We start from the raw sequence: 110,581 nt of genomic DNA, 5'->3' as shown, positions 1-110,581 counted from the left end.
TTCCTTGCTTTCGAAATAGTGGTTGACCAGCCCGGCCGACATGCCGGCGCGGCGCGCAATGACCGCCATGGTGGCGCCGGACATGCCTTCTTCGCCGACGACGGCGATCGCGGCATCGACCAACTCATCCCGGCGCATCGCCTTGATCGATCGTTTCGCCATTGCAATACCCTTCCGTTTGTATATTGATTGGTCATTCAATATATCATATCGTCATTCAATCCAAGCCGGAGTTCACATGCCAAGCGTCGTCATTGCCGGAGTCAGAACCGTCGAAACCCATTGGATTCCAATGGCCGACGGCCGCAAACTGGCTGCCCGCCTGTTCCTGCCGGATGACGCCGAGAAAAACCCCGTCCCGTTGATCCTCGAATACATACCGTATCGCCGCCGCGACGGCACGCGCACCGGCGACGAGGAAATGCACCTGTTTTTCGCCGCCCACGGCTATGCCAGCGCCCGCGTCGACATTGCCGGCACCGGCGATTCCGAAGGCCTGCTCGACGACGAATATGTCAGGCGCGAGCAGGACGACGCGCTGGAAATCCTCGATCATCTCTGCGCGCAGCCCTGGTGCACCGGCGTGGCCGGCATGATCGGCAACAGCTGGGGTGGTTTCTCCGGCCTGCAGGTCGCGGCGCGCCGGCCGCCGCAGCTGAAGGCGATCGTCACCTCCTGTTCGACCGATGATCGCTATGCCTGCGACGCGCATTACAATGGCGGCCTCCTGATCAACGACAATTTCGGCTGGGGCGGGGCGCTGTTCGGTTACTCGGTGCTGCCGCCGGACGCGGCTGTCGTCGGCGAGGACCGCTGGCGGCAAATGTGGAAAGAGCGGCTCGACGGTCACAAGAACCATGCCGCCGAATGGCTGAAACACCAGCGCCGCGATGCGTTCTGGAAACAGGGTTCGGTCTGCGAGGATTTTTCGGCCATCGAATGCGCGGTGCTGGCAGTCGGCGGCTATCTCGACGGCTACACGCAGACCATCTTCAGCCTGGTCAAGAACCTCAAGGGACCGGCCAAAGGCATTTGCGGTCCCTGGGGTCACAAGGAGCCGAACTATGGCGTTCCGGGCCCGGCCGTAGGTTACCTCCAGGAATGCATCCGCTGGTACGACCGCTGGCTGAAGGGCATCGACAATGGCGCCGACGCCGAGCCGGATATGCGCCTCTACCTCATGGACTATGCCAGGCCGCACTCGCATATCGATGTCAGGCCGGGCCGCTGGCTTGGCTTTCCGCAATGGCCGGCCAACCAGATCGGCGGCAAGACATATTGGCTGAACGGCGACGGCAAGCTCGGCGAAGCACAAGAAGCCGGCGTAGCGAGACCGACCATTTCCTCGCCGCTGACCACCGGCGTTCAGGGCCAGGAATGGTGCCCCTATGGCCAGGGCCGCATTTCGGCCGAGGGCGCGCGCGACCAGCGCGCCGACGATGGCGGCTCGCTATGCTTCGACAGCGCGGCCATGGATGCCGACCTGCCGCTCACCGGCATCTCGAGGATTCGGCTGCGCGTCGCCGCTGACAGGCCGCAGGCACAGCTTTGCGTCCGGCTGACCGATGTGGCGCCCGACGGCACCTCGGCCTTCATCACCTTCGCGCTGTTCAATCTCACGCACCGTGAGAGCCACGAATTCCCGACGCCGCTGACGCCGGGCCAGTTCGAGGATATCGAGCTCGACTTCAAGCCGGTGGCGCAGATCGTGCCCAGGGGACACAGGCTGCGGGTGGCGATATCCTCGTCCTACTGGCCGATGGCGTGGCCGTCGCCGGAGCGCACCATGCTGACCTTCGATCCCAAGGGCTGCCGGCTCGACCTGTCAGTGCTGGCCAGCGAGGCTGGCCTCGCGCCCGTCGCCTTCGAGGAAGCTCTGTGGGCCGAGCCGCGCCCGGTGACGGTCAAGGAACCGGCGCGGCAGCTGCGCTCGCTGACGACGGATCTGCCAACCGAACGCACGGAGCTGATCGCGCTGTCGGATGACGGCCGTTTCGTCTTCGAGGAGACTGGAACCGAGATCACTTCGTGGCGCCGCAAGACCTACGGCATATCGGACAATGACCCGGCAAGCTGCGCCACCACGGTGACCTGCCACGAGGAACTGACACGGCCCGACTGGAACGCGCGGCTCGACTGCGAAATCACCATCAGCTGCGACCGCGACAATTTCTATGCCCGCGGCTGGGTCAAGGCCTACGAGCGGGGAACGATCTTCGCCGAGCGGACTTACGACGAGGTCATTCCACGCGACTGCATGTAGCCAACAAAAAGGGGAACAAAAATGCGCATGAAACTCGATCGCAGAACCTTCCTGGCCGGCTCGTCGGCACTGGCGATCCTGCCTTACACACGCTTCGCCCTGGCGGCTGAGCGAACCAACCCGATCATTGCGCTCGACGCCGATATCGGCAATCTCGATCCCGGCAACCGGGTCGGAACCACCGAGGGCAATATCATCCGCGCCGTCTGCCAGACGCTGGTGCGCTTCGAGCCGGGCAAGACCAGCTGGACCAACGATGCCGCCAAGGAGATCAAGCAGATTTCCGACACCGAGTTCGACTTCGAGCTCAACCCCGGCCAGATGTTCACCGGCGGCTATGGCGAGATGACGGCCGACGACGTCAAGTTCACCTATGACCGCTACATCAACGGCGATAAGAACGGCAAGAAGCTCGCCTATGCCGATGATCTGGAAGCGCTGAAGTCGGTCGAGGTCACCGGCAAGTACACCGGCAAGCTGATCCTCAAGCATCCTTCGGCGGCACTCTGGCTGATCGGCATTTGCGATGCCTCGGGCGCGATCCTGTCGAAGAAGGCCACCGAGCAACTTGGCGACAAGATCGCCACGACGCTCATCGGCTCCGGCCCGATGACGCTGAAGGAATGGCGGCCGAAGGAGCAGTTCGTGCTCGCCGCCAACCCTGACTACAAAGGCCCTTACAAGGCGCATTTCGAGGAGATCACCGGCAAGATCATTCCCGAGCACAAGACCTCGTTCCTGTCCTATCAGGCCAAGGAACTCGACTTCACCGCTTTCGACGGCGACCAACTCGACACCGCCAAGGGCCTGCCGGACACCAAGGTGATCGACATTCCCGGCATCGACTACACCTGGATCGGCATCAACGTCGAAAAGGGCGATCTTGCCGATATCAAGGTGCGCCAGGCGATACGCTACGCCATCGATGTCGACGCCATCATCCAGGGCGCCTATTCCGGCATGACCTCGCGCGCCAAGACGCTGCTGGCGCCGGGCCTGCTCGGCAACTGGGCCGACGCGCCGCTCTACACCAGGGATGTCGCCAAGGCGCAGGCACTGCTGGCCGAGACCGGCAAGACCGGGCTGACCTTCACCTTCACCTGCCAGAACGATGCGACCGCGCTGGCCGTGGCGCAGATCGCCCAAGCCAATCTCGCCGAAATCGGCATCACGCTCACCATCAACGCGATGGATTCCGGCGCCTACTGGGCACTCGGCGCAGACGACGCCAGCAAGGATCTCGAACTGACGCTGATCCCTTATACCTCGAAGTTCGATCCGAGCTTCCAGACGCAATGGTTCCTCGCCAGCCAGATCGGCCTGTGGAACTGGCAGCGCTGGAACAGCCCGGAATTCGACAAGCTGCATCAGGAAGGGCTGGAGACGCTGGACACGGCCAAACGCGAAGCGATCTATATCAAGATGCAGCAGTTGCTCGATGAATCGGCCTCCTGCATCTGGATCACGCATGGCCGCAACTTCTTCGCCGACGCCGCCTGGCTGAAGCCGATGTTCCTGCCCAACGGCAAGGACTGGCAGTTCGAATTCTTCGACAAGGCTTGAGCGGGAAGGGGCGGGCCTGGGGAGGGGAACCGGATGACCAGATCGCAGCGAACCGCCGCTTTCATCGCGGCGCGTCTCGCCTCCGTGGTGCTGACCATCGTCGGCGCCACGCTGCTCCTGTTCCTGATGGTGCGGCTGGTGCCGGGGGACTTCGCTTCGGTGATGCTCGGCCCCCGGGCAACGCCGGAACTGCGTACCCAGATCATCCACGACATGGGCCTCGACCGCAGCATGATCGAGCAGCTCTGGCTGTTCATCAGCCATGCCGCGACCGGCAATTTCGGCGAGGATGTCGTCTCGCACCGGCCGATCCTCGACATCGTGCTCGAAGTCATTCCCAACACGCTGGCGCTCGCCTTCAGCGCGCTGGCGCTGGCGCTGCTGGTCGGCATACCGATCGGCGTCATTGCGGCGCTGAGACCGGGCTCATGGCTGGACAGCGGCCTGGCGCTGCTGTCCATCTCCTTCATCACCACGCCGACGCTGGTCGTGTCGGTGATCCTGTTCCTGATCTTTGCCATCGGCCTGCACTGGTTGCCGGTGGCCGGCGCGGGTGACCCCAATGATATCGTCGACCGGCTGCAGCATCTGATCCTGCCTTCGGTGGCATTGGCGCTGGGCTGGATCGGCTACATCTCGCGGCTGGTGCGCGCTTCCCTGCTCGACACGCTGGCGGAATTGCATGTGCGCACGCTGCGCGCCTATGGCGTGTCGGAATACCGCATCGTCGGGCTCTATGCGCTGAAGCTTGCTCTCGTGCCAGTCGTGTCGATCCTCGGCATCGGGCTTGGCGACCTCATCGGCAGTTCCGTCGTCGTCGAAATCATCTTTGCGCGGACCGGCATAGGCAGCCTGATCTTCAACTCGATCGCGCAGCGCAACTATCCCGTCGTGCAGGCCTGCGTCGTCTTCATCGTCGCTTTCTATATCGTCGCCAATCTGGTGGTCGACATGGTCAACGCGCTGCTCGACCCTCGTATCGCGGCAGGCCGCGGATGAGCGAGGCGATGTGGGCGTTCAAACGCATCTGCTCGGAACGCGATGGCCGCCTCGGCCTGGCGTTCACCATCGTGATCCTGCTCTTTGCGCTTGTGGGCCCGTTGATCAGTCCTGATCCCAATGTCATCGACATCAAGGCGCGTTTCGCCGGGCCGGGCCTCGCGCATTTGTTCGGCACCGACAATCTCGGCCGCGATCTGTTTGCACGCACCTCGGTTGGCACACGCTACGCGCTGACGTTGGCGGTGATGATCGTCGTCATCTCGTCGATCGTCGGCTCTCTGATCGGCATTGTCGCCGGCATCGCCGGTACCTGGGTCGACCGCGCCGTGACGGCTGTCTTCGACATCGTCAATGCTTTCCCGCCGCTGATCCTCGCCTTCGCGCTGATCGCGCTCTACGGCAAGGGCTCGGCCACCTTCGTGCTTCTGGTCACCGTAGTCTTCATCCCGCAATTCGGTCGCATGGCGCGCGCTCGGGCGCAGACGCTGCGCAATCTCTCCTTCATCGAGGCCGAGCGGATGCTGGCTGTCCATCCCGTCACCATCGTGGTCAGGCACTATCTGCCCAACGTCGCCGGGCCAATCATCGTGCTCGCCAGCATGAACCTGCCGGTGGTGATCGCCTTCGAGGCCTCGTTGTCCTTCCTCGGCTTCGGCGTGCAGCCGCCGAAATCCTCGCTCGGCACGCTGATCAAGGACGGTTTTATCTCGATCAACCAGTCCTGGTGGCCGACGGTCGCCGCAGCCCTTGTGCTGGCCATCGCCACGCTCGGCGCCACGCTGCTCGGCGAAGCGCTGCGGCGTGTCATCGACCCCAAATCGACGGGAGCGCGCTGATGGCGATTTCACTGCGCGATCTCTGCGTCGATTACAGCCTGCCATACGGCACCGCGCACGCTTTGCGTGGCGTTTCACTGGACATTAAAAAGGGCGAGATGCTCGGTCTGGTCGGTGAATCCGGCAGCGGTAAATCCACCGTCGCCTTTGCGCTCATGGGCCTGCTCGCCAACAACGCCAAGGTGACATCCGGCGCCGCGACGATCGAAGGCAAAAGCTTCGATCTGACGAAGCGCAATGCGACGGCTGAGCTGCGCGGCCGCGGCATGGCGATGATCTTTCAGGACCCGATGTTGTCGCTCAATCCGGTGTTCACCATCGGCACGCAGCTTTGCGAAGTGCTGCGCCGGCGCGTGCCCGAGAGCGACCGCAAGACGCGGGTCGCGATGGCTGAGGATGCACTCGCCAAGGTCCAGCTCAGCAACCCCGCGCGGCGGATGAACCAGTATCCGCACGAACTCTCCGGCGGCATGCGCCAGCGCGTGGTGATCGCCATGGCGCTGCTGTCGGAACCGGCGCTGCTGATCGCCGACGAGCCGACCACGGCGCTCGATGTCACCGTCGAGGCGCAGATCATGCGCGAGATCGTCGGTCTGCGTGATCGCATCGGTTGTGCCGTGCTGTTGATCACCCACAGCCTCGGCCTCGTCACCGAATATTGCGACGCAATTTCGGTGCTCTATGCCGGCGAGAAACTGGAAAGCGGCACGGTGAAGGCGGTGCAGCGCCAGCCCGGCCATCCCTACACGCGCATGCTGTTCGACTGCGAGGTGGCGATCGACCGTGAGCGCCAGGCGGATGCCTCGCAAAACCGGTTTACGGTTATATCGGGCGAACTGCCGGACCCGCGCAAGCGCCCGCCCGGCTGTATCTTCAACGGCCGCTGCGATGTCTCGTTCGAAGACTGCGCTGTCGTCAACCCAGGCGACTACGCCGTCCGCGACGATGCCGGACACAGCGCCCGCTGCCTCAGGCTTGCGACGCCATGACCGAGGCCATCTCGATCAGCAATGCGCAGCTGCGCTTTGGCGAGACTGCCGCGCTCGACGGTGTCTCGCTTGCCATCCCGCAAGGCAAATGCTTCGGCATTGTCGGCGAATCCGGCTCCGGCAAGACGACGCTGATGCGCGCCGTGCTCGGCCTGCAGAAACTAGACCAGGGCGATATCAGCATTCTCGGCAAGCCGCTGGTGCACAGCCGCGCGGCGCTAAAGGAACGCGCCAGTTTCATCCAGCCGATCTTCCAGGATCCTGCGGCGTCGCTGTCGCCGCGCAGCCGCATCCGCACGCTGATGAACGAGGTCGGCACAGTGTTGCGCGAGCCGCACGCGGCAACGCATGAGCGGCTCGCCGTCATCCTCAACCGGCTCGGCCTGCCGCAAGGTGTCATCGACAAATACCCGCACGAGATCAGCGGTGGCCAGGCGCGGCGCGTAGCGATTGCCCGGGCGCTGCTGATGCAGCCGTCGATCCTGATTGCCGACGAGCCGACCGCCGGGCTCGACGTCTCGGTACAGGGCGACCTGCTCAACCTCTTGCAGGACATCAGGCGCTCGCAAAACATCACGCTGGTCGTCATCAGCCATAACCTGGCGGTGGTGCGGCTGATTGCCGAAAACGCCGTCGTCATGCGCGCCGGCAAGGTGGTCGAGGTTGGCGACGCCGGAACCTTGTTCCAGTCGCCGCGCGAGGCCTACACCAGGGAATTGCTGGCGGCATGGCCGAGCGTCACGCACTCCAGCCTGTGAGCGTTGAAGCTGTGCTTCGGTGGCCGCGCGCGTTGGCCAACCGCGCCTGATCGTATGGGCCTGATAGCGCATCGTCTTGACGCCCAGCGCTTCCTGCCTCAGCCTAGCGTCATGTCAGTTCTCTCGCTCGCCATCGCCCAGCGACGTCGCCTCTGCACAGTGGGGAGCGGCAAGGCGCGACGACAAACACCGGCTCAATAAGTCCGGTTCGTTCGTTTCCAGCCCCGCCGCGACATCCGCCGGCGGGGTTTTCATGTCTGGAGCCTTGCTATGACCAATTCTTCCATCGAATTTCGACCGGCCGGGCCTGCGGACGCCGCCGCAATCAGGGACATCGTGCGCGCTGCCTATGCCAAATGGGTGCCGGTGATCGGCCGCGAGCCGATGCCGATGCGCGCCGACTACGACAAGGCGGTTGCCGAACATCCCTTCGATCTCGCTGTCGAGGGCGACCGCATCGTTGGCATGCTCGAGACCATGCTGGAGGACGATCACCTCTGGATCGAGAATGTCTGCGTCGCACCGCAGGCGCAGGGCAGGGGGATCGGCCGGCTGTTGCTGGAGCTGGCCGAAGAGAAGGCGCGCGAGGCCGGCCGCCGCGAATTGCGCCTGCTGACAAACGGCGCCTTCGAGGCCAATGTATCGCTCTACAAACGGCACGGTTACGCGATCGATCGCGAAGAGCCGTTCATGAACGGCACGACGGTCTATATGAGCAAGAAGCTGGCGTGATCGCCGAAAAACAGGGAGGAGCGGATGGCAGTCAGAGTGCGGTTGAAGCCGCTCTCGGGGCGGTACGCGGTTTCGCGCCTCGAGGCAAAGGCGAGCATTCCCGGCTGGGCCGACGGTCCGGGCTTCGTCAGCATCACCAGGACCGAGGACGAGCTTTCGGTCGTCTGCCTGCAGGATCGGGTGCCGGACCGGGTGAAGCACGAAAGGGACTGGGTCGCCTTGAAACTCCAGGGTCCCTTTGCCTTCGATGAAACAGGCATCGTGCTGTCGGTGATAAAGCCATTGTCGGAAAACGAACTCGGCATTTTCCTGGTATCCACCTTCGATGGCGACCATCTGCTGGTCCAAGCGAAGGAGAGGGGGCTTCTGGGTGAAGCTGGACATACGATTATGTGAGCGAATAGGGAGCATGGCGTGATGCAGGAGGCTGTCCGGGATCTCTGCAGGATTGCGCCGAAGCTGACGGAAAGTCTCAATCTCGAGCAAATTGCTGCAGCGCAAAACTGCATCGAATCCCTCGTCTCACCATTGTCCACCGACGACATCAGCGCGCTGTTGTCGTTGCTGCCGCCCGATGGCGACACGGCCTACGGGCTCAATTGGTCCATTTTGCATGCGATCGAAGCAGCTCCGCAGTGGCCGGAGTGGGACATGCTTCGGGATGAGGGAAATGATTGGGTTCGCAGCTTTCGTCAAAGGCTCATCAATGCCGGCTTCGAGGCCCCGCAAGACCTCGGCTCGAAACCCCATTGATCGCATCGCCGCAGGACAATAGCTGCCTGGCTCAATCGCCAGCCCTTGCGTTTGACATCGCTCTTGCCGCATCGTTATCTCTGACGCGATACGACGATCCGGCGATCGCTCCCCAAATCCAGACATCCCGCCCGAGGAGAAATCCATGTCTCACAATCTGCAGTTCTATATCGATGGCGCCTGGGTCGATCCGGTCGTGCCCAACAGTTTCGACGTCATCGACCCGTCCAACGAGGATGCCTTCGCGCAGATTTCGCTCGGCTCCAAGGCCGATGTCGACAAGGCGGTGGCCGCGGCAAAACGTGCCTTCGACACATTCGGCTTCACCTCGATCGAGGAACGCCTCGACATCCTCAACCGCATCATCGAGGTCTACAAGAAGCGCAGCGCCGATCTGGCGCTGGCGGTGTCGCGCGAGATGGGCGCGCCGCGCCAGATGGCGCTCGACAGCCAGGTCGGCGTCGGGCTGGCGCATCTGCAGAAGATGGCGCAGGTGCTGAAGTCGTTCGAGTTCCGACATGTCAAAGGCTCGTCGCTGATCGTCAAGGAACCGATCGGCGTCGTCGGCCTGATCACGCCGTGGAACTGGCCGCTGAACCAGATCACCTGCAAGGTCGGTCCCGCTCTTGCCGCCGGCTGCACCATGGTGCTGAAGCCCAGTGAAATCGCCCCGCTCGACGCCATCATCTTCGCCGAGATCATCGACGAGGCCGGCGTGCCGAAGGGCGTCTTCAACCTCGTCAATGGCGACGGCCCCGGCGTCGGCCAGGCGCTGTCCAGCCACCCCGACATCGACATGATGTCGTTCACCGGTTCGACCCGCGCCGGTATCCTGGTCGCCAAGGCGGCGGCCGACACGGTCAAGCGCGTGCATCAGGAACTCGGCGGCAAGTCGGCCAACATCCTTTTTCCCGATGTCGACCTGGAAAAGGCCGTCAGCAAGGGCGTTGCCGGCTGCTTCAGCAACTCAGGCCAGTCCTGCAATGCGCCGACCCGCATGTTCGTGCCGCGCGACCGCCACGACGAGGCGACGGGCTATGCCAAGACCGCAGCCGAAAAGTTCACCGTCGGTCCGGCTGATGCGGCCGGCACCAAGCTCGGCCCGGTGGTCAGCCAGCTCCAGTTCGACAAGATCCAGGACCTGATCCAGGCCGGTATTGACGAGGGGGCGACGCTGGTTGCCGGTGGACCGGGGCGTCCGGCCGAGCTCAACCGCGGCTACTATGTCCGCCCCACCGTGTTCGCCGACGTCACCCCCGACATGCGCATCGCGCGCGAGGAAATTTTTGGGCCGGTGCTGGCGATCATGCCCTATGACACCGTCGAAGAGGCGATCGGCACTGCCAACGACACTGTCTTTGGCCTGGCGTCCTACATCCAGGCCAAGGACATCCAGAAGGCCCGCGAAGTCGCCGCCCGCATGCGCACCGGCAATGTCTACATCAACTATCCGCAGTGGGACGCCGGCCTGCCTTTCGGCGGCTACAAGCAATCCGGAAACGGCCGCGAATACGCCGAATACGGGTTGGAGGATTTCCTCGAGATCAAGGGCATCGCCGGCTACGAGGCGGCAGAGTAGGGCAGGGACACAAGGCCCTCGCTAGCTCCAATGCAATCGAAGGGGCGCGGTCTCGGCCGCGCCCTCGCTAGTCTCGTCAACCGGGTCGCTGCCCGGAGGTGGACCGCCGCTTGTCATAGCCGCGGTTTGTCTCGATGATTCCAACCATGGCGCGGGTGAATTCGACCATGCTGTTTGCCGTCATGGCTGCATTGTCGGGACTCTGGCCGATATGTTCGGCGGCTCCGCAACATGACCGACGGATGTTGTCGTAGTGCGGGTCTCTTTCATCATCCGGCAACGTCGCCAGATTGAGGGCGCGGCCGTAGATCATGCGCAATAGCTGCGCCAGTGCGGTTTCGACACTCATGCGTTTACTCCGCATCGGTCGAGCGTCGCGGCACACAAATAGTGCCGGATCGTCGATCGGGGATTGGTCCCGATACGCAAGGGTCGATCATACTTATTAATATATCATTGAATGCTAATATGCATGGCCGTACCGATTGAGCGCGGAGACGTTGCGAGCAGATCGGCACCGCTAACGACACCGGTCCCGATGCTTCAGCTCTCAAAGTCCGGCTTCATTCTTCCCGGAAAGCTTTCTGGATCTGGTCCGACAGCGGCTTCACCAGATAGGACAGCATTGTCCGGTCGCCCGTCGGGAAGAACACTTCGGCCGGCATGCCCGGCGCCAGCGCCAGCCCGTGCAGCTTGGCGACTTCTGTCTTCGGCAGCGTCACCCGCGCAACATAGAAGGCTGCTCCGGTGCGCTCTTCGGTGGTGAGATCCGCCGAGATCCGCGACAGCGTCCCGGTCAGTTCCGGCGTGGTCTGCCGATTGAAGGCCGACAGGCGCAAGATCGCATTCTGGCCCATCGTCACCTGGTCGATATCCTGCGGCGCAATATGCGCTTCAACGGTCAGGTCGTCCGTTACCGGTACGATCTGCATCACCTGTTCGCCGGGCGTGATGACCCCGCCGATCGTATGCACGGCCAACTGCAGCACCACGCCATCCTGCGGGCTGCGCAGATCGATGCGCTTCAACTGGTCCTCGGCCGCTACCTTGCGTTCGACGAACTCGGAGATCTTTCCTTGCGTTTCGCGCAAATCGGTCGCGACCTCGCTGCGAAGATCCTGGTCGATCTGGATGATCTGCAGTTCTATCTCGGACGCCTTGCCTTTCACCTGGGCTATTTCCGCGGTCAACTGCCCGTGCTCGCCTTCGATCCGCACCGCGTCCCGTTCCAGCGACGTCATGCGCTCGATCCCTATCAGCTTGCGATGCCAGAGCGACCGCACCCCTTCCAGCTCGATCTGGATCAGCTCGATCTCGCGGCGTTTGGCCTGCAGCTGCTCGGTCAGGCCTGCAGTCTCCTGCGTCAACTGGGCGATCCGTTCGCGCAATTGCGATCGCTGGCCGGATCGCGCCTGGCGCCGGAAATCGAACAGCGATTGTTCTCCGGCCATCGATGCGGCGACACCAGCCTCGTCGCGCCGCGATGTCAAAACCTCCGGAAAGCTGAGCGTGTCCTTGCCGTCACGCTCCGCCTCCAGGCGCGCCAGCCGTGCATAAAATTCATCCAGACCTTTTGAGACGATCGCCAAATTGGCGCGGGTTGTCGTCTCATCCAGGCGCACCAGAATATCGCCCGCCTTGACCCGGTCGCCTTCACGCACCCTGATCTCGCCGACCACGCCGCCGGTCGGATGCTGAACCTTCTTTACGTTGGAATCGACCACGAGCCGGCCGGCTGCGATCACGGCGCCCGACATTTTGGTCACTGCCGCCAGGCCGCCGACACCGCCGACAAGCAGCAGACAGGTAGCAACCCCGGCCACGAGATAGCGGTGGACCTGCTTGTGATGCAAAGCGCTCCTGTCCTCGTTCATGCCGGAACGCCTCTCTCCGTGGCGGCAACGACCTTGAGCGGCGCTGCCGTTCGGAAAACCTTGTTCAGCACCTCATCCTTCGGGCCGAAGGCCTGCACATGCCCATTGGCCATCACCAGCACCGTATCGACATTGGCCAGGACAGTGGATCGGTGTGCGACGACGATAACGATGCCGCCGCGGTCCCTGATGCCCTGGATGGCGGCCGACAAGGCCACTTCACCGTCTGCATCGAGATTGGAATTCGGCTCGTCCAGGATGACCAGGAACGGATCGCCGTAGAGAGAGCGCGCAAGGGCGATACGCTGTCGTTGCCCCGCCGACAGCGACGCGCCGGCTTCGCCAACCCTTGTGTCGTAACCGTCGGCCAGATGCACGACGAGATCATGCACGCCGGCGGCCTTGGCCGCCGCAAGCACCATATCGGATGGTGCATCCGGGTCGAAGCGGGCGATGTTCTGCGCAATCGTTCCGTCGAACAACTGCACATCCTGCGGCAGATAGCCGATATGTTTGCCAAGCTCGTCGGTCGGCCATTGGTCAAGCGTCGCGCCGTCCAGCCGCACGGCGCCCCGCGCCGGCAGCCAGACACCCGCAAGCGTACGCACCAGTGACGATTTGCCGGAAGCGCTCGGGCCGATGACCCCCAGGCCCGATCCCTTGGCCAGTGAAAAACTTGCATCCCACACCACCGGCGTCCGTTCGCCCGGCGGCGCGACGCTGATATTCTCAACCGCCAACGCGCTGACAGGCGCCGGCAAGGTTACGCCCGTTGCGCCTTCCGGCAGATCGGACAACAGCTGCTTCAGGCGCGCCCAGCTCTGCCGCGCCGCAATGAAACCCTTCCAATGCGCGATCGCCAGTTCGATCGGAGCCAGCGCCCTGCCCATCATGATCGAGCTTGCGATCATGATGCCGCCGGTCGCCTCTTGCTGGATGACCAGATAGGCGCCGATCGCCAGCATGGCCGATTGCAGCATCAACCGCAGGATCTTGGAAATCGTGCCAAGCGTTCCCGCCACATCGCTGGCTGCCGCATGGGCGTTCAGGTACTCGGCATTGACGGCATGCCATCGCTCGGCGATACGCCCGCCAAAACCCATGGCCTGCATGGCTTCGGCATTGCGCCTGGTCGCCTCGGCCAAGGTGCTGCGGACGGCTGCGTGCTGTCCGGCGATCCTTGTCGGGCCGCGGGTCCGGAATTCGGCGAGAAGCGTCAGCGCAAACAGCACGACGGCGCCGGCAAGCGCGGTAACGCCGATCCAGAAATGAAAGATGAAACAGATGCCGATATAGAGCGGCATCCATGGCAGATCGAACAGCGCGGTCGGTCCGGCACTGCCGATAAAGGCGCGAACCTGATCCAGGTCCCGCAACGGCTGCAGTCCGTCACCCGAAGCCTTGGCGCGCAGCGGCAGGCGCATCAGCGCCGAATAGACCGACGGGCTCAGCTTCGCGTCCAACCCCTGTCCCAGCCGCACCATGAGGCGCGAGCGGATCAGCTCCAGCACCCCCTGAAACACGAACAGCGTTGCCGCCAGCACCGCCAGGCCGACCAGTGTCGGCACGCTGCGACCAGGAACGACCCGGTCATAGACCTGCAACATGAAGAACGAGCCGGTCAGGGTGAGCACGTTGACGACCCCGCTCATCAGGACAATGCCCGAGAAAGCCCGTCGAAAGGATGACAGAATTCCGACCAGCGTAAGCGGCGGCGATGGCGTCAGCTGCATGCAGGCTCGCAATCAGGATGTGGCATCGCGCCTCTCAATACGTAACGGCTTTGAGTGTGACGTGGACGGGCAAGCCCGCCGCGAACTGGGCGCTGCCGCGCGCCACCAGCCAGCCATCCGCACGCTCCAGGCGCGCAACGACCTGCAGCGTCGGCGAGGCAGTCGCGCTTGCGGGCAGGGGCAAGGAAAATTCTATCGTCTTTGCGCCGCCCTCGCTTTTGAGGCTGGTCTTGGCGGCGCGACGGCGCGCACTGTCCTGAATGGCGGGGTCCTCGAGATAAATCTCGAGTTGACCTTCCGGGATAGCCTTGCCGCCGACGAACGTGACTGCGCCGCGAATATCTGTCGATTGCGCAGTGGCTGCCACGGTGGCCGCGGCGACAGCCGCAACTCCGGCGACCATCAACACTGTACGGCGGTCGGTCATCGTGTGCTCCCCCTTTTCGCTGCGGTGCCCTGCCAGATCTGAGATGGGAGGGGAGCCTGAAAGGCACCCCTCCCGGAAGCGCGTCAGATGACAATGAAGTCTGCAGCCGAAAGATCCAGATTTGTGTTCAGGTGCGCAAATTGAATGGCTGCTCCCTGTCCGGAACCATCGGCGTCGTAAGACAATATTCCATTGTCGGTGTCGTAGATGATGCGGTCGTCGGCATCATGAGCAACACCGCCTGCACTCTTGTAGAATGATCCCAGGGCGAGAGCGCCGTCGCCGCCAACGCTGGCAAAGATGAGGTTGTCCAGCAGGATCGTATCGTCGGCGACCTTGAAGTCCTTGATCCAGTCGATATTGCCGTTCCCGAGTTCTGTCGAGAAGCGGAAATAGTCCTGGCCCGCGCCTCCGGTCAGCGTGTCGGCAGCCAACCCGCCATCCAAAAGGTCGTTGCCGCCGCCGCCGTTGAGCGTATCGGCGCCAGCAACGCCCGGCTGAGCTGGTGCTGGCGGGAATTCGACCGATACGTTCAGCTTGTAGGTCGAGCCCACCGGCACCTCTTCCACCCAGCCATCGCCAGGAGCCGTGTCCGACCATCTGCCTTCCAGAATATAGTAGGTTCCGGTTTCCTGAACGATGAAGCTCGTGCTCGAATCCCGGCCGTTGGTGGAGCCGGGGTCGTCGCCGCCATCGTCGTTCTGGGCGACGATATTGCCATCGCTGTCCAGCACCCTGACGATGCTGTCATGGAAATTGGGGTCGGCAATTCCATCGATGTCGATGGTGATGATCGTGCCGGCAGCCAGGTTGACGCTGTAATATCCGCCGAGGCCGTTTCCGGTGGCGTTGACGGTGGTGTGAAGGGTGGTCGTCGAATCGAAGATATCGGGGTCGGCCGTCAGCGAGAAGTTGTTCGAGATGTCGAAGGCGGTCGCGACCGAATTGTTCGTCGCATCCGGTCCGAGCGTGGCGTAGCCGGTGCCCATGCCCGGGCGTGGCGGAGCATCGCCCTGATAGGCGAAATCGCCGAGCAAGGTGTCATCGCCGCCGCCACCGTCGATCTTGTCGGCGCCGCCCTGGCCGGTCAGCACATTGGCGGCATGGTCACCCGTGAGGCGGTCATTGAAGCCCGAACCGGCCAGATTTTCGATCGAGATATAGGTGTCGCCGCCGGATTTGCCGCCACCCAGTTTGAGGTTTTGCCCGCTGGTCGCATCGGCATAGTCCGCCGTGTCGCTGCCGGCGCCGCCGTTCAATGTGTCGGCGCCGCCGCCGCCGGTCAGTGTGTCGTTGCCGGCGCCGCCGGAAAGCTTGTTGGCCTGGGCGTTGCCGATGATATGGTCGTCGAAGAAGGAACCGACGGCGTTTTCGAAACCGACGAGGATGTCGTGCCGGATAACGGTGCCGCGCCCGACGATCTGCACCGGGCCATCGCCGTCGCCGCCATTGGCCGTGCCATTGGCAAGGTCGATCGTCACACCGGCGGAGCTGCCTTCGTAGACGACGGTATCGATACCGGCGCCGCCATCCAGATAGTCTTGGCCGGCGCCGCCGATGATCGTGTCGTTGCCGGCTTCGCCGTACAGGATGTCGCCGTCATTGCCGCCATCCAGTATGTCGTTGCCGCCGCCGCCGTTGAAATAGTCGCCACCGCCCCGGCCCCAGAAATGATTGGCCGCCGACGTGCCGATGAAACGGTCGATGCGGTCATCGGAGCCGATCAGGTTCTCGATGCTGTAGAAAGTGTCGCCCGTGGCGGTGCCGCCATTGGCAACGTTCGTCTCGAGGTTGACGAGCAGCTGGAAGGGGCTCTCCTTGCTGAAGTCGACCGTGTCGACGCCGGCGCCGCCCCTGAAAATATCGATGCCATCCTGGCCGCTCAGCGTATCGTCGCCGGCGCCGCCGTCGAGAATATCGTTGCCCTGGCCGCCGAGGATCGTATCGTTGCCGCCGCCGCCATAGAGCGTGTCATTGCCGTCGTCGCTCTCGGTCTGGTCTGGAAGATCGGCGACATCGATGGTGTTGTTGATGTCGCGGCTGGCGAGCGAGTCGCGGCCGCCGATGATGAGGTCATCGCCGCCCTGGCCGAAGATCGTGTCGTTGCCGGCGCCGCCGTCGAGCGTATTGTTCCCATTGTCGCCGAAGATGATGCTGGTCATCGTGTTGTCGCCGATGACGGGAGGCGTTTCACCGCCGGCATCTCCAGGCTGGAGTGTCGATTCGTCGGCGTAGATGATGTGTTCGACGTTCGCGATATTCCGGATATGCAGGTTCCGGTTCAGCAGAACGACCGTGTCATTGCCGCCATTGGCTTCTTCGCGCACGATGTCGTCGAGGGAGTCGACGAAATAGATGTCGTCGCCGCCATTGCCGGCCATGCGGTCGCCGCCGCCGCGGCCATCCAGCACGTTGTTTCCGTCATTGCCGATCAGGATGTCATTGTAGCGGCTGCCGATGCCGTTCTCGATGTAATAGTCGGTGCCGTCGGCGTTGTGCCCGGCAAAGACCGACACATTGTTGCTGTGGCCGTTGACGCTGGAGAACTGACCGGCGCGCAGGTCGAGGATCGTTCCGGCTGTCGAGCCGGAGAAGTCGATCGTGTCGGTTCCGCCGGTGTCATGGATGACAAAGCCGATATCGTGCTGCATGCCCGAGGCGCTGAGCCGGTAGCCATCCACCGTACTGCCGAAGCCGTAGACATTGTCGCCCGTGTTGAGGTCGATATGCTGATATGTGCGATCACCATTCGCGTCGACGGTCGAGAAAAAGCGGCGGATGACCGCCTCGATGTCGGCCATCATCGGCGTTGACGCCGACCAGCGGGTGGGTTCACCGACATCGATCCCGTCGAAATAGGACATGACGCTGTATTGCTGACGGTCGTAGGTCCAGGTCGCATTGTTCAGATAGTTGATCTGGACGCCGCCGGGACCGCTATAATTGTAGAGGCCGGGATGGTTCAGGCCGAACTCATGGCCGAATTCATGGATGAAGGAATCGAAGACGTAACCGCCAATGGCCGTCTTGTTGTGCTCGGTGTCATGGAAGCGCTGACCTATGCTGACATAGCGGTCGTTGGAATAGGCGCTGCCGTCGTCCTCTTCGCCCAGTTCGGGGCTGACAACCTGCATCCAGTCCGTTGCGCTGTTGTATGGTGCATCGTCGACGATTTCGAACTTCAAAGGGGTGACAAGAGCCCACATCTGCAAGGCGCCGATAGCGGCGGCCTTGTACTCGGGATGGTTGTTGAGCTCAGAGACATTGATCCTTAGCGTTCCCGCCGCGATCGCCGGCGTCAGCGAGCGGTCCAGCGCTCCAAGGTAGTCGAGGTAGGACTCGTAATCTTCGCTTTTGCCGTAAGGGTTATCCGGCGTCTGGTCGTTGACCCACCATTGATCGCTGGTTTGGCTCGGGTTCGGCATCCTTGGGACTCCTTGTCTCGCAACCGCGGCAATTGCGGCTGTACGGTTTAGCTATTGCCAACCACCGACAAGCATCGTTTGCGCTTGCCGATCGAGCCCCGTCCCAGCGCCAACAATGCAATTGGAATCTTCGCTTGTCTACCCGCTATTCGCGCTCGGTACATGAGAGATGCTTGGGCGCGCTGTCCGGCGGATTTTGAGTTACTCGTTTGGTGTTGATTAAGCTAACGCTAATCTATCGTCGCGCCTCGCCCGATCTCAGCCCAGCCTGCAAGGCAAAGGTGCTGGGGCACGAGATGCCGGATGACATCGGAAGCTGGCGGCGAATTCGCAGGCGTGCTTCAGGAACTCGTCCGGCGCGCGAAATGTTCATATGTCACGCGCCAGGGGGCGCTCGCGGCCGCTCTCTCCTCGCCGATCCAATGAAAGCTGTCGACGGTGATTTCGGTGAACCGCCAGCGCGCCTGCAGGCCGCGCGAGTCCTCGCCGATCTGGACGATGTCCTTGCCTTCGGCCCGCCCGATCTGGCGCGAATAGTCCTGGTTGAGCGGATCGCTCCAGATGATGTGCCAGCCACCGATCCCGGGATCGAAGACGCGCAAGGTCGTGCCATACATGGTGGACGGGGCAGGGCGCCTGGGCCTGATCCAGATGTCCTGAATGGCGCGGCCTTCGAGCACCCAGCCGAAATGGCATTCGCCATCCCACTTCTGACTTGTGCCGTCGTTGCGGTGGTGGACCGTCTCCATGTCCCAGCTGCCAATCAACCAGCCATACAGATCCATGTCTTTCGCCCGGTCGGCTGGAGGACCTTCGGATGCGAGAGCGGTGAGAAACGTCGTCATGATGGTCTCCAGGGCAAGCCGCGCCAAAACGTGGAGCATTTGGCGCCACAACGATTGCAGCGTTGCCGGTTCCGGTCTTGGGAAAAATTGCTGTAATGCCGCGGCTGCCTGCCTTCCGCGTTCGCGCCATTTCAGATCCATGCGCCAGTGCTAATGTAGCGTCGGCGGGTACCCCAATGCCCGCCTGGCCGGCGCCTACTCGGGCAATCTCTTGATGAGCGGCGCCGGCCGCCCGACTTGGGCGGCGAGCAAATTCCCGCGGCAGGGAAATCAGGCCAGGCGATTATTGCTGGGCGGTTTTGACAGGCATGCCGATGTCGGTCTGTATCCCCAGAACGTCTGCTGCCCAATCGCGCAATTCCGGAGACGCATCGCCGGATTTCATAATCGACACAGCCAAAGCGGCCATGTCCGCGGGCGGTTTTTTGCTGGCAGTCGCAAAGGCGAAATAGCCGGCCATGATGGCGCATCCCACCGAAATGACCGGTGGGACGATGTGGAGAGCCGCCAAAGCGACTGTGCGCCAGCGGCCGGATGCCGGAAGCTCATCCTCGTCCACAAGGTCAGTCATCTCACTCTGCCCATCAGTCGAGAGAACATAGGTTCGTAAGAGTTATCTACATTAGTTAAAATGCGGATAAAGCTTGTTGGCTATCAGGGGGCAAAGGGCCGTCCCGCGTCATTTGTCCAGTGCTATGCTAAGATCGCGTGAGGCTTTGGGAGTACTGCGCCGATGAAGTGGACCATAATTGTGAGCGCGGCATTCTTGTGCGGGTGCGGCCCCATGTGGAACGCCCATATGCGGCCACCGGAAGACTATCGGGACGCGTATTTTGTCGAGGGCCAAGGTGTAGAGGGCCAGGGACATGTGTATTTTGTGAGGGACTTCGGCAGGAATAACTGCATGGGCGAAGTCGCGGATACGAAAGCCGCGACGATAGAATTTCCGGTCAGGTGCACGAATAAATTGACAGGCACCGTTTCGCTGAAGCGCATTTCCGGGGGGCGGCGTCTGGAAGGAACGATGACGCTGAGCAACGGGGAAGTCCAGAACATATCGATTTAGCGGATCGTGCTTTCATCGAACGGGCGGCCTAGCTGTCCCCCGCGGGCGCTTCATCTTGCCAGCCGGCCAGCTCCGGCAGGTCGTCGAGCCAGCTCTTCTCTGTCAAAGTGGCTTCGCCGGCCATAGGAACGGCCTCGGTGGCGTTTTGAATGAGCCAGTCCATCCACTTGCGATAGGCAGCCGGGGCCAATTCGGGCGGCAGCACCTTGGCCTTGGCCAGCATGCGTTTGCGGAAACTGAGCTGCCGGCGCAGTTTGGTCGTCGTGAATTTGATCGCCTTGCCCTGGTATTCGACCGTCCAACGATCATCGCCATGGCTGGTGAGCCTGTCGATGGCAAAACCGGCATCGACCGGCCTGTCGCGCCAGGGAAGCTCGATGGCATTCCGCCTCAGATCGAGCGCCCATCGCCGGTAGTCGGCGCCGGCACGCTGCGGCGGCAGCACGCCGGCCTGTTCGAGGATATTCCTGCGGAAGGTCGGCTGCTTCTTGATCTGGCCGGTCGTCAGCTCGATGCGATGGCCACGCAATTCGACATGCCACCGGATCCTGCCATTGCCAAAGTACTTCACCAGCCGGTCGATGACGAACTCGTCATCGGCGAGCGTCACGCAGCCTTGGGCGAGGCGTTCGAGAATGTACTGGCTGTCGGTGGGCATTGCGTGGCCTTGGGCAGGAACCTTTGTCGAAGCTTAGCCAGTACCACAAACCAGCCGTCACCGATCCTTTTCGCTCCGCGGCTGGCGCCTGCCCATCTGTGATGCATCTCATTGACGCAGCGTTTCGCCCGGTGCTGTAATCAGGCACAAACAGCCTTGGTCGCGACCCATGGACGACACCAGCGCGAACAGCAAAGAGGTCGACGCCACCGCGACGCGGGTCTTCGGCATCGAAAAATATCTGTTCAAGAAAATCCCCTGGGCGCTGGGGTTTATGGCTCTTGGCATCCTGGTCCTTTATCTCGCGCGCAACGGCGACAGCAGCGACGATAACGCGGCGAGGGCGGTCGCATTGTTCGTGATCCTTGCCAGCCTCGTCTACATCGGCTTTGCCTTTCATCGTCGCAACAGCCCGCGAAAGCCGATGCTGGAACTGTCTCCCGCCGGCATCCTGTTGCGTATCGCGAAGAACAAGGAACTCCGCATTCCGTGGAGCGAAATCCACGGTCTCGAACTGATCGACATCAGGGGGGCGAAGGGGCATGTCTTTCGCGACGTGACGGCCGCACTTGTGTCGCGGGAATTTTTCGACGCCAACAACCCGGTCAAATCGTGGTGGGGGCGGGGTCCCGGATGGGACGTCCATTTCGTTCCCAAAGGCGAGATGGTGCAAGTCGCCTTCCACCACGACCTGCTGTCCGTATCCGCCGACGAGTTGTGGCGGGAAATGGAGACGCGCTGGCGCGTGTTCAGCCGCAACCCGTCCGCGCCGCTGCTGGCGACGCCGCGCGTGGTCACTGAGCGCGGCTGGATTTTCGGCTGGAAGCCGACACTGCCGCAGCAGCGCGCCGGTGCCGCCACGCTGGCCGTCGCAGCCGTGACCACGATCTATTTCTGGCAATATCTGCACGCCTGGATCACCTTTCCCGATTTCAGCGGGGATAGCGGCACTTATTATCTGAGCCAGGCATTCGACCAGACCGGCGTCTATGCACGCCTCCCCGGCAAGGGCGTGGTTGTCCTGCGCCGTAGCGATTTTTCCGGGATCGGCGTGACGCGCTGCCGCAGCGCTGTCGAGCGCGACGCGGCCCGCAGCGGGTTGACGCCGGCCTACACCGCGTTCGCCATCTGCTCGACGGACATGCCGCACGTGTCAGGCAAAGCGGTTCGAGCCATCTTCAAGCTCGCCGGGCGGACGTTCACGTCGAAAGACTGGCAGGACAAGCCGGTCGAATACAGGGCGATCTGGCCGGTGGAAATGAGCGTCGAGGAGGCCGACGCCAGGCTTTGCGAACTCGACGTCTGCGCGGACGCATAGCAGCCGCAAAACGCGCTGGCGTCAGGGTTTTGAGCGCCGGACCTGCAAGTAGCCGGTCAACGGTTCAGTGTTCTAATGTCCCAGGAGCCGCATGCTGGAATCGCGACGCAGTTCGGAATCTGCGCGGTCGACGCCTTCGACCGTGATCGCGATCGTCCCGTTCTCAATTCTTGCGATCCACCCCTTCGCCTTCATGTACCAGAGATGGAATTCGAGATGCTCTCGCGGACAGCCTAACAAACGTTCGATTTCGACATCGCCTATGCCGGGGTTGCTGACATCCTGGCGTCGCTTCACATATAGCAGAGAGAGCAGTTTGGCCTGGACCACAGCGTCCTTCTGAACGCCTTTGGCGTCGCTTGCTTCCTCGACCAATTTAACGTGCGCACCGGCATGCTCGCGATAGGAGACGTCGTATTGGGCGCGCTTGACCGGATCTTTCAGGACGTTGTGTGCTTCTACGACTTCACTGAAGCGGGCTTCATTTCCGGTTTGCTGATTGTCGGGATGATAGCGCATCGCAAAATAGCGAAATATTCGCTCCAGCGTCTCCGAGTTGGCGTTTGGGCTGATCTCCAGGAGTTCGTAGTAATCGACGAACAATGCGCTGCTCCCTCAAACATCGCCCCGAAAAGCAAGAGCCTGGGCAGCCTTATCTGTTGCGATCCAGGCCCTCAACCGTCGGATTCTACAGCGATGTTGCGCTTGCTCAAGCCCAGTCACAAGCCGGACTTTGGTCCCGGCTAATGCCGGATACCGGCAAGGTAACAAACGCGCTCGCCCTGTCCTAATTATCAGCGGCAGGCGGCCAAACCGGCCCGGTGGTGTTCCACTGGATGAGAGCCTGAAGGGTGGCTTCTCAATAGAGCCACCTTCTTCTCCGAACTTTTTTCGAACCCAGGGCGTAAACGCCCATTTGAAGTTTGAAGAGAGTCCAGATTGTCGTCAGCTAGGGTAGTGGGTCAGTTTATCTGACGCTGCGCTTTTTTGCAGGGCGCCGTTCTTCGCTCAGCTCTGGCATATTTGTCAGTTCTTCGGCATTTGGGGTGGCACAAGTTGAACGTATGGCGTCGTCGGTTCCTTATCAGAGCGAATGCGGCTGGGGGCCGGCTTCCCATGTTTGCCGAGCGACCTAATGTATTGATAGAGCGATTGCATATCGCTCTCCTCCATCGCTCGAAGATTGTACCAAGGCATCGGTGGAGACGTTCTAATGCGCTTCAGCATCCCTACGAATCCACGCTCGCTCATTACCGAAGCATCTATCCGAAGATTGGTCGCATAGGTCGTGCCCCAGGGACCGCGCCAACCGACCGAGCTGCCCATTAAAACCTTTCAGGATCAATCTTGCCTTCTGTTTCGCTGTAGCCTTCGGTATGGCAATCGTGACAACCGCCGACGATTGATACCTGCAACCCTCTTTCGACCGATACTTCGCCTTGAGCGAAGGCTGCAATTGGCATAGTGAGGCCGGCTAATAGGAAACACAGGCCTGTGACGCGCATCCCTCCCTCCCATGCGTTCAGCTAAGCGTATATGTTGGCCGTTCGAATTTCCTCACCAACTCGACCGTACTGGCTTCGACCGTGACACGCCCGAGCACTTGCACAGTGACGCGGCCCAACTCCTCATCGACGAGGACGACATCGCCCTCGAACCTAAGTTTGTCGCCTGGCTTCGCCTTTGGATCGATGATCGAATAGGGATTGTTGGCCGTGAGAATGTGGAGGGTGACGCGATCCTCGATACGCTTTCCCACAGTGGCGAAGATCGCCACCTTGTCACCTATGTTGATTTCCCGCGCCATGGTGAAGATTCTGGCGCGGTTCGCCGCTTGGTCAAGGGATTGCTAATATAGACAATATGCGGGTGACCCACCAAGCGGCCCGACAGAGTCCGTTGGGGTGAATTCGACTTACCGCCGGGCCTAACCGACTCGGGGCTGGCGAGCCGGCTAATGCCACCCTAATATTAGCAACTCTGCAAAAGAACCCGGCGCGGACGTTTTCCCCAGTTCAGATCACCTTACTTTCATGCAGTCCCATTTCGGGAAATAATGCTGGCATCAGTCTTGCTGCACGAGCTTGCCGGCTGACCCCGGTCCTGATCGCGTATTCTGATCAGGTTGTAGGCTCGCCGGGCTTGAGGCTGTTGGGGTCTTCGCTCGGCGAGTTTGCCATCGCTGCACTCGTGTCACGCATTGCCCTTCGTATCGCTTGCAACGATGAGGCGGCTGATGGATTGTCCTCCTGAAACAGCTTGGTGCGGCGCCCTCCTTTTGACACTGAACAAACCAGAGGGCGCCGAGCCTTTTACCGACGGCGCTTTGAGGGAAGCGCGCCGAGTAGTGAGTGTACCGCTCTCGCTAGAGTTGTGGGAATACAGCCTTTTGGACGATGGTCCGCAGCGAACGCTGGTGAAGATGGCCGGCGCCGCAAGGGTGCTTGTTGGGGTGCCTTAGGCGGGGGGCGCCGGCCATGGCGGAAAATGGGGTCCGCCGCCAAGATAGGCTAACAGACGGGCCGCCGTTGCATATGGTGTGATCGCGGAAGAGACTGTGACCTTGCCGTTCGGGAGCGCGCCGTCGGCCCGACGCGTCTTGTAGCAGGGCGGCCCAGCGGCATGGTCTAGGGGACTGTGGCGGCTGCCGCTGGGCCTGACCAGTCTGGCTTGAACGAGGCGCGGTGCTGGCTGACTTAAGAATGAGCGCAAGCTACTTTGAAGGCAATCGGCGTCGTCTCATACGTTCGCTTCTGCAGCCTCAGCYAATTTGCTTAGTAGCGACCTGCGGCCGATCTAAATCCTGCGGACCGCCCGCTTAGAAAATAGCCGGCGCCTGCTTGGGAGGTTGCCTGATCAAAGGACCCAAGCCGGCCGTCCGGCAGGTCTATTGCGCCCTCTGCCTCTTGGCTTGTGCGGCAATAGCGCAGAGGAAAGCCAATGCGGCAGCATCGCATGCCGTCCGCGACGGACCTTTGGCGAAAAGCACGGCGTCCGCAATTGGGATCGTAAGGCCGTACTTTTGCGCGAAAGAGGTGATCTCGTATGGCTGATCGTCAGACGGATGGCGGATGTCGATTTCGAAATCCATTGTCTAGTTCCTCCCCAGTTCGCGACCCTTCCACTCCTTGGCCTGATGCAAAAATTAAACTACCGACGCATCGCGCGAGTCCAGCAATTGGAAATTGTGTAAAACGATACACTTTCAGTCGCGCCAACATTGGCTTGCCAGCGCCTTCGAGATCAGGAATATAATCCTCCGTTGCGGCGACCCCCTCAAACGGAGATCGCCATGCCTCACACCCTCGCCAATACCCTGGCCGCCCACGAATCCATCTATGTCAACAGCGGGCATCCGATGTGCTGCAAGTCGACAAAGCTCGATATTCAGGCGCTGATCGACCGGCTCGGGCCCAACCACGGTTCGATGCATCAGGATCGGGTCGGCTGTTAGGCTGCTCGGATTGCAAGGCTGAGCGCAGGATCGCCGGCGGGTGTTTTTCACGGTGGTTCCCGATTACGAGGGCATCGAGGCCAAGAGCAATCGCGCGTGGAAGCCGACCTTCGAGAGAGGGTTTAGGGGACTTCAGTCTTAGTTGAGCTATCGCCAATACGCCTGTAGCTTGGGCGGTGCGGGAAACCCGAATACCAAATGTCCATGGTAGCATCGGGCCTGTTCGCCGCATCGGTGGAAGGCTATCCTAAGTGTTCTCAACTGTATTGCGGGAAAAGCTGGTTTGCGAATGCGGTCGCACCGGGTATTTGAAACTACGAGAAGACAATCAGCCCCTCAGCGGCACCTGGGAATCCTACAGCTTGGAGGGTTTCGAGGGCGTCAGCCTGACGATCACCAGTTCGGGAAATATTCCGGGTGACAAGTTGGCCTATCTCCATCCTTTGTGCCCGCAATGCAGTCGGTGGGGCAAGGTGAAGTATGCCAGCCGAGCCTGAGCCCGCGCGAACCACCTGCAGCGTCTTAGACAAACCGCATAGCGCACGAATCCTGACGATCAAAGGCTGCTCCCGCTCGTCGTCGCCTTCCTCAATCTATCCGCTATCTCGATGCCCGGTGGCAATGCCAATCATGTGGCACCCCGCGCTAGCCAGGATGCCGCAATCACGGAACCATCGCCATTGATGAGGGTTCATCTCCTGAAGGGACCTCCACCCGGAAGGAAACGGGAAGATGGTCGAAATCTATGACTTTGAAGCGGCAAAGGCCCGGCTGCGCCTAAAGCGTGCCGAACGTTCTCTCGACCGCGCCAACGAATTGCTGAACGAAGAAACCCCAGGCGTTTGCCTTAGCCTCGCTCTTTGCGGTCGGATCAGATCCGAGCAACAGCGGGTCGACGAAGCCAAACAGCGCTTGGTGAAGCTCGATCACCCGCATAACTGATTTGGCACGATGCTCCAGAACTTCGACCTTGCGACCGCAACGAGGAACAAAAGTCCGGCAGCGATGTTTAGTCGTCGAAGGGCACCTTAATTCTTCGGAGAACTGAACATGAAATCCACCCTGATTCTGGGCGCGCTGGCGCTTTGTTTGGCCGCGCCTACGGTGGCTTCGGCGGCCTCGATCGTCGTAACGACGACGCATCACCGCCACCGCCACCACAAGCCAGCGATTGTCATCAATGAGGACGGCCAGCGCCTCCATCATCGCCATCACGGTCGGGAAGCTTTCTACGACCACGGGAAACGCCATTGGCACGGCAAACGCCATCATTGGCACCGCAAGCACCACTCCGACGTCGTTGTCATCAAGCGCGATGATCGCCCGATGCATCGCCATCGTCACGTCATCATCCAGAACTGATTTCCGTCCACTAAAGGCCCGGCTCCGAGAATGAGCCGGGTCGACTGGGCACAGGAGTCTAGTCCATGACACCGACTTTTCCGCTCAACCCTGAAATCGCCAGGAGTGGGCCGATATATCGCCAAGCTCGACTCGCGTTGCTCCGGCATGAACTCGTCAGGAGCTTTGACGAGACCGATGCCGCGGCCCAGCAGGTCGAGAGAGATCTGGCAAAGCTGGCTGAAGCCACTGTCACTGCGACCGCGCGACATTAACCGCGAAGCGGCGCAGCGGGCGGAACCACCAAGTACAACATGCGTTGCCCTTGGATGGTCGACTACCTCAAATCGGTAATCAGGAAACTTCTGCCAGCTTTGCTCGCGAGAAAGTCGGTCGAGGTGAAAGTGCGCCCGGTTGAGCAGCCGCCAACTCGCGACCTCGTCGGCGCTGCGCCACCTCGGCGGTATCGTGGTCCCATCAGGTCGGAATCCAACGACAACAAGGCCACCGGGTCGCTGCTGTAGCGCTATCTAGGTCATCAGTCTGACACGGCAGATGTCTTGGATGCCCCCGACGATGGGAACTCAATCAGAGTCATGCCGCGCTGAATATCGCTAAGTGATTGATTTTGTTTGGCTGGGGAACCTGGATTCGAACCAGGACTAACGGAGTCAGAGTCCGTGGGTCTACCGTTAACCTATTCCCCAGCAGGCGCTGTCGCGCTGGTGGGCCGCCGAAGCAGCCGCGGGTGCCTTGTAGCCGCCGCCGGAAAATAGTCAAGCCTGCGTTGCGTTTCAATCGTGGCCTTTGTTTTGTTCCGTCCATGCGCGGCGGGTAGGGCGCTACGTCTCGCCACGGCTGTATTGCGAATGCTCGAAAAACAGCACCACGCCCAGAGCGATCAGCAGCGGGATGATCAGATAGAACAGGCGAAACACCAGAAGCGCCGCCAGCACGCCGACCGGATCCATCTGCGACAGGCCGGCGAGGAATACCACCTCGAAGACGCCGAGCCCGCCCGGCGCATGCGAGATCTGCGCCACCGAGAATGACACCAGGAACACGCCGAGGATGACGAAATAGCCGGGATTGCCGGCCACGGGCAGAGCAAAGAAGATGATCGCCGCCGCCGCCAGAAGCTCGATCGGGCCGATCAGCAATTGCCGCGCCACGATCGGCAGCGCCGGATAGTGCAGCTGGAAGCCGGCGATTTTCAGCGGCTTCAGATGCAGCCAGCTGCCGAAGATGTAGGCGCCGACCAGTGTGAGCAAAACAAGGCCGGCGGCGATCGCCAGCCCATGGTGGGGCGCGCCGGAAAAGCGGTCGATGATCTCGGGTTCGAACACCAGCACCAGGCCGCCGACAAGAATGCTGGACAGCACGAAGGTGATCCAGCAGATCGCCACCAGAATGCCGACATCCTGTCCGGTGAGCCCCCTGGTGCCATAGGCCCGGTAGCGGATCACCGCGCCCGAAAACACCGAGCCGCCGATGTTGTGCGACAGCGCGTAGGTGGTGAAGGAGCAGAAGGTGACGAACAGCCACGACACTTTTTTGCCGATATGCAACAGCGCGATGTGGTCGTAGCCGGCGAGCGAGGCGTAGGCGACGACCGAACTCAGCGCCGCCAGCACCCAGCCGCGGGTCGGGATGGCGACGATGCCGTCCCAGACATCGTCGAGCGAGATGCCGCGCAGCTCATGCCACAGCAACAGCAGCGACACGATGACCGCCGCAATGCCGATGACCGGCCACAGATAGCGCCTCCAGTTCATGGAGATCTCGTCATGCTTTGCTGCCCATCGCCGACGTCGGTGCGAAAAAATCCGCGATTCACCAACATTATTTCAGAAATGCCTGATTGAAGCCGGCTATTCAACCGGACAAGCCCCGCTATTCCACCCGACAAGCATTGCCGCTGCATGATGGCGGCAAAATTTGCCGCACTGCTCTTGGTGATCCGGTCCCGCACTGCTACTCTGGTGGCAACTTAAAACATTTAGGTGCCTGCTGCGTCCGGTTTCCGGTTCGCGCGGCGCCGGAAGGACCCGAAGTGGAAGACCACGACACCGGCGCAGGCGCGCCGGAAGTGGGCGTGTCCAGGGCTTCGCCGCCATCAGGCGGGCCAAGCCCATCCGCCGGGCGGCCCCGCCAGGCGGGGCCTCAGTCTGGTGACGGACAGGCCGGCGACGCCCAGCATCAGCGCGGCAAAGCGAGAAAGCGGCGCAAGCGCCGGCGCGGACGCAAGGTGTTCGCACGCGATGACAGCCCGCTGGCCGCCCCCGCTCATATCGGTGCTGCCGGCACGCCGGCAGTCAACGCCGCCCCAAGCCCTGTGGTCGTGCCGCCTCCGGTTCAGCCGCCAAGGCCGGAACAACCCCTGTATCGGCCGCCGATGCAGGAGCTGCCGGTGTTTGCCGCGCTCGATCTCGGCACCAACAATTGCCGTCTCCTGGTCGCGGTGCCGCAGCGCCATGGCCAGTTCCGCGTCATCGACGCCTTTTCTCGCATCGTCAGACTGGGCGAGGGGCTGACCGCCAACGGGCGCCTCAGCCAGGCGGCCATGGACCGTGCCGTCGAGGCGCTGAAAATCTGCGGCGACAAATTGCGCAACCGCAAGATCAGGAAGGCCCGGCTGATCGCCACCGAGGCCTGCCGCACCGCCGACAACGGCGTCGAGTTCCTGCAGCGTGTCGAGCGCGAGGCGGGGCTGAAGCTGGAAATCATCGATCGCCAGACCGAGGCCCGCCTTGCGGTGTCGGGCTGCGGCTCGCTGGTCGAGCGCGACACGCAAGGCGTGGTGCTGTTCGACATTGGCGGCGGCTCGTCCGAAATTGCCCTCATCGACCTCACCGGCCAGCGCTCGCCGCGGCTGGCCAACCACATCGTGTCATGGACCTCGCTGCCGGTCGGCGTCGTCTCGCTTGCCGAACGCTTTGGTGGCCGCACGGTGACGCGCGAAATCTTTGCCGCCATGGTCGAGGATGTCGCGGTGCGGCTGAGGTCCTTCGACGGCCGCGACCGGCTGAGCCATGTGCTCGCCAGCCCGAAATTCCATCTGCTGGGCACATCAGGCACGGTGACGACGCTGGCCGGCGTTCATCTCGACCTCGAACGCTACGATCGCCGCCGCGTCGACGGGCTGTGGATGGACCGCGACAGCGTCGACCGCATGGTCGAAAGACTGGTCGGCTGGGATTTCCAGCAGCGCTGCGCCAACCCATGCATCGGCGCCGACCGCGCCGATCTGGTGCTGGCTGGCTGTGCTATCCTCGAAGCCATCCGCGCGGTATGGCCGTCGGAGCGGCTGCGCGTCGCCGACCGCGGCCTGCGCGAAGGCATTTTGAGCGAGCTGATGGCCGATGACGGCGTCTGGCGCAACAGTGGGCGAGGCCGACAGTGACTAAGAAACCGGAAAAGCCGGGCTCTGCAAGCATCCGCGTGCTGAAGACGCGGATCAAGAAAAAGAGCGGCCTGAAGGAATCGTCGCGCCGCTGGCTGCAGCGCCACATCAACGACCCGTATGTCCAGCGCTCCAAGGCGGACGGCTACCGCTCGCGCGCGGCCTACAAGCTGATCGAGATCGACGACAAGCATCATCTGCTAAAGCCCGGCATGAAGGTCATCGACCTCGGCGCCGCCCCCGGCGGCTGGTGCCAGGTGGCGGCAGCGAGGACGAAGTCGACGGCGGAGAATCCGCATGTCGTCGGCATCGACTATCTCGAAATGGATGCCGTGCCGGGCGCGCCGGTGCTGCTGATGGATTTCCTAGACCCCGATGCGCCGCAAAAGCTCGCCGAAGCGCTTGGCGGCGACCCCGATGTCGTGCTGTCGGATATGGCGGCGCCGACGACCGGCCACAAGCGAACCGATCACATCCGCACCATGCATCTGTGCGAAGTCGCCGCCGATTTCGCGCTGTCGGTGCTGAAGCCGGGCGGACATTTTTTGGCCAAGACCTTCCAGGGCGGCGCCGAAAACGAGCTGCTGTCGATGCTGAAGAAGAATTTTCGCTCGGTCCATCACGTCAAGCCGCCGGCGTCGCGGGATGAGTCGGTGGAGCTGTATCTGCTGGCGAAAGATTTCAAAGGGCGAGAGGCCGGTCCGCCGTCAGGCGGATCGGAACGTCCAGTGGACGTTCCGAAGGACTTGAGCGCCCGAAGCCATAGCGGAGGGCCGGGGGACGCCGAGGCCTGATAGGCCTCACTTCCCCGCTGTACTCACCGGCTCCAGCGTCTTCGGCGTCGTCAGCCGGCCATGTCCCGACACCGCGTTGCCGGCATCCGGCGCCAGCCGCATGAACGATACGGACGCCGCTGCCGAGACGGCCGCCACAATAAAGAAGGCTATGTGAAAATCGCCGAGCACCAGCGGGCCGCCATGGATCGAGGTCGAGACTTCCAGGATGCCGCCGGCCAGCGCCACGCCGAGCGCGATCGACAGCTGCTGGAACACCGCCGTGATCGGCGTTGCCTTGCTGGTGTCTTCGGCCGACACCTCGGCATAGGACAGCGCGTTGACGCCGGTGAAGAACATCGAGCGGATGAAGCCGCCGACCAGCAATATGGCCAGCATCAGCGCATAGGGCGTCTCTGGCGTGAACAGGCCGTAGATGGCGATCGATGCGGCGGCGATCAGCGAGCCCCAGATCAGCACCCGGCGGAAGCCGGCGAGCCGGAAGATCAGTGCGGTCACGAACTTCATGCCGATGGCGCCGATGGCCGAGACGAAGGTGATCATGCCTGACTGGAACGGCGTCAGCCCAAAGCCGATCTGGAACATCAGCGGCAGCAGGAACGGCACGGCGCCGATGCCGATGCGAAACAGCGAGCCGCCGAGCACGGAGGAGCGGAACACCTGGTTGCGGAACAGTTCGAGCGCCAGCAGCGGGTTTTTGGCGCGCCGCGCATGCAGGAGGTAGAGCACCCCTGAAAGCAGGCCGACCGCCACGGTGATGAAGCCGATCGCCGGCGGCAGGTAGGGCAGGCTGACCACCGACAGGCCGAAGACGACGCCGGAGGCTGCCACCCCGCTCAGCACGAAACCGACGAAATCAAGCGGCGGCGTCTCCATCGAGTCCGTCTGCGGCAGGAAGCGCGTCGCCAGCCAGATGCCGATCAGCCCGATCGGCACGTTGATCAGGAAAATCCAGTGCCAGGTGAAATAGGTGGTGATGAAACCGCCGATCGGTGGTCCCACAAGCGGCCCGACCAGCGCCGGCACCGTCAGCCACGACATGGCGGCGACCAGCTCGCTCTTCGGCGTCGCTCGCACCAGCACCAGCCGTCCCACAGGCGTCATCATGGCGCCGCCTATGCCTTGCAGAAAGCGCGAGACGACGAAGGCCGGCAGCGAATTGGAGACGGCGCAGGCGATCGAGCCCAGGATGAACACGCCGATCGCGGCACGAAACACGTTCTTGGCGCCGAACCGGTCGGCCATCCAGCCGCTGATCGGAATGAAGATCGCCAGCGACACCAGATAGGCGGTCAGCGCCAGCTTGAGCGCGATCGGGCTGGTGTGGATGTCGACGGCAATCGCCGGCAGCGATGTCGCAATGACGGTCGAATCCATGTTTTCCATAAACAGGGCGACCGCCAGTATGAGCGGAATGATGCGGTTCAACGAACGCGTCCGAACTGGTCAAAATGTGCGTGCCGGGCAATCCAAGCGATGAAAAGGCGGGGCAAGCGATCCGAAAGGGCGGTTATCACGCCTTTGCCCGTATGTCGCATTAATTTGCTGTCACTTTTGTGCGACCGCAACCCTTGGTGGCGGCTATCGGGGCAACCCCAACACTTTGCGGTGACATGCAATCATCGTCTTTTCAACGTCACCGTGACGTGTTACCAGCCAGCGCCAATCCTGAAAGGGAAGAAACGAGTCGGCGCTGTCCATTGCGGTCCAGCGCTTTTTTGTATTCTCCCAGCGCTTTTTCGTATTCGAAGGACTGGCCATGGCAAAAATCATCGAAACGTCCACCGGCGCGCTGGCGCTGACCTTTGACGACGTGCTGCTGCAGCCCGGTCATTCCGAGGTCATGCCCGGCGAGACCGACATCCGCACCCGCATCGCTACCGATATCGACCTCAACGTGCCGATCCTGTCGGCGGCGATGGACACCGTCACCGAAGCGCGGCTTGCCATCGCCATGGCCCAGGCCGGCGGCATCGGCGTCATCCACCGCAATTTCTCGCCGGCCGAACAGGCCGAGCAGGTGCGCCAGGTCAAGAAATTCGAATCCGGCATGGTCATCAATCCGGTCACCATCGGTCCCGACGCCACGTTGGCCGACGCGCTGGCGCTGATGCGCACCTATTCCATCTCGGGCATTCCGGTGGTCGAGAATGGCGGCACCGGCGGCCAGAAGATCGGCCGCCTGGTCGGCATCCTGACCAACCGCGACGTCCGCTTCGCCTCCGATCCTGCGCAGAAAGTCTATGAGTTGATGACCCGTGAGAACCTGATCACGGTCAAGGAGAATGTCGACCAGGACGAGGCGAAGCGTCTTCTGCACCAGCACCGCATCGAAAAGCTCGTCGTCGTCGACAAGAAGGGCAATTGCGTCGGCCTGATCACCGTCAAGGACATCGAGAAGTCGCAGCTCAACCCGCATGCCACCAAGGATGCGCAGGGCCGGCTGCGCGCCGCCGCCGCCACCAGCGTCGGCGATGACGGTTTCGAGCGCGCCGAGCGGCTGATCGACGCCGGCGTCGATCTCCTCGTCATCGACACCGCGCATGGCCATTCGCAGCGCGTGCTCGATGCCGTGACCAGGGCCAAGAAGCTTTCCAACTCCGTGCGCATCCTGGCCGGCAACGTCGCCACCGCCGAAGGCACGCAGGCGCTGATCGATGCCGGCGCCGACGCCGTCAAGGTCGGCATCGGCCCGGGCTCGATCTGCACCACCCGCATCGTCGCCGGTGTCGGCGTGCCGCAGCTTTCGGCGATCATGTCGGCGGTCGAGACGGCGCACAAATCCGGTGTGTCGGTCATTGCCGATGGCGGCATCAAATATTCGGGCGACCTGGCCAAGGCGCTCGCCGCCGGAGCCAGCGCTGCCATGATCGGCTCGCTGCTCGCCGGCACCGACGAAAGCCCGGGCGAGGTCTATTTGCACCAGGGCCGCTCCTTCAAGGCTTACCGCGGCATGGGTTCGGTCGGCGCCATGGCGCGCGGCTCGGCCGATCGCTATTTTCAAGCCGAGGTCCGCGACACGCTGAAGCTGGTCCCGGAAGGCATTGAAGGGCAGGTGCCATACAAAGGACCTGTGTCTGGCGTGTTGCACCAGCTTGCAGGCGGGCTAAAAGCCGCTATGGGTTATGTCGGTGGCCGCGATCTTGCCGATTTCCGCGAGCGCGCCACCTTTGTGCGCATATCCAACGCCGGACTTCGTGAAAGCCACGCCCATGACGTCACGATTACCCGCGAAAGCCCGAACTATCCCGGCGGAGCCTGACCAGCAGCCGGAGCGGCTCTTGCTCTGGCGCAACCAGGCGGCAATCGTGCTGCGGCTGTCGCGTCATGCCGGCGCGCTATGCGTTGCATCGCTAGCGGTCTTCATCGCCATGACGCTGCTGGAATTCTTCTATTTTCGCCAGTTGAGCGGCGGCCTGCCGTCGCTCGATGTGCGCTTTGGCGGGTTTACGCCGGATGAGGGCATGGCCTGGCTGACGGCACTCGGCCGGCGCGGCAGCGAGATCATCCTGGTCTGGCACTATTTGACCTTCGACCTTCTGTTCCCGGCGCTGCTGTCAGTGACCATGGTCAGCCTGATCCTCGCTACGGGGCGGCGGCTGAAGCCCTTTCGTGCCCTGCCGGTGCAGGTTCAGTCGCTGTTGGCGCTGGCTGTGGTGCTGCCCTACACCTGCGCCGACTATGCCCAGAACATTGCGGTGGCGCGGCTTTTGTCCGATCAGCTTTCGGCCAATCCGGATTCGCTGTCCTTCGCCTCGTCGCTGATCGTCACCAAATTCACGCTTCTGGCGCTACCTGTCGCCGTCATCGCGGCTTTCGTCTTCGCCAGCCTGCGGCGTCCACAGGCATGAACGACGAGGCAGGGGCAACGCCATGAGCCAGACCGCAATCTTCTGGCCGATGCTGGCGCAGGTGCTGCTGGTCTATATCGTCTATGTGGTGATGGGCCGGCGCCGCTACGGTGCGGTCAGATCAGGCGAAGCCAAGGTCGGTCAATACAAGATGCGCACGACCGAGCCCGCGTCCAGCGTCACCGTCGCCAACAATCTCATCAACCAGTTCGAACTGCCGGTGCTTTTCTACGTGCTGTGCCTGGCGCTGCACGCGACCAATGGCGTCAATTATCTGACCTTGGCCTTGGTGTGGATTTTCGTGATGTCCCGCTATGCCCACGCCTGGGTCCACCTGACCAGCAACAATCTGCGGTTTCGCAGCCGCGCCTTCTACGTGGGCGCGATCATTCTCTTGCTGGCATGGATCTGGTTCGCGCTACACCTGCTCGGAGCGGTTTGAGCCTGCGCTGACTTTACCTTCTCCCCTTGTGGGAGAAGGTGGCCTCGCGAAGCGAGGTCGGATGAGGGGTGTTCCAGGGAACGCCAACGCCTCACTCCGCTGGAACACCCCTCATCCGTCTCGGCGCTACGCGCCGATCCACCTTCTCCCACAGGGGGAGAAGGAAAAGATTCTATAAGTCGAACACCGCGATCTTGCGCTTGTCGAACTTGATGCCGATTTCGCCGCGTACCAGCTTCAGCGCGGCCTCGCCGAACACGGCGCGCCGCCATCCCTGCAACGCCGGCACGTCGGCGGCTTCGCCTTCGGCGGCGATACGGTCGATGTCGTCACTGGACGCCAGCACTTTCGAGGCGACGCCTTCCTTCTCGGCGACAATCCGCAACAGCACTTTCAAAAGCTCCGCAGCCGCGTTCGAACCCTCGGGCGGCTGAAAGCTCTTGGGCAGCTTCGGCATCTCTTCCCGGGGCAGAGCGAGCGCCGTGTTGACCGCGCCGAGCAAGGCGGTTGCCGTCGATGAACGTTCCCAGCCTTTCGGCGTGGTGCGCAGCTTGGCCAACGCGGCCGCATCGCGCGGCGCCTGCTGGGCAACCTCGTATATGGCGTCATCCTTGAGCACGCGGCCACGCGGCACATCGCGCTCACGCGCCTCGCGCTCGCGCCATGCCGCCACCGTCTGCACGATCGCCAGCTCCTGCGGCTTGCGCAGCCGCATCTTCAGCCGCTTCCAGGCGTCTTCGGGGTGCGGATCGTAGGTCTCGCGCGAAGTCAGCACCTCCATTTCCTCGTTCAGCCAATGGGCGCGGTTTTCCCGCTCCAGCTCGGCGCTGAGGTGCTTGTAGACGTCGATCAGATGGGTGACGTCGGCTAGCGCATAGTCGAGTTGCTTGTCGGACAATGGCCGGTGGCGCCAGTCGGTGAAACGCGAGGATTTGTCGAGCCGGGCGCCGGTGATGCGCTGCACCAGCTGATCGTAGGAGACGCTGTCGCCAAAGCCGCAGACCATGGCCGCGACCTGGGTGTCGAAGACGGGATGCGGGACCAGATCGCCGAGATGGACAATGATTTCGATGTCCTGCCGTGCGGCGTGAAAAACCTTGACCACCGCTTCATTGGCCATCAGCCGGAAGAACGGGGCGAGGTTGATATCGGGCGCCAGCGGATCGATCAGCGCGGTGACGCCGGGCGCCGCCATCTGGATCAGGCACAGGATCGGCCAGAACGTCGTTTCGCGGATGAATTCGGTGTCGACGGTGACGAAATCCGACTTTTCAAAAGCGGCGAGAACGGACTCGAGCTCATTTTGGGTGGTGATGACGTGCATCAAATCGCTTTTTAGTAACGGGTAAGGTTCTCTTTCAATTTCAGCCGTGGGCGCTTTCGTCAAGCCGCCCTTCGGTCAAGTATCCGTCGATCCGTCGGAATCGCCATTCCTGCGCGCCAGCCGCGCGAATACAGTCGATGTGCGCAGCAGCGCCGTGAAGCGGCTGCGCTTGCCCGCCGGCACGCCGCCGCGCACCTGCATGCGGTAGAGAATGACGGCGATGAGGATGGCATAGACCGCAGCACTGAAGACAAACAGGGCGCCCGGTCCGAAATACTGCATCACGGTCGAGGCCGCGAAGGGGCCGCCAATGGCGCCGAAAGAATAGAACAGCATCAAGGCGGCATTGATCAGCACGAACTCGCCCTTGTCGGCGCGGTCGTTGGAATGCGCCGCCGAAAGCGAATAGAGCGGCATGGCGAAGCTGCCGAAGATGAAGACGATGATCAGGTTGAGGGTCGGGTTGGCGCCGGCGATGAAGGCCAGCGCCAGCGCCGCCAGCAGGGCGCCGCATGTGGTTGCCAACAGCACCGCGCGCCGGTCCCAGCGGTCGGAGAGATAGCCGAGCGGATACTGGATAAGGGCACCGCCAAAAATGCCGACACTGACGAAGGTGACGACATCGGCGACCGACATGCCGATCTGTTCGGCATAGACCGGCGACAGGGTGCGGAAGGCGCTGTTGGTGACGCCGACGCAGATGCAGCCGAAGCAGCCGAGCGGCGAGATTCGCCAGACGCGGGCGAGGTCGAGCTTGACGTCTTCCGGTGGCGTCGGGTTGGAGCGGTCGCCGAGCGACACCGGCACCAGCGACAGCGTGATCATCATCGACATGATGGCGAAGATGGCAAAGCCGCCGGGGCCGAAGATCGGGATCAGGAACTGCGCGCCGGTCACCGAGCCGATATCGACCATGCGGTAGATGGCCAGCACCCGCGCGCGATCCTTGTTTTCGACGCCGGAATTCAGCCAGGCTTCCATGACGGTGAACAGGCCGGCAAAGCAGAAGCCGCCGGCAAAACGGATGGCGCACCACATCACGGGATCGATGACCAGCACCAAAAGCAGCGTGCCGGCCGAGGCGGTGGCCGCGAGCGCCGAAAACGTCCTGACATGGCCGACCGCCTTGAGGATGCGGGTGACGGCGAGGCAGCCGAGCAGGAACCCGGCGAAATAGAACGTGCCCATCAGGCCGATGTCCGAGGCCGAAAACCCTTCCTGCGCGCCGCGCAAGGCAATCAGTGTGCCTTGCAGCCCGTTACCGCCAAGCAGGATGCCGGCGGCGATGAGGAGCGGGATCAGCGGGCGGATGGAGGACATGCGGAACCGATGTTTAGGTGGCTCCACAGTTCTGAACCATCGCTGCGGCCATTGCCAGCTTCATATCCGACCGCAAACAGTGTGTAGGCGTCAGATCGCGGCTGTTGTCCAGCCGCCCGCGTCGGGAGGCCGGTCGACCGCCGCTCAGGCTTCGTGGGCCCTTGCCAAAGCTTCGCCCGCCGACGCGGCAGGGTTGGTTGGGGCGGCCTTTCGGCCAAGCGAGCCGGCGGTCAGCAGGCTGAGGATGATGAACGGGATGCCGATGCCGAAGGCCGAGCGGATGCCCCAATGGTCGGAGACGAAGCCAAGCAGCGGCGGGCCGAGCAGGAACGCGACGAAGGARATCTGCGACAGCGCTGCGACGTTGATTGCCGCCGAGCGGTCCGTCCGCTGAGCAGCCGCCGAGATCGCCAACGGAAAGAGCGCGCTGCTGCCGATGCCCAGGAGGGCAAAGCCCAGCATCGACACCAGCGGGGCAGGCGAGAAGAAGACGAGCAGCACACCCACCGCCATCGTCACGATCAGCACCCGCGCCACGCCGGTCGGCGAGTGGCGCTCGACAAAGCTGTCGGCAAAGAAGCGCGTGCTCGCTTGCGAGAAGGCAAACAGCGCCACCGTGAAGCCGGCGACGAACGGGCCTGCATCGAACACGGTGCGCATGTAGATTGCCGACCAGTCGATGCTGGCGCCCTCCATCAGCATCGCCGACAGTGTCACCGCGACGAGGACGAGGATCGGCAGTGTCGGCCGCGCCAGCCTCGGCGCCGCCTCTTCATCGCCGGCAAAGCGGCCCGGCGCCGGTTCGTAGCCGCCGAGAAACAGCGCCATTGCTATCGCCACGATCGGCACGACGATCGCCAGGTGCAGTTGCGGCGATATGCCGAGATGCGCAAGGGCGGCTCCGAACAGGCCAGCGCCGAAAAAGCCTATGCTCCAGAACGAATGCGCCCGGTTCATGATCCGGCGCTTGAGCAGGAATTCGGTCCTGTCGGCCTCGACATTGAGGATGATCTCGACGCTGCCGATCATCAGGCCGACTGGAATCAGCATCAGGAACAAAGCAAGCGGCCCAGGCGCATGCACCGCAAGGGCATAGGCTACCGACAAAAGCGGAACCAACCCGAGCAAGGCGCGGCGGAAGCCGACGCGCTCCAGCATCGGCGCCGCCAGCGTCAGCGCGGTCAAGGTGCCGATCGGCGTCCCGATCAGGCTGAGCCCAAGCGTGCCGTCCTCGATGCCCATGGCATGCTTGATGTCGGGCAGCCGTGGAAAGATGTTGCCCATGCCGAACGAGTAGATCGCGAACCCGGCATAGACCCGGTGTTGCGGAGCGAGGCGGAGGCCGAAGGTCATGGCAATGCTTTCGAGGCAAGAGAGCCGGCGGCTGGCGCCGATTGATGGGATCGTATCTTGCATAAACGTGCAAATCATGCAAGAACGTGCATGAAGAAAACAGGATCATGCAATGCTGACCGATGAGCGGCACCAAATCATTCGCGACCGCCTTGCCGTCGAGGGAAGGGTGCTCGCTGGCGAGCTGGCGAGCCGCTTCGGCGTTTCCGAAGACACGGTTCGCCGCGACCTCCGGGAGCTGGCGAAGGCCGGGCAATGCCGCCGCGTCTATGGCGGCGCGGTCGCGGCCGCACCCTTCGCCGCCACGCCGGTCGGCCTGCGCGCCGGCCATGCGGTCGAAGAGAAGACGCGGCTCGCCCGCGCCACCGTGGCGTTGCTTTCGCGCGGACAGACCCTGTTCATCGACAGCGGCTCGACCAATGCCGCGATCGCCAGGGCCATCCCGCGCGACCTCGATCTGACCGTCGCCACCAATTCGCTCGAAGTTGCCACGGTGCTGTCAGAGCACGCTTTGATTGAGCTGATTGTGCTGGGCGGCCGGTTCGACCGCCATCTCGGCGCCTGCGTCGGCGCTGACACGCTTGCCGCCGTCGCCCAGCTCGGCGCGGACCTGTTTATTCTCGGCTCCTGCGGCCTCGACGCCTCGCGCGGCGTGACGGCCTTCGATTCGGCGGAGGCCGAGGTGAAGCGGGCCATGGCCAAGAACAGCGCAGGCATCGTCATCGCCGTCACCAATGACAAGCTGGCCACCGCCGCACCCTACCGGGTCGCCAGGCCCGAGGCGATCCGCCACCTTGTGGTCGAAAAGACCGCGCCGGCGGCGATCCTCGCCGACTTCGAACGCCAGGGCGCCGAAATCCACTTTGCCTGAACAGCAGGCCTGCGCTCGATCGCCCGGCTTGCCTTGACAAATCCGGCCTCCCATGCGCTTTTCGCGCAAATTTTGGACCGGGCCTTGATGCTCGGGCCACAACCCAGCACCCCGGACTTTTGACATGACCATGCATCGTTACCGCAGCCACACCTGTGCCCAGTTGAGAAAGAGCGATGTCGGCTCTTCCGTCCGCCTGTCGGGTTGGGTGCATCGCGTGCGCGACCATGGCGGCCTGCTGTTCATCGATCTGCGCGACCATTACGGCCTGACCCAGATCGTCGCCGATCCGGATTCGCCGGCCTTCAAGGTCGCCGAGACGGTGCGTGGCGAATGGGTGATCCGCGTCGACGGCGAGGTCAAGGCGCGCTTGCCGGACACCACAAATGCCAACCTGCCGACCGGCGAGATCGAGATCTTTGCCCGCGAGATCGAAGTGCTGTCGGCAGCCAAGGAATTGCCGCTGCCGGTGTTCGGCGAGCCGGATTATCCCGAAGACATCCGCCTGAAATATCGCTTCCTCGACCTGCGCCGCGAGACGCTGCACAGGAACATCGTGGCGCGCACGAAAATCATCGCCGAGATGCGCAAGCGTATGGGCGAGGTCGGTTTCACCGAATTCTCGACGCCGATCCTGACGGCCTCTTCGCCAGAAGGCGCGCGCGACTTCCTGGTGCCCTCGCGCATCCATCCCGGCACCTTCTACGCGCTGCCGCAGGCGCCGCAGCAGTACAAGCAGCTGATCATGGTCTCCGGCTTCGACCGCTATTTCCAGATCGCGCCCTGCTTCCGCGACGAGGATCCGCGCGCCGACCGTCTGCCCGGCGAATTCTACCAGCTCGACCTCGAAATGAGCTTCGTCGAGCAGGACGACGTTCTGTCGACCATGGAACCGGTGATGCGCGGGGTCTTCGAGACGTTTGCCAACGGCAAGCCGGTGACCCAGAAATTCCAGCGCATCCCCTATGACGTCGCGATGCGCAAATACGGTTCCGACAAGCCGGACCTGCGCAACCCGATCGAGATGCAGGCCGTCTCCGAGCATTTCCGCGAGTCCGGCTTCAAGGTCTTCGCCAACATCCTGGCCAATGATCCGAAGGCCGAAGTGTGGGGCATTCCGGCCAAGACCGGCGGCAGCCGCGCCTTCTGCGATCGGATGAATTCCTGGGCGCAGGGCGAGGGCCAGCCCGGCCTGGGCTACATCTTCTGGCGCAAGGAGGGCGACAAGCTTGAAGGCGCCGGTCCGCTGGCCAAGAACATTGGCGAGGAGCGCACCGAGGCGATCCGCCAGCAGCTTGGCCTTGCCGATGGCGACGCCGCCTTCTTCGTCGCCGGCGACCCGAAGAAATTCGTCACCTTCGCTGGTGCTGCGCGCACGCGCGCCGGCGAGGAGCTGAACCTTGTCGACCGCGAGCGCTTCGAGCTGTGCTGGATCGTCGACTTCCCGTTCTTCGAATGGAACGAGGAGGAGAAGAAGATCGACTTCGCCCACAACCCGTTCTCGATGCCGCAGGGCGGTATCGAGGCGCTCGGTGGCGATGATCTGCTCGGCATCAAGGCCTTCCAGTACGACATGGTCTGCAACGGCTTCGAGATCGCCTCAGGCGGTATCCGCAACCATTTGCCCGAGACCATGGTCAAGGCGTTCGAGACGGTCGGGCTGGATCGCGCCACGGTCGAGGAGCGGTTTGGCGGCCTCTACCGCGCCTTCCAGTATGGCGCACCGCCGCATGGCGGTATGGCGGCTGGCGTCGATCGCGTCGTCATGCTGCTGGTCGGCGCCAAGAACCTGCGCGAGATCACCATGTTCCCGATGAACCAGCAGGCCTACGATCTGTTGATGAACGCGCCTTCGGAAGCCACGCCGCAGCAGCTGCGCGAGCTGTCGCTGCGTGTCGCGGCGGTGAAGAAGGACGCCTGATCGCCAAGTTCCGGCAGTCCTTTAAATAACTGCCGGAACCGATTCTTCCGGATAGATAATCCAACAAAAAAGCCCGGCATCGCTGCCGGGCTTTTGCTTTTCGAGCTTTCGCCCGATCAGTCTTCGTTGGCCTTGACGTGGACGCCGAGCGTCTTCGGCAGGTCGAGCGGGTTGGACATAGCGCCCGCCATGATCAGCGCGAACGGCACCGCTGCCGGCGGCTCTGCCGAAATCTCGAGGCTCTTCGGATCGTCGAGGTATTTGCCCACCGCTGCCGTCACTTCGGCCGTCAGTTCGGGATTGTTGAGCTGCGCCATGCCGAACGGCACGATCGCCTTGGCCTGGTTGGCGATGTCCTTGCCCGACATGCCCTGCTGCTTGCCGACATACTCGAGCACCTTGCCGGTCAGCGAATCGTCGTCGAAGCGGACCGAGGCGCTGTTGAAGGAAAGCTGCTGCAACAGGCCGAGCATGGCCATGCCTTGCGCCGAATTGTCGGCGCCTTCGGGCTGCGCCGCCAGCTTCTTCTGCATCTCCTGCATCGACTTGACGAAGTCGACCGTGTAGCCGCCGAGGCCGAAGGTCATGCCGAGCGTGCCGGCATTCTCGACCGAGATGTCGTATTTCGACAGGTCCATCTTGCCGTCGCTCGGCTGCCAGGTGCCGCCGATGTCGATGTTGCCCGAGATGTTCTGGTAGCCGAGGGCGTTGATGGCTTCCTTGGACTTCGGATCGTCGACCAGGGTCAGATCGGCATTGAACTTTTCCGTGGTGGCGGAAAATTCCATCGCCTTGCCATCGGCCGGCGGCGTGATCTGGACAGCAAGGCCGTCCATCGAGAAGGCGGTCTTGTCGGCAACCTTGACCGTCAGGTTTTCCAGTTCGGCCGACTTGTACATCATCATCGAGCCGAGCGGGCCCGTGGCGCCTTCGGCCGGGATGTTGGCGTCATGGATGACGAACGGGGTGAGGTTGAGCGTGACGCCGTCCTTGCTGTGCTCGAACGCGGACGTCGAGATGGTTGCGATATCGAAGCCGCCATTGGCTTCGGTCACGCCTTCAAGCTTGACGTCGCCGATCGGCAGCGCTTCCTTTTCGGCCGCCGGTTTAACCGACACGCCCTGCAGCACCATGCTGGAATTGTCGCCGGTAACCCCGGTCCAGGTGATATCGACGCCCTGGACGGCAAGTGCGGCCTTCAGCCGGTCGGCAACCGCAGCGTCCTGCGCAAAGGCGGCATTCAGCGGCAGGGTCAGCAAGAAGGTCGAAAAAGCGAGTTTCTTGAGTGTCGAGCGTTGGATTGTCATCGCGAGTTCCCTGAGAGAGTCCTGAAAAAGTGTTTTCTTGAGTTCTGCGTCATCACCATTCCGTGACGAACTGGACGGGAAAATGGCACTTTCCCCCAGATTTGTCGAAAATCACGGCGAAAGGCAAATCGGAGCGGGAGCCTTCGCTCGATGCGGTGAATATGTCATGAAGGTCGGGCTCCCCTGCGTACCGTCTCCTGCCTTAGAGAGGGCGTGTAACAGATTGATGTTGGTTGGCAACAGCACTGCTACCGGTGCTGTTGCACAGGGACGGCAAGTTGGAACATGAAATCTATCACACGGTGCGATGGACTGATCACCTTTTCCAGCCAAGACCGCGCAAATTGCGGATACTGACACCGGCGCCTTGCCGCGAATCACCCGCTCGGCTAGTCCAGCCGCATGGGAAAAAGGCTTTTGCCGCCTGAAGATGGCGGCGGTGACCACATCGAACCGGTCGATCTGAAGAAGGCGCTGGAAGAGCGCTATCTCGCCTATGCGCTGTCGACCATCATGCACCGGGCTCTGCCGGATGTGCGCGACGGGCTGAAGCCCGTGCATCGCCGTATCATGCATGCCATGCGGCTGCTCAGGCTCAACCCCGACCAGGGCTTTGCCAAATGCGCCCGCATCGTCGGCGATGTGATGGGCAAGTTCCATCCGCACGGCGACCAGTCGATCTACGACGCGCTGGTGCGCCTGGCGCAGGACTTTTCCATGCGCTATCCGCTGGTCGACGGCCAGGGCAATTTCGGCAATATCGACGGCGATAACGCCGCCGCCATGCGCTACACCGAGGCGCGCATGACCGAGGTGGCGAGCGATTTGCTTGCCGGCATCACCGAGGATGCCGTCGATTTTCGGCCGACCTACAATGAGGAGGACGAGGAGCCCGTGGTGCTCCCCGGCGCCTTCCCGAATCTGCTCGCCAACGGCTCGTCGGGCATTGCGGTTGGCATGGCAACCTCGATCCCGCCGCACAACGCCGCCGAGCTTTGCAACGCAGCGCTGCAATTGATCGAGCAACCGGACACGCCGGTGGCAAAGTTGATGGAGTTTGTCCAGGGACCGGATTTCCCGACCGGCGGCATCATCGTCGACAGCCGCGCTTCCATCCTGGAGGCCTATGAGACCGGCCGCGGCGGTTTTCGCGTGCGCGCCAAATGGGGCCAGGAGGATCAGGGCAGGGGTACCTGGAGCATCGTCGTCACCGAAATCCCTTACGGCATCCAGAAGGCCAGGCTGATCGAAAAGATCGCCGAGCTTTTGATCGCGCGCAAATTGCCGCTGCTCGAGGATGTCAGGGACGAAAGCGCCGAGGACGTCCGCATTGTGCTGGTGCCGAAGAGCCGTACCGTCGATCCCGGCATCCTGATGGAATCGCTGTTCAAGCTGACCGAGCTCGAAAGCCGCTTTCCCCTCAACATGAATGTGCTGTCGCGCGGCAAGGTGCCCAACGTCCTTTCGCTGAAGGGCGTGCTGAAGGAGTGGCTCGACCATCGCCGCGATGTGCTGATCCGCCGCTCGAAGCATCGGCTTGGCGAGATCGAGAAGCGGCTGGAAATCCTTGCCGGTTACCTGATCGCCTATCTCAACATCGACGAGGTCATCAGGATCATCCGCGAGGAGGATGAGCCCAAGCAGGTGATGATGGCCCGCTGGTCGCTCACCGACACCCAGGCCGAAGCGATCCTCAACATGCGGCTGCGCGCCTTGCGCAAGCTGGAAGAGTTCGAAATCCGCAAGGAGTTCGACGGTCTCAGCACAGAGAAGAAGCAGATCGAGGCATTGCTCGCATCCGACGCCAAGCAATGGTCGACGATCAAATGGGAAGTCACCCAGGTTCGCGACAAGTTCGGCCCCGAGACCGAGCTCGGCAAGCGACGCACCCAGTTCGCCGACGCGCCGGAACATGATTTGACCGACATTGCGCACGCCATGATCGAGCGCGAGCCGGTCACCGTGGTGGTCTCGGAGAAGGGGTGGCTCAGGGCCATGAAAGGCCATCTGGCCGACCATTCCACGCTCACCTTCAAGGAAGGCGACAGCCTCAAGCTTGCCTTCCATGCCCAGACCACCGACAAGATCCTCGTCTTCACCACCGGCGGCAAGTTCTACACCATCGGCGCCGACCGGCTGCCGGGCGGCCGTGGCCATGGCGAGCCGATCCGCATCATCGTCGACATGGACAACGACCAGGACATTGTCACCGCTTTCGTCCACGACCCGAAGCGCAAGCTGCTGCTGGTCTCCTACGATGCCAACGGTTTTGTCGTGCCGGAGGAGGAGGTCGTCGCCAACACCCGCAAGGGCAAGCAGGTGATGAACGTCAAGGCGCCCGACGAGGCCAAGGCCTGCGTCCCGGTTTCCGGCGATCACCTCGCCATTGTCGGCGAAAACCGCAAGATGCTGGTGTTTGCGCTCTCCGAAATCCCCGAAATGGGCCGTGGCAAGGGCGTTCGCTTGCAGAAATACAAGGATGGCGGTCTGCTCGACCTGAAACCCTTCACGCTGGAGAGCGGCCTGTCGTGGCAGGATTCGGCCGAACGCACCTTTGTCAGGTCGCGCGAGGAGCTGGTCGAGTGGGTCGGTGCAAGAGCGTCGGCAGGGCGGATGGTGCCGAAGGGTTTCCCGCGGACGGGGAAGTTTGGGTAGCGCTTCTTCCTTCTCCCCTTGTGGGAGAAGGTGTCGCCGAAGGCGACGGATGAGGGGTGTTCCAGGGAACGCCAGCGCCTCACTCCGCTGGAGCACCCCTCATCCGTCTCGGCGCTGTCGCGCCGATCCACCTTCTCCCACAAGGGGAGAAGGAAGGGGCGTTGCATCACCATTTGGACTATCGTCACGATTGCGGCACTATAACAGTGCATAAGGCTGCGGTAGGCCGGGGAGAATCGACCGTTTGAAGGAAGCGAAGATCCAGAAGCCGGAGCGTCACCAGCGCCTTTTCGGCCTGTCGACGCCGTTGAGGGCCGCCGTCATCCCGCCGCTGTCGGCGGCGCGCTGGCTGTTGGTGCTGATCGTCGCCGCCGGCGTCTACTTCTTCCACGGCTTCCTGTTTCCGGTGCTGGCAGCGCTCGTCATTGCCTTCGCCAGCTGGCCGCTCTACCGCCGGCTGCTTGCCGGCGTCGGCGGCAACCGCACCATCGCCGCGACCCTTGCCATCCTGTTCATCCTCACCTTCTTGGTCGTGCCGATAGCGCTGGCCGGCACCTATGCCATCAACGAAGTCCGCGAGTGGGTCGGCTGGGCGATCGAGACCAACCGGCACGGCGCGGCCACCCCGCACTGGATCGCCACACTGCCTGTTGTCGGCGAGTGGCTGAACGAACAGTGGGTCGACAATTTCGGCCATCCCGGCGGCATTGGCGAGCTCATCCAGCTGGTCAGCGGCGCCAATATCGGCAGCATCTATCGCGGCGTGCTGGCGGCCGGCGGCAGTGCCTTCGGCCTGTTGCTGACGCTGCTGTTCATGATGATCGCGCTGTTCTTCGCCTATCGCGACGGCGAGCATTTTGCCGGCCAGATCGACCGTCTCGGCGAACGCATCCTGCCGACGCGCTGGGAGCGGATTTCGCGCGTCGTGCCGGCGACCATCTCGTCCACTGTCACCGGCATGACCGTGATCGCCATCGGCGAGGGGCTGGTGCTGGGCATCGCCTACTGGCTGGCCGGCGTGCCGTCACCGGTGACGCTCGGTGCGCTCACCGGCGTGATGGCGCTCATTCCCGGCGGCGCGCCGCTGTCCTTTACCCTGGTGTCAATCTACCTCGCCGCCAGCGGCTCGCCGATGGCGGGACTGGCGCTGTTCATCTGGGGCGCGGTGGAACTCTTCATCGTCGACAAAACCTTGCGCCCGAAACTGGTCGGCGGGCCGATCAAATTGCCCTTCCTGCCGACCTTTTTCGGCCTGATCGGCGGCGTCAAGACCATGGGCTTTCTCGGCCTGTTCATCGGCCCCGTGCTGATGGCGCTCTTGGTCGCGATCTGGCGCGAATGGCTGCGCGAGGTGGAACTGGCCGAGGAAATCGTCCCCGACCCCGTGGCCGAGCTCGAAGGCGGGCCGCCGCAGATCGAGATAATCGCCGGCCCGGCGAAGAAAAGTCAGGCCGGGTAGGCAACGGCGAGCGCCGCACGGCGCTTGCGTCCTTCTTGCAACTGCCACAGCGAATGCGCGACCAGCGTGACGATCAGGATCGCGCCGCCGATCAGGCTGTTGCGTGACGGCGTCTCGGCAAAGATCATCCAGATCCAGACTGGCGCCAGCACGGTTTCAAGCAGATAAAACATCGCCACCTCCGGGCCCGAAATGTATTTCGGCCCGTTGGCGAGGCAGAAGAACGAGATCGGCATGATGACGGCGCCGTTGAAGATGATCCACCAGGGCGCCTCGACCTGAAAGCCGGTCCTGGAGACCATGAACACCGCCAGCACCAACGGCAAGATGACGCCAATCAGCGCGGTAAAGCCCATATCCTTGCCGCTGGCGCGCGAGATGGTGATGGCGCAGGCGACGCAGAGCGACGAGCACAAGGCCATGATGTCGCCGAACAGATAGCCGTTGCCGATGGAGTCGCCGACGATGATGGCGATCCCGATGATCATCAATGCCAGCGCCGCCAGCGTCAGCGGCCGTGGCCGCTCCTTCAGGAACAGCCAGGACAGCAGCGCCGAGAACATGGTGGTGAAGGCAAGGATGAAGACGAGGTCGGCGGTCGAGGTGTTGTAGACGGCGGTGATGAAGGCGATCGAGCCGAGCCCGTAGAGCGTTGCCACCGCCAGCCCCAGCCGCCCCGGAACGAGCTGTGGCGCCTTGTTGCTCAAAGAGCGCCACACCGCCCAGATGAGAAGCCCGGCAATGAGGGTGCAGCCGGCGCGCAGCAACAGGATCGTCCATGGCTCGCCATGGGCGAGCCGGATCAGCGGAATATCGACGGTCAGCGTCATACCGCCAAGCGCGGTGAGCAGAAGTCCTTTGGTGTGAGCATCGTGGGATGACATGCAAGCTGCTTTCGCAATGAATTCGATGGCCGGCCCGGCGCGATCGCACACTCTCCGCCAACAGGCGGAAAGACCAGCATCATCTCAGTTGAAAATGTTTAGGCCCAGACTCGGGGAAAGAGCAGTTAGCGCGTGACCGCTTCGTGGTCGTAGCGTTCCCAGCCCTTCGGGCCGAGATGCTCCTGCGGCATGAAACGCATCTTATAGTTCATCTTGCGCGAGCCGTTGACCCAGTAGCCGAGATAGACATGGGGCAGGCCCATGGCCCTGGCGCGGGCGATATGGTCGAGGATCATGAAGGTGCCGAGGGAACGGTCCTCGAACTCGGGATTGAAGTAGGAATAAACCATCGACAGGCCATCGGCCATCTTGTCGGTCAGCGCCACGGCGATCAGTTCGCCTTGGCCCTTGCCGGTGATGAACGTGTCGGGGCCGCGGCGCCGGTATTCGATGACCTTGGTGTCGACATGGGTGTCCTCGACCATCATGGCGTAGTCGAGCACCGTCATGTCGGACATGCCGCCGCGGCGGTGGCGAGCGTCGAGATAACCGCGGAACAGCGAATACTGCTCGGTCGACGGCTGCGCGTCATGCATGGCGCCGATGAGATCGGAATTGCGCTGGATCACCCGCTTCATGTTGCGGCTGGCGGTGAATTCCTGCGCCAGGATGCGCACGGAGACGCAGGCGCGGCAGGTCTCGCAGGCCGGCCGGTAGGCGATGTTCTGCGAGCGCCGGAAGCCGCCTTGCGTCAGCAGGTCGTTCATCTCCGGAGCCTTGTCGCCGACAAGATGCGTAAACACCTTGCGTTCGAACTGGCCCTCAAGATACGGGCACGGCGATGGCGCGGTCAGAAAGAACTGCGGCGACTGGGTCGGATGCTGCGTCATCGAACCTTGGGAACACTCCTGCGAATCGCTCTACCTTTGGCTCGGCTGGCGAAAAATTCAACAGGATTGTGAAGGCGGAGCTGAACGGACGCCTTCACATTTGCGCACAAATGCCTTTTGGGATCGGTTAAGCGCCGGTTCAACGGTCGCTGCGGCTGACAACCGTGCCAAGCAGCAGGTCGTGCAGCGTGCGCTTGCGATCGGAAAACAGCGTCACCAGGAGAACAAGCGGCGTCAGGATGACGGTGCTCGCCCAGAACAGCACCGAATGGACAACGGCGGTGAGCCCGTCGATACGGCTGCCATCGAGGCGATCGAGGCGAATGCCCATCATCTTCATGCCTGAAGTGGCCTGGTTGCGACCGCCCAGCGTGTTCCAGATGTAGAGAATGGCGACCGCCGGTATGAGGATGGAATACAGCGCCCAGCCAAGACCGAATGTCAAAAGCCCAAGCACTGCCACCAGGATCGCGAACGGAATGGTAAGCAGCGCCACGATGCAATAGTCGATGATGAAGGCGAGGATGCGCCGCGTGCGCACACCGTCATAGGCCCTGACGTCGTCGAGCCTGCTGGTGATGATTTCGCCGTCAAGTACGCGCGCGTTCATGTCCTGTCCTCGCCATGGCATCCCGATGGGAAATGCCCGTCGCCCTTTCAAATGGTGAGGGCAACGGCGAATTCAAGAAACGGAAACGTCGGCGTCCGGTGCAACACCCCTAGAAGATGCCGGGAAACAGACGGTAGCGAACCCTTCCCATATACTCGCGATATTCCTCCGTCCTTGCCAGGATAGCTTCCTCCCGCAGGATGCGGTGGATCTGGAAGAGCGTGATGATGGCATAGACGGTGAAGTTATAGATCGAGAAGCTCGACAGCAGGAACAGAATGTGCCCGATAAGATAGCCGGCGTAGATTGGATGCCGAACGACCCGGTAGGCGCCGCCGGTCACCACGCCGCGATTGGCAGGCAGGATGGCGAAGGAGCGGCCAAGCGAAATCTTGCCCCAGATCACGATCCAAAGCCCAATGAACTGGATCGGCGCCGCGATATAGAGCGGGATGAGGGGAACGCCGGCCTCCATCGAGATGAAGCCGGCGCCGAAGCCGGCTGTCAGGGCGATGAAGACGGTGAAGGGGTTCCAGTCGCGCACCAACGGTCGCCTCGCCGTCAGCAACCAGATGAAAGTCAACGAGTCCGAGATCATCAGCAGCAACACGTTGAGACGCGCCGGATCGACGACCAGATGGGTCACGCCGCGATAGACAAAGAGCGAGGCGACGGCCAGGGCAATGAAACGGAACAGCCCCTCACGCAGATCGATGAGGGTATCGCGGCTGCGCAGACTGGACCACAGACCCGCCCCTGCGCCAGGCAGCGTCTCACTCTTGAAAATGCTCAAATCACTCACCCCGATGGTCCCCTCGAGAGTGACCATTGCACGCAAGCCCTTGCTGTTGGGTTAAGCTTTCCTGGGCACTTGTCACATTACGCCGGAAGAATCGTCACAGTTGGGCCGAACCGCACGAGTTAGCGGTCTGGGCAGTTGAACATGACACTCTTCCCAGTTTAGCTTGCTGCGGCGCAACAAGACGCCGAGGGGACGGGGTTACATGGATTACGACATGCTGGTCATCGGCAGCGGCCCTTCCGGCCGCCGCGCCGCGGTGCAATCGGCCAAGCTCGGCAAATCGGTGCTGGTGGTCGACAGGGGCCGGCGCCTCGGCGGCGTTTCGGTGCACACCGGTACCATCCCGTCGAAGACGCTGCGCGAAACGGTGCTCAACCTCTCCGGCTGGCGCGAGCGCGGCTTTTACGGCCGCGGTTATCGGGTCAAGCAGGACATTTCGATCGGCGATCTGGTCGATCGCCTGCACAAGACGCTCGACCATGAGGTCGAGGTGCTGCAGCACCAGTTCATGCGCAATGCGGTGAAAAGCGCGCGCGCCACGGCGAAATTCCTTGGCCCCAACAAGATCGCCCTTACGGCCGACAATGGTGACTACTCCGAGGTCGGCTTCGCCAATGCGCTGATTGCGGTCGGCACCAGGCCGCACCGGCCGCGCGACGTGCCGTTCGACAAGGTCCGCGTCTTCGACAGCGACGAGATGCTGGAACTCGACCGTCTGCCGCGCACGCTGACAGTGATCGGTGCCGGCGTCATCGGCGTCGAATATGCCACCATCTTTTCTGCCCTCGACGTGCCGGTGACGCTGGTCGAGCCGCGCAACACCATCCTCGATTTCGTCGACCGCGAGATCGTCGACGACTTCATCCACCAGATGCGCGACCGCGGCATGACCATCCGTCTCGGCAGCACGGTCAAGGAAATCGTCTCAAAACCCGACTATGCCGAAGTGACGCTTGCCGATGGCCGCACCATCCGCTCCGAGGTCGTGCTCTATGCCGCCGGACGCAGCGGCAATCTCGGCAGCCTCGGCCTCGATGTGGTCGGCATCGAGGCCGACTCCAGGGGCCGCATCAAGGTCGATCCGCAGACGTTCCAGACCGCCGTGCCCAACATCTATGCGACCGGCGATGTCATCGGCTTTCCCAGCCTTGCCTCGACCTCGATGGAGCAGGGCCGCGTGGCCGCCTGCCACGCTTTCGGCGTGCAGTTGCCGCCGCCGCCCGAAACCTTTCCCTATGGCATTTACGCGGTGCCGGAAATCTCGACGGTCGGCCAGTCGGAGGAACAGGTGCGCGAGAGCGGCGCTGCCTATGAGGTCGGCGTGGCGCGTTTTCGCGAGACGTCGCGCGGCCACATTATGGGCGTCAACACCGGCTTCCTGAAGCTGCTGTTCTCGGTCGAGACGCGCCGTCTGCTCGGCGCCCACATCGTCGGCGAGGGCGCGACCGAACTGATCCATATCGGCCAGGCGGTGATCAATCTCGGCGGCACGGTCGACTTCTTCGTCAACAACACCTTCAACTATCCGACGCTGGCCGAAGCCTACAAGATCGCCGGGCTCGATGCCTGGAACCGGATGGGGCAGGGGTAGGGAGCCTCTGCTTAACCTGCCATCTGGGCGAGCAGCGCGGCATGACGTCGGACGAAGGCATCGGCAGCACGGCCTCGATTTCGGCCTGGCGCACGCCGCCGTTCGCCGCACCGGCTCGAGCCGTCCCGCATCTGCGATCCCCCGCATCCACATCTTTCAGCCGGCTTACTGTTTTCAGTGGCTCGTTGCGGCGTTATGTGAGTTGATGGGGTGGACGGGCGCGACGGGAGATCGAGATGCTGGGCTGGTTCCGCAAGCTGCTGCCGCGCGAAGATCGCTTCTTCGATCTGTTTGAACGGCATTCCCGTTCCGTAGTCGGCGGCGCCGAGGCGCTGGAGCAGCTTCTCCAGGGCAAGGATATCGAGCGCTGGTGCCAGGAAATCATCGACCTTGAGGACGAGGCCGATCACATCACGGCCGAAGTCCTGCTGGCGGTGCGACGCTCCTTCATCACGCCCTTCGATCGCGGCGACATCAAGGATCTTATTCAGTCGATGGATGATGCCATCGACATGATGCACAAGACCGTCAAGACGGTGAAGCTGTTCGAAAAGAAGGAATTCGACCCGCTGATGCAGGAAATGGGTGGCGTCATCGTTGCCGCCGCCAAGCTGGTTGCCGAAGCGATCCCGCTGCTCAGCAAAGTCGGCACGCACACGGTGCGCCTCAACGCCATCGCCGAAGAGGTCATGCGCGTCGAAAGCAGGGCCGACGATCTGCACGAGCAGGGGCTGAAGGATCTGTTCAAGCGGCATGGCCGCAGCGATCCGATGGCCTACCTGATCGGCTCAGAGATTTATGGCCAGCTGGAAAAGGTGGTCGATCGTTTCGAGGACGTCGCCAACGAGATCAGCGGCATCGTCATCGAGAACGTTTAGGCAATGGAAGCCACCATCGCCTTTCCCGTGCTGGCCGGCCTGGTCGCTGTCGCGCTGTTCTTCGATTTTCTCAATGGCCTGCATGACGCCGCCAACTCCATTGCCACCATCGTCTCCACCCGCGTGCTGAGGCCTCAATATGCGGTGCTATGGGCGGCTTTCTTCAATTTCATCGCCTTCATGTTCTTCGGTCTCCATGTCGCCGAGACCGTGGGAAAAGGCATAGTCGACGTCACCATTGTCACGCCGGCTGTGATCTTTTCAGCGCTCGTCGGCGCCATTGTCTGGAACATCGTCACCTGGATAGCCGGCATCCCGTCGAGCAGCTCGCACGCGCTGATCGGCGGATTGGTTGGCGCGGGTATTGCGAAGGCCGGCGTCGGCGCCATCGTCTGGACTGGGCTTGGCAAGACGATCGCCGCAATCGTCCTGTCACCGGCGACCGGCTTTGTCCTCGCGCTGGTCCTGGTTCTGGTCGTCTCGTGGCTGTTCGTTCGCCAGACGCCGTTCGGCGTCGACAGCACCTTCCGAGTCCTGCAGTTCTTTTCCGCCTCGCTCTATTCGCTCGGCCACGGCGGCAATGATGCGCAGAAGACCATGGGCATCATCGCGGTGTTGCTCTACTCGCAAGGCATGCTCGGCGAAAAATTCTACGTGCCGCTTTGGGTCGTCCTCACCTGCCAGTCGGCGCTGGCGCTAGGCACCTTGTTCGGCGGGTGGCGGATCGTTCACACAATGGGCTCGAAAATCACACGGCTGAACCCGATGCAGGGCTTCTGCGCCGAGACCGGCGGCGCCATCACCCTGTTCGCGGCCACCTGGCTCGGCGTCCCCGTTTCGACCACCCACACGATCACCGGGGCTATCATCGGTGTCGGCGCTGCGCGTCGCGTCTCGGCCGTGCGCTGGGGCATTGCCGGCAACATCGTCATCGCCTGGATCGTCACCTTGCCAGCCACGGCGGCGATTTCGGCGCTCACCTATTTGGTTACGCGCCTGGGCGGCTGACGCGGAGCGGGCGCTGAACGAAGCCGGAGCCCGGCAAGCGCGGCCCTACAAAAAGACGCCCGCCTAAGCAGCTATCTCGACTTGTCCTTGCGCACTATCGAGAGCTTCGGCCCGTGAGCTTCCCGGATTATCTTCGCGGCTTCGTGAATGGTGATCCCGCACTTGCGGGCATAGTAGGCGGCTTCCGCAGCAAGTTCGCCCTCTACTGCCGCTTCAACGGCATGCTTAGCCCTAAGCTTCTTCTTCCCCATGTGCCGAATCATAGCACATTACGGACCTCGGCTGAACGACCGGTTCTAAGGGTAGTTAAATTTCAGACTGAGACACTACCCGTCCACCGCGCTTTTTGCACAGGCAGTGACCGGCGGGCTCTGGGCTTAGTTAGCCTAGATCGCGGCGCGGTCGCGAACGTCGATAGCTCTCTCAATCCTGGCCACTTTCGGAGGGATGGCCACGATTGCCGGCACGACCCGCTAGTGATGATTTGCTATGCAGCAATCGGTTCCGCAAGCCATTGCCTGACGATCGCAGCGTCTGGCTCGCCGATATCGTGACCGGACGCCACGATGCGGGCGTCGACCTCGGCGCCGCGTTGGGCAAGCAGCGTCACCAGCGCCGGCGCAAACGGTCCGTAGGTCTCGTCGGCAGCGCCGGCGACAATCAGGGCTCGCGTTCCGCTGAGGTCGGTTGACGGCATATCGTCAAGCACCGGCATCGCTCTCAGCAGCGCCGCCTTTCGCACGAGGCCCCGGTGGAGCAGCATCAGGCTGGACACCAGATTGGCGCCGTTGGAATAGCCGAGGAATGTCGCCTGGGCGAGATCAAGCCGGTGGCGCCTTGCGGCCTCGCTTGCAAACGCGGCGAAGGCGGATGTCTCTGCGCGGATGCTTGCCTGCTCGAAGCGGGTCGGGGTGATCCGCTCGAACCAGCGGAAGCCGTATTCCTGGGGGAGGCGGCCACGCACCGCGACCAGCGTGGCGTCGGGTGCGATCTGCTTCGCAATCGGCAGCATCGTCGTTTCGTCGACACCCGATCCGTGCAGCAGAAACAGGCATTCGCCATTTGCCGGCTTGAGGAAACGGTAAGGGAAGGCCAGATCCTGGTGCAGAACACCATGCTTTTCGGTATATTCGGGCACGCTCATATCTCTTTGATTTCGTAGAAATATTGGTCATTTGCCGGCTTCAAAACGGAATATTTTCATGCTCCGCGAAATGTGATTGAACCCGGCCCATTTCAGACCGTTTCTGCGCCGATATGCTTCCTGCGGGAGGAATCGAAGCGGTGTGCGCCGATGGTCGCATCCCGGCATGAACAACACGAGCATCCTTGCTCTCGCTTTGAGGCCTTTTGTCGATGACTACGCAACTCCCGCCGGATCGCGCCGAACGCGATACCCGTATCGATGTGTTCCGCGCGCTCGCTCTGTTGACCATCTATATCGACCATGTGCCGGGCACCGTCTTCGAAACGCTCACCTACAAGAATTTCGGATTCTCGGACGCGGCGGAAGCCTTCGTGCTGATCTCCGGCATGTCCGTGGCGCTCGCCTATGGCAGCAAGTTCCAGACCGGTGGTCGGCTGTTGGCGACGTTGAAGATGTGGCGCCGCGCCGGCGTCCTCTACACCGCCCACATCGTCACCACCATGGTGGTGATGGCGATGTTCTGCGCGGCGGCGGTGTTCGCCCACCGGCCTGAGCTGCTGAAGCTGATCAACATCGAACCGCTGATGAAGAACACGCCAGAGGTGATGGTCGGCATCGTCACGCTCGGCCACCAGCTCGGCTACAACAACATCCTGCCGGTCTACGCGGCGCTGCTGTTGATGGCGCCGCTCTTCCTGCTCTTCGTCAGCTACAGGCCGCTGCCGGCACTGGTCTTTTCCGGTGCCCTGTGGCTCGTCGCCGGCATCTGGCAGATCGCGCCGCCGAACTATCCCGAGCCGGGCTTCTGGTTCCTCAACCCGCTGTCCTGGCAGTTCCTGTTCAACATCGGCCTCGCCGGCATGCTGCATGTCCGGCGCGGCGGCACCATTCCCGTCAATCGCTGGCTGGTGGGCGCCGCGGCGGCCTATGTCGCGGCCGCAGCGGTCTGGGTGCACAGCCCGCTCTGGGGCCAGATCACCTGGTTCGATCTGCCTGTGGTGATCGGCGGCTTCGACAAGACCTTCCTGTCGCTACCGCGCCTGCTGCACATTCTGTCGGTGAGCTATCTGATCGTCGCTTTGCCGGCGGTATCGAACCTGTTCCGCCTCAGCCACGACCATCCGCTCGCTCTGCTCGGCAAGCGTTCGCTGCCGGTCTTTCTTGCCGGCACGGTGATCGCCATGGTGGCGCAGGTGATGAGGCTGATCAATCCGGGCGGCTTTGCCTATGACGCGCTTCTGATATCGGCTGGCATCGCCCTGCAGTTCGCGCTCGCCTTCTATCTCGAATGGCTGTCGGGAATCGGCTGGTCGGGCAAGAAACCGGTTCGCACCGAAGCCCCGGCCGCTCGCCAGCCTTTCGGCATGTCGCCCGTGGTGGCAAGGCTGAGCAGGTAATCCAGCCGGGCTGATCTAGCCAGGCGAGGGACCGGACGACGCCCGCACCACAAGATCGACCGGCAGCAACAGTCGCTGGTGCGAGCCGTCATTGTCGAGGATCGCCTTGACGGCAAGGCGGCCCATCTCGGCGATCGGTTGCGCGACGGTGGTCAGCGGCGGCTTGGAAACAGCGCCTTCCGGCACGCCGTCGAAGCCGACGATGGACACGTCGCCCGGCACGGCTATGTCGTGTTCGCGCAGCCAGTCGAGCGCGTGCAGCGCCATCCTGTCCGACATTGCCAGGATCGCCGTCGGCCGCTGTGGCAGCGCGAAAATATGCTCGAGGCCGGCCCGCACGCTCTCTTCGTCGTTCAGGGTTTCGTAGATCGGCACTTGCGAGACGTCGATGCCGAAGCGGGAGAGTTCGCCCAAGTAGCCACGCAGACGGTCGCGCGTGCCGGAATAGAGGGCGGACGTCTCGACCTGCTCTTGCGTGACCGGACCAAAGCCGGCGTCGGCAGATTCCAGAGCCAGCACGGCGAAGCGACGATGGCCAAGCTCGGCCAGATGGCGCGCGGCAAGGCCGGCGCCGGCGACGTTGTCGATGCCGATTGCTGCGACCTCCTCATTCTCCGAATCGAGGTCGAGCGCCACGAAAGGCAGTTTGCGTTCGCGCGCCAGTTCGACCAGCCGCGAACTGCCCTCGATGCAGAACACGATGAAACCGTCGACCAGCGCGCTCTGGATGTTCCAGGCGAGCTGCTCGTTGTTGGCGGCGGAGACCAGCGAAATCCCGGCGCCGGTCGCGTCGCAGGCTTGCGAGATGCTGGCCATCATGACGCGGGCGAAGGGATCGTCGAAGAAATAGGAGAGGGGCTCGTCGGTCGCCACACCGATGGCATTGACCTTGCCGGCACGCAGCAGCCGGCCCTTGGGATCCGGCCCGGCATAGCCCATGGCTTCGGCCGCCGCCTTGACCCGCTCGCGCACCTCTTCGCGCACGATTTCCGGGCGGGCGAAGACGTTGGACGCGGTGCCGTGCGAGACGCCGGCTGCCTTGGCAATGTCGGCCAGCCGCACTGGCCTCGTCTTCCCGGAGGTCAATCCCGTCATCTTCGTCTCCTGCGCCAATCTCCACCTAGCACTTTCGTTGGATCGGTTCAAATTTTCCCTTGATCAAAGGGCCGTGAGGGCCTATGTTTGAATCGATCCAAGGAGATTTCACCATCTGTCCATTGGATCGGTTCAAGAGGAGGGTGCCATGCATCCCATGAATTATCTGTTCGAAGACATCTACGGCAATGACTGGGGCATCGCCTCGAATGCCGCCACACGCAAGCGCCGTGGCCGGACTGGCCCGTGGCAGCGCGACCTGCATTTCCTCGTGGAACGCAAGCGGAGCTGATAGTTCCGCATTTTCGTGTCGGTCGATTGGATCGATTCAAATTTCTTTAAGAGGAGACCGAACATGCATCCCGTGAAGCATCTGTTCGAAGACATCTATCGCAACTACTGGGGCATCTCGCCGGCCGCGGAACGCCCGGAACGGCAGCGGTTGAAGCCTGCCAAGCGCAAGCGGGAACTGCTGCCGGAACGCCAGCAGGATTGAGCCTCGCGTGAGAAATTCTGATGGGGCAGGGCCCCGTCAGGGACGTTGACGCACCAGCGCCGAGGCCGCGATCGCCAGCCAGCCTGCAATCAGCAAGCTACCGCCGATCGGCGCCGACATCGGGAACAGCCGCGACCCGACAAAATCCCGCGCCAGCAGATCGCCACAAAACAGCACAAGCCCGACGAGCAGCACCAGGCTGCCGATCCGCAGGATCCGGTTTGTGCCGGCCAGGCCGACGGCCAGAAACACCGGCGCATGCATGAGCAGGAAGGATGCGGCGGTGCCGACGAAAGCGCCGCCCAGATGCGCGGCCGCAGCCGATAGCGCCACGCCGGCTGCGCCACACAGGCCGCCGGCGAGGATCAGAATGCGGGCGCTGCCGTCTGCCGGATGGTCGGCGATGCTCATGTCTTAGGCTCCTGTTATTGGCGGTAGGCGGCGCAACCTGTCAGGATTTGCCGGATACCGCCAGCATGTCGCGCGTGCGGCGTGACTGGACCAGCCAGTTGTAGACAGCGCCGCCGGCCATCAGCACGGATGTGCCGAGAAAAACCGCCCGCATGCCGAAATGGCCGCCGACGAAGCCGCCGAGCAACGGGCCCGCGACCTGGCCGACATATTGCGCCGAGATCGCCAGGCCCAGCACATTGCCGCCGACGCCATCGGGAACATTATGGCGAATGACGCTGGTGATGCAGGGCAACAGCCCGCCCAGCACCAGACCCATGAGAAAACGCAGGCCGACCAGCTGCCAGCTCTCGGTGACGAAGGCTTGCGGTATCAGCAGCAGCGCAGAGACGGCAAGCGACGCCACGATGACGTTCCAGTGGCCGATGCGGTCGGCGAGCTTGCCCAGCCGTGACGCCGACAGGATGGCGCCGAGTGCGGCCGCCGACATGACGACGCCCGAGATCAGCGTCACCCGGCTGGCGTCGGTGACCAGTTGCTGGACATAGACGGTGATGATCGGTTCGATCGACATATTGGCGAATGTGAACAGCATGCCGGTCGCCAGCATGGCCACGACCGGACGCTTGTCTGGGATCTGCGCCCAGCCTCCCCTAGGCTTCTCCTTGGGTTTGGCCAGTGCCGGCGGGCGAGGCATCTCCTTGATCAGGAACGTCGTCGCCAGCGCCGCCAGGAAAATGACGCCGCCGGCAATGAGGAAGGTGGCGCGAATGCCGATCAGCGGCGGCAGCGCGCCGCCGAGCAGCGGGCCGACCAGCGAGCCCGCGGTGATACCGGCCGACAGCACGCCGAGCGCCCAGCCGGACCGCTCTTTCGGCGTCTGCATGGCGACCAGTATGGTCGAGCCCGAGGAATAACCGCCGGCAAAGCCGATCAGCAGGCGCAAAAGCACCAATTGCCAGACGGTCTGCACCATACCGGTCAGCGACATGCAGATCGCCATGCCGAAACTGGCGCGCACCAGCATCACCTTGCGGCCGTAGCGGTCGCCGAGCCGCCCCCACAGCGGAGCGACGAGGGCGGCGGCAAAGAAGGTGGCGCCGAAAGCGATGCCCGACCATTGCACGATCGCCGCGTGGCCGACGGCGCCCAGTTGCTCGACATAGAGCGGCAGGAAGGGGAGCAGAAGGGTCATTGCCACGAGCGTGCTGAACGATCCGGCAAAGGACACGAACAGGTTGCGCCGCCAATGCACATTGTAGGTGGAGGGCGCTTCGGTCGCCTGCACTGCACTGTCCTGCGGCATGTCTTGTCCTGTCCGCTTGCTGCGGATACCATTTTGGGATACCAAGCTGGTATCCTCATGGACGCAAAGCCCGGTCGCTGTCAATGCGGCGCTCTCAAACGTGATCGGCCAGACCTCAATGCGGGGCGATCGCCAACAAGGGAAACAAACATGTCGCAGATGCAGACCGTCGAAAAAGCGCTTCGCGAAATGATCCTCGGCCTCGAGGTCGGGCCCGGCGAGCGGCTGACGGAACGCTGGATCGAGAGCCGCTTCGGGGCCTCACGCACGCCGGTCAGGGCAGCGCTGCTGCGGCTGGAGACCGAAGGCCTGATCTGCCGCGACGGGCGCGGCTGGACGGTATCGCCGATCAACCTTGCCGAACTCGAACAGATCGCGGTCTATCGCGAGGCGGTCGAGGTCGCGGCCGTCAGGCTGACCTCGGCGCTGGCCGACAGGAGTGCCGTCGATGTCATCGAGGCGATGCTGGACTCCTGCGACATCGCCACGCCCCGCGAGGAATGGCACCGCGTCGGCATGGATTTCCACATCGAACTGGCACGGCTCTCCGGCAACGAGTTTTTGTTCAGGGCGGTGCGCGATGCGATGACGCGGCTCTCGCGGGCGCGCTGGCTGGAGGTACGCGACGAGGCAGCACTCGGCCGCGCCTGGAGCGAACATCACGCCATCCTGGCGGCGGTGCGAGCGGGTGAAGCCGACGCGGCGGCAGCGCGGCTTTCCGCCCATATTGTCGGCAGCCGCGACCGCCTGGTGACGTCGCTGCACAATGACCGGCGCGGTCTGCGTGCCAGGGGATTTGCCGTCGTCGCCGCTTGATATCGGTCACGAAAGCGACAGAACGCCGGGCGCCATCTGCTTTCGGCCTCGCTTCATGGGCGCCGATGGCGTAAGGAGCGGCCATGGAAAACAACCGATTTGAAACACCTGTGACCGTCAAGGCAGCCGCGGGGGGAGAAAACCAGCTCCTGCGCACGGCCCGTGAGGCCTCCGACTACCTGCTCAACAGCTGGCCGGGCAAGCGCAGCCCCAAGCACCGCGAAGCGCTGCAGGCCTGCCATGATGCGCTGGCCGGCGACAAGCCGGCGATGATCGCAAGGCGCGCCTTCATCGCCGCCGCGCGCGAAGTCAACGTCTTCGTCAGCGACAAAGCGACGGCCTGATCCCAGCAAGATCGGTGGAATCCGGCCCGCTTGGCGGGCCGGACATCGTGCAATCCTGTCTTGTCTATTTTGCCGTCTCGGCTTCGGTTTCGGAACCGGCCTCTTTTTCAGGCTCGGAGCGCTCCTTTGCCGCGACCTTGGCGGCCAGCTTCTCCGCCTTCTTGGCAGCCTTCTGCCGGTCGCGGTCCTTGCGTTCCTGACCGTAGTTCGGTGGTCGCGCCATATCGTTTCCTTTCGCTGTGCCTGATCCTGCCTAGAAGCATTGGCCGGCAAACACAACAGCGCCGGGAGGGCAGATGCCAGCGGTTCTGGACTTGCGTGATGGCTAACACAATGGTTTAGAAAAGGCCGCGGGACAGTTGCTGGAGCCGCCGCCGACCGATTTCGAATCAAAACGACCGATGGCCACGCTTCAAAGAAACGCACAGAAGCTGATCTATTATGCGCGCAACGCCATGCGCGACATCGCGCCGCCCGTCCTTTTCCGGCGCCAGCTCGGCCGGCTGCTCGATCAGGCCAGGCTTTCCGACGCCTCGGTCCGCCAGCGGCTCAACTACTACAATGCGCTGCGGGAGCCCTTTACACCCAGCCCGGAGGCTGTGCCGGTCAGCCGGCTGCCGTCGGACCGCAGCATGTATTATTACGATCTGAAGGAGTTCACCCGCTATTTCGATCCGGGCCTGCTCATCGACCTGGAATTCGGCGACGTCATCGAAGTGCCGAAGATGCCGTCGATCGTCAAGGACCGGCCGATCGTCGGCGACAATAGCAACGGCGTCCTGTTCAAGCTGAACAAGTTCCGTCATTTCCACATGCCGGCCGACGATGTCGCCTTCGCCGACAAGCATCCGCTCGTCGTCTGGCGCGGCGAGCTCAACAATCCGATCCGCACCTTGCTGCTGGAAGTCGCCCGCGATCTGCCGATCTGCGATGTCGGCACGCCAAGGGCAACGGCGCCGGCGGAATACCGAAAGCCCTATCTCACCATCGATCAGCAGCGGCGCTATCGCTACATCATCTCGCTCGAAGGCAACGATGTCGCGACCAATCTGAAATGGATCATGAGCTCGAATTCGCTCTGCCTGATGCCGCCGCCGACTTACGAGACCTGGTTCGCCGAGGGTCAGCTCGAGCCAGATGTCCATTATGTGCCGCTGGCGCCCGATTTCAGCGATCTTGCGGACCGGGTGCACCATCTCGAGCGGCATCCGGCCGAGGCCCAGCGCATCGTTGCGGCGGCCAACGCCTATTGCCGCAAATTTGCCGACGAGCGGGCCGAGCAGGCGATCAGCCTGCTCGTGCTCTATAAATATTTCGTGCTCAGCGGCCAGATCGAGCCCGATCCGGAAGTCTGGCGCTACATTCAGGGCTAATCGCCCCGCGGTCCCGGTACCCTACTTCTTTGTGCAGAGCCTCCACTCTATTTCTGAAGCGTCCCAGCAATAACCGTTGGCCTTCAATTGAAATCCGAGGGCATCAAGGATGACGCAAAAGCGATCACTCGCCGCTTTGGAAATCGGTTGGCCATCAAGCTCTGCCTGACGGCATGCTGGTCTGATATCGTCGTAGACCGAAGCCACCTTTTCACCATCAAAGTCTCCACACACGGCCGCTGTGGTCGACGAAAGAATGACGACGGCGCAACAGTATGCGGTTGTTCTGGCGCATCGGACTGCGTGCATTGGTGACATCGGCGAAGCATCGCCCATTGGCATTGTCGACGCAATCATTCAGCGGCGCGACTGCGTGACATCGCCGGTCAGATGACGCTGCGGTCGAGAACCAGATCGGCCGGGCCGAACCGATCCTTCGCGGTGAACTGCTGGTGCCAGTAGGGGTAGAGCACCGGCGGCCGGCTGACGACATCGAGGCGGTCGCGGTCCTCGACGGTGAGGGCGAGGGCCGCGGCGGCAAGATTGTCCTTCAACTGGGTCTCGTTGCGCGCGCCGATCACCAGCGAGCTGATCGCCGGCCGGCCGAGCAGCCAGGCAAGCGCCACCTGCGCCGCCGAGACGCCGCGGGCCGCACCGATGTCGACCAGCACATCGACGATCCGCCACAGCCGGTCCTCGTCGCGGATCGGCGGTTCCGACCAGCCGGCAAGCTGGCGCGCGGTCGGGCTGTCGCGCCGGTATTTGCCTGACAGCAGGCCGCCGGCAAGCGGGCTCCACACCAGCACACCAAGGCCCTGGTCGACCGAGATCGGCAAGAGTTCGTATTCAGCCTCGCGCGCTTCCAGCGTGTAATGGATCTGCTGGGTGATGAAGCGCGGCTGGTGCTGGCTGTCGCTGATGCCGAGCGCCTTCATCACGTGCCAGCCGGAATAGTTGGAGCAGCCGACATAGCGGATCTTGCCCTGGGCAACCAGCGTGTCGAGCGCCGCCAGGGTCTCCTCGAGCGGCGTCACGCCATCCCATTCGTGCAGGAAATAGATGTCGATGACATCGGTCCTGAGGCGCTTCAGGCTCTTCTCGCATTCGCGGATCAGATGATGTCGCGACAGGCCTTCGTCATTGGGACCTTTGCCGATCCGCATGCGCGCCTTGGAGGCGATCAGCACATCGTTCTTGCGCTTGCCGCCGAGCGCCTCGCCGATGATCTCTTCCGACAGGCCGTTCGAATAGACATTGGCGGTGTCGATGAGATTGATGCCGGCATCGATGCAGGTGTCGATGATGCGCGAAGCCTCGGCGAGATCGGAATTGCCGACGGCGGCAAACGGTCCGCTGCCGCCGAAGGTCATGGTGCCCAGCGTCAGCGTCGAAACTTTCAAGCCGGAACGGCCAAGCGTGCGATATTCCATGTCAGATCCTCGCAATTTGGTGTGGGGCGGTTTGGTCGAGAAGGGCGGGGGCAGCCCGAATGGGTCAGCCATTTGTAGGACAATTTGATTGGCTTGTCGCCATGCCACGGCAATGGATCGACCATGCCTCGCCGATTTGCCGTGATCATCGACCGGCCGGCGGCTTGCAATAAAACCGTCACTGCCAGCCTATATCAAGTCGGCTCAGGGTTTCATGACAGCCGGCAAGCGGAGCAGCAGAAATGACCGAGTTAAAGCAGAATTCTCCGGCCAGGGATTGGCTTGAGGCCGAACTCGCCGACACGCTCGACGAAGACTATGAGCTGGAAATGTCGGAGCCGGCGCTGTCGCTGGAGATCGCCAAGATCTACAAGAACGCGCATCCGCCATCGATCGACCGGATGCAGTATTTTCGCGATCTGATCAGCCTGCAGTCGGAACTGATCAAGCTGCAGTCCTGGGTCGCCTACCACAAGAAAAAGCTGGTGGTGATTTTCGAGGGCCGCGACTCCGCCGGCAAGGGCGGCGTCATCAAGCGCATCACCCAGCGCCTCAACCCGCGCATCGCGCGTGTCGTCGCACTCCCGGCGCCGACCGAACGCGAAAAGTCGCAATGGTATTTCCAGCGTTACGTACCGCATTTGCCGGCCGGCGGTGAGATCGTGCTGTTCGACCGCTCCTGGTACAACCGCTCCGGCGTCGAGCGGGTGATGGGCTTTGCCGAACCCGATCAGGTCGAGGAATTCTTCCGCGACGTGCCGGAGTTCGAACGCATGCTGGTCCGCTCCGGCGTCACCTTGGTCAAATACTGGTTCTCGATCACCGACGAAGAACAGCAGATGCGCTTCCTGATGCGCATTCACGATCCGATGAAGCAGTGGAAACTGTCGCCGATGGATCTGCAGTCGCGCGTGCGTTGGGAGCAGTACACCAAGGCCAAGGAAGAGACCTTCGCCCGCACCAACATCCCCGAAGCGCCGTGGTACATCGTCGAAGGCAACGACAAGAAGCGGGCGCGGCTGAACTGCATCGACCACCTGCTCAAGCAGATGCCTTACGAGGAAGTACCGCACGAAGAGATCACGCTGCCCGAGCGGGTGTTCAATCCGGAATATGAACGCCAGGTCCTGCCGCGCGAGCTTTATGTGCCGGAGAAGTATTAGCTCTTTTCCTTCTCCCCGTTTCACGGGGAGAAGGTGCCCGAAGGGCGGATGAGGGGCGGCGCTTGCGTTCAAAAGGCTGGCGCTAGCCACAGCCTTATGAGTTTTTGATAGTCCGATTCTGCACCGGCAGCGCTGCCCCTCATTGCCCTGCCGGGCATTTCTCCCCGTAGAACGGGGAGAAAGAGCTACCCCCGCTTGATCGTCACATGCGTGGCAAGCGCCGTCGCCACCTGTTCGGTGCATTGATAGCCGAGCTTGAGCATATCCAGGCCGGCAAAAAGGTTCTCACCCTTGCCCAGCAGTACCGGCGACACCGCCAGATGCAACTCGTCGATGAGCTTCTCCTGGAGATATTGCCGGATGGTGGAGACGCCGCCGCCGACGCGGACATCCTTGCCGGCTGCCGCGGTTTTCGCGCGGTCGAGCGCATCATGGATGCCGCCGGTGACGAAGTGGAAAATGGTGCCGCCTTCCATCTCGATCGGATCACGCTTGTAATGCGTCAGCACGAAGACCGGCATGTGATAGGGCGGATTGGCGCCCCACCAGCCTTTCCAGTTTTCATCCGGCCATTCGCCGCGGATCGGTCCGAACATGTTGCGGCCGAGGATCCAGGCGCCGAGATTGTCGAAACTGCGGACGGTGAATTGGTCGTCGACATCGGTGGTGCCGCCATCCTTGCCGACCATTTTGTGGAAGCTGCGGGTGCTTGTCATCCATTTGTGCAGCTCCTCGCCGCCAACGCCGAGCGGGTTTTGCAGGGTCTGGTCAGGACCGGCGCCGAAACCGTCGAGCGACAGGGTGAATGCATTGACACGCAGTTTGGACATGAAAGCCTCCGTGATAACCGGTTGTGATCTGCAAGTGGTTATTTTGTAGCAAGCCGATTGCAAATTGCAAGTGGTTTTCCAAAATAACGATTTAGCACTTGCTAATACTTGACGGAAAAAGCAGCTGCGTTACCCTTCGGAAGGCCCGGAGTCGGGGAGTGGACGAGATGAAGGTATTTCGCGTCGAGAAGATGGACGGCGACGTCGTCCAGGACAGCAAGGAAACGCAGGCCAGTACGCCGTTTGGCGCAGCCGAAAAGGTGGTCGGCCGAAAGGTCACCTTGCGCGGCGACGCCTGTAAGTGGATCCGCGTGGTGGACCTGACAGCCAAGGCCCCGACGCGGCGTCGCCCCGGCACCTACGAGTATCGAGCGCTGGCGGGATAGGTCTGCAAATTTGTAGCGCCCATGGAGGCAAACTGGCCTCAAGCCGCCGCGCGCTTCGGCATCACCGCAAATGGGCTGAGGCCGAGCCAGGTCTGCATCTTGCCGGCGACATCGAGATCGCCGGTCAGGCTGATCTTGTCGCGTTCCTTGTGAACCGTCGTCAGCCCCATCCAGATCGACGTCATGGTGCAGAGGTCCGTCGAGACGTAGAGGTCGACGTCGAAGCCCGGATCGTACCAGCACAGATCGACATCGCCCTGCTTCTCGACGATCAGCCACCACGAGCGTTTTGACGCCGGCAGGTCATGGTACAGGAACTGTATCACGGTGCGCCCGTCCGGCAGCGGAGAGGGGTTCAGGTTGCGGCGCATGTCCCACATCAGCAGCGATGGATCGAGGTTCTTGAGCGAGAGCCTGGCCTCGACCCATTTCTGCCCCCAAAAACCCATCGCCTCGACCACCGGGCGCAAATCCCGGCCCGCCTCGGTCAGCCGGTATTCGAACACGCCCTTTTCGGTCGCGATCTCGGTGCGTTCGACAATGCCGCCCGCTTCGAGATCCCTAAGCCGTTGCGACAGAAGGGTTGGCGACATTTTCGGCACACCGCGGCGCAGGTCGTTGAAGCGGGTTGAGCCCGCCACCAGTTCGCGCAGCAGCACCATGGTCCAGCGTGTGCACAACAGCTCCGCTGCCATGGAGAGCGGGCAGAACTGCTTGTATCCGGCTTGTGCCATGTGGTGACCTCCAAAAGATGTTGCCGGACCTTATTCAGAAAACCTGAAATCAGCCAGTACAGAAGTTGTACTGGTCCCCCTTGGTACAGTTTGGTGACTGGAGCGGTGCGGTGGCATCATGCGAGGCAGCGGTCACGTCGCCGGGCAGTCCGGCGCCGATCCATGAGGAGTTAGACAATGACCGCTTACGTGATCGCAGACATCAAGGTGAAGGACGACAAATGGGTGCCGGCTTACGCCGCTTCGGTGCACGACCTCGTGCACAAGCATGGCGGCAAGTATCTCGCCCGCAGCGGCAATGTGAAGACGCTGGAAGGCAAGCCGCTCGACACCAGCCTGATCGCCATCATGGCGTTTCCGTCGGCAAAGGCAGCCGAAGCCTTCACCAACGATCCGCAATACGCCCCGTTTGTGGCGGAACGCCAGAAGGGCAGCGACAGCCGCTTCCAGCTGATCGACGATACCGATCTGGCCGGAACGATTCCTTATCTGCCGAAGGCGTGAAGAAAAGCCGGAACCCGGAAAGTCCGGGTTTCGGCTAGCCCTTCAGCATCTGCGCCACTTCTGGCGCGAAGTAAGTCAGAATGCCGTCGCAGCCGGCGCGCTTGAAGGCGAGCAGGCTCTCCAGCATGGCCTTTTCGCCGTCGATCCAGCCATTGGCGGCGGCTGCCTTGATCATCGAATATTCGCCCGACACCTGGTAGGCGAAGGTCGGCATCTGGAACTCGTCCTTCAGCCGACGGATGATGTCGAGATAGGGCAGGCCGGGCTTGACCATCAGCATGTCGGCGCCCTCGGCGATGTCCTGCTCGGCCTCGCGCACCGCCTCGTCGGAATTGGCGTGGTCGATATAGTAGGTCTTCTTGTCGCCCTTGAGTAGGCCGGCGGTGCCGACCGCCTCGCGGTAGGGTCCGTAGAAGGCGGACGCGAATTTCGTCGCATAGGACATGATCGCCACGTCGGAAAACCCATTGGCGTCGAGCGCATCGCGAATGGCGCCGATGCGGCCATCCATCATGTCCGACGGCGCGATGATGTCAGCGCCGGCCGCCGCCTGGATGACGGCTGCGGCCGCCACCTGTTCCACCGTCTCGTCATTGACGATGATGCCGTCGCGCAAAATGCCGTCATGGCCATGGCTGGTGAACGGGTCGAGCGCGGCATCGGTGATGATGCCGATCTCCGGCACCGCGTCCTTGATGGCGCGGGTTGCACGGTTGATGATGTTTTCGGGGTCGAGAATGTGCGAGCCCGTCTGGTCGCGCAGCCCAAGCTCGACATTGGGGAAGGTGGCGATCGCCGGAATGCCGAGCTTTGCCGCGCGCTCGGCCTCCTTGACGGCGAGGTCGAGCGACAGGCGAAAGACGCCGGGCATGGCGGCGATCGGTTCGCGCGTATTCTTGCCGTCGATGACGAAGATCGGCCAGATCAGGTCGTTCACGGTGAGCCGGTTTTCCTGCACCAGGCGGCGCGACCAGTCGGCCTTGCGCATGCGCCGCAGCCGCCGGCTGCCGGTGATCTCGTCGACGCTGCGCTGGCCTGCTGGTTTTGCCGGCGCGATTTTGTTCATCGTCGCCGGCGCGAACTTGTTCGTCGCGGGGGTGAATTTGTTCATCGCCAAAACTCGCTTCTCGTGCGGCTTTGCCCGGCCGCTATGTCGAGGCGGCTTTTACCACGAGCCTCTCCCGCTGACCAATGCGACACGATTGTGCCAGCCGATGCTGCGCTTACGCCTTCGGCGGCCACGCCAGCTCCGGCCCGGTTTTGAAGAACGACACGTTGTTGGTGAAGCTGCTGGCCGGTGCGAGCCGGATCAGGCGGCCGTTCGGATGGTCGATGTCGGCCACGGTGTCGATGAACCAGCGGTTCCAGTCTACCTCGGGACCCAGATATTTGTGCAGCAGCCGTTTGAAGCGTTCGGGGTCCATCGGCTCGATGGTGGCGGCGCCACGCAGGCCGAGATGCAGCAGGATGCCGGCCTCATTGTCGAAATAGACGATCTCCACCGCGCAGCGCGGGTCGCGTTCGAGGTGCTTGACAGCACTAGCCTCGGTCGAGCCGAGCAGCCAGATCGCATCATCCTCCCAGATGAACCACATCGGCGCGTTGCGCGGCGCGCCATCCGCGGTCACCGTCGCCAGATTGGCCATCAGCGGGCGGCTGAGCACATCGTTCGGGTCGAACTTTTTCGGCATCTCCCAGCCCGGCGTTGCGGTTTCAAGCGTCATCGTTTCGCCCCTTGGGTCACAAACAGGCTGGTAACTGAGGTGGTGTTTCGCCGGCAGCTTTGCCCGCATTTTGACCGACGATAAAGCACGGTCGCGTCCCGCAGCGAAGATCGAAACCACCTCCGCCGGTTGACGCACCCATGCGCCACCTTTAGCACTTCAGTCCCGCAGGCGCGGGGAGGGAATCTCTGACGATGGATTTTGGCGGCGGCGACGAGATCCGCTTCGAACGATTGGGCAAGGCAGGCGTCGTCACGTTGACGCGGCCGCAGGCGCTCAATGCGCTCACCCACCGCATGATCAAGGCGCTGGACAAGGCGCTCGACGCCTTTGAGCACGATGCCGGCGTCGATGTCGTCATCGTCAAGGCCGAGGGCAGGGCGTTCTCCGCCGGCGGCGACATCATGCACGTCTATGAGGCGCGGGCCGGAAAGCCGCCAGTCGAGTTCTTCGCCGACGAATACCGGCTCAACGCCCGCATCAACAGTTACAAAAAGCCCTATGTCGCGCTGATCGACGGCATCGTCATGGGCGGCGGCGTCGGCATCTCATTCCACGGCTCGCAGCGCGTGCTGACCGAGAACGCCCAGTTCGCCATGCCCGAAGTCGGCATCGGCTTTTTCCCCGATGTCGGCGGCAGCCATCTGTTGCCGGACCTCGGCGGTAGTTTTGGCATGTATCTGGCGCTGACCGGCAACCGCATCCGCTACGGCGATGCGCTGTGGTCCGGCCTTGCCACCCACACCATCAAGGCTCAAGACCAGTCTGCCTTCCTCGACCGGCTCTGCGCCAATGGCGACCCGGAATCGGTGCTGCGCGGCTTTTTCGTGCCGGCCAAGCGCGAGACCGCCCAGCCGGTGCTGGAAGCGATCGCCCACCATTTTGCCCAACCTTCGCTGGCCGAAATCCTCGACAGCCTGGAGCGGGCAGCCGGCGCCGACGAATTTGCCGCTAAGACGCTCGCCACGATCCGCTCTCGCTCGCCGACCAGCCTCAATGTCGCGTGGCGCCAGATCAGCGCCGGGCTGACCTTGTCGATGGAAGCCTGCATGAGGATGGAATTCCGTATCCTCAACCGGATGCTGGCGGGCCACGACTTCTATGAAGGCATCCGCGCCGTCATCGTCGATAAGGGCTCGACGCCGCAATGGCGGCCGGCGACCTTGGCCGAGGTCGATGCGGCTTCGGTCGACGTCTATTTCGCGCCGCTCGAACGGGAGCTCGAATTGTGAGCGAGGTCACGTCGCGGCGCATCGTGCTGCAGCCCTCGGGCGTCGAAATCATCTTCGCCTGGTTCCAGCGCGTCATCGCCGGCTACTGCCTCTTGTTCGGCATTCTGTACTGGATCCGGCTGATCGGCTTTTATCCCGGCTCGCTGTGGCGCTTCGACCTGATGCCGGTGCACTGGCAGGTCGCGGCGGTGATGCTGGCCGTGTTCTTTCCCTTCGCCGCGGCCGGCCTGTGGATGCTGGCGTCCTGGGGCCCGGTGATCTGGTTCATCTGCGCCGTCACCGAGATCATCATGTATGCCGGCTTTCCCGATCTGTTCGGCCACCGGCCGCTGATCCTGTTTTCGCACTTCGCGGTGGCGCTGCTCTACATCGTCTTTCGCGTCGTGATCTGGATGCAGAAACGCCCCGCGCGCGCCTGAAACGCCGCCCCGCCGCCATTGGCTAAATCTTTAGGTTAATTATCCTTGCTCGGGTGACCGTTCGTTAAGCGTCTTCCGAAACCTATTACCGGTAAGCTCTTGTTAGCCCTAGCGTTTAAGTCGAATTTTATGAGTATTCGATAGTGTCGCGATCAAGGTGAAAAACAAAAAATCACCAGGCGACAAACGAGAGGCAAAGACAATGATCAATTCGCGTCCGGCGGCGAAGACCGCCAACGTATCCGACGATCGCCGCGAGGCTATCCGTACGCTTTACATGGAATCGCTGCAGCTGGTGGAGCGTCTGCATCGCCGTCTGCTTGACGTGATCAAGGACGAATTCGACCGCAATGGCCGTTCCGACATCAATGCCATCCAGGCGCTGCTTCTGTTCAACATCGGCAATTCCGAGCTGACCGCCGGCGAGCTGCGCTCGCGTGGCTACTATCTCGGGTCGAACGTCTCCTACAATCTGAAGAAGCTGGTCGATCTCGGCTTCATCAACCACCAGCGCTCGCGCATCGATCGCCGTTCGGTCCGCGTCTCGCTGACGCCGAAGGGTAATGAAGTTGCCGACGTCGTCGCCGGTCTTTATGAGCGCCATGTCGGCTCCATCGAACAGGTCGGCGGCATCAACAGCGAAGAGTTCAAGCAGATGAATCGCGCGCTGCAGCGCCTCGACCGCTTCTGGAACGACACCATCGCCTACCGGATGTGAGGGGCGAGGGATCGCAAGCCGCGCCAAAAGAAGCGCGGCCGGGGAAAAGCAAATGAAGGACCGGCGCCGGGGGCGCCGGTCCTTTTTTGCGACCAGGGCGACGATCGCCAACTGGCCATGCTGCCGTACTGGCTGCGGTTTGCTTTCGCTCCCGCAATGCCTAATGTCGACGGCTTGGGGGGACGACATGCTCTTGGGCATCAATTTCAAAATTTATGCGGTAGCAATGGTGCTCCTGGCTGTGCCGCAAATGGCGTTTGCCGAGGAGTGGTGGCAAGGCGCCTTCGCCAGTGAAGGCTCGAGCCCCTGCGACAACAATGATTCCATCGTCACGTTCACCAACAAATCGGCCGATATGTGGGAAGTCGCTTGCAGCGTCCAGAAAGTCCAAAAACTGAAAGGCCTGGACGCCATCATTCTCGACATGACTTGCTCGGACGACGAGCAGAGCGTCGACAAAAGACGAACGCTGCTGCTCAAGCTCGATGACAACAAGCTGCTGCGCTATCCGGAAAACCAGGTGTTGCAGCGCTGTTCGGAGCTGGAAAACAACCCTAGGGACTGAGCGGGACCAGCGAGACTTGGGGCTTTGAGGGAACAGTCAGGGAACGGTGCCGAAAAGGCACGGCCCCTCCGTTTCAGATCGCCGGTGGATCCAAATTCAACGCAAAGCCACGTTGCCGCCATATTCGCGGTGGAAGCGAGGGTTGCGGGTGATGCGTGGCGAAAGCCATCAGCGCGCCCCGCAATCTCGCATCGCGGTCCGCTTTTCACGGCTAAGTGATGCAGGTCATGGTTGGCTAATTGTTAACAGTGCCAACTTTAGAGTGCGGGCGATATCGCCCAAATGATCGTGCAAGTAGCCGAACGCTACGCGCCAAACGCTACAAGAATGTCTGGAACGTCGATGAGAACCAGCCGCCGCTTTTTCCTTTCCGGAGCCTCCGCGCTCGCCGTCGCCATGGTCGCCAATGCCGCCAGCGCGCAGGACGTCATTGACGATATCCTGAAATCCTCGGGCCGCGGCAATTGGGACGACCAGTTCGACGCCCGCGCCTCGGAAGGCGGCAAGGTTGCCTCGACCCTGCCGATCTTCAGCCTGCAGACGGTCGCCTTCACCGAACAGGCGGTTGCGCAGTACCAGAACATTGTCGCCCAGGGCGGTTGGCAAGACGTTCCGGCGACCAAGAAGCTGGAGCTCGGCGTCGACGATCCGGATGTCGTGCCGCTGCGCAAGCGGCTGATGATTTCGGGCGATCTGGCGCAGAGCGCCGGCATTTCGACGTCGTTCGATTCCTATGTCGACGCGGCGGTCAAGCGCTTCCAGACCCGCCACGGCCTGCCGGCCGACGGCTCCATGGGCAAATACACCTACGCCGCGATGAACATTTCGGCGCAGATCCGGCTCGGCCAGCTGGAGACCAATCTGCAGCGTCTGCGCGAAAAGGCCGGCACCTTGGGTAGCCGTTATGTGCTGGTCGACATTCCGGCGGCACAGATCGAGGCGGTCGAGAACGACCGCGTTGTGCTGCGCCACACCGCAATCGTCGGCAAGATCGACCGCCAGACGCCGGTGGTCAATTCCAAGATCAACGAGATCATCGTCAATCCCTACTGGAATGCGCCGGTCTCGATCGTGCGCAAGGACATCATTCCGCTGATGCGGAAGAACCCCAGCTACCTCACCGACAGCCATATCCGCCTGTTCGCGCCGGATGGCAGCGAAGTCGACCCGATGAATGTCGACTGGTCGACGGACGATGCCGCAAAATACCGCTTCCGCCAGGATCCGGGCTCCGGCAACGCCATGGCCTCTGTCAAGATCAACTTCCCGAGCCCGGATGGCGTCTACATGCACGACACGCCGCAGCAAAGCCTGTTCGGCAAGATGATGCGCTTTGATTCCTCGGGCTGCGTGCGCGTCCAGAACGTGCGTGATCTCGTCACCTGGATCCTGCGCGACACTCCCGGTTGGGACCGCCAGCATTTCGAGGCGACCATCAAGACCGGTGAGAACACGCCCGTCCAGGTCGTCAACCCGGTGCCGGTCCACTTCCTCTATCTGTCGGCATGGTCGACGGGACCGGGCGTGGTGCAGTTCCGCGACGATGTCTACGCACTCGATGGCGCCAGCGAACTACAGATTACATCTTCGCTATAAGCTGTTGATATTTTTGCACAAAAGGCCGCCTTCGAGGCGGCCTTTTCTTTTGCTGAAGAGCTTTTAGATCAGCCGCTGGTTGACCAGTCTTGCCACAGCTTGCGCGCGGTTGACGGCGCCGAGCTTGCGGCGCGCATTGTCGACGTGAAAGCGCACTGTCGCCTGGGCGATGCCGAGGATCACCGAGATTTCCCAGTCGGTCTTGCCCTCGGCGACGAGCGCCAGGCTGTCGCGTTCGCGCTCCGTCAGCCGGATGGCGGCCGTTGGCGGCGGGGTGGTGAGTTCCATCAGCCTTTCGGTCAGCACAAGGCCCGCCATCTGGATGGCGAAGCGTTCGTCGTGAGAAAAATCCCGCTCGTGGAAGCCAAGATGCAGCGAAGCGATGACGCCGTCGGCGCCGTAGGAGGTGGCGCACAGCGCGTCATGGATGTCGGCTTCGCTGAGCGCGTCCCAATAGATGCCGAATTCCTTCCCGTCGCGAGGCGCAAAATCGCTGAAGCTGTAGCGCGTCCGGCTTTCGCGGATCGCCGTCAGCAGTGGGTTGCACTCCAGGCAGACATAGTCGAAGGCCGGGCTTCCCGGCCAGTTCGCCGGCGCCAGCCGCGCGATGAAGCCGCCGGCTGCCCAATGGCTGGCCGATGTCAGCGTCGCCGTTGGACGCCGGTAGAGTCGCGTCTGCAGATAGGAGGCGCCGAGATCTTTCATCGCCGCGAAGAATTTGACGCTGGCGTCCTCGGCCGTCTGCGCCGCGAAGGCCGTTTCGGCATCCGCCATGATCCGTGACAGCATCGATCGAACCCCCGTCCGCAAGCCGCCATGCAAGGTGACATGGCAGAGCCCCGCCGGCAAGGCGGCTTGCGGTTCAGAGGGCCTGTCAACCCCTCGTTTTCGAGAGGTTACCGCGGCCAAATGCTCGCTTATCAGGAAGGGCACGGCACCGACTTACCCCAGCGGCAGGGAGGCTGAGGCCGGCATGATGTTTCTGCTCTTGCCACGCCGATTCCTGAGCCTCGGCGTGGGGCCGGCCACTCGGTGCCCCAAAGGCAGCCTTGCGCTGACGCCGGGTGCCGGCCGTTTTCATTCTGTTTGGCTGGCGCTCATGGGGTCGCGAGCTGCCGCCGGATGCGCCCCGATTTGGGGCTGACCGACGCCGCCACTGCGGCGAAGGATCCAGCCCGGGTGTGGGGGCCCTCGGGGCGCATTTCCGGCTTCTTGCCACCGAACGACCGCACAGCTGATCGCCCCATTGTTCGACTGCGGCAGCTCTGTTCGCCTGATCCGCCGCCTCGGCTGGACGGATCGGCGGCAATTGCGCATGGTCCGGTAAACAGCCGGAATCGTGCCATGGACGTAGCTGTCTTCGCTCTTGTCGTGCTCGCCTTCGTGACCCTGTCCGGCGCGCTGGTGCGGCTGGTGCGCGTACCGCTGCCGGTGCTGCAGATCGCCATTGGCGCCGCCCTGGCATGGCCGGCGCGGGGCATTCACTTCGAGATCGAGCCCGAGCTTTTCCTGCTGGTGTTCATTCCGCCGCTTTTGTTCGGCGATGCGTTCTCGGCGCCGAAGCGCGAACTCATCGCATTGCGCAGCCCGATCCTCGATCTCGCCATCGGGCTGGTCTTTTTCACCATCGTCGGCTTCGGCTACGCCTTGCACTGGCTGGTGCCGAGCATCCCGCTGGTGGTCGCCTTCGCTTTGGCTGCCGTCCTGTCGCCCACCGATGCGGTTGCCGTGTCATCGATCGTCGACCGCACTGTCGTGCCAGCGCGGCTGATGCACATTCTGGAAGGCGAATCGCTGCTCAATGACGCGTCGGGCCTGGTGATGTTCCGCTTCGCCGTCGCCGCGGCGCTGACGGGCAGCTTTTCCTTCGCCAACGCATCGTTGAGTTTCCTCTATGCCGTGGCGATCGGCATCGTGGCCGGCATAGCCGCGCTGTTCATCGCCGCAAAGGCGTTGCAGATCCTCAGCCGCATCACGACCACGCCGCCGGAAGCGCAAGTGCTCGTCATCCTCCTGCTGCCCTTCGTCGCCTATCTCATCGCCGAGCATTTCGGTGGCTCGGGCATTCTGGCGGCGGTCACCGCCGGTCTCTTGACCGGATATTCCGGCATTGTGCGTTACATGGCGCTCTCGGCTCGGATCCAGACATTCTCGCTCTGGTCGATGTTGACCTTCATGTTCAACGGCGCGCTTTTCATCCTGCTTGGCCTGCAGCTTCCCGATATCATCCGCAAGGTGCCGCCGGAGTTGACCACCCGGCACTGGCTGTTCGAGCCGGCATTGACCGTACTTTTGCTGACGCTCTGCCTGATCGGCCTGCGCTTCGCCTGGATATGGATCGGCGACATCGGCGCCGGCATCGCCGCGCGGCTCGGCAAGCGCAAGTCGCAGCCCTTCGGCTTTCGCGTCAGGCTGGCGGGATCGGTGGCCGGCGTGCGCGGCGCGATCACGCTCGCCGGCATTCTTTCGCTGCCACTCAGCCTGCAGGATGGCTCGCCCTTTCCGGCCCGCGACCTGGTCATTTTCCTCGCCGCCGGCGTCATCATCTGCTCGCTGGCGATCGCCAGCCTCACTCTGCCGGCCATCGCGCGTGGTCTCGTCGAGCCCGGCGACGACCCCGGTGCGGCCGAGGAGCGACTGGCACGGGTCGGCGCCGCCAATGCGGCCATAGCCAGGGTCGAAAGCCTCGCCAGCGATGGCGGCGAGGGCGAGGCGGCCGACATGAGGCTCGCCATCGCCGAGAGCGTCGTTTCCATTTACCGGCGCCGTATTGCTCTGTCCGACGTCGGCGACGAAGCGAGTGCCGATGCCCGCGATAGCGGGCGGCTGGAGGCCGAACTCAGGATTGCAGGAATCGAGGCGGAACGCGCGGAGCTGCAGAAAATGCTCCGCCGCGGCGACATCAACGATCACACGGCGCGCAAGCTGTTTACTGAAATCGCCTTCTCCGAAGCGGTGCTGAGGGGGCGCGCGCCGCAATAGTTCGCGGCAACAGGCTGTCTTGGCGCAAACCGGCCAGCAAATTTCGCGCCGCAAACGTGGCGAGGCCAAAACAACTGTGTTAATGGCGCGGCAATGCATGTCGCCTGAGGCTGCGCAGCGGTTTTGGGTGAAAGATATGTATAGATAAATTGACCCGAACCGGAGGATTTCAGGCCATGGCAACTGCAGCGGCAGCGTCGAACAAATTTGAATCCTTCTTCGAAACCACGCTGGAAGATGCCGATCCGGAGATTTTCGGCGCCATCCGCAACGAACTCGGCCGCCAGCGCCATGAGATCGAGCTGATCGCCTCGGAAAACATCGTTTCGCGGGCCGTGCTCGAGGCGCAGGGCTCGATCATGACCAACAAGTACGCCGAGGGCTATCCGGGCAAGCGCTACTATGGCGGCTGCCAGTTCGTCGATGTCGCCGAAGAACTCGCCATCGAGCGCGCCAAGAAGCTGTTTGGCTGCAATTTTGCCAACGTCCAGCCGAACTCCGGCAGCCAGATGAACCAGGCGGTGTTCCTGGCGCTCTTGCAGCCCGGCGACACCTTCATGGGCCTCGATTTAAATTCCGGCGGCCATTTGACCCACGGCTCGCCCGTCAACATGAGCGGCAAATGGTTCAAGGTCGTCTCCTACGGCGTGCGCAAGGAAGACCATCTGCTCGACATGGACGCCATCGAGAAGACCGCGCATGAGACCAAGCCGAAGCTGATCCTGGCCGGCGGCACGGCCTATTCGCGCATCTGGGACTGGAAGCGCTTTCGCGAGATCGCCGACGCGGTCGGCGCCTATCTGATGGTCGACATGGCCCACATTGCCGGCCTCGTCGCCGGCGGCGTGCATCCCTCGCCATTGCCGCATGCCCATGTCGTCACCACCACGACGCACAAGTCGCTGCGCGGCCCGCGCGGCGGCATGATCCTATGCAATGACGAGGACATCGCCAAGAAGATGAACTCGGCGGTGTTCCCCGGCCTGCAGGGCGGCCCGCTGATGCATGTCATTGCCGCCAAGGCGGTTGCCTTCGGCGAGGCGCTCAAGCCGAGCTTCAAACTCTATGCCGAGAGCGTCGCGGCCAACGCGAAGGCGCTGGCGTCGAGCCTCCAGGAAACCGGCCTCGACATCGTTTCCGGTGGCACCGACAACCATCTGATGCTGGTCGATCTGCGCCCCAAGAACGCCACCGGCAAGCGCGCCGAGGCAGCCCTTGGCCGCGCCAACATCACCTGCAACAAGAACGGCATCCCGTTCGACCCGGAAAAGCCTTTCGTCACCTCGGGCGTTCGCCTCGGCACGCCGGCCGGCACCACGCGCGGCTTCGGCCAGGCCGAGTTCCGCGAGATCGGCAAGCTGATCGCCGAAGTGCTGGATGGGCTGAAGGTCGCCAATTCCGATGAAGGCAATGCCGCAGTCGAGGCGGCGGTGAAGGCCAAGGTCGTGGCGCTCACCGATCGGTTCCCGCTCTATCCCTATCTCGGTTGACCGCACGCCCCGCGTCGTCTTTTATCCCGCGCTCTGCGCCGCTCCTGTCCGGGCGGCGCGGTCTACTGGAGATTTGATGATGCGTATGGTCCGTCCTGCCATTCTGGCGCTCTTCGGCTCGCTTGCAGCCTTCACTGTGTCAGGCGCGGTTGCCCAGGAGCAGGCGCAGCCGAGCACGGATATTCCGGCCACCACCACCTTTGGCAAGTGGACCACCATCATCGATGCGCTCGACACTGGCCAGGATTCGCACAAGACCTGCGCGGCCTCGACCGCCTTTCTCGATAACAGCGGCAATGCGGGCACGCTGACGCTTTCCATCTCGACCGGCGACGCTCTGCCGCCCGATTCCTATCCGGCCATCATGATCACGGTCGCCAACAAGGACCTGCCGACCGGCAAGAAGATCGCGGCCACCTTCGGCGATCCCGGCGTCAAGGTTTCGGCGACGGTCTATTCCAACGATGCCGTCGGCGGACGCCCGAGCTGGACGGTCGACAATCAGGCCAAGACCAGCCTCGCGCTGCTGCGCGCCATGCGCCAGGTCATCTCGCTTGACGTGGCGTTCGGCAAGCAAACCGTCGCCAGCATTCCGATGGACGGCTTCACCAAGGCCTATCGCAATCTCGGAACGTCCTGCGGCTTCCCGACCAAGGACGTCGCGCCCTGATGTATCTGGCGGCGCTGGCAATTTTCCTCGCGCCTCGCTATCTCTGAGGCACGCGAGCGGCTGTTGCCGAGCCTTTGCCCGCCCCGGCAAAAACCTCTAAGCCTCTCGTTCCGCCAGAATCGCCAACCCCAGGGTTCTCCATGCGCTGTCCCTATTGCCAATCCGAAGATACGCAGGTGAAGGATTCGCGCCCCGCCGAGGATGGCGCCGCGATCCGCCGGCGGCGCGTCTGCCCCGATTGCGGTGGTCGCTTCACCACCTTCGAGCGGGTTCAGCTGCGCGACCTCGTTGTGGTGAAGAAGTCCGGCCGCAAAGTGCCGTTCGACCGCGACAAGCTGCTGCGTTCGGTCGAGATCGCGGTGCGCAAGCGCAATGTCGATCCCGAGCGCATCGACCGCGCCGTCACCGGCATCGTGCGCCAGCTCGAAAGCTCCGGCGAGACGGAAATCGCCTCGGGCGAAGTCGGCCGTCTGGTCATGGAGGCGCTGAAGTCGCTCGACGACGTTGCCTATGTCCGCTTCGCCTCGGTCTACCGCAATTTCCGCGAGGCCAAGGATTTCCATGACGTGCTGGGGGAGCTCAAAGGTGACGAGCTCAAGGGCGACGAGCTGAAGAGCGAAGAGGACGCCGGCTGAGCATGGCAGCGCCTGGCAAAGCCGAACAGGAAGCTCTCGATCGCCGTTTCATGGCAGCCGCGCTGCGGCTGTCGCGGAAAAATGCCGGCCGCACTTCGACCAACCCTTCGGTCGGCACGATCATCGTTCGCGATGAAGGCGCCGGGCCGATGATCGTCGGCACCGGCGTCACCGCCGTCGGCGGCCGGCCGCATGCCGAGACCGAGGCACTGGCTGAAGCCGGCGAACTCGCGCGCGGCGCCACCGCTTATGTCACGCTGGAGCCCTGCGCCCACCACGGCCGCACCCCGCCTTGCGCCAATGCGCTGGTCAATGCCGGTGTCGCTCGCGTCGTGGGCGCCGCCAGCGACCCCGATCCGCGCGTTTCCGGCAAAGGCTACGCCATCTTGCGCGCAGCCGGCGTAGAGGTGGTCGAAAAGGTGCTGGCCGCGGAAGCCGCCGAGCAGATGGCCGGCTATCTGATTCGATCGCTGAAGAAGCGCCCGGAAGTGATTCTGAAGCTTGCGCTTTCCAGCGACGGCAAGATCGGCAGGCACGGCGCCGGCCAGGTCGCGATCACCGGCGATATTGCACGCCGCGAAGTCTATCTGATGCGGGCCGAGGCCGACGGCATACTGGTCGGCATCGGCACGGCGCTGGAGGACGATCCGGCGCTCACCGTGCGGCTGCCGGGGCTGGAGAACCGCTCGCCGGCGCGCATCGTGCTCGACCGCCAGATCAGGCTGCCGGAAGCCTCGAAACTGGTCTCCGGTATCGACCGGGTGCCGCTTTACGTCGCCGCTTGCCTGGAGGCCGACCCGCTGCGGCGCTCGGTGCTGGAGCGCGCCGGCGTGCGCTTCATCGGCACCGAAACCCATGAAGGCGGCGTGGCGCTACCGGAACTGCTGGAGGATCTCGGCGCGCTCGGCATGGCCAGCGTTCTGGTCGAAGGCGGCGCAAGGGTCGCCAGCGCCTTCCTCGCCGAGGGGCTGGTCGACCGCATCGTGCTGTTCCAGGGGCCGGAGGCGATAGGCGAGGGCGGCATTGCATCGCCCATCGACGCTGACCATATCCCGGCAGGCTTCCGCAAATTGCGCGACATGCGTTTCGGCGAAGACGCCTATTCGGAATGGATAAGGGATTTCTGATGTTTACCGGGATTGTCACTGACGTCGGCACGGTCGCGGCCGTCAAGCCGCTGAGCGAAGGTATCGGCCTGCGCATCGACACCGCCTATGACCCGCAAGGCATCGCCATCGGCGCCTCGATCTCCTGCGGCGGTGTCTGCCTGACGGTTACGGCGCTACCGGACGGCGGCTCCAACGCCCGCTGGTTCGAGGTCGAGGCCTGGGAAGAGGCCTTGCGGCTAACCACGGCGTCAGGCTGGAAGTCGGGTACCAAGGTCAATCTCGAGCGGGCGCTGAAGATCGGCGACGAGCTCGGCGGCCATATTGTCTCGGGCCATGTCGATGGCATGGCCGAAATCGTCGAGCGTAAGGACGAGGGCGATGCGGTGCGCTTTACTCTCGAAGCGCCGCGCGAGCTGGCGAAATTCATCGCGCCAAAAGGCTCCGTCGCGCTCGACGGCACCTCGCTCACCGTCAACAAGGTCGAAGGCATCCGCTTCGACGTGCTTTTGATCCACCATTCGCTGACCGTCACCACCTGGGGCGAGCGCAAGGTGGGCGACAAGGTCAACCTCGAGATCGACACCATGGCCCGCTACGCCGCGCGGCTGGTCGAGGCGGCCAAAGAGGGGCTTTGAGCCACTCGGGGAAATTAGACCGGGCCTGAGCGTCGGACAAAGCTTGCGAATGCGGCCGCTTCGGCCTAAGTCACCGGCTACCCCCGGAGATATCAATGGCTGGCACATCCCAACACGGCAAAGCGTTTATCCGCCCGAAGAAGAAGGCTCACCTTCTGATCATCGAGGCACGTTTCCATGACGATCTTGCCGACGCGCTGCTCGACGGCGCGACGACCGCACTTGACGAAGCCGGCGCGACCTATGACGTGGTCACCGTTCCCGGTTCGCTGGAAATTCCAGCCGTGATCACCTTTGCGCTCGACGGCATGGGCGAAGGCGGCAAGGACTATGACGGTTTTGTCGCGCTCGGTGCCATCATCCGTGGCGACACCTACCACTTCGACATCGTCGCCAATGAATCGAGCCGGGCGCTGATGGATCTGTCGGTGCAGGAGGCGATCGCCATCGGCAATGGCATCCTAACCACAGAGAACGATGCCCAGGCCTGGACGCGCGCCAAGCGCTCGGAGGGCGACAAGGGCGGCTTTGCCGCGCGCGCAGCACTCACCATGATCGCGCTCAAAGAGAAACTGGGAGCGCAATCGTGAGCGAACCCGCTTCGCCCGGTCCGCGCCACGCCAACAAGCGTGGCGCTGCCCGTCTGGCAGCCGTGCAGGCGCTCTACCAGATGGACGTGGCCGGCAGCGGCGTATTCGAAATCACGGCGGAATACGAGGCGTTCCGGCTCGGCAAGGAAGTCGACGGCGCGCTTTATCGCGAGGCCGACGCGCAATGGTTTCGCGCCATCCTGACCGGCGTCGTCGAGAACCAGAAGACCATCGATCCTATCATTCGCCAGGCGCTGACCGAGGACTGGCCGCTGTCCAGGCTGGATTCGACGCTGCGCGCCATCCTGCGCGCCGGCGTCTATGAACTGATGAAGCGCGACGATGTGCCGGTGGCCGTTATCGTTTCGGAATATGTCGACATCGCCAAGGCTTTCTACGAGGAAGAGGAGCCGAAGCTGACCAACGCCGTGCTCGATCGCGTGTCGCGCCGCGTGCGCGGCGAGGGGCGCGGCAAGGACGCATCGTGATCGATACCGGCGCGGCAAGGGAAGCGCGCCGCACGGCGATCATCCTGGCGGCCTCGCAGGCGATCATCGGCTCTGCCGCGCCGATCGCCATTTCCATGGGCGGATTGGCCGGGCAATATCTGCTTGGCCCTGACAAGTCGCTGGCGACCGCACCCATCACCGGCTTCAACATCGGCGTGGCGCTCGGCGCGTTGCCGGCTGCCGCCATCATCCGCTGGCTTGGCCAGCGCGGCGGCTTCATGACCGGCACTATCGTCACCGCGCTTGGCGGTGTCATCTCCACGCTGGCGCTGTTCCAGGCAAGCTTCTGGCTGTTTGCTTTCGCCCTGCTGGTGATCGGCGTCGGTGGCGCCTTCGTCCAGCAGTTCCGCTTCGCCGCAGCCGACAATGCGCCGCCCGAATTCAAGGCGCGCGCCATTTCCTTCGTGCTGGCCGGCGGCATCATCACCGCCGTACTCGGGCCGCAGATCGTCATCTTCACCCGCGAATTGCTGGCGCCGGTGATGTTTGCCGGGTCTTTCGCGGCCATTCCCGTGCTGGCAGCGGTCGGGGCGGCCATTCTCTGGATGCTGCGCATCCCGGCCAAGGCTCCCGGCCACAGGGATGTGGCGTCCAGCGACGCCCGCCCGCTGTTCGATATCGTCACCCGGCCGCGTTTCGTCGCGGCTTTGTTTTGCGCCGTCGGCAGCTATGCGCTGATGAGCTTCGTCATGACCGGCGCGCCGCTGGCCATGGTCGGTTGCGGCCTGTCGACGGACGACGCCACGCTTGGCATTTCCTGGCATGTGATGGCGATGTTTGCGCCGAGCTTCTTCACCGGATCGCTGATCCATCGCTTTGGCGCCGAGCGTATCGTCGCCGTTGGCCTGGTGCTGCTCGTCGGCTGCGCCGCGGTGGCGTTGTCGGGCCTGCATCTGTGGCAGTTCTGGACGTCGCTGATCCTGCTTGGTCTCGGCTGGAATTTCGCCTTCATCGGCGCCACCGCGATGGTCGCCGACAGCTACCTTCCGTCCGAAAAAAGCAAGGTGCAGGGTTTCCACGACTTCGTCCTGTTCGGCTCGGTCGCCTTCGCCTCGCTGATGTCGGGCGCCATCTACAATGCCTGGGGCTGGGAAATGCTGAACTGGCTGGTCTTCCCGGTCGTCGCCCTCTGCTTCGTGGCGCTTGGCGCGCTCAAGCTGACCGGTTTGCGCAACGCCGACGCCTGATCCGGTTCTATCTTTGGCTTGACATAGCCTGTCAGCATGGCGCCGGCCGAGATCGCGGGGACGGCACAAAATTATTGCGCCTGTGCCACTTGTTATGAAACCGTGTGCCCCGACGGGGCGTTGAAGCCATGCTCATATGCGGCCGCCGCATTCCGGTTCAAAGCAAGAGGTTTTCACAATGTTTTCAGTCAAGGTTCTGGCCAGCGCGGCATTGGCGCTCGGCATCACCGCGGCTTCCGCCAATGCCCAGGTCGTCGTCTCCTCGAAGATCGATACCGAGGGCGGTGTGCTCGGCAACATCATCCAGCTGGTGCTGAACGCCAACAACATCAAGACCACCGACCGTATCCAGCTCGGCGGCACGCCGGTGGTGCGCAAGGCGATCACCGCCGGCGAGATCGACATCTATCCGGAATACACCGGCAATGCCGCCTTCTTCTTCGAGAAGGCCGACGATCCGGTCTGGAAGGATGCCGCCAAGGCCTATGAGACCGCCAAGAAGCTCGACTACGACGCCAACAAGATCGTCTGGCTGTCGCCGTCGCCGGCCAACAACACCTGGGCGATCGCGCTGCGCAAGGAGGTTGCCGAGACCAACAAGCTGGCGACGCTCACCGACTTCGGCAAATACGTTGCCGGCGGCGGCACGGTGGTGCTCGCGGCCTCGGCCGAGTTCGTCAATTCGGCGGCGGCGCTGCCGGCCTTCCAGACAACGTACGGCTTCACGCTGAAGCCGGACCAACTGATCACGCTTTCGGGCGGCGACACCGCGGCGACCATTGGCGCGGCCGCCAACCAGACCAACGGTGCCAACGCCGCCATGGTCTACGGCACCGATGGCGGCATCGCGCCGTCGGGCCTGGTCGTGCTCGACGACGACAAAGGCGTGCAGCCGGTCTACCAGCCGGCGCCGATCATCCGTGAAGCCGTGCTCAAGGAGCATCCCGAGATCGAGACGCTGCTGAAGCCGGTCTTCGCCAAACTCGACCTCGTCACGCTGCAGGACCTCAACGGCCGCGTCCAGGTCGGTGGCGAGCCGGTCAAAGGCGTCGCCGAGGACTTTCTCAAGAAGAACGGGTTTTTGAAGTAGTCAGCGCACCGAAAGGTGACGTTGGTGCGAGGTACCCCCCTCTGTCCTGCCGGACATCTCCCCCTCAAGGGGGGAGATTGGCAGCTGCTGCGCAGGCGCACATCTGTCGTCGCTGAAAATTTGCGAAAGCCCTTGCGACATCTGATCTCCCCCCTTGAGGGGGAGATGTCCGGCAGGACAGAGGGGGGTGCTTCGCGCAGAGCTTTCCATCCTGTATCCCGCTCAGGGCACACCACTCCGCAAGAGTGGGCCTTATGACCCTGCGTTTCGACAAGCTTGGCATCGTCATCGCGGCGATCGTTGCCTATGCGGCGTTCTTCGCGTCCTTCGCCACCTTCCGCGCCAACCGCATCGTGCCCGGCGAGGCGCGCTCGATCCTCGAGGCGCTGCCGGCAACGACCGGATCGCTGTTGCTGGCGATCGTCGTCGTCGCGGCGCTCATCGCACTGTTGAAAACGCCGCTTGTCCTGCGTTTGGCTGCCAGTGTCGTGGCGCTCGCCGCCCTTGCCATTCTGATCGGTGTCGCCGGCACCTTCCTGACGCCGGCGGGCAACACCTTTGCCCGCATCTCGCCGGCCTCCGGCTTCTGGCTGTTGATCTTTGCTTTCACGCTGCTGCTTGCCGACGTGCTGACCAGGCTGAACCTGTCGCCTCTGGCCCGCATCGGCGTGCTCGTCATCGCGGCTTTCGCCATCGGCCTGCTTCTGGTGTCCGGAAGCTGGGACAGCCTGTCGATACTCAAGGAGTACGCCAACCGCGCCGACAGTTTCTGGGCCGAAGGCTCTAAGCACATCACGCTGGCGCTGGGCTCACTGGCAGGGGCGGTGATCGTCGGCCTGCCGCTCGGCATCCTGTGCCATCGCGTCGAACGCTTGCGCGCCGGCGTGCTCAATGTGCTTAACATCGTCCAGACCATTCCCTCGATCGCGCTGTTCGGCCTGCTGATAGCGCCGCTCGGCTGGGTCGCGGCCCACGTCCCGGGCGCTGCAGCGCTCGGCATCAGAGGCATCGGCACCGCACCCGCCTTCGTCGCGCTGTTCCTCTATTCGCTGCTGCCGGTGGTGGCCAATACCGTGGTCGGGCTTGCTGGTGTCCCCCGCGCGGCCAATGATGCCGCGCGCGGCATGGGCATGACCGACCGCCAGCGCCTGTTCGGCGTCGAGTTTCCGCTGGCCTTTCCGGTCATCCTCACCGGCATCCGCATCGTGCTGGTGCAGAACATCGGCCTGGCGACCATCGCAGCGCTCATCGGCGGTGGCGGCTTTGGTGTGTTCGTCTTCCAGGGCGTCGGCCAGACGGCGATGGACCTGGTGCTGCTCGGCGCCGTGCCGACGGTGGCGCTGGCCTTTGCCGCCGCCATCATCCTCGACGCCATCATCGAAATGACCGCCACCAAGCGCAGGGTTTGAAACGGCATGATCGAGATTGAAGGCATTACCAAGCGCTATGACCAAACCACCGTGGTCGACGACGTCTCGATGGTCATCGAGCCGCGCACGGTCTGCGTCATCGTCGGCACCTCCGGCTCCGGCAAGACGACGCTTCTGCGAATGATCAACCGGCTGGTCGAGCCGACCGCGGGTGTGATCAAGCTCGACGGCAACGACAACCGTTCGCTGCCCGCCTATCAGCTGCGCCGCAGCATCGGCTACGCCATCCAGGGTCACGGCCTGTTCCCGCACCGCACGGTGGCGCAGAACATCGCCACCGTGCCGGTGCTGCTCGGCTGGGACAGCGCCCGCATCAAGTCCCGTGTCGCCGAATTGATGACGCTCTACCAGCTTGACCCCGAGGCGTACGGCCCGCGCTACCCGCACGAATTGTCCGGCGGCCAGCAGCAGCGCGTCGGCGTCGCCCGCGCGCTTGCCGCCGAGCCAAACGTGCTTCTGATGGACGAGCCGTTCGGCGCGCTCGACCCGATCATCCGCACCAAGGCACAGGAAGATCTGCTGGCGATCCAGAAGCGCTTCGGCACCACCATCATCCTCGTCACCCACGACATGGAAGAGGCGGTTCATATGGGCGACAAGATTGCCGTCATGGATTCCGGCAAACTGGTGCAATACGCCAAGCCGGAAGAGATCCTGGCGCGGCCGGCCAACGCCTTCGTCGAGACCCTGGTCGGCGCCAGTGAAAAGCCGTTTCGGCTGCTGTCTCTCGGCCGCGTGCGCGACGCCGTGGAGAAGGGGACCGCCGAAGGCGAGGCGATCCCCGGCGACGCCAGCCAGCGCGATGCGCTGGCGGAGCTTTTGTGGTCGGGCCGGCCGGCGTTGCCGGTCAAGGACGAAGACGGCAAGCCGCTCGGCCGCGTCACCGTCGACGGGCTGGTCAAGCGCGCGGCGAGGCCGGCATGAAAGCCTGGCTGCCTTCGCTGCTCAGGCTGGCCCTGGTGGTGCTGCTCGTTGCCTTCGTCACCAATCCCGGCTGGTTCGAGCCGCTGCTGAATCCGCTGACCGAAAACAACGCGCCGGCAATCTACAATCAGGGCAGCCTGCTGACGCTGACGCTGCTGCATTTGCGCACCGTGCTGATCGCCACCGTGGCCGCCACCATCGTCGCCGTCTCTCTCGCCATCCTCGTCACCCGGCCGGCGGGCGCCGAATTCCTGCCGCTGTCGCGCAGTCTGGTCAATATCGGCCAGACCTTTCCGCCGGTGGCGGTGCTGGCGCTGGCGGTTCCCGCCGTCGGTTTCGGCGAGAAGCCGACGCTGATTGCGCTGTTCCTGTACGGCCTGCTGCCTATCTTCGAGAACGCGCTGACCGGCCTGACGACACTGCCGGGCAACATCATGGAGGCCGCGCGCGGCGCCGGCATGACCGGCTGGCAGAGGCTGATCAAAGTCGAATTGCCGCTCAGCGCGCCGATCATTCTGGGCGGGATAAGGCTGTCGGTGGTGATCAGCCTGGCCACCGCCACCATCGGCTCGACTGTGGCGGCGAAGACTTTGGGCGAGGTGATCATCGCCGGCCTGTTGTCCAACAACCTCGCCTTCGTCCTGCAGGGCGGTCTGATTGTGGCCGCCCTTGCGGTGCTGATCTATGACGGCCTGTCGGCGATCGAGCGCTACACCGCCCGCCGGATGGGGCAGGGGACCGGCGACTGATCTCGGGCCGTATCGTGCGCCAAGGCTGACTGACGCTGCGTCATTTCAATCGATCTAATAGCAAGGCATCAGCGACGGGAGTGTTCTGGCCTAAAGCTTTTGGCTGAAAGCCGGGCAAAAACCGAACAATATCTTGACGTTCCAAGCCCTGTTTCGCATACACCGCTGCGAAGGACGGATTCCGCCTAGGCTTATCCGCTCCCCGCACCAACGGCCCAGGGAGGGGTTCTTTTGGGCCATCAATCGAGGAAAATTCGGCAATGACCATCATTTTCGCCGTCATCGCCTGCGGTTTGCTTTCAGTGCTCTACGCCATCTGGGCGACACGATCGGTCCTCGCGGCCGATCAGGGCAACGCACGCATGCAGGAAATCTCCGCCGCCATCCGCGAAGGCGCGCAGGCCTATCTGGCGCGCCAGTACACCACCATCGCCATCGTCGGCGTGGTCGTGCTCATTCTCGCCTGGTGGCTGCTTTCGATCACCGCAGCGGTCGGCTTCCTGATCGGCGCCGTGCTTTCGGGCGCCGCCGGCTTCATCGGCATGCACGTCTCGGTGCGCGCCAATGTGCGCACCGCGCAGGCAGCGTCCAACAGCCTGGCTGCCGGCCTCGACATCGCCTTCAAGTCGGGCGCCATCACCGGCATGCTGGTGGCTGGCCTCGCGCTACTCGGCGTCTCGATTTACTACTATGTCCTGACCGGCCCCATGGGCCTGCAGCCCAATGACCGCATCGTCATCGACGCGCTGGTCTCGCTCGGCTTCGGCGCCTCGCTGATCTCGATCTTCGCCCGTCTTGGCGGCGGCATCTTCACCAAGGGCGCCGACGTCGGCGGCGATCTCGTCGGCAAGGTCGAAGCCGGTATTCCCGAAGACGATCCGCGTAACCCGGCCACCATTGCAGATAACGTCGGCGACAATGTTGGCGACTGCGCCGGTATGGCCGCTGACCTGTTCGAAACCTATGCGGTGACCGTCGTCGCCACGATGGTTCTGGCCGCCATCTTCTTCGGCGGCACCGCCGCTCTGGGTGCGGCGATGCTCTATCCGCTCGCCATCTGCGGCGCCTGCATCCTGACCTCGATCGTCGGCACCTTCTTCGTCAAGCTCGGTTCCAACGGCTCGATCATGGGCGCGCTCTACAAGGGCCTGATCGTCACCGGCTTGCTGTCGATCGTCGGCCTCGGTGTCGCTACCTCGGCAACCGTCGGCTGGGGCGAGGTCGGCACCGTCGCCGGTATGACCATCATCGGCAAGAACCTGTTCATCTGCGGCCTGATCGGCCTCGTGGTGACCGGTCTCATCGTGGTGATCACCGAATATTATACCGGCACCGGCAAGCGCCCGGTGAACTCCATCGCCCAGGCCTCGGTGACCGGTCACGGCACCAACGTCATCCAGGGCCTCGCGGTCTCGCTGGAATCGACCGCGCTTCCGGCCATCGTCATCGTCGGCGGCATCATCTCGACCTACCAGCTCGCCGGCCTGTTCGGCACGGCGATCGCGGTCACCACCATGCTCGGCCTGGCCGGCATGATCGTCGCGCTCGACGCCTTCGGCCCGGTCACCGACAATGCCGGCGGCATTGCCGAAATGGCCGGCCTGCCCAAGGAAGTGCGCCACTCCACCGACGCGCTCGACGCTGTCGGCAACACCACCAAGGCGGTGACCAAGGGCTATGCCATCGGTTCGGCCGGCCTCGGCGCGCTGGTGCTGTTTGCCGCTTACTCGAACGATTTGAAGTTCTTTGCCGCCAATGGCGACAAATATCCCTACTTCCAGGGCATGGGCGATGTCTCCTTCGACCTCTCCAACCCCTACGTCGTCGCTGGCCTGATCTTTGGCGGCCTGATCCCGTATTTGTTCGGCGGCATCGCCATGACGGCCGTCGGCCGCGCGGCGGGCGCCATCGTCGAGGAGGTGCGCAAGCAGTTCCGCGAGGATCCGGGCATCATGGCCGGCACCTCCAAGCCGAACTATGCGCGCGCCGTCGACCTTTTGACCAAAGCGGCGATCCGGGAAATGATCATCCCGTCGCTGCTGCCGGTGCTGGCGCCGCTCGTCGTCTATTTCGGCGTGCTGCTGATCTCAGGCTCGAAGGCGTCCGCCTTTGCCGCGCTCGGCGCCTCGCTGCTCGGCGTCATCGTCAACGGCCTGTTCGTCGCCATCTCGATGACCTCGGGCGGCGGCGCCTGGGACAACGCGAAAAAATCGTTCGAGGACGGTTTTGTCGACAAGGACGGCGTCAAGCACCTCAAGGGTTCCGAGGCGCACAAGGCCTCGGTCACCGGCGACACCGTCGGCGATCCCTACAAGGACACCGCCGGTCCGGCGGTCAACCCGGCGATCAAGATCACCAACATCGTAGCACTTCTGCTGCTGGCCGTGCTCGCGCACGGCTGAGGCAAAACAACTGCTATCCAAGAAAAACCCGCGGGAGCGATCCCGCGGGTTTTTTGTTTGAGAGTGCTGGACGGACGCGGGAAGGCTTTCTTAGCTCTCATCCGGCTCGGTGCCGGCATCGCCGCGCTTGCTGTAGCGATCGAGCAAGTCGCTCACGCCAGGCTCGCGCTCAGGCATCGGCGCCAGGCCACGCAGGTGCCGCAGGTGGGCGACGAAGCCCCCTCGCTTGTGCTTGCGGCGGAAGGCGCGGGCGCGGGGATGGATGCCAAGAGCCGCCATCAGCCTGCGCCTGAAATAGCTGGACGCCGCCAGGCTGATGGGTTCTCGCGCGTGGCCGAGGATGTTCACGCGCAAGGTGTCCGGCGCTTGCATGGCGTCCAGAAGGTCCTTCTGTTCCTGTGCATTGTCGTCGAGATAGGAACCTTTGCGGATGCCGGAATGCAGCTTGATCACCGTGAGGTGCGGCATCGTTGCGATCACCGCGCCCTTTCGCCATGCCTGAAACAGCCAGTCCTGCGAACTTTCGCAAAAGCACTGGCTGGCCGGCCGCCAGCGTCCTGTCAGGCCAAGCGAGGTCCGGCGCACCATCTGCGCCGAGCCAAATGCTTCCGTCGTGACGGGATCGTAAAAACCGTCCTTGCCGAACCCGAAGATCGAATTGGCGGGATCGCCGGCTGCCGACGACGGCCGAATGACGGCGCCGCGCGCCAGCACCACGTCGGCGCCCGTCGCGTCGATCCAGCCGGTCATCGCCGCCAGATGGTCGGGAAACCACAGATCGTCATGGTTGAGCAAGGCGACGAAGCGGCCACGCGCCCTGGCAAAGCCGATATTGTTGGGTCCCGACTGTTCGCCGAAATTGACGGGGAGGTCGATATAGACGATGCGGCCATCGCGAAATTCGGCGACGACGGCCGCAGTATCGGCCTTGCAGTCATCGCCGATGACCAGGGCCTCCCAGTCCTGCAGCGTCTGGCGCATGACGCTGGTCAGCGCCTGCCGCAGTGCTGCCGGCCGATTGTGCGTCGCGATCACGACCGAGACCATCGGCGTGCCGCCAGCCCCAACAAGTTGCCCGGATGCCCCCACGCTACACCAGTTTGTAGGGAATATGGTCGGTGTCCGGCGGCAGGCGCCAGTGATCGGGCTGATCGTAGGCATAGGCCTTGTCGACGAGATTGAGCAGCACCGCCGTCTCCGCTCCAATCGAAGCAACGCCGTGCCATATGCCGGGCGGAATGATGACGACGGCCGGGCGCAACGGGCCGAGGATCTTGTGCCAGACGGCGCCGAAGGTCGGCGAGGCCTTGCGCCCATCGAAAAGCGAAATGCGGACGCTGCCGACGCAGCAGAACAGCCGGTCGATGGTCTCTGCATGGGCATGCCAGCCCGTCACAGCGCCGGGATACAAGGTGCGTTGGAACACCTGGCCGACCGGTTCGGAATCGAGCTCCCACTCCTCGCGGAAAATCTCGGTCAGATAGCCGGTGGAGGTTGCGACCGGCCTGATCTCCTTGACCCGCACGCCATCGATCGCCACCGGCTCGATGGGCATCCAGTCCGGCGTCACCACCTGGCCATCGGCCGTCCCGGTCGCCATCCAGCCGGTCGGTTTTGTCCGGTTTTTGTCTTGCACGGGCGCTCCCCCAATTCAGCGTGATACTGCCATTGGCCAGCACGGTCTGATACGAATTTGCCCCGTCGCTGGCAAGTATCCGCCCCGGTTTGCAGATGGGTTTCAACCTCGCTGCATTTGACGTTTCTGACAGAGTCGAAGGGCCCCATTGCCCAAAACATCGTTCCGTCCAGCCCAGGCCGGATCCATCCGCCTGCTTTAATAATACCCGGCTATTGGCCAGGGCATTGCGATTGACGCGGTGTCCGGCGGCTCAAAACAAAAGCCCGCAGGATCGCTCCCGCGGGCTTTTGGTCGCCTGAGATGGTGTTGCTTCGAAGGAAGCAAAATGAATCTTGAGGGAGCGGCCGCTTCTTAGGCGCCGCCGCCAGGAATGGGGGGCGCCAGCTTGCTGGCGCCGTTGATGATCTGGCTGAGGAAGTTCTGGTCCTTGCCGCCGGTCGGCGTGGTGCGCGAGATAAAGTCGAAGACCTTACCGTCCTTCAGGCCGTAATTGGCGATCTGGGTGACGCGCCCATCGTCGCCGAAATAAACCGCCAGCACTTTCTGGTCGACCAGACGCGGCTTGTCGAAGGCGACATAGCGCTTGCGCGTCTGCGAGATGTAATAGAAGGCCTCATTGTCGAAGGTCGCCGTCGTCGACGGCGTGCCGAGCGCCAGAAGCACCTGTTCACGGCTGGAGCCCACCGGCACCGAGTCGACCGCCTGCTGGTCGATGACATAACCCTGCGTCAGCGTCTCGCTCGGGTTAAGGTCGCCGAACATCTTGGACGAATTGCAGCCCGACAGCGCGGAAGCCACCAACACCAGCGAAACCGCCGCGGTAGCCCCAGGCAGAAAAGTCGACTTGAATTTCAGCGCGCGCAACAACAACTCCATTAGCTGGCCGCAACTTGCGCTGGGCGGCAAAACCGGTAAACCAGCTTGCTTGCCGATGCAACAAGGCCCATTCAAACTATCGGTCCCCAGGAGACCACCCTCAATGTTCCAGCGCCTTTTTGGCCGCGAACGCAACGCCAACCGCGCTATCACCGAGGCGCTTTACGCACAAATCGTGGCGGCGGCGCGGCAGACTGTGTTTTATTCCCACTGGAATGTGCCGGACACGCCGCTCGGCCGTTTCGAGATGCTGTCGCTGCACATGTTCCTGTTTCAGCACCGGCTTCGCGGCGAAGAAGGCGTCGCGCAAGAGGTCGCGCAGGTGCTGATCGACGAGTTCTTTCTCGATGTCGAGCATTCGTTGCGGGAGCTGGGTGTTGGCGATGTCGGCGTTCCGAAGCGCATGAAGAAGCTGGCGAAAATGTTCTACGGCCGTACCGCCGCCTATGACGACGCGATTGAACGCGGTGACGGCGATGCGCTGGCTACCGCTCTGGCGCGCAATGTCCGGCCCGACGCCGGGGCCTGGCCGCAGGCCCTGCCGCTGGCATCCTATGTGATCGATGCCGCAAGGCGGCTTGAGGCACAGCCGTCCGAATCGATCCTCTCCGGCACGGTGGCGTTTCCCGTCGCCGAGGCGCAATGATGAGGGAAGGCAGGGAGGCTGAGATGAAACATGCTGACACGCCGAGCCCGGTGTCATTCAAGGCCAATGTCGGTCGCCTGCCGCACAAAGGGCTGCCGGTGGTGATCGACGCCAACGCCGAGCAGCGCGCCGCCCTTGCCGCCGAGCACGAACTGCTCTCGGTCGAAAACTACCGCGCCGAACTGCTGGTGGCGCCGTGGAAGCGCAACGGCGTCAAGGTCAGCGGCCATGTCGAGGCTGATATCACCCAGGCCTGCATCGTCACCCTCGAGCCGATCACGGCCCATATCGACGAGGAGGTCGAGGCGCTGTTCCTGCCGGAGCAATCCAAGCTCGGACGGGAAGGTTTCGAAGGTGGCGGTGAGATTCTGCTCGACGCCGACGGGCCAGACGGCCCGGAAACCTTTTCCGGCGACACGATCGATGTCGGGGCGCTCGCCGAACAGTTCTTCGGGCTGGCGATCGATCCCTATCCACGCAAGTCCGGCGCCTCGCTCGAGGCTGCCGGCCCGGACGAGCCCGTCGAGAACGAATTCCAGCAAAAGCTGCGATCCTTGCTTAGAAAATCCTAAAACACGATGCGATCGGAGAAAAGTCGGTTGTGCGGCAGCCCAAAACCGCTATTTTCGCCGAACCTTCGCGAGCCCCCTTATTTCGCGAGTTTCGTATTTCGCGGGCCATGTGCCCTGGCCCAAGCTAGTGAGATAAAGACCGCGTGATCAGGATTTCCATCGATGCCATGGGTGGCGATCACGGGCCAAACGTGGTCATCCCGGCACTCATGACGGTCGCTGTCAGGCGTCCCGACATCCGCTTCATCATCTATGGCCGCGAAGAGGTGGTGCGCCCCGAGCTCGCCAAATTCCCCAAACTGGCCGAGGTCAGCGAGTTCCACCATTGCGAGATCGCGGTCAGGATGGACGACAAGCCGAGCCAGGCGCTGCGCCACGGCCGCTGGAAGTCGTCGATGTGGAAGGCGGTCGAAGCGGTCAAATCAGGCACCGCGCAAGCCTGCATTTCGGCCGGCAATACCGGCGCGCTGATGGCGATGTCGAAATTCTGCCTGCGCACCATGGCCACCATCGATCGCCCGGCGATCGCGGCGATCTGGCCGACGCTGCGCGGCGAGAGCGTGGTGCTGGACGTCGGCGCCACCATCGGCGCCGATGCGCACCAGTTGATCGATTTTGCCATTCTCGGCACCGGCATGGCGCGTTCGGTGTTCGGCATCGACCGGCCGAAAGTCGGCCTGCTCAATGTCGGCGTCGAGGAGATCAAGGGCCAGGAAGAGGTCAAGGAAGCCGGGCGCATGCTGCGCGAGGCCAATATGGCTTCGATGAATTATCACGGCTTCGTCGAGGGTGACGACATCGGCAAGGGCACGGTCGATGTGGTCGTCACCGAAGGATTTGCCGGCAACATCGCGCTCAAGACGGCGGAAGGCACGGTGCGCCAGATCTCAGGCTATCTGCGCGCCGCCATGAGCCGCACGCTGATGGCCAGGATCGGCTATGTTTTCGCCAAGGGCGCCTTTGACCGCTTGCGCGAAAAGCTCGATCCGGGCCGCTCCAATGGCGGTGTCTTCCTGGGTCTGAACGGCATCGTGGTGAAAAGCCATGGCGGCGCCGATTCGGATGGTTTTGCGGCAGCGATCGAGCTTGGCTACGATATGGTGCGCAACAATCTGATCGACCGCATCGAGGCCGATCTCGATCTGTTTCATGCGCGCAATCCGCATGCCCAGGCAAACAGGAAAGCCGACGCCGCCGTCGACGCAAAGGAATAGGAAAGACACTTTGATCAGATCAGTCGTGCGCGGCACCGGTGCCGCGCTGCCCCGCCGCATCATGAAGAATGCCGACTTCGAAGGTATGGTCGAGACCTCCGATGAGTGGATTGCCCAGCGCACCGGCATCCGCCAGCGCCATATCGCCGCCGATGACGAGACGACCGCATCGCTCGGCGAGGCCGCCGCGCGTGCAGCGCTGAACAGCGCCGGCCTGACGCCCGTCGACATCGACCTCATCGTGTTGGCGACGTCGACGCCCAACAACACCTTTCCGGCGACCGCCGTCGAGATCCAGAACCGGCTCGGCATGCATCACGGCTTTGCCTTCGACATGCAGGCGGTGTGCTCGGGTTTCGTCTATGCGGTGACCACCGCCGACCTCTACATCAGAGGCGGCCTCGCCAAGCGCGTGCTGGTGATCGGCGCGGAGACATTTTCGCGCATCCTCGACTGGAGCGATCGCTCGACCTGCGTTCTGTTCGGTGACGGCGCCGGTGCGCTGGTGCTGGAAGCGGATGAAGGCACCGGCGGCATTGCCGATCGTGGCGTGCTGGCGATGAGCCTGCGCTCCGACGGCGTTCACAAGGACAAGCTTTTCGTCGATGGCGGCCCGTCGACCACCGGCACTGTCGGGCATCTCAGGATGGAGGGCCGCGAAGTGTTCAAGCACGCCGTCGGCATGATCACCGACGTCATCGAGGCAACGTTTTCGCAGGCCGGCGTCACCGCCGCCGACCTCGACTGGTTCGTGCCGCACCAGGCCAATAAACGGATTATTGACGCTTCGGCCAAGAAGCTCGGGATTGCCGAACAAAAGGTGGTGGTCACCGTCGATTTGCACGGTAACACCTCGGCTGCTTCCGTGCCGCTGGCGCTTTCGGTTGCGGTCGCCGACGGCCGCATCAAGAAGGGCGACCTCGTGCTCCTGGAAGCGATGGGTGGAGGCTTCACCTGGGGCGCGGTGCTGGTTCGCTGGTAAGTGCCAAACGGTCCGGTTTCGGTCCTTGACCTTGCCGGATCAATTACTTAGGGTTTGCCTTTGCTTGTAACGATTTATGTTTTTGAGCTGATGGGACGGTCGCATGGGGGGAAAGACACTTACGCGCGCCGACCTTGCCGAAGCTGTTTATCGTAAGGTCGGCTTGTCGCGCACTGAATCGGCAGAACTCGTCGAAGCGGTGCTGGACGAGATCTGCGAAGCCATCGTGCGCGGTGAGACGGTGAAGCTGTCGTCCTTCGCCACCTTCCATGTCCGTTCCAAGAACGAGCGCATCGGCCGCAATCCCAAGACCGGCGAGGAAGTGCCGATCCTGCCGCGCCGGGTGATGACCTTCAAGTCGTCGAACGTGCTGAAGAGCCGTATCCTGCGCTCGCACCAGAACAGCAAGGCCAAGGGCGGCAAATAGGTTTCTGCAGCAATTCCAGGAAAACTGTGCAGCGGTTTTCCCGGGAAAACGCGTAGCGCTTCTCCTGGGGAATTGCGTCAAGGGCACACAAAGCTTCGGTTGAAAACGCCCGCGGTTTTGACGCCGGGCTTGAATGTTGTTTCATAAACCGCTGAAATAATACCCGATTCGGCAGACTGGGCCGGATCGCCGTCCAGCGTGAGGATTTCGCCCATGGACAAGAGCCCCGACGCTTTCCGCACCATCAGCGAGGTTGCGGAGGATCTCGATCTGCCGCAGCACGTGCTGCGCTTCTGGGAAACCCGCTTCAACCAGATCAAGCCGATGAAGCGCGGCGGCGGCCGCCGCTATTACCGGCCGCAGGATGTCGAACTGATCAAGGGCATCCGTCACATGCTCTATGACCAGGGCTACACGATCAAGGGCGTGCAGAAGCTGCTGCGCGAGAACGGCAACCATTTCCTCGTCGCCATCGGCAATGGCGACATGGCTGCCGTCGAGGCGATCTCGCAGCGCAAGCAGGCCGATCAGGTGCCGCTGACGCCGGCAGCGCAGCCGCGCGGCATGGATGACGAGATGCTGGTCGGCCAGCCCAAGGTAAAACCCAGCCGCCGCTTTTTCGGCCTGGGCAAGACCGAGGAGGAAGGTCCGGTCCAGCCCGGCGCATCCAAACTGTCACGCGACAACCGCGCCTTGCTGCAGGAGGCGCTGTTCGACCTCCTGGAGTGCAAGCGCCTGCTTGACCAGGTGCGCTAGATCTTCGCCACTGCCGAGGGAAAGCAAAATCGGAACCGGTTCCGCAGCCATGCGTTTGGCCTTCTCTTGAAAGAAGGAAAAACAATCATGGTATCGCTTTCGACCCTCTCCGATCTCGATCTCGAAAAGCAGGTCGCGACCCTTTCCAAGGAGCTTGCCGCCTTGCGCAAAGCCGTGGCCAAACGCGGCGGCGCTTACTACGAGGACGGGCGCGACGCCGCTTCGGACTATTACGGGCAGCTTGCCGACCGCATCAGCGACGCGCTGCCGGCAATCAGGAAGCAGGGCAGGGCGGTCGAAAAGACGGCGCGCGATCATCCGGCGACGGCGGCTGCTGTTGGGTTGGTGGTGGTCGGCCTGGTCGCCAGCCTGCTGCTCAGCCGGCGCTGAAAACACGTCCACGAAATCAAAGAAAATGGCGGTCGTCCCGCGGACGACCGCCATTTCCTTTGATCAGGGGCCGACTACTTGGCGAGCTTGATCTTGCCCTGCGGCGAAACCTGCGCGGTCTGGCTGCACTTGCCATAGACCGTGCCATTCTTGTCGGTGGCGTCGGTATAGGTGCCCTTGCACTCGATCGAGAGCACCAGGCAATGGCCGGCGCCCTTGCAAACCGCGCCGCCGTCGCCGGTGGGATGCGTGCCGCCGGCGAAAGCCGAGGTCGAAACCGAAGCCGAGCCGAAAGCCGAGACGACGAAAGCCGCGGCGAGCGTGATGCGCTTGAAGTTGGTCATTTGAGCATTTCCTTCTCTGGATCGAGGATCGCCGTCATGGCGTCCTTCTGGGTTGGGGATCGCCTTCTTGGCGTCCATGCCGGGTTAGTGCGGCTCCCAGAACAAAGGTTCATGCACGGTTCGAATTTTCTTCGTATCTTTTCGTAGCGGCGATTTTTAGCCTTCGGCATCGATCATGCATTTGGCGTGAAGCGCGCTGGCATAGATGCGCGCCAGGCCGCTGTGCCGCCGCTGCAGATAATGCGACCGGTCGAGCCGCCACAGCCGCTCGATTTCGCCGGCGAACGCCGGGTTGGTCGTGGTGCCATAGCCGGCGCCCGGATAGACGACGATCTCGCCGGCATAAAGACGATGATCGGTGACCAGGAAGTCGATGCGGGTGTAGTCGAGGTCGCCGGCGATGACAGGGGCGAGCGATATCGCCTGACGGACATAGTCGAGAAGCTCCGCATTGACCGGCACCGCCTGATCCTCGCGCGGATAATCCGGATCGCGCCCGGGTACCGGATTGGAGTGCCGGTCGAGAAGCAGCGAGCGCTTCGCGACCTTGTCCTCGACCCAGGCATGCGTCACCGCGCGGCCGCAAACATGCACCTTGATGTCGGTGGCGATCCTGGCGCCGGCGAGCGCCAGCCGCTCTTCCACGAACACGGTGCGAACGACAGGCCAATAGGCCCACTCGCCATCGCGACGGCCATAGCGCTTTCTCAGCCAGTGCCGCACCTTGGCGACGATGAAGCCGCGACCGGGGTCGCCACCGGCAACGAATATGTTCATCGCGCAGCCGTGGTTTGTCTTCACGACGACATCGCCGGCCAGCAGGTCGAGCGGAATGTCTATGGCGTCGCGCCCGGACCAGAGCGTCCGTGGCAAGGCCAGTTCGGGGCAGGCGCTGCTTATATGAGCCTTGGCAGCGAGCTTGTCGGTCAGTGTCACGAACAGCGGATTGCGGTCGAGGATTTTTCGCCAGAGCACCAGCTCGTGATAGCTCTCAGGCGCGGCCGGATTGGGCAGATAGCCCAGTTTCATGACGAATCGAACGACCAGGGCCGGGTGGCGAAGCGTGATGAGCAGGCGCGCAACAGCCAAAACGAGACGGTGTCTGGCCGCGATGGTGGCCTTCATAGGGATACCTCTCGGGAAAATCCCTGTCAGGCCGGTAAGCGGGCCGATCGACCCGCATCTACCCCATAGCATGAATTATCCAGGCGGTATCATGCCCGCGTTTATCCCAGGTTCCACAGCCTGCCGCCGAATAGACGGCGACCTCACTGGAGGTTTTGCACCTCGGTCATGGGCAATCTCATTGTTGAAAGTGGCAGCATCCCTGGAAAATGGCCGGCCAAGACCGAGTCCGGCTCCTTGTCAGGTGGCGGCAGCAGTCTTTGTCGCCTCCTTGGCACCACACTTACTGCTCCATCCGGCTGCGGCTATAACCCCAATCCAAAGATACCGGCGCAGGAGGCGGCGCGTGATCGCAAACTACATCGATGAGTTCATCATGTTCTGCGTCGGGCTGTGGATGACAGGCGTTGGCTTTGGACTGCTCCAAAGTCCTTTTCAGGCTCAGCCGGGTCAGCAGCCGTGGTGGCTGCAGGTCGCGAAGCACTTCAAATGGATGGGACCGCTGTTGATTTTGATCGCGATAGTGCTCGCGTTCGCGGCGCCATCCTAGCAGGTTCCGGCAATTGGGCTGGGCTATGGTTGCGCATGGGAAAAAACCAATGGGAAGGCGGCCTTGGCGAGGACTCCAAGGTCAGCCTTCCCATCGGGCAAGTCGGCCGGCTCAGGCCTTCTTGGCTTCCACCTTGTGGTGATGGTGGTGGTGGTGATGATGGCGGTGATGCCTCTTGTGGTGCTTGTAGTGATGATGATGGTGGTGGTGATGCTTCTTCGCCATCGGAGCTGCGTCCGCGCTGCTGGCGCCGATGATCGGCAGCGAGACAGCCAGGGCGAAAGCGAGCCCGAGAGCCGACAGGAGGGACTTCTTCATGACTTCGTTCCTTTTCTGCGCGGGCTGAATTTGACCGCCACCGAGCAAGATCGGTGACGTCAACCCCGCAGCCATGACTATCGCCCCCGAATTTTTCGACAGTTTTTCCCGACTGTAGAATTTTGTTTCTGGATTGTGTCTGGCGTCTTCGCAGGCGCAGCAACCGCTCACATCGGCGGGACGACGCCGCTGTTGCCAACCACGACCCGGCCGGCGGTCAGCGCGCCGTCGCTGCCACGCTCGGCGTTGACGAAGACCACGGCACCGGGCTGAAGGTCGGCCGGTGTGGCCGGCGCGAAGGTCACTACCGGTGTCGTCTGCGGGATCGCGATCTGCTTTTTCTGGCCATTGTCGTAGGTCAGCGTCACCGTGCGGCCCGCAATCTCGGTGACATCGGCAACCGTGCCGTTGGTCATCCGGCTGTTGGGCTCGAGATCCCACGGGCGGTCGCCTTCGCCGGTGCCTTTGAGCGCGGCCGGGAAGATCACCACCTCCAGCGCGCCGTTGCCGCCATCGGCCTTTGAAACCGAGGCAATGCCGAGGAAATCGCCTTGCTTTATATCCCCGGCGTCAGCCTTGGCGACGCCGGAAATCTTCCAGCCTTCAGCCAGCGCGATGGCGTCGGTGGCGCCTTTGCGGGTCTTCACCGTCAGCGTCGATCCGGCAAAGGCGGTAACGGTGCCGCGAATGCGCACGGCGTCGGCGGCTTGCGCCTGGGCCAGGCTGGCGCCGGCAAGGCCGGAGATCGTGGCGAGCACGATGGCTGATGTCTTCAATGTCATGGGTATGATCCTCTTGGGGGAAAGCTGGTCCGATGCGGTTGCCAGCGACATCAGGCTAACGCGCGAGCGGCCMGAAACCGCTGAACACTTCGGCGTGCAACCCATCAAAAGAACTTGATTGGGAGGATCGGGGCGGAGATCCCATATCTGCCTGGCGCCAGCGGCTCCTGACGCCGGTTCACGATGCCGTGACGGTCGGTTTGGGTCTTGGCAAATCGCCCTTGAGCGGGCATTGTCCCGGCTCTCAGGCAACACCCTATCATTTGATCCAAAACTCTTTAGCCCCATGGAGTTGCCAATGCCCCAAAATGCAAAACACGAACCCTTCTCCAGGCTGGCGGCCGATGTTGCGCTTGAGCATCCCGGCCTTAAAGCCATCCGGGAAACAAAGGGATACAGTATTGAAGAGCTTTCCCTGACCTGCGGTCTGTCGACCAGCGAGATTGCCGACATAGAGAGCGGCAAGGACACCGATCCGTCGAAACTTCGCCGGATCGCCGCAGCATTGCAATTGCCGGAAACGGCCCTGATCGATGCCCCGGCGCCAACAACGCCTGTGGAAAACCGGTCCGTTTCATAAACGACGACGCCAAGGCGTCTCTCGACAAGCTCGCCATGGTTTGCCCTGGCGAGCTTTTTCATGTTCGAGTGGCGATAGCAATTCCAGGAAAAAGCGTGAGCGGTCGAATGGAGGAGAAACACCAGAATGAGCCTTGAGACCGTGCGTGCCTTTCTGGCTGCCCATGCGCCCGATGTCGAAGTTTTAGTCACCGAGGCCAGTTCGGCAACGGTGGCGCTGGCAGCGGCGGCGCATGGCGTGGAGCCGGCGCAGATTGCCAAGACCATCTGCCTGCGCGTCGGGGAACAGACCATGCTGATCGTGGCCGGCGGCATGTCGAGGCTCGACAACCGCAAATTCAAGGACCGCTTCGGCGGCAAGCCGCGCATGCTTGACGCCAATGAGGTTGTCGCCGCCACCAGCCATCCGGTCGGCGGCGTCTGCCCGTTCGGCCTGCCGGCGCCGCTGCCGGTCTATTGCGACGTCTCGCTGCGTGTCTTCGATGAAGTCGTCCCCGCCGCCGGCGCCACCAACGCCGCCGTAAGGCTGAGCCCCCAGCGCATGGCCGAGATCGTTGGCGCAGAGTGGGTCGACGTGTGCCAGTAGCGACAGCTTTCAGAGGATTTGAAAGCTTTCAGGGACTGTCTAGAAATGGTCGAAGGGCTGAACTCAACCACGTGCGCGCAAGTCGAGCCGAACCGGTGCTCAGCCCCAGTTCAAGTTGATATTGCGGATGCCTTCCCGCCCGATGCGGTCGCGTAGCCTGTTGATCTGGGCAGCCAAGTCTGGCGAGAACCGTTCGTGCGTCTCGACCAGGATTTGCCCGATCGAACGATGAATGCCTGCATCGAGTATGGACTCGATGCATTCCGCCTCCGAGCCCTCTATGTCCATCTTGACGAYGGCGACAGGCTCGTCGAGGCCTCGCAGGAATTGCACCAGATCGACCACTTCAACTTCGAACCTGTTTCCCGCCGCATGTTGCGATGTTTGAATCAGGGATGACGCTTCGGTCCTACCGAGGTCCTCGACATTTGACCGCTGGTGCAATGTAGCTTTTCGAGCCGAGCCACCCACGGCCTTAGGAATAATCGTTACCCGATCGTTGTCGCCAAACCTTTTCGTCAAAACCTGGCGGGCGGTAGGGTCGGGCTCGAAGGCAATGACCCTCATCCCGTAGTCGAGCGCATGTCTTGTGACATCGCCAACATTGGCGCCAAGGTCGATGAACAGGCCGCCGGCGGGAACGTTCTTCATCAGCTGATGGAAGTCGTACTCGGCCTGTCTGTGCGGCCGGGGCCGCCACTGACGATAAAGCCGCCAGCGCAGCATGAATTCGAAATAGCTTTCTTTCAGCATGACCAAACCACCAGAGTTGGGATCTGGGCCAGCGGGCAGTTCGAATCGAAGTGTTTTGAAAGCATGAATTGCTCGGTGCCGGACAACGATCGATGACTAGGGATTTCAAGGATTTAAATGGTCGGAGTGGCCGGATTCGAACCGACGACCCCTTGACCCCCAGTCAAGTGCGCTACCGGGCTGCGCTACACTCCGGACCGCGCAAAGCCATATATTTTCAGTGGTTGTGGCGCAACCCCCGATTTCGAGTAGAAGGGGACAAACTGGAATTTTGAGCGGGAATGGCGGACTGCGAGACAATTTGCCCAGCGACCACCCCACGGACCTCCCAAATACAGGGCGGGCGAACGAGGCTCGCCGTACCGCCTGACCGACCTGTGCGCGCGGCAAGATCTGGCTGACATCCAACCTTGTCGGCGCAACCCCAAGGCGCTATGGGGTGCCGGGATAACATCGGTTTGAGGGTGCCCCGGCGTGGCAAGTTCCTGTTTTTTCCTTGCGACGGACCGAGGCTATTTGCCTTATGCTTGCCTGGCCACGCGCAGAATATTGGACGTGTCTGACCCGGCCACACCGGGTTTCATTCTTCATGTCGGCCTAAGCGAAGATGATCTGCGAATCGCCCGGCGGCTGCTCAAGGACCGGATCGAGTTCGTTGACGTGTCATCGGTCATGGAAAAGGTGGGCCTACGTTTCCGGGAGAGCAACGTCGGTACGTTCATTCGGCTCTTCGCCGATCTGATACCCGAATTCGAGGCCTACGACCGCATCGCCTATACCGACTGCGACGTGCTGTTCAACCGGGACATTGGCGACCTGGTCGGCCAGGAGCTGCACGCCCCGCTGCTGGCGGCTCATGACGACTACATGTACTTCCGGCCGGCTTACCGGCAGAAGATGTCGATGCAGCCCGGCGCTCCTTATTTCAACGCCGGTATCGTGGTTTTTGACATGGTGAGTGTGCGCCAGCAGGGGCTGATGGAGCGCTCCCGCCAGATTGCGGCCGAACGGCAGATAAACGACCAGAATGCGATGAACATCGTCTTCGAAGGCAAGTGGCAGACGATGCATCCGAACTGGAATTTGATGTCAAACGACACGAAAGAGTTTCGGTTCGCTCAGGCCTATGCGCGGCATTTTGCCGGCGGCAAGCCGTGGGGAAACCAGGTCGATGTGGAACTTGAGGCGCTTGCCGTCTGGCGCGACCTGGCAAAGGATACGCCCTGGCTTCAGCCCTTCCAGCAGCGCATTCCTTTCGAGCGGGGTGTCATGAGGCGGTTCGCCCGCAGGTTCGACGGCATCGTGGGAATGCTGCCAAACAAGGATCGCTATAGGCGGCGAGCCCTGCATGATGGCAACAAGGTGCATAAGATCTATGCCGAGCACGCTCTTGCCGGCGCCATGGCCGTCAAGTTTCCGGAAGTCCTCGGCGGTTTCGACTGAGATATCCGCGATATCTGCGACTTCAATCGGTAAGGTTCAGCGGGAGTTAGACTGTGTCGCTAAAGTCATGTTTCTTTTTCGCGACCGACCAGAGGTATTTCCCTTATACCTGCCTGGCGGCGCGCCGTGTGTTGGATTTATCCGGCCCTGTCGATGGCTTCATTTTGCACACCGGCGTCATTCCCAGCGAAGACCGATCTGTCGGCGAACGCTTGCTCGGCGGGAAGATTCGCGTCCTCGATGTCTCGAAATTCATGGAAGCGACGAACTTCAACCGTGGAACCCATCCTACGCTTGCGACCTACATCAGGCTGTTTGCCGATCAATTGCCTGAATTCGAGCCATATGACCGCATCGCCTATTCCGACGCCGACGTGCTTTTCAACCGATCGATTGCCGATCTCTGCAACAGCCCGCTCAACGCACCGTTGCTGGCGGCTCACGACGAGCAAACCTATTTCGATACGAAGTACAGGAAACATCTGCCGATGCAGCCTGGAGCGCCGAAATTCAATGCAGGCATTCTTGTATTCAACATGCCACTGCTCAGGCGTGAGGGGTTGCTGGAGCGTGCGCGACACTTCAGTTCCGAGCAGGTCTACGGGATGGACCAAGGCGCGTTGAACCTGGCTTTCGAAGGCAGGTGGCAGACAATGCACCCGTTCTGGAACGTTATGACCAACTACACCAGTCAGATCCCTTTCAGCAGGTGCTATGCCCGCCATTTCGCATGGGGGAAGCCGTGGGATCATCCGCCGATCGGTGTCGAGGTTGAAGCCATGGCTATCTACCGCGATCTGGCGAAAGGCACGCCCTGGGCCGGACGCTTCAGCCGCAGCTGGCCGATCAAGAGAGGTCTCTTGAAGAACCTCGGCCGCAAGTTCGATGCCATCAGCGGGATTTTGTTGAACGACGAGAAGCGCAAGAGAAGGGCGAGGTTCAACGCCGAAAAGGTCAGTGCTGTTTTTGCCGACCACGCTGATAATCTGATGATGGCCGTGCAGTACCCGGAGCGGGTCGCCGGCATAGCGAGATAAAGCAATCGCTTCGCCGCGCAGGAACTGGAGCTTTAACTCCAATCCAGATTGATGTTGCTGATATTTTCCCGCGCGACCCGGTCGCGCAGCTTGCCGATTCGCTCAGCCAACTCCGGCGAGAACCGTTCATGCGTTTCGACCCAGATTTGTCCGATCGAATGATGCAAGCCCGCATCGAGCATGGCTTCGATGCATTCGGCTTCGGCGCCTTCAATGTCCATCTTGACGACGGCGATCGGCCCATCGAGACCTTGCAGAAACGCAACCAGATCAACCACTTCAACTTCAAAGCTGTTGCCGTTCTCGTGTTCGTGCGTTTGGATCAGGGATGATGATTCAGTCCGGCGGCCATCATTGACGTCCGGCCGCTGATGGAATTGAGCCTTTCGTGCCGATCCACCGACGGCCTTCGGAATGATTGTCACCCGATCATTGCCGCCAAACCTTTTCGCGAGAGTTTTGCGGGCAATGGGGTCGGGCTCGAAAGCAAACACGCGCACCCCATAGGCAAGGGCATGCCCCGTGACATCGCCAACATTGGCGCCAAGGTCGATGAACAGGCTCCCGGCGGGAACTTTTCTCATGATCTGATGGAAATCATATTCGGCCTGCCGCAGTCGCCGCGGAGGTCTTTGCCACCGGCGGTACGCATACCACTTCAGCATGAACTCGAAATAGCTTTCCCTCAACATCGCCAGGCCTGTCAGATTGATAGCAGCTCACCAGCGCGGACTATTATCCAGCCCGGCAAGCAGCCAAAATTGGTTCGAAGTGTAAGTCACACTTAGCGACGTTTTTCCGCCACCACAACTTAAATGGACTACTCCGCGCGCCGAGCGGAAAGCATCCAATGACCTTCAACACAGCTGGGCTCAATCAGGCGGATTGCCGCTGGCCACCGCCTGCAATCCCCGCTGATGCCTGTATTCCAGCGCGATCGCGCCCCAGATCAGGCCGAGCAGCAGGTAGAGATGGCGCCAGTGGTCGATGTCGATGAAGGTGCCGAGCCCGATATTGCCGATGAAGGCGACGTAGGCGCACAAGAGATAGGGCTGCCACGGCCGGTCGCGCAAAAGGATGCGGAAGCCGGCGGCGATCGTCCACAAGGTCAGCGACAGGAACGAGACGAAGCCGAGCCAGCCATAGTCCATCAGCGTCTTCAGCCAGATGTCGTGCGTGTCTTCGCCAAAAATGGTGCCGAACACCAGCGGGCCGATGCCGAGCGGATGCTCGAGCGCCATCTGGAAGCCGATCGTGTAGCGGGCAAAACGGCCAAGCCGCGCCGTGTCGTAGCTCTGTTCCAGCTGGGCGCGGCTGGAAAACATCTCGCTGACGCCCGGCAGCTGCAGGATGACGATCATGGCGACCACCAGCAGCGTGATGGCAGCGATGGTCATGATGACGACGCGCAGCCGGAACTTGCCGCTGTTGCTCTGCAGGAACAGCGCGCCGGTGAGCAGGATCGCCGAGACGGCGAACATGCCCCAGGCGCCGCGCGAGAACGAAAAGAAGATGCCGGCGGTGATGATCAAAAGCGGCACCGCCAGAAGCGGCATGCGCGCGATCGACCCGGTCAACATGAGATAAAGCAGATAGATGCCGGGCAGCACCAGGAACGGTCCGAACACATTCGGGTCCTGGAAGGCGCCCTGGGCGCGGTCGTATCTGGTGAAGATCTCGGCGCCGGGGAAGACGTGGAAATAGCCGGCAATGCCGAGCAGCGCCGTCGCCACCGCGGAGAAGACATAGGCGATGAAGATCAGCCGGTAGAGGCCGGGCTGCACCGCCGTTACCGACGAGAAGAACACCGCTGTGAAGGCGAGGAACAGCGAAACGGCGAGATAGAGCGGCGTGTTGGCAAGATTGGCCATCTGCGTCATGGCGATCATGCCGCCAATGTTCATCGTGATCAGCAGCACCAGCAGCGGCGCCGCCGCTCGCGATATGCGCAGGCCAAACAGCGCCCACACGCCGATCAGCCCGACCATGAAGAGATCGTATGGCGCCGGCTCATCAATGACGAAGCCCGAGAGGAAGACGCCAAGAAACACCGCGCCTGAAGATATCAGTGCGATGAGCTTGGCGTTGACCGCGGGGGGCGGCAACGTGCTGACCGCGGCCCGCGGCAGCGGGTTGACCGCCGAAGGCGGCATCTCATGGGAAATCGCGCTCAATAGGCGTTTTCCGTATTGAGCAGCCGCAGCGGCGTCAGGATCAGGATGCGCAAATCGAACAGCATCGACCAGTTCTCGATGTAGTAGAGGTCGTACTCCGTGCGCATACGAATCTTTTCATTGGTGTCCATCTCGCCGCGCCAGCCATTGATCTGCGCCCAGCCGGTGACGCCGGGCTTGACCTTGTGGCGGGCGAAATAGCCGTCGACGACCTCGTTGTAGAGAAGGTTGTGCGACTGCGCCGCGATCGCATGCGGGCGCGGACCGACCAGCGACAGCGAGCCGAACAGCGCGTTGAAGAACTGCGGCAGTTCGTCGATCGAGCTTTTGCGGATGAAGCGGCCGACGCGGGTGACGCGCGGATCGTTCTTGGTCACCGTCTGCTTGGCGCTCGGGTCCGAGCGGTCGGTGTACATCGAGCGGAATTTGTAGACCTCGACGATCTCGTTGTTGAAGCCGTGCCGCTTCTGCTTGAACAGCACCGGCCCCTTGCTGTCGAGCTTGATGGCAATCGCGGTCACCAGCATCACCGGCGAAAACAGGATGATGCCGATCAGCGAGAAGACGATATCGAAAGCCCGCTTGGCAACCGAATCCCAGTCGTTGATCGGCCTGTCGAAGATGTCGAGCATCGGCACCGAGCCGATGTAGGAATAGGCGCGCGGGCGAAACTGCAGCGCGTTCGAATGCGCCGACAGCCGGATGTCGACCGGCAGCACCCAGAGCTTCTTCAGCAGCTGCAGCACCCGCGTTTCGGCGGTCAGCGGCAACGACACAATCAGCATGTCGATGCGTGCGATCCGGGCGAATTCCATCAGCTCCGAAATGGTGCCGAGCTTGGGATAGCCGGCCACGATCGGCGGCGAGCGCTTGTCGCCGCGGTCATCGAAGATGCCGCAGATGCGGATGTCGTTGTAGGGCTGTTTTTCCACCGAGCGGATCAGCATCTCGGCCGCCTTGCCGCCGCCGACGATGACGGCGCGGCGTTCCATGCGGCCGTCGCGCGCCCAGCGCCGGATCAGCTTCGACATCACCAGCCTGAGGCCGAACAGCAGAAGCAGGCCGACAACGAACCATGTGCCAAACAGCAGGCGCGAATAGTCCTCCGACATCTTCATGATGAAGGCCGTCAGCGCCATCAGCGCGAACGTGCCGGCCCACACCATCAGCACGCGGCCGAAGCTGGAGACCGGCCGCATCAGGGCCGAGATCTGGTAGCAGTCGGAGACGTCGAGCAGCACCACGGCCAGGAACGAGTCGGCGGCGATGGTCAGCGGATACTGCCAGGCGAGGTAAGTGAAGAAACCGACAAGATAAAAGTAGAGCACTAGCCCCGACAGGAACAGCAAGGCGAATTCGACGATGCGCAGCACGCCGCTGACCATGACCGGCGACATCGTATCGCGCCGGTACTGCGAGGCGACCTGGCGGGCGACGCTGTTCATGCCGCCGGGCGAGGGGGGCTCGGCAGGACCGTCGAATTTGCGCACCGCATCGGCCGAAAAGCGGCGCGTGGGGTCGGTCTCGTTCATCGGGTTTCCCACAAGCTTCCGCCATGACCATAGCAGAAGAGAGCTAAAAAAACCTTGAGACAACCTGTGGTTTTGGAAGGTAGCCTATCTGCTGAGCGCGGCGAAGTATGCCTTCTCGATGTCGGCGGCCATCACATCGACGCCGAAGCGCGCCTTGAGGCTTGCGGTGTCGGGCATGACGCGCCGATAGGCGTCGAGATCGCGTAGCGCGTCGCCCATCTTGTCGCCGAGTTGGCGCGGATCGGGACGGATCAGGGCAGGGGATCCCTCGCCGAAAATCTCGGGTATGCCGCCGACGGCTGTGGCGATAATCGGCCTGCCGGCGGCCAGCGTCTCCAGCACGATGTACGGCATGGCTTCCGCGCGCGATGGCACGACGACCAGCTCGGCCATCGCAAAGGCTTCGCGGGCTGGCATTGGGGGCAGGAAGCGGACCTGTTTTTCCAGCCCCAGTCGCTTCACCTGCGCATGGTAGCGCGGCAGGTCGTCGCCATCGCCGACCATGACCGCGGTCACGCGACGCTCAAGCTGGTGGCCTGCCATCGCCAGTGCCTCGATGAAAATGTCAGGCCCTTTGAGGTCGCGCATCATGCCGATGTAGAGCAGGTCGGCAGCGTCGGGCGCGGTCACCACCGGCTCGAACTCGGCGGCGCGCAGGCCGTTATAGACCAGCGTGTTGGGGATCGGCGGCTCGCCGACCTTCCTGCGGTAGGTGCGCCGCTCATAGTCGGAGACGAACAGCAGGCAGTCGGTGAAGCGCGCCATGAAGCGCTCCAGCGCGAAGAACAGCTTCCCGGTCGTCGTCGTTTCGTCATAGTGGAGGGAGCCACCATGTGGCGAATAAAGGCGGGCTACGCGAGACCTTGATACCCGCAACAATGAGCCGAACAGACGGGCATAGGCGCCACCCTTGGCGCCATGTCCGTGCAACACGTCCGGCCGCAATTCCTTGATGATTCGATAGGTGCGCCAGGCCGAGGCGAGGTCGCCCGGTCCGACATGGCGCTGCATTGGCGTGCGATGGATGCCGAGCGCCAGGCTGTCCCTCATCTGGTCGAACAGGCGTTCCTCGTATTCGCCGCCCGTGGTTGAATCGCAGACGATGCCGACAACATGTCCGGCGGCGAGCTGCGCCTCCGTCAGGTCGCGCACATGCCGGAAGATCCCGCCGACGGGTGAGCGAAAGCAGTGGACGATCCTGAGCTGGTCCGCCACGTTGATGTCAGAACAGGCGTTCGCGAACGTAGACGGTATCGCCAGGCAGCAAGGGGTCGGAGGTGACCACCCTTCCGGTCATCACCTTGCCGTTGATGTCGCGGGTGATGTCGACGCTTTCCTGGTTGGCGCGCGGCGAGAAGCCGCCGGCAATCGCGATCGCTTTCTGCACGGTCAGGCCCGGCACATAGGAATACTGGCCGGCCGCGCCCACTTCGCCCATGACGAAGATCGGCCGGTAACGGTCGATCTCGACCGACACGTCGGGGTCGCGCAGATAGCCCTGGCGCAATTTGTCGGCGATCTCTTTTTCCAGCTGCTGGGCCGTGTGGCCACGTGCCGGCACGGCGCCGACCAGCGGGAAGGACATGTAGCCGGACTGGTCGACGCTGTAGGTGTTGGTCAGCCCGTCCTGCTCGAACACGGTGACGCGGAYACGGTCGCCGGCGCCGAGCCGGTAGGGCTGGTCAAGCACTTCATGGAAGGCCGCCGGCGTCGGCCGGTAGCTGGAGCAGCCGGCGAGCATCGACAAGGCCAGCAGAGCGCGAAACAGACCAGCAGCGCTTTTCATGAT

The 110,581-nt window shown here is 62.6% G+C and carries 115 protein-coding genes and 2 tRNA genes (1 of these 117 only partly in view); 65 read left to right on the top strand and 52 right to left on the bottom strand.

The features are described from left to right. Positions 1-162 carry the start of a transcriptional regulator BetI gene (gene betI, locus AC1DYJ_RS22480; protein ID WP_477282542.1) on the bottom strand. It extends 429 nt beyond the left edge of the window, so only the first 162 of its 591 coding nucleotides appear in the window; it begins with the start codon at positions 160-162; its stop codon lies off the left edge, out of view. 76 nt (positions 163-238) lie between these two features. Between betI and AC1DYJ_RS22475 the strand changes: the two genes are divergently transcribed. The 10 genes from AC1DYJ_RS22475 to AC1DYJ_RS22430 all read left to right on the top strand — a co-directional run bounded on the left by AC1DYJ_RS22475 (position 239) and on the right by AC1DYJ_RS22430 (position 10,475). After that, entirely contained in the window at positions 239-2,263 is a 2,025-nt protein-coding gene (locus AC1DYJ_RS22475) for a CocE/NonD family hydrolase (protein ID WP_477282544.1), read from the top strand. Between the two features lie 21 nt (positions 2,264-2,284). Further along, positions 2,285-3,826, top strand: coding sequence for an ABC transporter substrate-binding protein (locus AC1DYJ_RS22470; protein ID WP_477282546.1), 1,542 nt, complete (start codon positions 2,285-2,287; stop codon positions 3,824-3,826). Between the two features lie 33 nt (positions 3,827-3,859). Continuing rightward, positions 3,860-4,825, top strand: coding sequence for an ABC transporter permease (locus tag AC1DYJ_RS22465; protein WP_477282548.1), 966 nt, complete (start codon positions 3,860-3,862; stop codon positions 4,823-4,825). After that, positions 4,822-5,664 carry an ABC transporter permease gene (locus AC1DYJ_RS22460; RefSeq protein WP_477282550.1) on the top strand — a complete coding sequence of 281 codons (843 nt, stop codon included), beginning with the start codon at positions 4,822-4,824 and terminating at the stop codon, positions 5,662-5,664. Before AC1DYJ_RS22465 ends, AC1DYJ_RS22460 begins: the two co-directional genes overlap by 4 nt. Further along, on the top strand, positions 5,664-6,653 hold the full coding sequence (locus AC1DYJ_RS22455; protein ID WP_477282552.1) for an ABC transporter ATP-binding protein: 990 nt from the start codon (positions 5,664-5,666) through the stop codon (positions 6,651-6,653). The genes AC1DYJ_RS22460 and AC1DYJ_RS22455 overlap by 1 nt, the downstream gene beginning before the upstream one ends. Next, positions 6,650-7,411 carry an ABC transporter ATP-binding protein gene (locus AC1DYJ_RS22450; protein ID WP_477282554.1) on the top strand — a complete coding sequence of 254 codons (762 nt, stop codon included), beginning with the start codon at positions 6,650-6,652 and terminating at the stop codon, positions 7,409-7,411. The genes AC1DYJ_RS22455 and AC1DYJ_RS22450 overlap by 4 nt, the downstream gene beginning before the upstream one ends. Before the next feature lie 270 nt (positions 7,412-7,681). Beyond that, the gene (locus AC1DYJ_RS22445) at positions 7,682-8,143 is read left to right on the top strand and encodes a GNAT family N-acetyltransferase (protein WP_477282556.1); all 462 of its coding nucleotides are present in this window, start codon (positions 7,682-7,684) and stop codon (positions 8,141-8,143) included. A gap of 24 nt (positions 8,144-8,167) precedes the next feature. Beyond that, positions 8,168-8,539, top strand: coding sequence for an ACT domain-containing protein (locus AC1DYJ_RS22440; RefSeq protein ID WP_477282558.1), 372 nt, complete (start codon positions 8,168-8,170; stop codon positions 8,537-8,539). A gap of 21 nt (positions 8,540-8,560) precedes the next feature. Next, positions 8,561-8,896, top strand: coding sequence for a hypothetical protein (locus AC1DYJ_RS22435; protein ID WP_477282560.1), 336 nt, complete (start codon positions 8,561-8,563; stop codon positions 8,894-8,896). A gap of 145 nt (positions 8,897-9,041) precedes the next feature. After that, complete coding sequence (locus tag AC1DYJ_RS22430) at positions 9,042-10,475, top strand: aldehyde dehydrogenase family protein (protein WP_477282562.1); 1,434 nt, start codon at positions 9,042-9,044, stop codon at positions 10,473-10,475. A gap of 76 nt (positions 10,476-10,551) precedes the next feature. Here the strand turns inward: AC1DYJ_RS22430 and AC1DYJ_RS22425 are convergent, their stop codons facing one another. The 7 genes from AC1DYJ_RS22425 to AC1DYJ_RS22395 form a co-directional block, all read right to left on the bottom strand. After that, entirely contained in the window at positions 10,552-10,824 is a 273-nt protein-coding gene (locus AC1DYJ_RS22425) for a hypothetical protein (RefSeq protein WP_477282564.1), read from the bottom strand. Between the two features lie 214 nt (positions 10,825-11,038). Next, complete coding sequence (locus AC1DYJ_RS22420; RefSeq protein ID WP_477426254.1) at positions 11,039-12,349, bottom strand: HlyD family type I secretion periplasmic adaptor subunit; 1,311 nt, start codon at positions 12,347-12,349, stop codon at positions 11,039-11,041. Then, positions 12,346-14,082, bottom strand: coding sequence for a type I secretion system permease/ATPase (locus AC1DYJ_RS22415; RefSeq protein ID WP_477282567.1), 1,737 nt, complete (start codon positions 14,080-14,082; stop codon positions 12,346-12,348). Before AC1DYJ_RS22415 ends, AC1DYJ_RS22420 begins: the two co-directional genes overlap by 4 nt. 34 nt (positions 14,083-14,116) lie before the next feature. Continuing rightward, the gene (locus AC1DYJ_RS22410) at positions 14,117-14,509 is read right to left on the bottom strand and encodes a hypothetical protein (protein ID WP_477282569.1); all 393 of its coding nucleotides are present in this window, start codon (positions 14,507-14,509) and stop codon (positions 14,117-14,119) included. A gap of 83 nt (positions 14,510-14,592) precedes the next feature. Beyond that, positions 14,593-17,934, bottom strand: a complete 3,342-nt coding sequence (locus tag AC1DYJ_RS22405; protein ID WP_477282571.1) for a M10 family metallopeptidase C-terminal domain-containing protein — start codon at positions 17,932-17,934, stop codon at positions 14,593-14,595. 341 nt (positions 17,935-18,275) lie between these two features. After that, on the bottom strand, positions 18,276-18,920 hold the full coding sequence (locus AC1DYJ_RS22400) for a hypothetical protein (protein WP_477282572.1): 645 nt from the start codon (positions 18,918-18,920) through the stop codon (positions 18,276-18,278). A 142-nt stretch (positions 18,921-19,062) separates the two neighbouring features. Then, positions 19,063-19,350, bottom strand: a complete 288-nt coding sequence (locus tag AC1DYJ_RS22395) for a hypothetical protein (RefSeq protein ID WP_477282574.1) — start codon at positions 19,348-19,350, stop codon at positions 19,063-19,065. A gap of 333 nt (positions 19,351-19,683) precedes the next feature. Here AC1DYJ_RS22395 and AC1DYJ_RS22390 point away from each other — a divergent pair, with 333 nt between their 5' ends. Then, the gene (locus AC1DYJ_RS22390) at positions 19,684-19,845 is read left to right on the top strand and encodes a hypothetical protein (RefSeq protein ID WP_477282576.1); all 162 of its coding nucleotides are present in this window, start codon (positions 19,684-19,686) and stop codon (positions 19,843-19,845) included. 28 nt (positions 19,846-19,873) lie between these two features. On the opposite strand, the gene AC1DYJ_RS22385 is transcribed toward AC1DYJ_RS22390, so the two are convergent. After that, the gene (locus tag AC1DYJ_RS22385; RefSeq protein WP_477282578.1) at positions 19,874-20,503 is read right to left on the bottom strand and encodes a hypothetical protein; all 630 of its coding nucleotides are present in this window, start codon (positions 20,501-20,503) and stop codon (positions 19,874-19,876) included. Between the two features lie 169 nt (positions 20,504-20,672). Here AC1DYJ_RS22385 and AC1DYJ_RS22380 point away from each other — a divergent pair, with 169 nt between their 5' ends. After that, a complete protein-coding gene (locus AC1DYJ_RS22380) occupies positions 20,673-21,821 on the top strand; it encodes a hypothetical protein (RefSeq protein WP_477282580.1) in 1,149 nt (382 codons plus the stop codon). Between the two features lie 72 nt (positions 21,822-21,893). Here the strand turns inward: AC1DYJ_RS22380 and AC1DYJ_RS22375 are convergent, their stop codons facing one another. The 4 genes from AC1DYJ_RS22375 to AC1DYJ_RS22360 all read right to left on the bottom strand — a co-directional run bounded on the left by AC1DYJ_RS22375 (position 21,894) and on the right by AC1DYJ_RS22360 (position 24,912). Next, positions 21,894-22,424: a DnaJ domain-containing protein gene (locus AC1DYJ_RS22375; RefSeq protein ID WP_477282582.1), complete on the bottom strand. Its 531-nt coding sequence runs from the start codon at positions 22,422-22,424 to the stop codon at positions 21,894-21,896. A 722-nt stretch (positions 22,425-23,146) separates the two neighbouring features. After that, entirely contained in the window at positions 23,147-23,326 is a 180-nt protein-coding gene (locus AC1DYJ_RS22370; protein ID WP_477282584.1) for a hypothetical protein, read from the bottom strand. 17 nt (positions 23,327-23,343) lie between these two features. Beyond that, positions 23,344-23,628, bottom strand: coding sequence for a hypothetical protein (locus AC1DYJ_RS22365; protein ID WP_477282586.1), 285 nt, complete (start codon positions 23,626-23,628; stop codon positions 23,344-23,346). A gap of 1,080 nt (positions 23,629-24,708) precedes the next feature. Further along, on the bottom strand, positions 24,709-24,912 hold the full coding sequence (locus AC1DYJ_RS22360) for a hypothetical protein (protein WP_477282588.1): 204 nt from the start codon (positions 24,910-24,912) through the stop codon (positions 24,709-24,711). Between the two features lie 201 nt (positions 24,913-25,113). On the opposite strand from AC1DYJ_RS22360, the gene AC1DYJ_RS22355 reads away from it, so the two are divergent. Next, a complete protein-coding gene (locus AC1DYJ_RS22355; protein ID WP_477282590.1) occupies positions 25,114-25,275 on the top strand; it encodes a hypothetical protein in 162 nt (53 codons plus the stop codon). A 777-nt stretch (positions 25,276-26,052) separates the two neighbouring features. Here the strand turns inward: AC1DYJ_RS22355 and AC1DYJ_RS22350 are convergent. From AC1DYJ_RS22350 to AC1DYJ_RS22340, 3 genes are all read right to left on the bottom strand, one after another. Next, on the bottom strand, positions 26,053-26,619 hold the full coding sequence (locus AC1DYJ_RS22350; protein WP_477282592.1) for a hypothetical protein: 567 nt from the start codon (positions 26,617-26,619) through the stop codon (positions 26,053-26,055). Positions 26,620-27,249: 630 nt separating this feature from the next. Continuing rightward, positions 27,250-27,323, bottom strand: a tRNA-Gln gene (locus AC1DYJ_RS22345). Between the two features lie 135 nt (positions 27,324-27,458). Then, on the bottom strand, positions 27,459-28,391 hold the full coding sequence (locus tag AC1DYJ_RS22340) for a lysylphosphatidylglycerol synthase domain-containing protein (RefSeq protein ID WP_477282594.1): 933 nt from the start codon (positions 28,389-28,391) through the stop codon (positions 27,459-27,461). Positions 28,392-28,669: 278 nt separating this feature from the next. Between AC1DYJ_RS22340 and AC1DYJ_RS22335 the strand changes: the two genes are divergently transcribed. Both AC1DYJ_RS22335 and AC1DYJ_RS22330 read left to right on the top strand, forming a co-directional pair. Further along, positions 28,670-30,019, top strand: coding sequence for a Ppx/GppA phosphatase family protein (locus AC1DYJ_RS22335; RefSeq protein WP_477282596.1), 1,350 nt, complete (start codon positions 28,670-28,672; stop codon positions 30,017-30,019). Then, complete coding sequence (locus tag AC1DYJ_RS22330) at positions 30,016-30,813, top strand: RlmE family RNA methyltransferase (RefSeq protein WP_477282598.1); 798 nt, start codon at positions 30,016-30,018, stop codon at positions 30,811-30,813. Before AC1DYJ_RS22335 ends, AC1DYJ_RS22330 begins: the two co-directional genes overlap by 4 nt. A gap of 6 nt (positions 30,814-30,819) precedes the next feature. Here AC1DYJ_RS22330 and AC1DYJ_RS22325 read toward each other — a convergent pair whose 3' ends face one another. Then, a complete protein-coding gene (locus AC1DYJ_RS22325) occupies positions 30,820-32,241 on the bottom strand; it encodes an MFS transporter (RefSeq protein ID WP_477282600.1) in 1,422 nt (473 codons plus the stop codon). Between the two features lie 331 nt (positions 32,242-32,572). Here AC1DYJ_RS22325 and guaB point away from each other — a divergent pair, with 331 nt between their 5' ends. The 3 genes from guaB to AC1DYJ_RS22310 are packed head-to-tail and all read left to right on the top strand — an operon-like array spanning position 32,573 to position 35,106. Then, complete coding sequence (guaB, locus tag AC1DYJ_RS22320; protein ID WP_477282602.1) at positions 32,573-34,075, top strand: IMP dehydrogenase; 1,503 nt, start codon at positions 32,573-32,575, stop codon at positions 34,073-34,075. Positions 34,076-34,118: 43 nt separating this feature from the next. Beyond that, a complete protein-coding gene (locus AC1DYJ_RS22315; protein ID WP_477282655.1) occupies positions 34,119-34,664 on the top strand; it encodes a hypothetical protein in 546 nt (181 codons plus the stop codon). Between the two features lie 22 nt (positions 34,665-34,686). Further along, positions 34,687-35,106: an MAPEG family protein gene (locus tag AC1DYJ_RS22310; RefSeq protein WP_477282604.1), complete on the top strand. Its 420-nt coding sequence runs from the start codon at positions 34,687-34,689 to the stop codon at positions 35,104-35,106. 172 nt (positions 35,107-35,278) lie between these two features. On the opposite strand, the gene rnd is transcribed toward AC1DYJ_RS22310, so the two are convergent. The 3 genes from rnd to AC1DYJ_RS22295 form a co-directional block, all read right to left on the bottom strand. Further along, the gene (gene rnd / locus AC1DYJ_RS22305; protein WP_477288875.1) at positions 35,279-36,430 is read right to left on the bottom strand and encodes a ribonuclease D; all 1,152 of its coding nucleotides are present in this window, start codon (positions 36,428-36,430) and stop codon (positions 35,279-35,281) included. 75 nt (positions 36,431-36,505) lie between these two features. Further along, positions 36,506-37,750, bottom strand: coding sequence for an MFS transporter (locus tag AC1DYJ_RS22300; RefSeq protein ID WP_477288877.1), 1,245 nt, complete (start codon positions 37,748-37,750; stop codon positions 36,506-36,508). Positions 37,751-37,894: 144 nt separating this feature from the next. Then, positions 37,895-39,103, bottom strand: coding sequence for an MFS transporter (locus AC1DYJ_RS22295; protein WP_477288879.1), 1,209 nt, complete (start codon positions 39,101-39,103; stop codon positions 37,895-37,897). A 112-nt stretch (positions 39,104-39,215) separates the two neighbouring features. On the opposite strand from AC1DYJ_RS22295, the gene AC1DYJ_RS22290 reads away from it, so the two are divergent. Both AC1DYJ_RS22290 and aspS read left to right on the top strand, forming a co-directional pair. After that, positions 39,216-39,974: a DeoR/GlpR family DNA-binding transcription regulator gene (locus AC1DYJ_RS22290; protein WP_477288881.1), complete on the top strand. Its 759-nt coding sequence runs from the start codon at positions 39,216-39,218 to the stop codon at positions 39,972-39,974. Between the two features lie 130 nt (positions 39,975-40,104). Next, positions 40,105-41,895 (top strand): aspartate--tRNA ligase, encoded by a 1,791-nt coding sequence (gene aspS, locus AC1DYJ_RS22285; RefSeq protein WP_477288987.1) that lies wholly within the window; start codon positions 40,105-40,107, stop codon positions 41,893-41,895. A gap of 116 nt (positions 41,896-42,011) precedes the next feature. Here the strand turns inward: aspS and AC1DYJ_RS22280 are convergent, their stop codons facing one another. Further along, entirely contained in the window at positions 42,012-43,202 is a 1,191-nt protein-coding gene (locus AC1DYJ_RS22280) for a hypothetical protein (protein ID WP_477288883.1), read from the bottom strand. Between the two features lie 402 nt (positions 43,203-43,604). On the opposite strand from AC1DYJ_RS22280, the gene parC reads away from it, so the two are divergent. Both parC and AC1DYJ_RS22270 read left to right on the top strand, forming a co-directional pair. Then, entirely contained in the window at positions 43,605-45,857 is a 2,253-nt protein-coding gene (gene parC, locus AC1DYJ_RS22275) for a DNA topoisomerase IV subunit A (protein ID WP_477288885.1), read from the top strand. A 244-nt stretch (positions 45,858-46,101) separates the two neighbouring features. Beyond that, entirely contained in the window at positions 46,102-47,316 is a 1,215-nt protein-coding gene (locus tag AC1DYJ_RS22270; protein WP_477288887.1) for an AI-2E family transporter, read from the top strand. Here AC1DYJ_RS22270 and AC1DYJ_RS22265 read toward each other — a convergent pair. The 4 genes from AC1DYJ_RS22265 to AC1DYJ_RS22250 all read right to left on the bottom strand — a co-directional run bounded on the left by AC1DYJ_RS22265 (position 47,304) and on the right by AC1DYJ_RS22250 (position 50,502). Further along, the gene (locus tag AC1DYJ_RS22265; RefSeq protein ID WP_477426252.1) at positions 47,304-48,200 is read right to left on the bottom strand and encodes a DMT family transporter; all 897 of its coding nucleotides are present in this window, start codon (positions 48,198-48,200) and stop codon (positions 47,304-47,306) included. The two genes, AC1DYJ_RS22270 and AC1DYJ_RS22265, sit on opposite strands and share 13 nt — an antisense overlap. A gap of 125 nt (positions 48,201-48,325) precedes the next feature. Next, positions 48,326-49,090, bottom strand: a complete 765-nt coding sequence (locus AC1DYJ_RS22260) for an arginyltransferase (RefSeq protein ID WP_192253163.1) — start codon at positions 49,088-49,090, stop codon at positions 48,326-48,328. A 139-nt stretch (positions 49,091-49,229) separates the two neighbouring features. After that, the gene (locus AC1DYJ_RS22255) at positions 49,230-49,700 is read right to left on the bottom strand and encodes an RDD family protein (RefSeq protein WP_477288891.1); all 471 of its coding nucleotides are present in this window, start codon (positions 49,698-49,700) and stop codon (positions 49,230-49,232) included. Positions 49,701-49,809: 109 nt separating this feature from the next. After that, positions 49,810-50,502: a methyltransferase family protein gene (locus AC1DYJ_RS22250; RefSeq protein WP_477288893.1), complete on the bottom strand. Its 693-nt coding sequence runs from the start codon at positions 50,500-50,502 to the stop codon at positions 49,810-49,812. A 202-nt stretch (positions 50,503-50,704) separates the two neighbouring features. Here AC1DYJ_RS22250 and sthA point away from each other — a divergent pair, with 202 nt between their 5' ends. The 3 genes from sthA (at position 50,705) to AC1DYJ_RS22235 (ending at position 53,979) form a co-directional block, all read left to right on the top strand. Further along, positions 50,705-52,093: a Si-specific NAD(P)(+) transhydrogenase gene (gene sthA / locus AC1DYJ_RS22245; RefSeq protein ID WP_477288895.1), complete on the top strand. Its 1,389-nt coding sequence runs from the start codon at positions 50,705-50,707 to the stop codon at positions 52,091-52,093. 236 nt (positions 52,094-52,329) lie between these two features. Then, positions 52,330-52,971 carry a DUF47 family protein gene (locus AC1DYJ_RS22240; RefSeq protein ID WP_477288897.1) on the top strand — a complete coding sequence of 214 codons (642 nt, stop codon included), beginning with the start codon at positions 52,330-52,332 and terminating at the stop codon, positions 52,969-52,971. A 3-nt stretch (positions 52,972-52,974) separates the two neighbouring features. Further along, positions 52,975-53,979: an inorganic phosphate transporter gene (locus AC1DYJ_RS22235; protein ID WP_477288899.1), complete on the top strand. Its 1,005-nt coding sequence runs from the start codon at positions 52,975-52,977 to the stop codon at positions 53,977-53,979. A 71-nt stretch (positions 53,980-54,050) separates the two neighbouring features. Here AC1DYJ_RS22235 and AC1DYJ_RS22230 read toward each other — a convergent pair whose 3' ends face one another. Together AC1DYJ_RS22230 and AC1DYJ_RS22225 are read right to left on the bottom strand one after the other, a co-directional pair. After that, a complete protein-coding gene (locus AC1DYJ_RS22230) occupies positions 54,051-54,230 on the bottom strand; it encodes a hypothetical protein (protein ID WP_477288901.1) in 180 nt (59 codons plus the stop codon). A 236-nt stretch (positions 54,231-54,466) separates the two neighbouring features. Next, positions 54,467-55,117 carry an alpha/beta hydrolase gene (locus AC1DYJ_RS22225; protein WP_477426250.1) on the bottom strand — a complete coding sequence of 217 codons (651 nt, stop codon included), beginning with the start codon at positions 55,115-55,117 and terminating at the stop codon, positions 54,467-54,469. Positions 55,118-55,335: 218 nt separating this feature from the next. On the opposite strand from AC1DYJ_RS22225, the gene AC1DYJ_RS22220 reads away from it, so the two are divergent. Continuing rightward, positions 55,336-56,523 (top strand): OpgC family protein, encoded by a 1,188-nt coding sequence (locus tag AC1DYJ_RS22220; protein ID WP_477288905.1) that lies wholly within the window; start codon positions 55,336-55,338, stop codon positions 56,521-56,523. A gap of 15 nt (positions 56,524-56,538) precedes the next feature. Here AC1DYJ_RS22220 and AC1DYJ_RS22215 read toward each other — a convergent pair whose 3' ends face one another. Then, positions 56,539-57,618, bottom strand: coding sequence for a LacI family DNA-binding transcriptional regulator (locus tag AC1DYJ_RS22215; protein WP_477288907.1), 1,080 nt, complete (start codon positions 57,616-57,618; stop codon positions 56,539-56,541). Positions 57,619-57,766: 148 nt separating this feature from the next. Between AC1DYJ_RS22215 and AC1DYJ_RS22210 the strand changes: the two genes are divergently transcribed. Then, entirely contained in the window at positions 57,767-57,910 is a 144-nt protein-coding gene (locus AC1DYJ_RS22210) for a hypothetical protein (RefSeq protein ID WP_477288909.1), read from the top strand. Between the two features lie 63 nt (positions 57,911-57,973). Then, the gene (locus tag AC1DYJ_RS22205) at positions 57,974-58,114 is read left to right on the top strand and encodes a hypothetical protein (RefSeq protein ID WP_477288911.1); all 141 of its coding nucleotides are present in this window, start codon (positions 57,974-57,976) and stop codon (positions 58,112-58,114) included. A gap of 36 nt (positions 58,115-58,150) precedes the next feature. Here the strand turns inward: AC1DYJ_RS22205 and AC1DYJ_RS22200 are convergent, their stop codons facing one another. Continuing rightward, positions 58,151-58,525: a DUF423 domain-containing protein gene (locus AC1DYJ_RS22200; protein WP_477288913.1), complete on the bottom strand. Its 375-nt coding sequence runs from the start codon at positions 58,523-58,525 to the stop codon at positions 58,151-58,153. A 40-nt stretch (positions 58,526-58,565) separates the two neighbouring features. Further along, on the bottom strand, positions 58,566-59,831 hold the full coding sequence (locus AC1DYJ_RS22195; RefSeq protein WP_477288914.1) for an MFS transporter: 1,266 nt from the start codon (positions 59,829-59,831) through the stop codon (positions 58,566-58,568). 150 nt (positions 59,832-59,981) lie between these two features. On the opposite strand from AC1DYJ_RS22195, the gene AC1DYJ_RS22190 reads away from it, so the two are divergent. Next, positions 59,982-60,647: a GntR family transcriptional regulator gene (locus tag AC1DYJ_RS22190; RefSeq protein WP_477288916.1), complete on the top strand. Its 666-nt coding sequence runs from the start codon at positions 59,982-59,984 to the stop codon at positions 60,645-60,647. 83 nt (positions 60,648-60,730) lie between these two features. Continuing rightward, the gene (locus AC1DYJ_RS22185; RefSeq protein WP_112563470.1) at positions 60,731-60,991 is read left to right on the top strand and encodes a DUF982 domain-containing protein; all 261 of its coding nucleotides are present in this window, start codon (positions 60,731-60,733) and stop codon (positions 60,989-60,991) included. A 64-nt stretch (positions 60,992-61,055) separates the two neighbouring features. Here the strand turns inward: AC1DYJ_RS22185 and AC1DYJ_RS22180 are convergent, their stop codons facing one another. Then, entirely contained in the window at positions 61,056-61,214 is a 159-nt protein-coding gene (locus AC1DYJ_RS22180; RefSeq protein ID WP_477288920.1) for a hypothetical protein, read from the bottom strand. 178 nt (positions 61,215-61,392) lie between these two features. Between AC1DYJ_RS22180 and AC1DYJ_RS22175 the strand changes: the two genes are divergently transcribed. Continuing rightward, positions 61,393-62,364, top strand: coding sequence for a glycosyl transferase family 90 (locus tag AC1DYJ_RS22175; RefSeq protein ID WP_477288922.1), 972 nt, complete (start codon positions 61,393-61,395; stop codon positions 62,362-62,364). Positions 62,365-62,750: 386 nt separating this feature from the next. On the opposite strand, the gene AC1DYJ_RS22170 is transcribed toward AC1DYJ_RS22175, so the two are convergent. After that, positions 62,751-63,794 (bottom strand): aldo/keto reductase, encoded by a 1,044-nt coding sequence (locus AC1DYJ_RS22170; RefSeq protein ID WP_477288924.1) that lies wholly within the window; start codon positions 63,792-63,794, stop codon positions 62,751-62,753. 242 nt (positions 63,795-64,036) lie between these two features. Here AC1DYJ_RS22170 and ppk2 point away from each other — a divergent pair, with 242 nt between their 5' ends. After that, complete coding sequence (gene ppk2 / locus AC1DYJ_RS22165) at positions 64,037-64,957, top strand: polyphosphate kinase 2 (RefSeq protein ID WP_477288926.1); 921 nt, start codon at positions 64,037-64,039, stop codon at positions 64,955-64,957. Positions 64,958-65,142: 185 nt separating this feature from the next. On the opposite strand, the gene AC1DYJ_RS22160 is transcribed toward ppk2, so the two are convergent. Next, on the bottom strand, positions 65,143-65,787 hold the full coding sequence (locus AC1DYJ_RS22160) for a dihydrofolate reductase family protein (protein ID WP_477288928.1): 645 nt from the start codon (positions 65,785-65,787) through the stop codon (positions 65,143-65,145). Between the two features lie 158 nt (positions 65,788-65,945). On the opposite strand from AC1DYJ_RS22160, the gene AC1DYJ_RS22155 reads away from it, so the two are divergent. Continuing rightward, a complete protein-coding gene (locus tag AC1DYJ_RS22155) occupies positions 65,946-66,173 on the top strand; it encodes a hypothetical protein (RefSeq protein WP_477288930.1) in 228 nt (75 codons plus the stop codon). A 38-nt stretch (positions 66,174-66,211) separates the two neighbouring features. Here the strand turns inward: AC1DYJ_RS22155 and AC1DYJ_RS22150 are convergent, their stop codons facing one another. Next, the gene (locus AC1DYJ_RS22150) at positions 66,212-66,907 is read right to left on the bottom strand and encodes a winged helix-turn-helix transcriptional regulator (RefSeq protein WP_477288931.1); all 696 of its coding nucleotides are present in this window, start codon (positions 66,905-66,907) and stop codon (positions 66,212-66,214) included. A gap of 177 nt (positions 66,908-67,084) precedes the next feature. On the opposite strand from AC1DYJ_RS22150, the gene AC1DYJ_RS22145 reads away from it, so the two are divergent. Continuing rightward, on the top strand, positions 67,085-67,411 hold the full coding sequence (locus AC1DYJ_RS22145; protein ID WP_023693250.1) for a DUF1330 domain-containing protein: 327 nt from the start codon (positions 67,085-67,087) through the stop codon (positions 67,409-67,411). Between the two features lie 34 nt (positions 67,412-67,445). Here AC1DYJ_RS22145 and hemB read toward each other — a convergent pair whose 3' ends face one another. Both hemB and AC1DYJ_RS22135 read right to left on the bottom strand, forming a co-directional pair. Then, complete coding sequence (hemB, locus tag AC1DYJ_RS22140; protein WP_477288989.1) at positions 67,446-68,477, bottom strand: porphobilinogen synthase; 1,032 nt, start codon at positions 68,475-68,477, stop codon at positions 67,446-67,448. 157 nt (positions 68,478-68,634) lie between these two features. Then, a complete protein-coding gene (locus AC1DYJ_RS22135; protein WP_477288933.1) occupies positions 68,635-69,135 on the bottom strand; it encodes a pyridoxamine 5'-phosphate oxidase family protein in 501 nt (166 codons plus the stop codon). A gap of 194 nt (positions 69,136-69,329) precedes the next feature. Between AC1DYJ_RS22135 and AC1DYJ_RS22130 the strand changes: the two genes are divergently transcribed. From AC1DYJ_RS22130 to AC1DYJ_RS22110, 5 genes are all read left to right on the top strand, one after another. Further along, positions 69,330-70,367, top strand: a complete 1,038-nt coding sequence (locus AC1DYJ_RS22130; RefSeq protein WP_477288935.1) for an enoyl-CoA hydratase/isomerase family protein — start codon at positions 69,330-69,332, stop codon at positions 70,365-70,367. Further along, positions 70,364-70,786, top strand: coding sequence for a DUF6163 family protein (locus AC1DYJ_RS22125; RefSeq protein WP_477288937.1), 423 nt, complete (start codon positions 70,364-70,366; stop codon positions 70,784-70,786). The genes AC1DYJ_RS22130 and AC1DYJ_RS22125 overlap by 4 nt, the downstream gene beginning before the upstream one ends. Positions 70,787-70,988: 202 nt before the next feature. After that, positions 70,989-71,504 carry a transcriptional regulator LdtR gene (gene ldtR, locus AC1DYJ_RS22120; protein ID WP_112562982.1) on the top strand — a complete coding sequence of 172 codons (516 nt, stop codon included), beginning with the start codon at positions 70,989-70,991 and terminating at the stop codon, positions 71,502-71,504. A 52-nt stretch (positions 71,505-71,556) separates the two neighbouring features. After that, the gene (locus AC1DYJ_RS22115) at positions 71,557-72,069 is read left to right on the top strand and encodes a hypothetical protein (RefSeq protein ID WP_477288939.1); all 513 of its coding nucleotides are present in this window, start codon (positions 71,557-71,559) and stop codon (positions 72,067-72,069) included. A gap of 342 nt (positions 72,070-72,411) precedes the next feature. Further along, on the top strand, positions 72,412-73,665 hold the full coding sequence (locus AC1DYJ_RS22110; protein ID WP_477288941.1) for a L,D-transpeptidase family protein: 1,254 nt from the start codon (positions 72,412-72,414) through the stop codon (positions 73,663-73,665). Between the two features lie 63 nt (positions 73,666-73,728). Here AC1DYJ_RS22110 and AC1DYJ_RS22105 read toward each other — a convergent pair whose 3' ends face one another. After that, on the bottom strand, positions 73,729-74,454 hold the full coding sequence (locus AC1DYJ_RS22105) for a helix-turn-helix transcriptional regulator (RefSeq protein WP_477288943.1): 726 nt from the start codon (positions 74,452-74,454) through the stop codon (positions 73,729-73,731). Between the two features lie 555 nt (positions 74,455-75,009). Here AC1DYJ_RS22105 and AC1DYJ_RS22100 point away from each other — a divergent pair. From AC1DYJ_RS22100 to AC1DYJ_RS22035, 14 genes are all read left to right on the top strand, one after another. Beyond that, a complete protein-coding gene (locus AC1DYJ_RS22100) occupies positions 75,010-76,647 on the top strand; it encodes a Na+/H+ antiporter (RefSeq protein ID WP_477288945.1) in 1,638 nt (545 codons plus the stop codon). A gap of 176 nt (positions 76,648-76,823) precedes the next feature. Further along, positions 76,824-78,137 carry a serine hydroxymethyltransferase gene (glyA, locus tag AC1DYJ_RS22095; protein WP_135900836.1) on the top strand — a complete coding sequence of 438 codons (1,314 nt, stop codon included), beginning with the start codon at positions 76,824-76,826 and terminating at the stop codon, positions 78,135-78,137. A 76-nt stretch (positions 78,138-78,213) separates the two neighbouring features. Next, positions 78,214-78,807 carry an invasion associated locus B family protein gene (locus AC1DYJ_RS22090; RefSeq protein ID WP_477288947.1) on the top strand — a complete coding sequence of 198 codons (594 nt, stop codon included), beginning with the start codon at positions 78,214-78,216 and terminating at the stop codon, positions 78,805-78,807. A 140-nt stretch (positions 78,808-78,947) separates the two neighbouring features. Further along, the gene (nrdR, locus tag AC1DYJ_RS22085; protein WP_023669351.1) at positions 78,948-79,442 is read left to right on the top strand and encodes a transcriptional regulator NrdR; all 495 of its coding nucleotides are present in this window, start codon (positions 78,948-78,950) and stop codon (positions 79,440-79,442) included. A 2-nt stretch (positions 79,443-79,444) separates the two neighbouring features. Continuing rightward, positions 79,445-80,569, top strand: coding sequence for a bifunctional diaminohydroxyphosphoribosylaminopyrimidine deaminase/5-amino-6-(5-phosphoribosylamino)uracil reductase RibD (gene ribD / locus AC1DYJ_RS22080; RefSeq protein ID WP_477288949.1), 1,125 nt, complete (start codon positions 79,445-79,447; stop codon positions 80,567-80,569). Continuing rightward, the gene (locus AC1DYJ_RS22075) at positions 80,569-81,186 is read left to right on the top strand and encodes a riboflavin synthase (RefSeq protein ID WP_477288951.1); all 618 of its coding nucleotides are present in this window, start codon (positions 80,569-80,571) and stop codon (positions 81,184-81,186) included. The genes ribD and AC1DYJ_RS22075 overlap by 1 nt, the downstream gene beginning before the upstream one ends. A gap of 95 nt (positions 81,187-81,281) precedes the next feature. Then, positions 81,282-81,776: a 6,7-dimethyl-8-ribityllumazine synthase gene (ribH, locus tag AC1DYJ_RS22070; RefSeq protein WP_477288953.1), complete on the top strand. Its 495-nt coding sequence runs from the start codon at positions 81,282-81,284 to the stop codon at positions 81,774-81,776. Next, positions 81,773-82,264, top strand: a complete 492-nt coding sequence (gene nusB / locus AC1DYJ_RS22065; protein ID WP_112562963.1) for a transcription antitermination factor NusB — start codon at positions 81,773-81,775, stop codon at positions 82,262-82,264. The genes ribH and nusB overlap by 4 nt, the downstream gene beginning before the upstream one ends. After that, positions 82,258-83,472: an MFS transporter gene (locus tag AC1DYJ_RS22060; RefSeq protein ID WP_477288991.1), complete on the top strand. Its 1,215-nt coding sequence runs from the start codon at positions 82,258-82,260 to the stop codon at positions 83,470-83,472. The genes nusB and AC1DYJ_RS22060 overlap by 7 nt, the downstream gene beginning before the upstream one ends. Before the next feature lie 178 nt (positions 83,473-83,650). Further along, positions 83,651-84,562, top strand: a complete 912-nt coding sequence (gene osmF / locus AC1DYJ_RS22055) for a glycine betaine ABC transporter substrate-binding protein OsmF (protein ID WP_477288955.1) — start codon at positions 83,651-83,653, stop codon at positions 84,560-84,562. 254 nt (positions 84,563-84,816) lie between these two features. Next, positions 84,817-85,971 (top strand): ABC transporter permease, encoded by a 1,155-nt coding sequence (locus tag AC1DYJ_RS22050; RefSeq protein ID WP_477288957.1) that lies wholly within the window; start codon positions 84,817-84,819, stop codon positions 85,969-85,971. 6 nt (positions 85,972-85,977) lie between these two features. Continuing rightward, positions 85,978-86,916, top strand: coding sequence for an ABC transporter ATP-binding protein (locus tag AC1DYJ_RS22045; RefSeq protein WP_477288959.1), 939 nt, complete (start codon positions 85,978-85,980; stop codon positions 86,914-86,916). Next, the gene (locus AC1DYJ_RS22040; RefSeq protein WP_477288961.1) at positions 86,913-87,665 is read left to right on the top strand and encodes an ABC transporter permease; all 753 of its coding nucleotides are present in this window, start codon (positions 86,913-86,915) and stop codon (positions 87,663-87,665) included. The genes AC1DYJ_RS22045 and AC1DYJ_RS22040 overlap by 4 nt, the downstream gene beginning before the upstream one ends. 260 nt (positions 87,666-87,925) lie before the next feature. After that, positions 87,926-90,067 (top strand): sodium-translocating pyrophosphatase, encoded by a 2,142-nt coding sequence (locus tag AC1DYJ_RS22035; RefSeq protein ID WP_477288963.1) that lies wholly within the window; start codon positions 87,926-87,928, stop codon positions 90,065-90,067. Between the two features lie 90 nt (positions 90,068-90,157). On the opposite strand, the gene AC1DYJ_RS22030 is transcribed toward AC1DYJ_RS22035, so the two are convergent. The 3 genes from AC1DYJ_RS22030 to AC1DYJ_RS22020 form a co-directional block, all read right to left on the bottom strand. Continuing rightward, positions 90,158-91,114, bottom strand: a complete 957-nt coding sequence (locus tag AC1DYJ_RS22030) for a glycosyltransferase family 2 protein (protein WP_477288965.1) — start codon at positions 91,112-91,114, stop codon at positions 90,158-90,160. A gap of 43 nt (positions 91,115-91,157) precedes the next feature. Further along, positions 91,158-91,703 carry a dTDP-4-dehydrorhamnose 3,5-epimerase family protein gene (locus AC1DYJ_RS22025; RefSeq protein WP_477288967.1) on the bottom strand — a complete coding sequence of 182 codons (546 nt, stop codon included), beginning with the start codon at positions 91,701-91,703 and terminating at the stop codon, positions 91,158-91,160. Positions 91,704-92,057: 354 nt separating this feature from the next. After that, positions 92,058-92,570: an outer membrane protein assembly factor BamE gene (locus AC1DYJ_RS22020; RefSeq protein WP_477288969.1), complete on the bottom strand. Its 513-nt coding sequence runs from the start codon at positions 92,568-92,570 to the stop codon at positions 92,058-92,060. A gap of 115 nt (positions 92,571-92,685) precedes the next feature. Between AC1DYJ_RS22020 and AC1DYJ_RS22015 the strand changes: the two genes are divergently transcribed. From AC1DYJ_RS22015 to AC1DYJ_RS21995, 5 genes are all read left to right on the top strand, one after another. After that, positions 92,686-93,228: a ubiquinol-cytochrome C chaperone family protein gene (locus tag AC1DYJ_RS22015; RefSeq protein WP_477288971.1), complete on the top strand. Its 543-nt coding sequence runs from the start codon at positions 92,686-92,688 to the stop codon at positions 93,226-93,228. Between the two features lie 23 nt (positions 93,229-93,251). Beyond that, entirely contained in the window at positions 93,252-93,800 is a 549-nt protein-coding gene (locus AC1DYJ_RS22010; RefSeq protein ID WP_477288973.1) for a YceD family protein, read from the top strand. Between the two features lie 143 nt (positions 93,801-93,943). Further along, positions 93,944-95,014, top strand: a complete 1,071-nt coding sequence (gene plsX / locus AC1DYJ_RS22005; protein WP_477288975.1) for a phosphate acyltransferase PlsX — start codon at positions 93,944-93,946, stop codon at positions 95,012-95,014. Positions 95,015-95,024: 10 nt separating this feature from the next. Beyond that, positions 95,025-95,996, top strand: a complete 972-nt coding sequence (locus AC1DYJ_RS22000; RefSeq protein ID WP_477288977.1) for a beta-ketoacyl-ACP synthase III — start codon at positions 95,025-95,027, stop codon at positions 95,994-95,996. Positions 95,997-96,099: 103 nt separating this feature from the next. Next, positions 96,100-96,423, top strand: a complete 324-nt coding sequence (locus AC1DYJ_RS21995) for an integration host factor subunit alpha (protein WP_006201891.1) — start codon at positions 96,100-96,102, stop codon at positions 96,421-96,423. 77 nt (positions 96,424-96,500) lie between these two features. Here the strand turns inward: AC1DYJ_RS21995 and AC1DYJ_RS21990 are convergent, their stop codons facing one another. Continuing rightward, complete coding sequence (locus AC1DYJ_RS21990) at positions 96,501-96,638, bottom strand: hypothetical protein (RefSeq protein WP_477288979.1); 138 nt, start codon at positions 96,636-96,638, stop codon at positions 96,501-96,503. On the opposite strand from AC1DYJ_RS21990, the gene AC1DYJ_RS21985 reads away from it, so the two are divergent. Together AC1DYJ_RS21985 and AC1DYJ_RS21980 are read left to right on the top strand one after the other, a co-directional pair. After that, positions 96,637-97,179, top strand: coding sequence for a MerR family transcriptional regulator (locus tag AC1DYJ_RS21985; protein WP_142868005.1), 543 nt, complete (start codon positions 96,637-96,639; stop codon positions 97,177-97,179). The genes AC1DYJ_RS21990 and AC1DYJ_RS21985 overlap by 2 nt on opposite strands. Before the next feature lie 87 nt (positions 97,180-97,266). Further along, on the top strand, positions 97,267-97,569 hold the full coding sequence (locus AC1DYJ_RS21980) for a hypothetical protein (protein WP_477288981.1): 303 nt from the start codon (positions 97,267-97,269) through the stop codon (positions 97,567-97,569). A 74-nt stretch (positions 97,570-97,643) separates the two neighbouring features. Here the strand turns inward: AC1DYJ_RS21980 and AC1DYJ_RS21975 are convergent, their stop codons facing one another. Continuing rightward, complete coding sequence (locus tag AC1DYJ_RS21975) at positions 97,644-97,913, bottom strand: hypothetical protein (protein ID WP_112561333.1); 270 nt, start codon at positions 97,911-97,913, stop codon at positions 97,644-97,646. A 156-nt stretch (positions 97,914-98,069) separates the two neighbouring features. Continuing rightward, complete coding sequence (locus tag AC1DYJ_RS21970; protein WP_477288983.1) at positions 98,070-99,038, bottom strand: ATP-grasp fold amidoligase family protein; 969 nt, start codon at positions 99,036-99,038, stop codon at positions 98,070-98,072. 346 nt (positions 99,039-99,384) lie between these two features. Between AC1DYJ_RS21970 and AC1DYJ_RS21965 the strand changes: the two genes are divergently transcribed. Continuing rightward, a complete protein-coding gene (locus AC1DYJ_RS21965) occupies positions 99,385-99,588 on the top strand; it encodes a hypothetical protein (protein ID WP_477288985.1) in 204 nt (67 codons plus the stop codon). Between the two features lie 111 nt (positions 99,589-99,699). On the opposite strand, the gene AC1DYJ_RS21960 is transcribed toward AC1DYJ_RS21965, so the two are convergent. Together AC1DYJ_RS21960 and AC1DYJ_RS21955 are read right to left on the bottom strand one after the other, a co-directional pair. Continuing rightward, on the bottom strand, positions 99,700-99,906 hold the full coding sequence (locus tag AC1DYJ_RS21960; protein ID WP_477284833.1) for a hypothetical protein: 207 nt from the start codon (positions 99,904-99,906) through the stop codon (positions 99,700-99,702). A gap of 167 nt (positions 99,907-100,073) precedes the next feature. Further along, the gene (locus tag AC1DYJ_RS21955; RefSeq protein ID WP_477284831.1) at positions 100,074-100,688 is read right to left on the bottom strand and encodes a hypothetical protein; all 615 of its coding nucleotides are present in this window, start codon (positions 100,686-100,688) and stop codon (positions 100,074-100,076) included. A 298-nt stretch (positions 100,689-100,986) separates the two neighbouring features. Here AC1DYJ_RS21955 and AC1DYJ_RS21950 point away from each other — a divergent pair, with 298 nt between their 5' ends. Together AC1DYJ_RS21950 and AC1DYJ_RS21945 are read left to right on the top strand one after the other, a co-directional pair. Further along, positions 100,987-101,268, top strand: coding sequence for a helix-turn-helix domain-containing protein (locus tag AC1DYJ_RS21950; RefSeq protein WP_477284829.1), 282 nt, complete (start codon positions 100,987-100,989; stop codon positions 101,266-101,268). Between the two features lie 126 nt (positions 101,269-101,394). After that, positions 101,395-101,853, top strand: a complete 459-nt coding sequence (locus AC1DYJ_RS21945; RefSeq protein ID WP_477284827.1) for a YbaK/EbsC family protein — start codon at positions 101,395-101,397, stop codon at positions 101,851-101,853. A 99-nt stretch (positions 101,854-101,952) separates the two neighbouring features. Here AC1DYJ_RS21945 and AC1DYJ_RS21940 read toward each other — a convergent pair whose 3' ends face one another. Beyond that, complete coding sequence (locus AC1DYJ_RS21940; protein WP_477426248.1) at positions 101,953-102,606, bottom strand: FkbM family methyltransferase; 654 nt, start codon at positions 102,604-102,606, stop codon at positions 101,953-101,955. 118 nt (positions 102,607-102,724) lie between these two features. After that, positions 102,725-102,801: transfer RNA gene (locus AC1DYJ_RS21935), tRNA-Pro, on the bottom strand. A 279-nt stretch (positions 102,802-103,080) separates the two neighbouring features. Here AC1DYJ_RS21935 and AC1DYJ_RS21930 point away from each other — a divergent pair. Beyond that, positions 103,081-104,049: a glycosyltransferase family 8 protein gene (locus tag AC1DYJ_RS21930; RefSeq protein ID WP_477426246.1), complete on the top strand. Its 969-nt coding sequence runs from the start codon at positions 103,081-103,083 to the stop codon at positions 104,047-104,049. A gap of 53 nt (positions 104,050-104,102) precedes the next feature. Beyond that, positions 104,103-105,086, top strand: a complete 984-nt coding sequence (locus tag AC1DYJ_RS21925; protein ID WP_477284821.1) for a glycosyltransferase family 8 protein — start codon at positions 104,103-104,105, stop codon at positions 105,084-105,086. A 32-nt stretch (positions 105,087-105,118) separates the two neighbouring features. On the opposite strand, the gene AC1DYJ_RS21920 is transcribed toward AC1DYJ_RS21925, so the two are convergent. From AC1DYJ_RS21920 to AC1DYJ_RS21900, 5 genes are all read right to left on the bottom strand, one after another. Further along, positions 105,119-105,778 (bottom strand): FkbM family methyltransferase, encoded by a 660-nt coding sequence (locus tag AC1DYJ_RS21920; RefSeq protein WP_477284819.1) that lies wholly within the window; start codon positions 105,776-105,778, stop codon positions 105,119-105,121. Between the two features lie 180 nt (positions 105,779-105,958). Further along, the gene (locus tag AC1DYJ_RS21915) at positions 105,959-107,239 is read right to left on the bottom strand and encodes an O-antigen ligase family protein (RefSeq protein WP_477284862.1); all 1,281 of its coding nucleotides are present in this window, start codon (positions 107,237-107,239) and stop codon (positions 105,959-105,961) included. A 17-nt stretch (positions 107,240-107,256) separates the two neighbouring features. After that, positions 107,257-108,792: an undecaprenyl-phosphate glucose phosphotransferase gene (locus AC1DYJ_RS21910; protein WP_477284817.1), complete on the bottom strand. Its 1,536-nt coding sequence runs from the start codon at positions 108,790-108,792 to the stop codon at positions 107,257-107,259. A gap of 84 nt (positions 108,793-108,876) precedes the next feature. Further along, the gene (locus tag AC1DYJ_RS21905) at positions 108,877-110,007 is read right to left on the bottom strand and encodes a glycosyltransferase (RefSeq protein ID WP_477284815.1); all 1,131 of its coding nucleotides are present in this window, start codon (positions 110,005-110,007) and stop codon (positions 108,877-108,879) included. Between the two features lie 7 nt (positions 110,008-110,014). Beyond that, positions 110,015-110,578: a polysaccharide biosynthesis/export family protein gene (locus AC1DYJ_RS21900; RefSeq protein WP_477426244.1), complete on the bottom strand. Its 564-nt coding sequence runs from the start codon at positions 110,576-110,578 to the stop codon at positions 110,015-110,017. Between the last annotated feature and the right edge of the window lie 3 nt (positions 110,579-110,581).

It is taken from the genome of Mesorhizobium sp. P2_B11 (assembly GCF_056404855.1).
This window is presented reverse-complemented; position numbering and strand designations above follow the sequence as displayed.

What these genes read in the sequence shown, in the direction of transcription:
- aspS (WP_477288987.1), top strand. Translation starts at nt 40,105, where the DNA reads ATGCATCGTTACCGCAGCCACACCTGTGCCCAGTTGAGAAAGAGCGAT.
- AC1DYJ_RS22310 (WP_477282604.1), top strand. Translation starts at nt 34,687, where the DNA reads ATGAGCCAGACCGCAATCTTCTGGCCGATGCTGGCGCAGGTGCTGCTG.
- AC1DYJ_RS22395 (WP_477282574.1), bottom strand. Translation starts at nt 19,350, where the DNA reads ATGACTGACCTTGTGGACGAGGATGAGCTTCCGGCATCCGGCCGCTGG.
- AC1DYJ_RS22355 (WP_477282590.1), top strand. Translation starts at nt 25,114, where the DNA reads ATGCCTCACACCCTCGCCAATACCCTGGCCGCCCACGAATCCATCTAT.
- AC1DYJ_RS22105 (WP_477288943.1), bottom strand. Translation starts at nt 74,454, where the DNA reads ATGCTGTCACGGATCATGGCGGATGCCGAAACGGCCTTCGCGGCGCAG.
- AC1DYJ_RS21950 (WP_477284829.1), top strand. Translation starts at nt 100,987, where the DNA reads ATGCCCCAAAATGCAAAACACGAACCCTTCTCCAGGCTGGCGGCCGAT.
- AC1DYJ_RS22145 (WP_023693250.1), top strand. Translation starts at nt 67,085, where the DNA reads ATGACCGCTTACGTGATCGCAGACATCAAGGTGAAGGACGACAAATGG.
- AC1DYJ_RS22010 (WP_477288973.1), top strand. Translation starts at nt 93,252, where the DNA reads ATGAAACATGCTGACACGCCGAGCCCGGTGTCATTCAAGGCCAATGTC.
- AC1DYJ_RS22360 (WP_477282588.1), bottom strand. Translation starts at nt 24,912, where the DNA reads ATGGATTTCGAAATCGACATCCGCCATCCGTCTGACGATCAGCCATAC.
- AC1DYJ_RS22455 (WP_477282552.1), top strand. Translation starts at nt 5,664, where the DNA reads ATGGCGATTTCACTGCGCGATCTCTGCGTCGATTACAGCCTGCCATAC.
- AC1DYJ_RS22390 (WP_477282576.1), top strand. Translation starts at nt 19,684, where the DNA reads ATGGGCGAAGTCGCGGATACGAAAGCCGCGACGATAGAATTTCCGGTC.
- AC1DYJ_RS22260 (WP_192253163.1), bottom strand. Translation starts at nt 49,090, where the DNA reads ATGACGCAGCATCCGACCCAGTCGCCGCAGTTCTTTCTGACCGCGCCA.
- ldtR (WP_112562982.1), top strand. Translation starts at nt 70,989, where the DNA reads ATGATCAATTCGCGTCCGGCGGCGAAGACCGCCAACGTATCCGACGAT.
- AC1DYJ_RS22470 (WP_477282546.1), top strand. Translation starts at nt 2,285, where the DNA reads ATGCGCATGAAACTCGATCGCAGAACCTTCCTGGCCGGCTCGTCGGCA.
- AC1DYJ_RS22170 (WP_477288924.1), bottom strand. Translation starts at nt 63,794, where the DNA reads ATGGAATATCGCACGCTTGGCCGTTCCGGCTTGAAAGTTTCGACGCTG.
- osmF (WP_477288955.1), top strand. Translation starts at nt 83,651, where the DNA reads ATGTTTTCAGTCAAGGTTCTGGCCAGCGCGGCATTGGCGCTCGGCATC.
- AC1DYJ_RS21995 (WP_006201891.1), top strand. Translation starts at nt 96,100, where the DNA reads ATGGGGGGAAAGACACTTACGCGCGCCGACCTTGCCGAAGCTGTTTAT.
- AC1DYJ_RS22040 (WP_477288961.1), top strand. Translation starts at nt 86,913, where the DNA reads ATGAAAGCCTGGCTGCCTTCGCTGCTCAGGCTGGCCCTGGTGGTGCTG.
- AC1DYJ_RS22190 (WP_477288916.1), top strand. Translation starts at nt 59,982, where the DNA reads ATGTCGCAGATGCAGACCGTCGAAAAAGCGCTTCGCGAAATGATCCTC.
- ribD (WP_477288949.1), top strand. Translation starts at nt 79,445, where the DNA reads ATGGCAGCGCCTGGCAAAGCCGAACAGGAAGCTCTCGATCGCCGTTTC.
- AC1DYJ_RS22340 (WP_477282594.1), bottom strand. Translation starts at nt 28,391, where the DNA reads ATGAACTGGAGGCGCTATCTGTGGCCGGTCATCGGCATTGCGGCGGTC.
- AC1DYJ_RS22100 (WP_477288945.1), top strand. Translation starts at nt 75,010, where the DNA reads ATGGACGTAGCTGTCTTCGCTCTTGTCGTGCTCGCCTTCGTGACCCTG.
- AC1DYJ_RS22425 (WP_477282564.1), bottom strand. Translation starts at nt 10,824, where the DNA reads ATGAGTGTCGAAACCGCACTGGCGCAGCTATTGCGCATGATCTACGGC.
- AC1DYJ_RS22175 (WP_477288922.1), top strand. Translation starts at nt 61,393, where the DNA reads ATGGCCACGCTTCAAAGAAACGCACAGAAGCTGATCTATTATGCGCGC.
- AC1DYJ_RS22435 (WP_477282560.1), top strand. Translation starts at nt 8,561, where the DNA reads ATGCAGGAGGCTGTCCGGGATCTCTGCAGGATTGCGCCGAAGCTGACG.
- nrdR (WP_023669351.1), top strand. Translation starts at nt 78,948, where the DNA reads ATGCGCTGTCCCTATTGCCAATCCGAAGATACGCAGGTGAAGGATTCG.
- AC1DYJ_RS22380 (WP_477282580.1), top strand. Translation starts at nt 20,673, where the DNA reads ATGGACGACACCAGCGCGAACAGCAAAGAGGTCGACGCCACCGCGACG.
- AC1DYJ_RS22160 (WP_477288928.1), bottom strand. Translation starts at nt 65,787, where the DNA reads ATGTCCAAACTGCGTGTCAATGCATTCACCCTGTCGCTCGACGGTTTC.
- AC1DYJ_RS22200 (WP_477288913.1), bottom strand. Translation starts at nt 58,525, where the DNA reads ATGAGCATCGCCGACCATCCGGCAGACGGCAGCGCCCGCATTCTGATC.
- AC1DYJ_RS22015 (WP_477288971.1), top strand. Translation starts at nt 92,686, where the DNA reads ATGTTCCAGCGCCTTTTTGGCCGCGAACGCAACGCCAACCGCGCTATC.
- AC1DYJ_RS22215 (WP_477288907.1), bottom strand. Translation starts at nt 57,618, where the DNA reads ATGACGGGATTGACCTCCGGGAAGACGAGGCCAGTGCGGCTGGCCGAC.
- glyA (WP_135900836.1), top strand. Translation starts at nt 76,824, where the DNA reads ATGGCAACTGCAGCGGCAGCGTCGAACAAATTTGAATCCTTCTTCGAA.
- AC1DYJ_RS22450 (WP_477282554.1), top strand. Translation starts at nt 6,650, where the DNA reads ATGACCGAGGCCATCTCGATCAGCAATGCGCAGCTGCGCTTTGGCGAG.
- AC1DYJ_RS22180 (WP_477288920.1), bottom strand. Translation starts at nt 61,214, where the DNA reads ATGGCGCGACCACCGAACTACGGTCAGGAACGCAAGGACCGCGACCGG.
- AC1DYJ_RS22185 (WP_112563470.1), top strand. Translation starts at nt 60,731, where the DNA reads ATGGAAAACAACCGATTTGAAACACCTGTGACCGTCAAGGCAGCCGCG.
- hemB (WP_477288989.1), bottom strand. Translation starts at nt 68,477, where the DNA reads ATGAACAAAATCGCGCCGGCAAAACCAGCAGGCCAGCGCAGCGTCGAC.
- guaB (WP_477282602.1), top strand. Translation starts at nt 32,573, where the DNA reads ATGGCAAAAATCATCGAAACGTCCACCGGCGCGCTGGCGCTGACCTTT.
- AC1DYJ_RS22370 (WP_477282584.1), bottom strand. Translation starts at nt 23,326, where the DNA reads ATGCGCGTCACAGGCCTGTGTTTCCTATTAGCCGGCCTCACTATGCCA.
- AC1DYJ_RS21980 (WP_477288981.1), top strand. Translation starts at nt 97,267, where the DNA reads ATGGTATCGCTTTCGACCCTCTCCGATCTCGATCTCGAAAAGCAGGTC.
- AC1DYJ_RS22205 (WP_477288911.1), top strand. Translation starts at nt 57,974, where the DNA reads ATGCATCCCGTGAAGCATCTGTTCGAAGACATCTATCGCAACTACTGG.
- AC1DYJ_RS22050 (WP_477288957.1), top strand. Translation starts at nt 84,817, where the DNA reads ATGACCCTGCGTTTCGACAAGCTTGGCATCGTCATCGCGGCGATCGTT.
- ribH (WP_477288953.1), top strand. Translation starts at nt 81,282, where the DNA reads ATGGCTGGCACATCCCAACACGGCAAAGCGTTTATCCGCCCGAAGAAG.
- AC1DYJ_RS21975 (WP_112561333.1), bottom strand. Translation starts at nt 97,913, where the DNA reads ATGACCAACTTCAAGCGCATCACGCTCGCCGCGGCTTTCGTCGTCTCG.
- AC1DYJ_RS22255 (WP_477288891.1), bottom strand. Translation starts at nt 49,700, where the DNA reads ATGAACGCGCGCGTACTTGACGGCGAAATCATCACCAGCAGGCTCGAC.
- AC1DYJ_RS22115 (WP_477288939.1), top strand. Translation starts at nt 71,557, where the DNA reads ATGAAGGACCGGCGCCGGGGGCGCCGGTCCTTTTTTGCGACCAGGGCG.
- AC1DYJ_RS22045 (WP_477288959.1), top strand. Translation starts at nt 85,978, where the DNA reads ATGATCGAGATTGAAGGCATTACCAAGCGCTATGACCAAACCACCGTG.
- AC1DYJ_RS22365 (WP_477282586.1), bottom strand. Translation starts at nt 23,628, where the DNA reads ATGGCGCGGGAAATCAACATAGGTGACAAGGTGGCGATCTTCGCCACT.
- AC1DYJ_RS22420 (WP_477426254.1), bottom strand. Translation starts at nt 12,349, where the DNA reads ATGAACGAGGACAGGAGCGCTTTGCATCACAAGCAGGTCCACCGCTAT.
- AC1DYJ_RS22440 (WP_477282558.1), top strand. Translation starts at nt 8,168, where the DNA reads ATGGCAGTCAGAGTGCGGTTGAAGCCGCTCTCGGGGCGGTACGCGGTT.
- AC1DYJ_RS21920 (WP_477284819.1), bottom strand. Translation starts at nt 105,778, where the DNA reads ATGTTGAGGGAAAGCTATTTCGAGTTCATGCTGAAGTGGTATGCGTAC.
- AC1DYJ_RS22235 (WP_477288899.1), top strand. Translation starts at nt 52,975, where the DNA reads ATGGAAGCCACCATCGCCTTTCCCGTGCTGGCCGGCCTGGTCGCTGTC.
- AC1DYJ_RS22290 (WP_477288881.1), top strand. Translation starts at nt 39,216, where the DNA reads ATGCTGACCGATGAGCGGCACCAAATCATTCGCGACCGCCTTGCCGTC.
- AC1DYJ_RS21960 (WP_477284833.1), bottom strand. Translation starts at nt 99,906, where the DNA reads ATGAAGAAGTCCCTCCTGTCGGCTCTCGGGCTCGCTTTCGCCCTGGCT.
- AC1DYJ_RS22445 (WP_477282556.1), top strand. Translation starts at nt 7,682, where the DNA reads ATGACCAATTCTTCCATCGAATTTCGACCGGCCGGGCCTGCGGACGCC.
- ppk2 (WP_477288926.1), top strand. Translation starts at nt 64,037, where the DNA reads ATGACCGAGTTAAAGCAGAATTCTCCGGCCAGGGATTGGCTTGAGGCC.
- sthA (WP_477288895.1), top strand. Translation starts at nt 50,705, where the DNA reads ATGGATTACGACATGCTGGTCATCGGCAGCGGCCCTTCCGGCCGCCGC.
- AC1DYJ_RS22410 (WP_477282569.1), bottom strand. Translation starts at nt 14,509, where the DNA reads ATGACCGACCGCCGTACAGTGTTGATGGTCGCCGGAGTTGCGGCTGTC.
- AC1DYJ_RS21985 (WP_142868005.1), top strand. Translation starts at nt 96,637, where the DNA reads ATGGACAAGAGCCCCGACGCTTTCCGCACCATCAGCGAGGTTGCGGAG.
- AC1DYJ_RS22230 (WP_477288901.1), bottom strand. Translation starts at nt 54,230, where the DNA reads ATGGGGAAGAAGAAGCTTAGGGCTAAGCATGCCGTTGAAGCGGCAGTA.
- AC1DYJ_RS22195 (WP_477288914.1), bottom strand. Translation starts at nt 59,831, where the DNA reads ATGCCGCAGGACAGTGCAGTGCAGGCGACCGAAGCGCCCTCCACCTAC.
- AC1DYJ_RS22130 (WP_477288935.1), top strand. Translation starts at nt 69,330, where the DNA reads ATGGATTTTGGCGGCGGCGACGAGATCCGCTTCGAACGATTGGGCAAG.
- AC1DYJ_RS22110 (WP_477288941.1), top strand. Translation starts at nt 72,412, where the DNA reads ATGAGAACCAGCCGCCGCTTTTTCCTTTCCGGAGCCTCCGCGCTCGCC.
- AC1DYJ_RS22265 (WP_477426252.1), bottom strand. Translation starts at nt 48,200, where the DNA reads ATGTCATCCCACGATGCTCACACCAAAGGACTTCTGCTCACCGCGCTT.
- AC1DYJ_RS22135 (WP_477288933.1), bottom strand. Translation starts at nt 69,135, where the DNA reads ATGACGCTTGAAACCGCAACGCCGGGCTGGGAGATGCCGAAAAAGTTC.
- AC1DYJ_RS22460 (WP_477282550.1), top strand. Translation starts at nt 4,822, where the DNA reads ATGAGCGAGGCGATGTGGGCGTTCAAACGCATCTGCTCGGAACGCGAT.
- AC1DYJ_RS22075 (WP_477288951.1), top strand. Translation starts at nt 80,569, where the DNA reads ATGTTTACCGGGATTGTCACTGACGTCGGCACGGTCGCGGCCGTCAAG.
- AC1DYJ_RS22090 (WP_477288947.1), top strand. Translation starts at nt 78,214, where the DNA reads ATGATGCGTATGGTCCGTCCTGCCATTCTGGCGCTCTTCGGCTCGCTT.
- AC1DYJ_RS22240 (WP_477288897.1), top strand. Translation starts at nt 52,330, where the DNA reads ATGCTGGGCTGGTTCCGCAAGCTGCTGCCGCGCGAAGATCGCTTCTTC.
- AC1DYJ_RS21915 (WP_477284862.1), bottom strand. Translation starts at nt 107,239, where the DNA reads ATGCCGCCTTCGGCGGTCAACCCGCTGCCGCGGGCCGCGGTCAGCACG.
- AC1DYJ_RS22220 (WP_477288905.1), top strand. Translation starts at nt 55,336, where the DNA reads ATGACTACGCAACTCCCGCCGGATCGCGCCGAACGCGATACCCGTATC.
- AC1DYJ_RS22210 (WP_477288909.1), top strand. Translation starts at nt 57,767, where the DNA reads ATGCATCCCATGAATTATCTGTTCGAAGACATCTACGGCAATGACTGG.
- AC1DYJ_RS21955 (WP_477284831.1), bottom strand. Translation starts at nt 100,688, where the DNA reads ATGACATTGAAGACATCAGCCATCGTGCTCGCCACGATCTCCGGCCTT.
- parC (WP_477288885.1), top strand. Translation starts at nt 43,605, where the DNA reads ATGGGAAAAAGGCTTTTGCCGCCTGAAGATGGCGGCGGTGACCACATC.
- AC1DYJ_RS22150 (WP_477288931.1), bottom strand. Translation starts at nt 66,907, where the DNA reads ATGGCACAAGCCGGATACAAGCAGTTCTGCCCGCTCTCCATGGCAGCG.
- AC1DYJ_RS22035 (WP_477288963.1), top strand. Translation starts at nt 87,926, where the DNA reads ATGACCATCATTTTCGCCGTCATCGCCTGCGGTTTGCTTTCAGTGCTC.
- AC1DYJ_RS22385 (WP_477282578.1), bottom strand. Translation starts at nt 20,503, where the DNA reads ATGCCCACCGACAGCCAGTACATTCTCGAACGCCTCGCCCAAGGCTGC.
- AC1DYJ_RS22415 (WP_477282567.1), bottom strand. Translation starts at nt 14,082, where the DNA reads ATGCAGCTGACGCCATCGCCGCCGCTTACGCTGGTCGGAATTCTGTCA.
- AC1DYJ_RS22030 (WP_477288965.1), bottom strand. Translation starts at nt 91,114, where the DNA reads ATGGTCTCGGTCGTGATCGCGACGCACAATCGGCCGGCAGCACTGCGG.
- AC1DYJ_RS22300 (WP_477288877.1), bottom strand. Translation starts at nt 37,750, where the DNA reads ATGTCCTCCATCCGCCCGCTGATCCCGCTCCTCATCGCCGCCGGCATC.
- AC1DYJ_RS21945 (WP_477284827.1), top strand. Translation starts at nt 101,395, where the DNA reads ATGAGCCTTGAGACCGTGCGTGCCTTTCTGGCTGCCCATGCGCCCGAT.
- AC1DYJ_RS22400 (WP_477282572.1), bottom strand. Translation starts at nt 18,920, where the DNA reads ATGGATCTGAAATGGCGCGAACGCGGAAGGCAGGCAGCCGCGGCATTA.
- AC1DYJ_RS21990 (WP_477288979.1), bottom strand. Translation starts at nt 96,638, where the DNA reads ATGGGCGAAATCCTCACGCTGGACGGCGATCCGGCCCAGTCTGCCGAA.
- AC1DYJ_RS21970 (WP_477288983.1), bottom strand. Translation starts at nt 99,038, where the DNA reads ATGAAGGCCACCATCGCGGCCAGACACCGTCTCGTTTTGGCTGTTGCG.
- AC1DYJ_RS22405 (WP_477282571.1), bottom strand. Translation starts at nt 17,934, where the DNA reads ATGCCGAACCCGAGCCAAACCAGCGATCAATGGTGGGTCAACGACCAG.
- AC1DYJ_RS21910 (WP_477284817.1), bottom strand. Translation starts at nt 108,792, where the DNA reads ATGAACGAGACCGACCCCACGCGCCGCTTTTCGGCCGATGCGGTGCGC.
- AC1DYJ_RS22465 (WP_477282548.1), top strand. Translation starts at nt 3,860, where the DNA reads ATGACCAGATCGCAGCGAACCGCCGCTTTCATCGCGGCGCGTCTCGCC.
- AC1DYJ_RS22475 (WP_477282544.1), top strand. Translation starts at nt 239, where the DNA reads ATGCCAAGCGTCGTCATTGCCGGAGTCAGAACCGTCGAAACCCATTGG.
- AC1DYJ_RS22430 (WP_477282562.1), top strand. Translation starts at nt 9,042, where the DNA reads ATGTCTCACAATCTGCAGTTCTATATCGATGGCGCCTGGGTCGATCCG.
- rnd (WP_477288875.1), bottom strand. Translation starts at nt 36,430, where the DNA reads ATGCACGTCATCACCACCCAAAATGAGCTCGAGTCCGTTCTCGCCGCT.
- AC1DYJ_RS22280 (WP_477288883.1), bottom strand. Translation starts at nt 43,202, where the DNA reads ATGACAATCCAACGCTCGACACTCAAGAAACTCGCTTTTTCGACCTTC.